General features: G+C 31.1%; 120 protein-coding genes (2 of these 120 cut by a window edge). 57 read left to right on the top strand and 63 right to left on the bottom strand.

The window, feature by feature from the left end; all coding sequences use genetic code 11:
• The 9 genes from LCI24_RS11790 to LCI24_RS11750 form a co-directional block, all read left to right on the top strand.
• A protein-coding gene (locus LCI24_RS11790) for an FAD-dependent oxidoreductase (protein ID WP_274640553.1) crosses the window boundary here: on the top strand, positions 1-1088 show its 3' portion. Its footprint begins 307 nt before the window's first position; only the last 1088 of its 1395 coding nucleotides appear in the window; the start codon falls outside the window, past its left edge; it ends in the stop codon at positions 1086-1088.
• The gene (locus tag LCI24_RS11785; RefSeq protein WP_274640552.1) at positions 1089-1613 is read left to right on the top strand and encodes a DUF1697 domain-containing protein; all 525 of its coding nucleotides are present in this window, start codon (positions 1089-1091) and stop codon (positions 1611-1613) included.
• Between the two features lie 94 nt (positions 1614-1707).
• Positions 1708-2121: a RidA family protein gene (locus LCI24_RS11780; protein ID WP_274640551.1), complete on the top strand. Its 414-nt coding sequence runs from the start codon at positions 1708-1710 to the stop codon at positions 2119-2121.
• 52 nt (positions 2122-2173) lie between these two features.
• On the top strand, positions 2174-3616 hold the full coding sequence (locus LCI24_RS11775) for an aldehyde dehydrogenase (RefSeq protein ID WP_274640550.1): 1443 nt from the start codon (positions 2174-2176) through the stop codon (positions 3614-3616).
• Positions 3609-3827, top strand: coding sequence for a DUF6500 family protein (locus LCI24_RS11770; protein ID WP_274640549.1), 219 nt, complete (start codon positions 3609-3611; stop codon positions 3825-3827). Before LCI24_RS11775 ends, LCI24_RS11770 begins: the two co-directional genes overlap by 8 nt.
• 1 nt (position 3828) lies before the next feature.
• A complete protein-coding gene (locus LCI24_RS11765) occupies positions 3829-4605 on the top strand; it encodes an SDR family oxidoreductase (RefSeq protein WP_274640548.1) in 777 nt (258 codons plus the stop codon).
• Positions 4606-4719: 114 nt separating this feature from the next.
• Complete coding sequence (locus LCI24_RS11760; RefSeq protein ID WP_047789336.1) at positions 4720-5247, top strand: 3-hydroxyanthranilate 3,4-dioxygenase; 528 nt, start codon at positions 4720-4722, stop codon at positions 5245-5247.
• Between the two features lie 20 nt (positions 5248-5267).
• Entirely contained in the window at positions 5268-6353 is a 1086-nt protein-coding gene (locus LCI24_RS11755; RefSeq protein WP_274640547.1) for an amidohydrolase family protein, read from the top strand.
• The gene (locus tag LCI24_RS11750) at positions 6354-7457 is read left to right on the top strand and encodes a hypothetical protein (protein WP_274640546.1); all 1104 of its coding nucleotides are present in this window, start codon (positions 6354-6356) and stop codon (positions 7455-7457) included. It abuts the gene before it with no gap.
• Here LCI24_RS11750 and LCI24_RS11745 read toward each other — a convergent pair.
• Genes LCI24_RS11745 through LCI24_RS11730 form a run of 4 tightly spaced genes read right to left on the bottom strand, consistent with a single transcriptional unit; the run spans position 7452 to position 12592 of the window.
• Positions 7452-8849 (bottom strand): TolC family protein, encoded by a 1398-nt coding sequence (locus tag LCI24_RS11745; RefSeq protein ID WP_274640545.1) that lies wholly within the window; start codon positions 8847-8849, stop codon positions 7452-7454. The two genes, LCI24_RS11750 and LCI24_RS11745, sit on opposite strands and share 6 nt — an antisense overlap.
• Before the next feature lie 34 nt (positions 8850-8883).
• Complete coding sequence (locus tag LCI24_RS11740) at positions 8884-10245, bottom strand: HlyD family secretion protein (protein WP_274640544.1); 1362 nt, start codon at positions 10243-10245, stop codon at positions 8884-8886.
• A 6-nt stretch (positions 10246-10251) separates the two neighbouring features.
• Positions 10252-11922 carry a peptidase domain-containing ABC transporter gene (locus LCI24_RS11735; protein WP_274640543.1) on the bottom strand — a complete coding sequence of 557 codons (1671 nt, stop codon included), beginning with the start codon at positions 11920-11922 and terminating at the stop codon, positions 10252-10254.
• A complete protein-coding gene (locus LCI24_RS11730) occupies positions 11906-12592 on the bottom strand; it encodes a TetR/AcrR family transcriptional regulator (RefSeq protein ID WP_274640542.1) in 687 nt (228 codons plus the stop codon). The genes LCI24_RS11735 and LCI24_RS11730 overlap by 17 nt, the downstream gene beginning before the upstream one ends.
• 198 nt (positions 12593-12790) lie before the next feature.
• Between LCI24_RS11730 and LCI24_RS11725 the strand changes: the two genes are divergently transcribed.
• Positions 12791-14329 (top strand): peptide MFS transporter, encoded by a 1539-nt coding sequence (locus LCI24_RS11725; RefSeq protein WP_274640541.1) that lies wholly within the window; start codon positions 12791-12793, stop codon positions 14327-14329.
• A 56-nt stretch (positions 14330-14385) separates the two neighbouring features.
• Here the strand turns inward: LCI24_RS11725 and LCI24_RS11720 are convergent, their stop codons facing one another.
• From LCI24_RS11720 to rsfS, 6 genes are read right to left on the bottom strand one after another with little or no spacing between them, the layout of a single operon-like run.
• A complete protein-coding gene (locus LCI24_RS11720) occupies positions 14386-15018 on the bottom strand; it encodes a YceI family protein (protein ID WP_274640540.1) in 633 nt (210 codons plus the stop codon).
• A 5-nt stretch (positions 15019-15023) separates the two neighbouring features.
• Positions 15024-15281, bottom strand: coding sequence for an acyl-CoA-binding protein (locus LCI24_RS11715; RefSeq protein WP_274640539.1), 258 nt, complete (start codon positions 15279-15281; stop codon positions 15024-15026).
• 28 nt (positions 15282-15309) lie between these two features.
• Positions 15310-16104 (bottom strand): phosphatidate cytidylyltransferase, encoded by a 795-nt coding sequence (locus LCI24_RS11710; RefSeq protein WP_274640538.1) that lies wholly within the window; start codon positions 16102-16104, stop codon positions 15310-15312.
• Positions 16105-16107: 3 nt separating this feature from the next.
• Complete coding sequence (locus tag LCI24_RS11705) at positions 16108-16698, bottom strand: hypothetical protein (protein WP_274640537.1); 591 nt, start codon at positions 16696-16698, stop codon at positions 16108-16110.
• A 10-nt stretch (positions 16699-16708) separates the two neighbouring features.
• Entirely contained in the window at positions 16709-18634 is a 1926-nt protein-coding gene (gene ftsH, locus LCI24_RS11700) for an ATP-dependent zinc metalloprotease FtsH (RefSeq protein WP_274640536.1), read from the bottom strand.
• Positions 18635-18659: 25 nt separating this feature from the next.
• A complete protein-coding gene (gene rsfS / locus LCI24_RS11695; RefSeq protein ID WP_047789323.1) occupies positions 18660-19028 on the bottom strand; it encodes a ribosome silencing factor in 369 nt (122 codons plus the stop codon).
• An 86-nt stretch (positions 19029-19114) separates the two neighbouring features.
• On the opposite strand from rsfS, the gene LCI24_RS11690 reads away from it, so the two are divergent.
• Entirely contained in the window at positions 19115-19852 is a 738-nt protein-coding gene (locus LCI24_RS11690) for a biotin--[acetyl-CoA-carboxylase] ligase (RefSeq protein ID WP_274640535.1), read from the top strand.
• Here LCI24_RS11690 and LCI24_RS11685 read toward each other — a convergent pair.
• Both LCI24_RS11685 and pyrE read right to left on the bottom strand, forming a co-directional pair.
• Entirely contained in the window at positions 19847-20236 is a 390-nt protein-coding gene (locus tag LCI24_RS11685) for an SRPBCC family protein (RefSeq protein ID WP_274640534.1), read from the bottom strand. The two genes, LCI24_RS11690 and LCI24_RS11685, sit on opposite strands and share 6 nt — an antisense overlap.
• A gap of 10 nt (positions 20237-20246) precedes the next feature.
• Positions 20247-20897, bottom strand: a complete 651-nt coding sequence (gene pyrE, locus LCI24_RS11680; protein ID WP_274640533.1) for an orotate phosphoribosyltransferase — start codon at positions 20895-20897, stop codon at positions 20247-20249.
• Positions 20898-20904: 7 nt separating this feature from the next.
• Between pyrE and LCI24_RS11675 the strand changes: the two genes are divergently transcribed.
• The 9 genes from LCI24_RS11675 to LCI24_RS11635 all read left to right on the top strand — a co-directional run bounded on the left by LCI24_RS11675 (position 20905) and on the right by LCI24_RS11635 (position 33079).
• Positions 20905-21510 carry an NUDIX hydrolase gene (locus tag LCI24_RS11675; protein WP_274640532.1) on the top strand — a complete coding sequence of 202 codons (606 nt, stop codon included), beginning with the start codon at positions 20905-20907 and terminating at the stop codon, positions 21508-21510.
• 136 nt (positions 21511-21646) lie between these two features.
• Positions 21647-23554, top strand: coding sequence for a molecular chaperone DnaK (gene dnaK, locus LCI24_RS11670; RefSeq protein WP_274640531.1), 1908 nt, complete (start codon positions 21647-21649; stop codon positions 23552-23554).
• A 266-nt stretch (positions 23555-23820) separates the two neighbouring features.
• On the top strand, positions 23821-25983 hold the full coding sequence (locus tag LCI24_RS11665) for a choice-of-anchor D domain-containing protein (RefSeq protein WP_274640530.1): 2163 nt from the start codon (positions 23821-23823) through the stop codon (positions 25981-25983).
• Between the two features lie 86 nt (positions 25984-26069).
• Positions 26070-27377 carry a hypothetical protein gene (locus LCI24_RS11660; RefSeq protein WP_274640529.1) on the top strand — a complete coding sequence of 436 codons (1308 nt, stop codon included), beginning with the start codon at positions 26070-26072 and terminating at the stop codon, positions 27375-27377.
• Between the two features lie 86 nt (positions 27378-27463).
• Positions 27464-27970: a hypothetical protein gene (locus LCI24_RS11655; protein ID WP_274640528.1), complete on the top strand. Its 507-nt coding sequence runs from the start codon at positions 27464-27466 to the stop codon at positions 27968-27970.
• Positions 27971-28449: 479 nt separating this feature from the next.
• On the top strand, positions 28450-31368 hold the full coding sequence (locus LCI24_RS17010; RefSeq protein ID WP_274640527.1) for a sensor histidine kinase: 2919 nt from the start codon (positions 28450-28452) through the stop codon (positions 31366-31368).
• 1 nt (position 31369) lies between these two features.
• Complete coding sequence (locus LCI24_RS11645) at positions 31370-32119, top strand: LytR/AlgR family response regulator transcription factor (RefSeq protein WP_274640526.1); 750 nt, start codon at positions 31370-31372, stop codon at positions 32117-32119.
• A 9-nt stretch (positions 32120-32128) separates the two neighbouring features.
• Entirely contained in the window at positions 32129-32551 is a 423-nt protein-coding gene (locus LCI24_RS11640) for a secondary thiamine-phosphate synthase enzyme YjbQ (protein ID WP_274640525.1), read from the top strand.
• A complete protein-coding gene (locus LCI24_RS11635; protein ID WP_274640524.1) occupies positions 32552-33079 on the top strand; it encodes a hypothetical protein in 528 nt (175 codons plus the stop codon). It begins immediately after the preceding gene.
• On the opposite strand, the gene LCI24_RS11630 is transcribed toward LCI24_RS11635, so the two are convergent.
• Positions 33074-33508, bottom strand: coding sequence for a DUF7738 domain-containing protein (locus LCI24_RS11630; RefSeq protein WP_274640523.1), 435 nt, complete (start codon positions 33506-33508; stop codon positions 33074-33076). The genes LCI24_RS11635 and LCI24_RS11630 overlap by 6 nt on opposite strands.
• A 114-nt stretch (positions 33509-33622) precedes the next feature.
• Between LCI24_RS11630 and LCI24_RS11625 the strand changes: the two genes are divergently transcribed.
• The 4 genes from LCI24_RS11625 to LCI24_RS11610 all read left to right on the top strand — a co-directional run bounded on the left by LCI24_RS11625 (position 33623) and on the right by LCI24_RS11610 (position 37042).
• Positions 33623-34936: an NAD(P)/FAD-dependent oxidoreductase gene (locus LCI24_RS11625; RefSeq protein WP_274640522.1), complete on the top strand. Its 1314-nt coding sequence runs from the start codon at positions 33623-33625 to the stop codon at positions 34934-34936.
• Entirely contained in the window at positions 34923-35231 is a 309-nt protein-coding gene (locus LCI24_RS11620; RefSeq protein ID WP_274640521.1) for a hypothetical protein, read from the top strand. The genes LCI24_RS11625 and LCI24_RS11620 overlap by 14 nt, the downstream gene beginning before the upstream one ends.
• 367 nt (positions 35232-35598) lie before the next feature.
• Positions 35599-36147, top strand: a complete 549-nt coding sequence (locus LCI24_RS11615; RefSeq protein WP_274640520.1) for an alpha/beta hydrolase — start codon at positions 35599-35601, stop codon at positions 36145-36147.
• Entirely contained in the window at positions 36119-37042 is a 924-nt protein-coding gene (locus LCI24_RS11610) for an AraC family transcriptional regulator (RefSeq protein ID WP_274640519.1), read from the top strand. Before LCI24_RS11615 ends, LCI24_RS11610 begins: the two co-directional genes overlap by 29 nt.
• Positions 37043-37180: 138 nt before the next feature.
• Here the strand turns inward: LCI24_RS11610 and LCI24_RS11605 are convergent, their stop codons facing one another.
• From LCI24_RS11605 to tpx, 7 genes are all read right to left on the bottom strand, one after another.
• Complete coding sequence (locus tag LCI24_RS11605; protein ID WP_274640518.1) at positions 37181-37489, bottom strand: hypothetical protein; 309 nt, start codon at positions 37487-37489, stop codon at positions 37181-37183.
• Between the two features lie 406 nt (positions 37490-37895).
• A complete protein-coding gene (ribB, locus tag LCI24_RS11600) occupies positions 37896-39038 on the bottom strand; it encodes a 3,4-dihydroxy-2-butanone-4-phosphate synthase (RefSeq protein WP_274640517.1) in 1143 nt (380 codons plus the stop codon).
• Positions 39016-40488: an LptF/LptG family permease gene (locus LCI24_RS11595; RefSeq protein WP_274640516.1), complete on the bottom strand. Its 1473-nt coding sequence runs from the start codon at positions 40486-40488 to the stop codon at positions 39016-39018. The genes ribB and LCI24_RS11595 overlap by 23 nt, the downstream gene beginning before the upstream one ends.
• Before the next feature lie 93 nt (positions 40489-40581).
• Positions 40582-41235 (bottom strand): outer membrane lipoprotein periplasmic chaperone LolA1, encoded by a 654-nt coding sequence (gene lolA1, locus LCI24_RS11590; protein ID WP_124590776.1) that lies wholly within the window; start codon positions 41233-41235, stop codon positions 40582-40584.
• A 39-nt stretch (positions 41236-41274) separates the two neighbouring features.
• On the bottom strand, positions 41275-43743 hold the full coding sequence (locus LCI24_RS11585) for a DNA translocase FtsK (RefSeq protein WP_274640515.1): 2469 nt from the start codon (positions 43741-43743) through the stop codon (positions 41275-41277).
• A gap of 27 nt (positions 43744-43770) precedes the next feature.
• Entirely contained in the window at positions 43771-44151 is a 381-nt protein-coding gene (locus LCI24_RS11580; RefSeq protein WP_124590778.1) for a diacylglycerol kinase family protein, read from the bottom strand.
• A gap of 6 nt (positions 44152-44157) precedes the next feature.
• Complete coding sequence (tpx, locus tag LCI24_RS11575; protein ID WP_274640514.1) at positions 44158-44655, bottom strand: thiol peroxidase; 498 nt, start codon at positions 44653-44655, stop codon at positions 44158-44160.
• A 157-nt stretch (positions 44656-44812) separates the two neighbouring features.
• Between tpx and LCI24_RS11570 the strand changes: the two genes are divergently transcribed.
• The 3 genes from LCI24_RS11570 to LCI24_RS11560 all read left to right on the top strand — a co-directional run bounded on the left by LCI24_RS11570 (position 44813) and on the right by LCI24_RS11560 (position 47102).
• Positions 44813-45376 carry a fasciclin domain-containing protein gene (locus LCI24_RS11570; RefSeq protein WP_274640513.1) on the top strand — a complete coding sequence of 188 codons (564 nt, stop codon included), beginning with the start codon at positions 44813-44815 and terminating at the stop codon, positions 45374-45376.
• Between the two features lie 126 nt (positions 45377-45502).
• Positions 45503-46891 (top strand): MATE family efflux transporter, encoded by a 1389-nt coding sequence (locus tag LCI24_RS11565; RefSeq protein WP_274640512.1) that lies wholly within the window; start codon positions 45503-45505, stop codon positions 46889-46891.
• On the top strand, positions 46878-47102 hold the full coding sequence (locus LCI24_RS11560; protein ID WP_099216474.1) for a hypothetical protein: 225 nt from the start codon (positions 46878-46880) through the stop codon (positions 47100-47102). Before LCI24_RS11565 ends, LCI24_RS11560 begins: the two co-directional genes overlap by 14 nt.
• 3 nt (positions 47103-47105) lie before the next feature.
• Here LCI24_RS11560 and LCI24_RS11555 read toward each other — a convergent pair whose 3' ends face one another.
• The 8 genes from LCI24_RS11555 to LCI24_RS11520 all read right to left on the bottom strand — a co-directional run bounded on the left by LCI24_RS11555 (position 47106) and on the right by LCI24_RS11520 (position 53365).
• Positions 47106-47618, bottom strand: a complete 513-nt coding sequence (locus tag LCI24_RS11555) for a M23 family metallopeptidase (protein ID WP_274640511.1) — start codon at positions 47616-47618, stop codon at positions 47106-47108.
• A 14-nt stretch (positions 47619-47632) separates the two neighbouring features.
• A complete protein-coding gene (locus LCI24_RS11550) occupies positions 47633-48895 on the bottom strand; it encodes a hypothetical protein (protein ID WP_274640510.1) in 1263 nt (420 codons plus the stop codon).
• 37 nt (positions 48896-48932) lie between these two features.
• Entirely contained in the window at positions 48933-49976 is a 1044-nt protein-coding gene (locus LCI24_RS11545) for a DUF4303 domain-containing protein (RefSeq protein ID WP_274640509.1), read from the bottom strand.
• A 42-nt stretch (positions 49977-50018) separates the two neighbouring features.
• Complete coding sequence (locus tag LCI24_RS11540; RefSeq protein WP_274640508.1) at positions 50019-50462, bottom strand: DUF6892 domain-containing protein; 444 nt, start codon at positions 50460-50462, stop codon at positions 50019-50021.
• A 189-nt stretch (positions 50463-50651) separates the two neighbouring features.
• The gene (locus LCI24_RS11535) at positions 50652-51668 is read right to left on the bottom strand and encodes a TQO small subunit DoxA domain-containing protein (RefSeq protein ID WP_274640507.1); all 1017 of its coding nucleotides are present in this window, start codon (positions 51666-51668) and stop codon (positions 50652-50654) included.
• Positions 51669-51783: 115 nt separating this feature from the next.
• A complete protein-coding gene (locus tag LCI24_RS11530; RefSeq protein WP_274640506.1) occupies positions 51784-52167 on the bottom strand; it encodes a hypothetical protein in 384 nt (127 codons plus the stop codon).
• A gap of 55 nt (positions 52168-52222) precedes the next feature.
• On the bottom strand, positions 52223-52777 hold the full coding sequence (locus LCI24_RS11525; protein ID WP_274640505.1) for a GNAT family N-acetyltransferase: 555 nt from the start codon (positions 52775-52777) through the stop codon (positions 52223-52225).
• A 9-nt stretch (positions 52778-52786) separates the two neighbouring features.
• Positions 52787-53365, bottom strand: coding sequence for an Lcl C-terminal domain-containing protein (locus LCI24_RS11520; protein ID WP_274640504.1), 579 nt, complete (start codon positions 53363-53365; stop codon positions 52787-52789).
• A gap of 184 nt (positions 53366-53549) precedes the next feature.
• Between LCI24_RS11520 and LCI24_RS11515 the strand changes: the two genes are divergently transcribed.
• Positions 53550-54593, top strand: a complete 1044-nt coding sequence (locus LCI24_RS11515) for a flavin-containing monooxygenase (RefSeq protein WP_274640503.1) — start codon at positions 53550-53552, stop codon at positions 54591-54593.
• 101 nt (positions 54594-54694) lie between these two features.
• On the opposite strand, the gene LCI24_RS11510 is transcribed toward LCI24_RS11515, so the two are convergent.
• Entirely contained in the window at positions 54695-55180 is a 486-nt protein-coding gene (locus tag LCI24_RS11510) for a DUF2938 domain-containing protein (protein ID WP_274640502.1), read from the bottom strand.
• Positions 55181-55337: 157 nt separating this feature from the next.
• Here LCI24_RS11510 and ctlX point away from each other — a divergent pair, with 157 nt between their 5' ends.
• The gene (ctlX, locus tag LCI24_RS11505) at positions 55338-56273 is read left to right on the top strand and encodes a citrulline utilization hydrolase CtlX (RefSeq protein ID WP_274640501.1); all 936 of its coding nucleotides are present in this window, start codon (positions 55338-55340) and stop codon (positions 56271-56273) included.
• Here ctlX and LCI24_RS11500 read toward each other — a convergent pair.
• From LCI24_RS11500 to LCI24_RS11410, 19 genes are all read right to left on the bottom strand, one after another.
• Positions 56270-56650: a hypothetical protein gene (locus LCI24_RS11500; RefSeq protein WP_274640500.1), complete on the bottom strand. Its 381-nt coding sequence runs from the start codon at positions 56648-56650 to the stop codon at positions 56270-56272. The two genes, ctlX and LCI24_RS11500, sit on opposite strands and share 4 nt — an antisense overlap.
• A gap of 135 nt (positions 56651-56785) precedes the next feature.
• The gene (locus tag LCI24_RS11495) at positions 56786-59683 is read right to left on the bottom strand and encodes an FAD-binding and (Fe-S)-binding domain-containing protein (RefSeq protein ID WP_274640499.1); all 2898 of its coding nucleotides are present in this window, start codon (positions 59681-59683) and stop codon (positions 56786-56788) included.
• Between the two features lie 37 nt (positions 59684-59720).
• Positions 59721-60179: an Lrp/AsnC family transcriptional regulator gene (locus tag LCI24_RS11490; RefSeq protein WP_241210203.1), complete on the bottom strand. Its 459-nt coding sequence runs from the start codon at positions 60177-60179 to the stop codon at positions 59721-59723.
• A 123-nt stretch (positions 60180-60302) separates the two neighbouring features.
• Positions 60303-61733: a 2-oxoadipate dioxygenase/decarboxylase HglS gene (gene hglS, locus LCI24_RS11485; RefSeq protein ID WP_274640498.1), complete on the bottom strand. Its 1431-nt coding sequence runs from the start codon at positions 61731-61733 to the stop codon at positions 60303-60305.
• A gap of 284 nt (positions 61734-62017) precedes the next feature.
• Complete coding sequence (locus LCI24_RS11480) at positions 62018-62410, bottom strand: nuclear transport factor 2 family protein (RefSeq protein WP_274640497.1); 393 nt, start codon at positions 62408-62410, stop codon at positions 62018-62020.
• A gap of 12 nt (positions 62411-62422) precedes the next feature.
• Positions 62423-63250: an alpha/beta hydrolase gene (locus tag LCI24_RS11475; RefSeq protein WP_274640496.1), complete on the bottom strand. Its 828-nt coding sequence runs from the start codon at positions 63248-63250 to the stop codon at positions 62423-62425.
• Between the two features lie 49 nt (positions 63251-63299).
• Positions 63300-64070 carry an MBL fold metallo-hydrolase gene (locus LCI24_RS11470; protein ID WP_274640495.1) on the bottom strand — a complete coding sequence of 257 codons (771 nt, stop codon included), beginning with the start codon at positions 64068-64070 and terminating at the stop codon, positions 63300-63302.
• Positions 64071-64130: 60 nt separating this feature from the next.
• Positions 64131-64706 (bottom strand): Crp/Fnr family transcriptional regulator, encoded by a 576-nt coding sequence (locus tag LCI24_RS11465; RefSeq protein WP_274640494.1) that lies wholly within the window; start codon positions 64704-64706, stop codon positions 64131-64133.
• Positions 64706-65656, bottom strand: a complete 951-nt coding sequence (locus LCI24_RS11460; protein WP_274640493.1) for a hypothetical protein — start codon at positions 65654-65656, stop codon at positions 64706-64708. The genes LCI24_RS11465 and LCI24_RS11460 overlap by 1 nt, the downstream gene beginning before the upstream one ends.
• A 52-nt stretch (positions 65657-65708) precedes the next feature.
• Positions 65709-66110 carry a hypothetical protein gene (locus LCI24_RS11455; RefSeq protein ID WP_274640492.1) on the bottom strand — a complete coding sequence of 134 codons (402 nt, stop codon included), beginning with the start codon at positions 66108-66110 and terminating at the stop codon, positions 65709-65711.
• 50 nt (positions 66111-66160) lie between these two features.
• Positions 66161-67468, bottom strand: coding sequence for a short-chain dehydrogenase (locus LCI24_RS11450; protein ID WP_274640491.1), 1308 nt, complete (start codon positions 67466-67468; stop codon positions 66161-66163).
• 201 nt (positions 67469-67669) lie between these two features.
• On the bottom strand, positions 67670-68131 hold the full coding sequence (locus tag LCI24_RS11445) for a hypothetical protein (protein ID WP_274640490.1): 462 nt from the start codon (positions 68129-68131) through the stop codon (positions 67670-67672).
• Between the two features lie 101 nt (positions 68132-68232).
• A complete protein-coding gene (locus LCI24_RS11440) occupies positions 68233-68604 on the bottom strand; it encodes a hypothetical protein (protein WP_274640489.1) in 372 nt (123 codons plus the stop codon).
• Positions 68605-68648: 44 nt separating this feature from the next.
• On the bottom strand, positions 68649-70109 hold the full coding sequence (locus LCI24_RS11435) for a potassium/proton antiporter (RefSeq protein WP_274640488.1): 1461 nt from the start codon (positions 70107-70109) through the stop codon (positions 68649-68651).
• A 160-nt stretch (positions 70110-70269) separates the two neighbouring features.
• Complete coding sequence (locus LCI24_RS11430; protein WP_274640487.1) at positions 70270-71616, bottom strand: serine hydrolase domain-containing protein; 1347 nt, start codon at positions 71614-71616, stop codon at positions 70270-70272.
• 91 nt (positions 71617-71707) lie between these two features.
• A complete protein-coding gene (locus LCI24_RS11425; RefSeq protein WP_274640486.1) occupies positions 71708-72205 on the bottom strand; it encodes a nuclear transport factor 2 family protein in 498 nt (165 codons plus the stop codon).
• Between the two features lie 19 nt (positions 72206-72224).
• Positions 72225-74198 (bottom strand): PspC domain-containing protein, encoded by a 1974-nt coding sequence (locus LCI24_RS11420; protein WP_274640485.1) that lies wholly within the window; start codon positions 74196-74198, stop codon positions 72225-72227.
• Positions 74191-74535 (bottom strand): PadR family transcriptional regulator, encoded by a 345-nt coding sequence (locus LCI24_RS11415; protein WP_047789417.1) that lies wholly within the window; start codon positions 74533-74535, stop codon positions 74191-74193. Before LCI24_RS11415 ends, LCI24_RS11420 begins: the two co-directional genes overlap by 8 nt.
• Before the next feature lie 17 nt (positions 74536-74552).
• Complete coding sequence (locus tag LCI24_RS11410) at positions 74553-74981, bottom strand: DUF4870 domain-containing protein (RefSeq protein ID WP_274640484.1); 429 nt, start codon at positions 74979-74981, stop codon at positions 74553-74555.
• Positions 74982-75136: 155 nt separating this feature from the next.
• Here LCI24_RS11410 and LCI24_RS11405 point away from each other — a divergent pair, with 155 nt between their 5' ends.
• Positions 75137-75592, top strand: coding sequence for a DUF4442 domain-containing protein (locus tag LCI24_RS11405; RefSeq protein WP_274640483.1), 456 nt, complete (start codon positions 75137-75139; stop codon positions 75590-75592).
• Between the two features lie 45 nt (positions 75593-75637).
• Complete coding sequence (locus LCI24_RS11400) at positions 75638-76438, top strand: TIGR00266 family protein (RefSeq protein ID WP_274640482.1); 801 nt, start codon at positions 75638-75640, stop codon at positions 76436-76438.
• A gap of 75 nt (positions 76439-76513) precedes the next feature.
• Here LCI24_RS11400 and LCI24_RS11395 read toward each other — a convergent pair whose 3' ends face one another.
• Complete coding sequence (locus LCI24_RS11395; RefSeq protein ID WP_274640481.1) at positions 76514-77902, bottom strand: TlpA family protein disulfide reductase; 1389 nt, start codon at positions 77900-77902, stop codon at positions 76514-76516.
• Between the two features lie 168 nt (positions 77903-78070).
• Between LCI24_RS11395 and hutH the strand changes: the two genes are divergently transcribed.
• Positions 78071-79576: a histidine ammonia-lyase gene (gene hutH, locus LCI24_RS11390; RefSeq protein WP_274640480.1), complete on the top strand. Its 1506-nt coding sequence runs from the start codon at positions 78071-78073 to the stop codon at positions 79574-79576.
• Positions 79577-79648: 72 nt separating this feature from the next.
• On the opposite strand, the gene LCI24_RS11385 is transcribed toward hutH, so the two are convergent.
• Both LCI24_RS11385 and LCI24_RS11380 read right to left on the bottom strand, forming a co-directional pair.
• Positions 79649-79993 (bottom strand): 5-carboxymethyl-2-hydroxymuconate Delta-isomerase, encoded by a 345-nt coding sequence (locus tag LCI24_RS11385; RefSeq protein ID WP_274640479.1) that lies wholly within the window; start codon positions 79991-79993, stop codon positions 79649-79651.
• A gap of 153 nt (positions 79994-80146) precedes the next feature.
• Positions 80147-82354, bottom strand: a complete 2208-nt coding sequence (locus tag LCI24_RS11380; RefSeq protein WP_274640478.1) for an endonuclease MutS2 — start codon at positions 82352-82354, stop codon at positions 80147-80149.
• Between the two features lie 37 nt (positions 82355-82391).
• Here LCI24_RS11380 and LCI24_RS11375 point away from each other — a divergent pair, with 37 nt between their 5' ends.
• Entirely contained in the window at positions 82392-83057 is a 666-nt protein-coding gene (locus LCI24_RS11375; protein ID WP_274640477.1) for a uracil-DNA glycosylase, read from the top strand.
• Here the strand turns inward: LCI24_RS11375 and LCI24_RS11370 are convergent.
• The 6 genes from LCI24_RS11370 to LCI24_RS11345 form a co-directional block, all read right to left on the bottom strand.
• Positions 83044-84060: a glycosyltransferase family protein gene (locus tag LCI24_RS11370; protein ID WP_274640476.1), complete on the bottom strand. Its 1017-nt coding sequence runs from the start codon at positions 84058-84060 to the stop codon at positions 83044-83046. The two genes, LCI24_RS11375 and LCI24_RS11370, sit on opposite strands and share 14 nt — an antisense overlap.
• A gap of 96 nt (positions 84061-84156) precedes the next feature.
• Entirely contained in the window at positions 84157-85029 is an 873-nt protein-coding gene (locus LCI24_RS11365) for a UDP-2,3-diacylglucosamine diphosphatase (protein ID WP_274640475.1), read from the bottom strand.
• A gap of 169 nt (positions 85030-85198) precedes the next feature.
• Positions 85199-88549, bottom strand: a complete 3351-nt coding sequence (gene secA / locus LCI24_RS11360; protein ID WP_274640474.1) for a preprotein translocase subunit SecA — start codon at positions 88547-88549, stop codon at positions 85199-85201.
• Positions 88550-88676: 127 nt separating this feature from the next.
• The gene (locus LCI24_RS11355) at positions 88677-88898 is read right to left on the bottom strand and encodes a DUF2795 domain-containing protein (protein WP_047789198.1); all 222 of its coding nucleotides are present in this window, start codon (positions 88896-88898) and stop codon (positions 88677-88679) included.
• Between the two features lie 100 nt (positions 88899-88998).
• A complete protein-coding gene (locus tag LCI24_RS11350) occupies positions 88999-89571 on the bottom strand; it encodes a cob(I)yrinic acid a,c-diamide adenosyltransferase (RefSeq protein ID WP_274640473.1) in 573 nt (190 codons plus the stop codon).
• A 19-nt stretch (positions 89572-89590) separates the two neighbouring features.
• Positions 89591-89998, bottom strand: coding sequence for an acyl-CoA thioesterase (locus LCI24_RS11345; protein ID WP_274640472.1), 408 nt, complete (start codon positions 89996-89998; stop codon positions 89591-89593).
• Between the two features lie 172 nt (positions 89999-90170).
• On the opposite strand from LCI24_RS11345, the gene dnaA reads away from it, so the two are divergent.
• From dnaA to LCI24_RS11330, 3 genes are read left to right on the top strand one after another with little or no spacing between them, the layout of a single operon-like run.
• Positions 90171-91595, top strand: coding sequence for a chromosomal replication initiator protein DnaA (gene dnaA / locus LCI24_RS11340; RefSeq protein ID WP_274640471.1), 1425 nt, complete (start codon positions 90171-90173; stop codon positions 91593-91595).
• A gap of 36 nt (positions 91596-91631) precedes the next feature.
• On the top strand, positions 91632-92093 hold the full coding sequence (locus LCI24_RS11335; protein ID WP_274640470.1) for a low molecular weight protein-tyrosine-phosphatase: 462 nt from the start codon (positions 91632-91634) through the stop codon (positions 92091-92093).
• Positions 92090-92794, top strand: a complete 705-nt coding sequence (locus tag LCI24_RS11330) for an SAM-dependent methyltransferase (RefSeq protein ID WP_274640469.1) — start codon at positions 92090-92092, stop codon at positions 92792-92794. The genes LCI24_RS11335 and LCI24_RS11330 overlap by 4 nt, the downstream gene beginning before the upstream one ends.
• Before the next feature lie 50 nt (positions 92795-92844).
• Here LCI24_RS11330 and LCI24_RS11325 read toward each other — a convergent pair whose 3' ends face one another.
• Both LCI24_RS11325 and LCI24_RS11320 read right to left on the bottom strand, forming a co-directional pair.
• Positions 92845-93480 carry a peptidoglycan-binding protein LysM gene (locus LCI24_RS11325; protein ID WP_274640468.1) on the bottom strand — a complete coding sequence of 212 codons (636 nt, stop codon included), beginning with the start codon at positions 93478-93480 and terminating at the stop codon, positions 92845-92847.
• 148 nt (positions 93481-93628) lie between these two features.
• Positions 93629-93829: a helix-turn-helix domain-containing protein gene (locus LCI24_RS11320; RefSeq protein ID WP_274640467.1), complete on the bottom strand. Its 201-nt coding sequence runs from the start codon at positions 93827-93829 to the stop codon at positions 93629-93631.
• A gap of 217 nt (positions 93830-94046) precedes the next feature.
• On the opposite strand from LCI24_RS11320, the gene LCI24_RS11315 reads away from it, so the two are divergent.
• From LCI24_RS11315 to LCI24_RS11300, 4 genes are all read left to right on the top strand, one after another.
• The gene (locus LCI24_RS11315) at positions 94047-94253 is read left to right on the top strand and encodes a hypothetical protein (RefSeq protein ID WP_099216394.1); all 207 of its coding nucleotides are present in this window, start codon (positions 94047-94049) and stop codon (positions 94251-94253) included.
• 68 nt (positions 94254-94321) lie between these two features.
• On the top strand, positions 94322-95029 hold the full coding sequence (locus tag LCI24_RS11310) for a GLPGLI family protein (protein ID WP_274640466.1): 708 nt from the start codon (positions 94322-94324) through the stop codon (positions 95027-95029).
• Positions 95030-95068: 39 nt separating this feature from the next.
• A complete protein-coding gene (locus LCI24_RS11305) occupies positions 95069-97681 on the top strand; it encodes a TonB-dependent receptor (protein ID WP_274640465.1) in 2613 nt (870 codons plus the stop codon).
• Positions 97682-97687: 6 nt separating this feature from the next.
• A complete protein-coding gene (locus LCI24_RS11300) occupies positions 97688-98209 on the top strand; it encodes a thioredoxin family protein (RefSeq protein WP_274640464.1) in 522 nt (173 codons plus the stop codon).
• A 5-nt stretch (positions 98210-98214) separates the two neighbouring features.
• On the opposite strand, the gene mltG is transcribed toward LCI24_RS11300, so the two are convergent.
• The 3 genes from mltG to dapF are packed head-to-tail and all read right to left on the bottom strand — an operon-like array spanning position 98215 to position 100536.
• Positions 98215-99243 carry an endolytic transglycosylase MltG gene (gene mltG, locus LCI24_RS11295; protein WP_274640463.1) on the bottom strand — a complete coding sequence of 343 codons (1029 nt, stop codon included), beginning with the start codon at positions 99241-99243 and terminating at the stop codon, positions 98215-98217.
• The gene (locus tag LCI24_RS11290) at positions 99236-99760 is read right to left on the bottom strand and encodes a GNAT family N-acetyltransferase (RefSeq protein ID WP_274640462.1); all 525 of its coding nucleotides are present in this window, start codon (positions 99758-99760) and stop codon (positions 99236-99238) included. Before LCI24_RS11290 ends, mltG begins: the two co-directional genes overlap by 8 nt.
• On the bottom strand, positions 99760-100536 hold the full coding sequence (dapF, locus tag LCI24_RS11285) for a diaminopimelate epimerase (protein WP_274640461.1): 777 nt from the start codon (positions 100534-100536) through the stop codon (positions 99760-99762). The genes LCI24_RS11290 and dapF overlap by 1 nt, the downstream gene beginning before the upstream one ends.
• 136 nt (positions 100537-100672) lie before the next feature.
• On the opposite strand from dapF, the gene LCI24_RS11280 reads away from it, so the two are divergent.
• The 8 genes from LCI24_RS11280 to LCI24_RS11245 all read left to right on the top strand — a co-directional run bounded on the left by LCI24_RS11280 (position 100673) and on the right by LCI24_RS11245 (position 108497).
• Entirely contained in the window at positions 100673-102061 is a 1389-nt protein-coding gene (locus tag LCI24_RS11280) for a trypsin-like peptidase domain-containing protein (protein WP_274640460.1), read from the top strand.
• Between the two features lie 153 nt (positions 102062-102214).
• Entirely contained in the window at positions 102215-103657 is a 1443-nt protein-coding gene (locus LCI24_RS11275) for a glyceraldehyde-3-phosphate dehydrogenase (RefSeq protein ID WP_274640459.1), read from the top strand.
• 98 nt (positions 103658-103755) lie between these two features.
• Positions 103756-104118, top strand: a complete 363-nt coding sequence (locus tag LCI24_RS11270) for a hypothetical protein (RefSeq protein WP_274640458.1) — start codon at positions 103756-103758, stop codon at positions 104116-104118.
• A gap of 132 nt (positions 104119-104250) precedes the next feature.
• A complete protein-coding gene (locus LCI24_RS11265; protein WP_274640457.1) occupies positions 104251-104814 on the top strand; it encodes a hypothetical protein in 564 nt (187 codons plus the stop codon).
• A gap of 4 nt (positions 104815-104818) precedes the next feature.
• Positions 104819-106816: an NAD-dependent DNA ligase LigA gene (ligA, locus tag LCI24_RS11260; protein WP_274640456.1), complete on the top strand. Its 1998-nt coding sequence runs from the start codon at positions 104819-104821 to the stop codon at positions 106814-106816.
• 200 nt (positions 106817-107016) lie between these two features.
• Positions 107017-107235, top strand: a complete 219-nt coding sequence (locus LCI24_RS11255; RefSeq protein ID WP_274640455.1) for a hypothetical protein — start codon at positions 107017-107019, stop codon at positions 107233-107235.
• 81 nt (positions 107236-107316) lie between these two features.
• Positions 107317-107976: a lysoplasmalogenase gene (locus tag LCI24_RS11250; protein ID WP_274640454.1), complete on the top strand. Its 660-nt coding sequence runs from the start codon at positions 107317-107319 to the stop codon at positions 107974-107976.
• 62 nt (positions 107977-108038) lie between these two features.
• Complete coding sequence (locus LCI24_RS11245) at positions 108039-108497, top strand: GyrI-like domain-containing protein (RefSeq protein ID WP_274640453.1); 459 nt, start codon at positions 108039-108041, stop codon at positions 108495-108497.
• A 46-nt stretch (positions 108498-108543) separates the two neighbouring features.
• Here the strand turns inward: LCI24_RS11245 and LCI24_RS11240 are convergent, their stop codons facing one another.
• The gene (locus tag LCI24_RS11240) at positions 108544-108933 is read right to left on the bottom strand and encodes a DoxX family protein (protein WP_274640452.1); all 390 of its coding nucleotides are present in this window, start codon (positions 108931-108933) and stop codon (positions 108544-108546) included.
• 75 nt (positions 108934-109008) lie between these two features.
• On the opposite strand from LCI24_RS11240, the gene LCI24_RS11235 reads away from it, so the two are divergent.
• The 9 genes from LCI24_RS11235 to porD all read left to right on the top strand — a co-directional run.
• The gene (locus tag LCI24_RS11235) at positions 109009-110082 is read left to right on the top strand and encodes an esterase-like activity of phytase family protein (protein WP_274640451.1); all 1074 of its coding nucleotides are present in this window, start codon (positions 109009-109011) and stop codon (positions 110080-110082) included.
• Between the two features lie 29 nt (positions 110083-110111).
• Positions 110112-110624, top strand: coding sequence for a DUF6913 domain-containing protein (locus LCI24_RS11230; protein ID WP_274640450.1), 513 nt, complete (start codon positions 110112-110114; stop codon positions 110622-110624).
• The gene (gene dapA, locus LCI24_RS11225) at positions 110624-111499 is read left to right on the top strand and encodes a 4-hydroxy-tetrahydrodipicolinate synthase (protein ID WP_274640449.1); all 876 of its coding nucleotides are present in this window, start codon (positions 110624-110626) and stop codon (positions 111497-111499) included. Before LCI24_RS11230 ends, dapA begins: the two co-directional genes overlap by 1 nt.
• Positions 111500-111584: 85 nt before the next feature.
• Complete coding sequence (locus LCI24_RS11220) at positions 111585-112136, top strand: hypothetical protein (protein ID WP_274640448.1); 552 nt, start codon at positions 111585-111587, stop codon at positions 112134-112136.
• A 19-nt stretch (positions 112137-112155) separates the two neighbouring features.
• Positions 112156-112671: a ferritin gene (locus LCI24_RS11215; protein ID WP_099216412.1), complete on the top strand. Its 516-nt coding sequence runs from the start codon at positions 112156-112158 to the stop codon at positions 112669-112671.
• Between the two features lie 131 nt (positions 112672-112802).
• Positions 112803-113615: an outer membrane protein assembly factor BamD gene (locus LCI24_RS11210; RefSeq protein ID WP_274640447.1), complete on the top strand. Its 813-nt coding sequence runs from the start codon at positions 112803-112805 to the stop codon at positions 113613-113615.
• Between the two features lie 3 nt (positions 113616-113618).
• A complete protein-coding gene (locus LCI24_RS11205; protein ID WP_274640446.1) occupies positions 113619-113939 on the top strand; it encodes a DNA-directed RNA polymerase subunit omega in 321 nt (106 codons plus the stop codon).
• A gap of 1 nt (position 113940) precedes the next feature.
• Positions 113941-115152 carry a bifunctional phosphopantothenoylcysteine decarboxylase/phosphopantothenate--cysteine ligase CoaBC gene (gene coaBC / locus LCI24_RS11200; protein WP_274640445.1) on the top strand — a complete coding sequence of 404 codons (1212 nt, stop codon included), beginning with the start codon at positions 113941-113943 and terminating at the stop codon, positions 115150-115152.
• Positions 115145-115343 carry the 5' end (the start) of a type IX secretion system protein PorD gene (porD, locus tag LCI24_RS11195; RefSeq protein ID WP_274640444.1) on the top strand. The gene runs 692 nt beyond the window's last position, so the window shows 199 of its 891 coding nt (coding positions 1-199); the start codon lies at positions 115145-115147; the stop codon falls past the right edge of the window. Before coaBC ends, porD begins: the two co-directional genes overlap by 8 nt.

Here is a 115343-nt window from a genome sequence, read left to right as displayed (position 1 = left end):
TCAACTCTATTTCAAGAGGTGATTTAAACGGGATTCTATTAACGGAAGCAGAGAAGCACGAAAATGTAAATATTTATTTTAATACAGAGTGTACTTCGGTAGATATTGAAAATACAGTAGCGCACTTTAAGGATTATAATACCAAAGAAGAGTTTTCGGTAGATGGAGATGTGATTTTTGGAACTGATGGAGCGGGATCTGCATTGAGAAAAAGCTACTATTTAGAAAGAAAATTCTTGTTTAGCTATTCACAAAACTTCCTTACGCACGGATATAAAGAATTAGAAATTCCTGCGGATAAATTAGGAAACCATCAAATAAGTAAAGATCATTTACATATTTGGCCTCGAGGAGAGTATATGTTAATCGCTTTACCTAACTTGGATGGAAGTTTTACCGTAACCTTGTTTTTAAGTTATGATGAAGGAGAATACAATTTCAATAACTTAACTACTGAAGAAAATATAACCGAATTCTTTGAAAAAGAATTTTCAGATGCGTTGGCGTTAATACCGAGTATTAAAGACGAGTTTTTAAACAATCCAACAGGAGCTTTAGGAACTGTAAAATGTTCACCATGGCATTATCAAAATAAAACCTTGTTAATGGGTGATGCAGCACATGCAATTGTTCCGTTTTATGGACAAGGAATGAATGCTTCTTTTGAAGATGTAACTGTATTTGATACAATTTTAGATACACACGAAGGAGATTGGGAAGCTACTTTTAAAGCATACGAAAAAGCACGTAAAGAAGATACTGATGCCATCGCCGATTTGGCGATTGATAATTTTTACGAAATGCGCGATCATGTAGCAAATCCGTTATTTAAGCAAAAAAGAAAGTTAGAAATGGATTTAGAAAAGACGTTCCCAACAGAATATTTTTCAAAATACTCTATGGTAACTTTTAATGAAGAGATTCCTTATGCAGAAGCGATGAAAAAAGGACGTGCGCAAGATAAAGCCTTGTTAAATATGGTTGCACATCATGATTTAGATACCATCACTGATTTAAATGAGGTGTTAAGAAAGGTGCAAGAAGAAACCAACGAAATTTTAGAAGAAGATAAAATCGCAGGGTTGTAAGTGAAAAGGTATATAGTCATATTAAGAGGAATCAATGTCTCGGGAAAAAATAAACTACCGATGGCGGAGTTACGCGATATTTTGAATGAGTTAGGATTTCAAAATGTACAAACCTATATTCAAAGTGGTAATGTTATTTTAGATTCAGAAGAGACAAAAGAAACCGTTTGTCATAAAATTAAAGAAGCGATAGCGACAGAGTTTGGATATGATGTACCTGTGTTAGTTAGAACTCCAGAAGAATGGAGAAAAGCATTAGATAATTATCCGTTTTCACAAGAAAATGAAAAGATAGTGGCTTTTGCTTTCTTAGACAGAATACCTAACGAAACTGTGATTGAAGTTAGTGGAATTAATGAAGATGAGTATTTGGTGGCCGATGATGTAGTGTATTTGTATTGTCCGTCTAGTTTTGGAAGAACTAAACTGACAAACAATGTTATTGAGAAGAAATTGAAAGTAACCGCTACGACTCGAAATTTAAAGACAACGATAAAACTATTAGAATTAGCAACGAAATCATAAATCGTCATTACGAGGAGAGAAACGACGAAGTAATCTTATGATAAGGATTGCTTCTACTTTTAAAAGTTTCGCAATGACGTTTAAAAACAATATTATGGATAGTAAAGTAATCAAAGGAAAAGCAATACCAAGAGGGAAGTTTCCGCATGTAAAACAAGTAGGAGATTTTATTTATGTGTCGGGAACAAGTTCTCGAAGACCTGATAATTCTTTTGAAGGTGTTGAGGTAGATGAATTTGGAACCACCAACTTAGATATTAAGAAACAAACCCGAGCGGTAATTGAAAACATCCGAGATATTTTAAACGAAGTAGGAGCAGACTTATCTGATATTGTAGATGTAACCTCGTTTTTGGTAAATATGAATGATTTCGGAGGCTATAATCAGGTATATGCTGAATACTTTGACTATAACGGACCAACCAGAACAACAGTTGCTGTACATCAATTACCACATCCTCATTTATTGATTGAGATTAAAGTGGTGGCGTATAAGAAACAAGGATAAAGAACCGAGAATCAAGACGAAAGAAGTCTTTTTTCTTTAATCTGTGAATGAAATGAACATTAAAAACTACATAAACGGAGAATTGGTAGCGCCAGTAGCAAATAATTATATAGATAATTACAATCCGTCTATTGGAGAAGTGTATGGACAAATTCCTAATTCTACTAAAGAAGATGTAGCATTAGCGTATAAAGCAGCGAAGGCAGCATTTCCAGCTTGGTCGAATACTACGTTAAATGAACGTAGAGACATTCTTTCCAGAATAGCACAGTTAATTCAGCAAAGATTGCCTGAATTGGCAGAAGCTGAGGCAAAAGATAATGGAAAACCATTAAGTTTGGCTACCGCGATAGATATTCCAAGAGCATCGTCAAATTTTCAATACTTTGCAGATGCAATTACACAGTTTTCCTCAGAAGCTCACGAGAGTGTTGGTTTAGGAGCAATGAACTTTACTCTGCGTCAACCTATTGGTGTAGTAGCGTGTATTTCTCCATGGAATTTACCATTGTATTTGTTTACTTGGAAAATTGCTCCGGCAATAGCAGCAGGGAATTGTGTGGTAGCAAAACCTAGTGAAGTTACCCCAATGACAGCGTATTTATTAGGAGAAATTTGTAATGAAGCAGGTTTGCCTAAAGGTGTATTGAATATTGTTCACGGATTAGGAACTACCACAGGTCAAGTGATTATTGAGCATCCGGATATCAAAGCAATTTCATTTACAGGAGGTACCGCTACAGGAGCACACATTGCACGTACAGCTGCACCGATGTTTAAGAAACTATCGTTGGAGTTAGGAGGTAAAAATCCGAATATCATTTTCGCTGATTGTGATTATGATAAAATGCTAGAAACTACTGTACGTTCATCGTTTGCTAATCAAGGTCAGATTTGTTTGTGTGGAAGTAGAATTCTTGTTGAGGAAAGTATTTATGAACAATTCAAAAAAGACTTTGTTCAAAAAGTATCACAGCTAAAAATAGGAAATCCATTTGATGCAGATACGAACATAGGAGCTTTAGTATCAAAACCACATTTAGAAAAGGTAAAATCGTATATAGATATTGCAGAGGAAGAAGGAGGAGAAATTTTATATGGAGGAAACACGGTAACGGTAGAAGATAGTGAGAATGGATACTATTTAGAGCCTACTGTTATAGAGGTTTCTAGTAACCAATGTAGATTAAATCAAGAAGAGATTTTTGGTCCTGTAGTTACTATTATGTCTTTTAAAACAGAAGATGAAGCCTTGCAGTTAGCAAATGATGTGGTATATGGATTGTCATCAACATTATGGACCAATAATTTAACCAGAACTATGCGAATATCTAAAGAGTTGCATACAGGAATTGTTTGGGTAAATACATGGTTATTGCGTGACTTAAGAACTCCTTTTGGAGGTCAAAAAGCGAGTGGAGTAGGACGTGAAGGAGGTTTTGAAGCTTTACGCTTTTTTACAGAACCGAAGAATGTATGTATAAAATATGAATAAGGAAATAAAGGAAAAAATAATTGCTGTTTGTGAAGAGAAGATTGCTAAGAAAGGAGAGAGTGTAGGGCTTTCGTTTTATGCATTTTTCAAAAATAAAAATGACAATCCGAAAGTACTAATGGAAGTGGCTACTTGGTGGATTCAAACACATCAGTTAGACCATTTTGAGAAAGCAGTTAAGATTAAACAAATGATTCAGAATAACGAATAAAATGAATTTAGAGATACAACATAAAAACGCCTTGGTATGTGGTAGTACACAAGGAATAGGAAAAGCAGCAGCAATACAATTAGCTCAAGAAGGAGTAAATGTTACTTTGGTAGCTCGTAGTGAAGAAAAGCTAAAAGCTGTATTGGCAGAATTACCAAACAATAACCAAAATCATGGATACTTGGTAGTAGATTTTACCAATCCAACAGACTTAAAAGAAAAGTTAGAAACAACAGATTTACAGTTCCATATTTTAGTAAATAATACAGGAGGTCCAGCAGGAGGTCCTGCATTAAATGCCAAGTTAGAAGAATTTGAACGAGCTTTTACGATGCATTTAAAATGTAACCATGTGTTGGTGCAAGCGGTAGTTCCTTTTATGAAAGAACAAAATTATGGTAGAATTATCAATGTAATTTCTACATCGGTAAAACAACCATTAGATGGGTTAGGAGTTTCAAATACTATTCGTGGAGCTGTGGCTAATTGGAGTAAAACATTGGCGAATGAGTTAGGACAATTCGGAATTACGGTGAATAATGTATTACCAGGAGCTACAGCTACAGAGCGTTTGACAGAAATTATCAATAATAAAGCTGCTAAAACTGGTAAATCGATAGAAGAGGTTGCAGAAATGATGAAAAATGCATCACCAGCAAAACGTTTTGCTAAACCTGAAGAGGTAGCCAATGCGATTGTGTTTTTAGCAAGTGAAAGAGCAAGTTTTATCAACGGAATTAACGTTCCTGTTGACGGAGGTAGAACAAAATCTTTGTAAATTTATAGAGCTTTTGTCATTATGAAGAAGTATGACAAAATAATTTCAAGAATAAAATAACGTATTGCCACAGCAAATTTGAAATTTGTTTGGCAATGACAAAATCTAAATAAAATGAGCAAGTTAGTACAACCTTTGAATTTCAAAAAGTGGATTGATGAAAACCGTCATTTACTAAAACCACCAGTAGGAAATAAACAAGTATGGGATAACGGAGAGTATATCGTAATGGTTGTTGGAGGTCCTAACAATCGTAAAGATTATCATTACAATGAAACACCAGAGTTTTTCTATCAATTAGAAGGAGATATGGTGCTAAAAATTATTGATGATAAAGGTGAAATGATTGATGTTGAAATTAACGAAGGCGATATTTATTTATTACCAGGAAAAGTACCACACTCGCCACAACGTAAAGCAAATACGGTAGGTTTGGTTATTGAATATCCACGTGATGAAGGTATGATGGATGCTTTAGAGTGGTATTGCGAAAATTGCGGACATCAATTATATCGAGAAGAATTTGCTTTAGATAATATTGAGACAGATATGCCAATAATTTTCGATAAGTATTATTCTGATAAAGAAAAATGTACCTGTGATAAATGTGGTACTGTGATGGAAGCACCAAACAAAGCATAAATTTTGCAATAGAAACCAAAATGAAAAAACGCAAATTAAGAATAAACGGACATTCGCATTTATTGCCTTATCCAGAACAAATTCCGCAGTTTATGAAAGACAAAGGGATTTTTTGGGTAGATAAGGATAGGAAATTCATGCTACAAAAAGATTGGAGTCGACCAGTAACAGATTCAAGTTTCTTTTTAGATGAAAAGTTAGCATGGATGGAGCATTTTAAAATCGATCATGCGGTGGTGTTGAACTTGTCTCAATTATATGGGAATGGTTTACGCTTGGAAGAAATGAAGCAAGCGTTACGTTTTCAAAACGATTTTAATGCACGTGTGCAGCATGAAAATCCGTCGAAATTCACAACAGGTTTTGTAGTACATCCTGGGTTTGTTCGAGGTGCTTTATGGGAAATAGAGCGTTGTGTTGAGGTATTAGGAATGCGCTTGCTATGTTTGCCTACACATTACATGGATACCATAGGTACTTGGCGTTGTATTTTTGATGAGGAAAATGAGCCTATTTTTGAATTAGCTGATAAATACAATTTAGCGGTTGAAATTCATCCGTATGATGGAGAAAAATTCATAAAACTACAAAATACAAGTTGGCGTTTTCACTTAATATGGATGTTGGCGCAATGTGCAGATGCCTATCACTTTTTAACGTTAAACGGATATTACGAGAAATACCCTAATATGCGTGTGTGTTTTGCTCACGGAGGTCAATTAGCTCAAATGAATTTAGGGCGTCGTATTCAAGGATTTGACGGAAGACCTGATTTATTTGAAGGAAAACAACATCCTCGTAAAGCTGTGGGGCATAAAAATATATTCTTTGATACATTGGTTCATGATACTGGTTCGTTAGATTTATTGATTAAAAATCAAGGAGCAAAGCAAGTATTAATAGGATTGGACGATCCGTATCCATTGGGTGAAATGGAGAGTGAAATTCAATCATCATATCCGGGAAAAATTTTAGATTTAGCTATTGATAGAAACATTATTAACGAGCAAGAAAAAGATGAAATGTGGGAAGATAATGTATTACAATGGTTGTTTGGAGATGATAAAAAAGCAAAAAAGGATTTAGTTTCTAAAATCTTACAATAAATGGCTGAAGTAACACAGTTTCATAACTTACTACATACGTGTATTTCATTTATCGGAGCTGTGTTATTACTAGCAATTTACTATAATATAAGAAAGCGGTTTAAAGAAGTTCTAGAAGAAGGTAATTCAATAAAAAGAGTTGATAAAGGTTTGTTGTATTTCAGCTTTGGAATGCTAGTTTGGGTAATTTCAGGTATTTGGGCACTACTAGCGAATTATTTCACTTTTGAAAAAACAACAACTCATCAAGTAGGGGTGAATATTCTATCAACTGTAAATAACTTATTCTGGTTGATGGCATTGTATTATGTACACGATGCTCCTAAGTTTATCTATAGGAATGAAAAGAATGTAAAAGTTATAGCATTAATAATTGTTGTTGTAGCTTCTATAACGTTATTATTCTCTTCTTTATTTGGAAATGAATTTTATTATGGAGTAAAAATAGCGGCGCTTCCAGATGTTTTACTAACGACTTTTTTGTGTTTTTTAATGGGAGTTTCTTTTTATAGAACTTTTATGTATAGAGACTTAAAGTTGGTCGCTTTTATATCGGTTATAGCAATTGTATTGTTATTTATTTCTCAGTTATCTGATGTTTTAATTGGCTTTGATAATGAGTTTACAAACCAATTAATTAGGGTTATAGCCAAAACATCATTAGTATCAGTGTTTTTAGTATTAGCGACAAGTTGGGTAATACAATTAGCGCATACGCCAAAACCTAATGAAATGAAAATTCAGTTTTTAGATTGGTCGCTGATAAAATTAACCATTCCATCTAAAGGAATTGTAAATGCTAAAATAGATTTTGGATCTAAAACAACACAATACAAGAACCTGTTAACATTTGCTTTCAGGAGAAAATATTTAGAAGCAGACAAACAAGCAATTATAGTAAATTCAGGAGGTGACATTAAAAGTCAAACATACGTTACTAGAATTATAGATAATATAAATTCAATTTTGAACCTTGAAGAAGAAAAATTAGAGCGCAAAGATTTAATCACATTTATAGGTGAGAGTAAGTATCGTTTGCGAATCCTTCCTGAGCATATAGTTATTGATAAAGCTTTGTTAGAGGAATATAAACAACAATTATAAGCTATTTAATTTACCTAATAGCTTTATAAGTTTTCCTTTGGTTTTAGCAAACTCGTATTGATTTTTAATTTCTTTCAATTTACTTTCAATTAATTTCACTTCTCTGTAATTAATTAAGAAAATAGAACTTTCTCCCAAAGAAAACTTACGCTCTTCACTTTTTACAATTGTATTGTAGTCGCTTACAAGGTTTTTTAAAATATTATTTTGTTTTTTATATGATGTAATTTCTTGCTCGGTAGCAGTTATTTTGTTTTGTAAAGAAACTTTAGTTGATGCAATTTCAAAGTCAATATCTTGTAGCTTTAGCTTAGCAAGCTTTAAGTCTCCTCTAGATTTACGTAAGAATAGAGGTATGCTAACTTGAAGAGAATTCTTGTAGTTCGCAGTACTAAAAGCATCAAAATTATTCACTTTTGAAGAGAGTAAATTATACTGAAAATCTACCTTAGGTAATAAGTTGTTTACTTTTAGTTGTTTATTTATTTCTAGATTTCTTTTCTTTAACTCGAGTAACTTTAACTTAGGATGATTTTCAAATTCATTATCAAATAATGTAGTTATAGAAGTGTTTAGAATAGCATCAATATTAGAAAAAGTAGTAACGTCAGGAATTATTTCTTCTTTTATTTCCATAGGAATGTTGTTACCAATCCATAAATAATTAGAAAGTTCTAACTTAGATTTAATGTATTTAATATTCGCTTTTTCTAGATCTAACTTTCTGTTTTTTAAATTAATATTAGCCTCTAAAGTATCTATAGCTGGTTTATCACCAGCTTTGAAACTTTTCTTTACGTTTTTTAATCTAATATCTGCGTTAGCGTAATAGTCTCTGTATACGTTATAACTCTGATAATACTGCAACCAGTTTAAGTATGTGTTAATAGCTTCAAATAAAATATCATTAATCAATAGCTGTTGTTCTAATTCACCTTGTTGATTATAGAGTTTAGCTTGTTTTAAAGTAGCCATCCTTTTGTTAATAAATAAGTTTTTAGCTAAAGAAACAGATATTCCAACGTTATACAAACCATTTTCAGGAGTGTTATGTTCCGGGTTTAAATACTGGCCAGAATTATTTTCATAACTACCTTTTAACTCTATTCCATACCAAGTTGGAATTTTAAAGGTTGAATTTAATTTTTTGTAATAATCCTTGCCTTTAAACTCTTTTCTGTCGTAGTCTACTTCTATTTTAGGATCAAAAGTACCTCTAGCTTTTAATAATTTAGCCTCATTGGTACTTGTAATAAGCTCAGCTTGTTTTATAATTGGATGATATTTTTTTACATAGCCTAAATATTCCTCTAAACTAAGTTGAGTGCTTAAATTATTTTGTGCTGTAGCTATAAAGCTTAGTAACAAAAAAAGGATAGTTAACCTTTTCATCTATTTGTCTTTTTATTGTTTTATTGGGTGATTCTTAGGCTTCTTTTTTTGAGCCTTTACCACTCTCTTTATTTTTTGGTTGGTAAAAGTTAGGAGGGAAGCTGTTAATCTGTCTCCATAACTCAAACCATATAGGTACATTTTCCAATAAGGCAATAGTTTTTGCGCCAGAACCTACTCTAATAGCTTTTGGCCAAGGCTCTTGCTCGTTATTTGGAACAATTAAAACACGGTACTTCCCATTGCTACTAATAAAATTTTCGATAGCTACAATTTTGGCACCGTAAGTTCCATACGATACATTAGGCCAACCGCTAAATACCATAGCAGGCCAACCATCAAACTGAACGCGAACTTCTTCACCAATGTGTATCAGCGGTAAATCTATGGGTTGTATATACATTTCAACAGCCAAATCGTAGTCAGCAGGCATAATATTTACTAATTGTTCACCTTCTTTAAAAGTTTCACCAATACCAGATTTTATAGCTTTGTTAATGTACCCGTCTTGTGGAGCTGTAATGAATAATAATGAACTTCGTTTGCTGTAATTAGCTAAGCTAGTTTCTAGTTTTGAAACTTGAACTTCTGCTTCATAAGCACCAGATTGCGCGCTATACAAGCTACTTTCTGTTTTAGACAATTTATCAGCATAAGAAGCTTGTGTACTACTAATAGCTAATTGTGCATTGATAATATTATTTTTAGAAGTAAAGAATTTATTTTCTTGAGAAATTAATTTAGCTGATAACTCTTGAAGTTTCGCTCTTTTTTCTTCAACATCTTTTACAGCTTTTAAGCCTTCTTTTTCTAAGGTAACAGTTCTATCAAACTGAGTTTGAGCTATTTTTTGTTTTATTTTAATAGCTTCAAAATCAATACTATCACTTTTAGTCTTTAAATAAGCTTGCTTTAATTTGTTTTTTGCTTGCTCTAATTTAAGTTTTCGCTCTTTTTTAATAGCAATAATCTGATTTTGTAGAGCGCTAATTTTATTGTTATATGCTTTGGCAGATAGTGTTTTAGAGTTTAACTGTTTACCAGTTCTTTCAGTAAGTTTAGTATCAAAATAGCCACTTTTTATTTCTGAAATTCTTAAAATAGTATCTCCTTTCTTTACAAAATCTCCCTCTTGTACAAACCATTCTTCTATACGTCCAGGTATTTGAGATTGTAGTGTTTGTGGACGTTGATTAGGTTTTAACGTAGTAACATGTCCTTCACTGGATACATTTTGAGTCCAAGGTAAAAATAAGATAACAACCAAGATAACAGAAAAGACTAGTAAAAATCTTTTAAATAATTTGTGGTACTCTTTTGTAAAAATGTCTTTTCCAGATTTGAATTTTGTGATATCTATTTGATCTGAAACGGTGTTTTTTGATATATTTAACATGATTACCTAGGATTTAAAGTTAGTTATACTACCTTTTTCAAGGGTAATTTGTTTGTTGCACTTCTTTTTCCAGTGTTCATTACGGCTTACAATAATTAAACTCCATGGTTGAGAAACATCAGTAATGAAATCAATTATCTTTTCAGCTTCATCTTTTTCAAACAAATCAAGCGGATCTTCCAAAATGAGAAGTTTTGGTTTTTTAATGATTGCTCTAGAAAGAATAATTTTTTTAGCTACTGTATAAGCAATGAGTTTCCCTTCAGGTTTTAAATAAGTGTCTAAACCTTTAGGTTGTTGCTTTAGAAACTCTGTTAGTCCTGTAATTTTAAAAATACTGTATATTTCCTCGTCAGTGATAGATGAATCTCCAAAGGTTATATTTTCTCTAATAGTCCCTTCAAAAGGAGTTTCTTCAGAAAGAGACAACCCCAAGTTAGCTCTATAATTATTGGTAAAAATACCTTTTAATGATAAATCATTTACAAAAATATCTCCATATGTTGGTTCAATTAAACCAGAAATTAATTGTATTAAACTAGATTTTCCAGAGTTACTACTTCCTTGGATTAAAACCCTATCGTTAGGGTTTATTTCAAATGAAACATTGTTAATTACTGGTTTTGGTCGGTTGTTAACAACATAGGAAACGTCTTGAAGTTCAATTTTAAAAGGTTTGTCTCTGTTAACACTACTACCTTCTTGCGGTTCTATTGGTTTATCAATAACTTCTCCTAATTTTTCTATAGATGTAAGTACATCGTAAAAAGATTCAAGTCCTAAAATTAATTTTTCCACAGAATTCATAATTAGGATGATAATGATTTCAGCAGCTACAAATTGACCAATATTCATTTGTTGTGTCAGTACTAAAAAACCACCTATAAGTAATAAGCCAGCGGTAATAATTACTTTAAAACTAATCATTTGAATATACTGCATAACGAGTACTTTAAAGTGACTCTCTCTTGATTTTAAGTAATCATCTACAAGAATATCACTTTTTTCTAGAGCTAATTTTGTTTTCCCTGATAGTTTAAAACTTATAATAGTTCTTGCTATTTCTTGTAGCCAATGTGCTACTTTATATTTGTTTTTTGATTCTTTTAAGCTCGTTTCTAATCCTTTTTCTGCTGTATACTTAAAAACAACATAGATTAATAGTAAAACTAACAATCCGAAAATGATAAAAAACGGATGATAAAACGAAAGAAGTAATAAGGCAAAAACAATTTGCAATAGGGCAGAAGGTGCATCAATTAATATTTTTGAAATACCTTTTTGAATGGTTAGTGTATCAAAAAAACGATTGGCAAGTTCAGGAGGATAATAGTTTCTTAGTTCAATCATCTTAATTTTAGGAAAACGATAACTAAGCTCTATTGATGCTCTGGTAAAAATTCTCTGCTGAATAGTTTCAATAATCCTAAACTGCATTAGTTTTAAAATTCCACTAAAGGCAACACCAGCAGTTACCAGTATAACTAAAACAATCCAAGAAGCAGAAACCTGTGCTGCTTGTAATAAGTTTATAATGGCTTGTACACCTAAGGGTAATGATAAAGCAACAATACCTTCAAAAATGGCATAATATGCTATTTGTAGCGTGTCTTTTTTCTCTAGGTTTATTAATCCTAGAAATCGTTGCCATGGAGTTAGTTTATTTTTCTCTTTCATTAGAAAGTACGTTTAAAGTTAGTTCAATAAAAAAGGAGGTAGTAGTTGTGCTTTCATCACAATTGGTTAGTGACTTAAAATGTGATTTTACAAATTGCTGATGTAAAATTCCTTCAATTATAGTGCTTGCAAGTGTTAATGGATGTTTGTAAGAATTGTTATAATTACTAATTATTTCAGCAAAACGTTTTACTACTTCTTTGTACAATTTAAAAAATCCTTCTTTATTTTCAGTATCTACTTCTTTAGTAGAGTACGATTTTGAGTTTTCGTTAATTACTATTAAGTTAAGTAAGGCCTCATTAATATGTGAAAAGTTATTGTCTTTCTCAGCTTTTCTAGCCAGAACCTCAATCGCTTTAATTAATTTATCTTTTGGGTTACTAATACTGTAAGTTTCTATTACTAATAAATATTGAATCCACCCCCAATACCAAGAAGTTAAGTAAACTAAGAGTTTATGTTTACTTTCAAAGTAACGATATATAGAGCTTTCGTTTGAGCCTATTACTTTACCAAGTTTCTTGAAGTTGAAACTTTCAAAACCAATTTCTTCAATGAGTATAATGCTATTCTCTATTATTCTTTTACCCAAATCAGAGGTCTCAGGGTCTTTTATATATATTCCTGAAGGGATTTCTATTTTTAAATTTGATAGTAAATTTTTCATAAATAAAAATTAATAGTGCAAATATAATAGTAAAACTATCACAAAAGCGTTTAAAGATATTAATAAGATGTTAATTTTTAGCCTTTAAATCGGTTACAAAAACTCACAAAAGCTTATTTTTTACTACAATTAACTACATGTCTTCTGTTTTTTTAAGTTGAAAAATATATTCGTAAAAACTTAAAAATTATTAAACATATGAATTCAAGAACAGATGTTTTAGGACATCCAAGAGGGTTGCTGTATTTATTTTTTGCTGAATTATGGGAGCGTTTTTCTTTTTATGGAATGCGGGCATTGTTGGTATTATACATGACCAAACATTTATTATTTTCTGATGAAATGTCATTCGGAGTGTACGCTGCATATATGTCGTTAGTATATGTAACTCCAATGATTGGAGGAATGCTAGCTGACAAAATTTTAGGATTTAGAAAAGCAATTGTTTTAGGAGGGGTGTTAATGGCACTAGGACATTTCTTTTTAACTTTTGAACACCCAGTATTTTTTTATGGATCATTATCCTTAATTATTGTTGGAAACGGTTTTTTCAAACCAAATATATCTTCATTTGTGGGTAAGTTATATACTGAAGGAGATAGTAGGAGAGATGCTGGATTTACTATTTTTTATATGGGGATAAATATAGGAGGAGCAGTTGCTCCACTATTATGTGCGTGGTTGGCAGAATTATATGGTTGGCACTACGGATTTATTTTGGCAGGAATTGGTATGTTGTTAGGATTGGTTGTTTTTAAAGGAGGTCTTAAAAGAAATGTTTTTGAAAATAAAGGTTTAGTTCCAAATCAAGAATTATTTGAAGAAAAACAATTTGGAATAAAAAAAGGAAATTTAGTAACAATTGGAGCAATTTTGTCCGTACCAGTATTTGCATTAATAGTTTATTACCATGAGTTTGAGCATTATTTGGTTTGGATTGTTTCGTTATTTCTGATATTGTTTTTAATCAAGATTTTACGAAATGTGACTTCGAAAGAGCGTAAAAAACTTTCTGTAGCCATTTTTTTTACTGTTTTATATACTTTGTTTGCAGCAATTTTTGAACAGGCAGGTAGTTCATTGACTTTGTTTGCTGATAGAAATGTAAACCTAATAGGATTAAATGCAGCTCAAACCAATAGCATCAATTCAACTTTTATAATTCTAATGGCAATCCCTTTTTCTATACTTTGGGGTTATTTACATAGAATACATAGAAATCCAAATTCTGTTGTAAAATTTGGATTAGGCTTGTTGTTTTTGGGGGTAGGTTTTATAACTTTTGGATTGTCAGGTTATCAAGTTGACGATTTAGCTAAAACCCCAATGGTATATTTAATTTTAGGATATTTTATACTAACTACTGGAGAGTTGTTTTTGTCTCCCATAGGTTTGTCTAAAATGACAGAGTTATCACCTGTAAAATATATTGCTTTTATTATGGGAGTATGGTTTTCAGCAAACTTTTATGGTCATTTTTTTGCAGGAAAAATAGCTAAATTGACTACAGTTGTCAATGGTAGTTTAGGAGTGTTTTCTAAAGGCTTTTTTGGAAAGGTAACAGAATTGTTTACTGGTTTATCATCGAAAACAGTTATGGAGCAGTCTGAGATTTTTCATCAATTATATTCGTATGTTTCTGTATATGCTAATCTAGGAGTTATTTCAGCAATCATAGGTTTGTTAGTAATTGCTTTTTACAAACCAGTAAGAAAATGGATGTTTGAAGTACATTAAAAATAAAAAAGCCTCAGAAATTATTCTGAGGCTTTAAAATATATTTTAATCTGTTTTTATTTAAAGACAGATGTAATGTTTAAAGCTACTTCATCCCAAGTTTTTGAAACTCCATCAGCTCCTTTGTGTAAATCTTTACAAGCAGTATTTAAAGAATCTAAAGCGTTTTCAGCTTGCCAATCGGTAATTTTCATAGTTGCATTTAAGCTAAACTCTTTTCCGTTTAAAGTGTATTTAAAAGGAAGTTTTTTAGTAACACCATTCATAGTTAAATTAGCGTGACCAATAGAATCATTTTCTAAAACTAATTTACCAGAAAGTAATTCAGTGTTGTTCATAACTCCGAAGAAAAACTTTTTAATTTTAAAGTCTCTACTAGTATCTTTTGTAAAAATACTACTTACAGGAATAGAAAATTCGGCATTGTTGATAGCTTCTTTAGCTGTCTCAGCTTCACCACCAGCAGTAATATTTACTTTTTGGAACTGTCCACTTACAGGTACCTTTTCGGTAGTTTTATAAGCTGTCCAGTTTATTAAGTTGTCAGCGTCTTGTAAAACAAATGCAGCTTTCTTTTCTACTTTAACTTCTTCCTTTGTAGTTTCTGTTTCTTTTTTTGCCTCTGATTTACAAGATGTCATTTGAAAAACTGTAAAACAGATAACTAAAGAATAAACGATTTTTTTCATGAGATTTATTTTATGATTGAATTTACTAATTTAATATATTCTTTTTTAGCTTCTCGTTCACTCATACCTCTAAGTTGCATCCAAGCATTAAATTTAAAGGCATTTCGTAAATCACTATTGTCATTAAATGTAAATCTATCTCCCTTTACCGCTTGTTTATAGTAAGCATATAAGCGTAGCATAACATCAGGAGGTAGTTTTTCCTCTAGATCAGATGCTATTTTATAAGCTTCTTTAAACTTTAAATCTAAATCATTTTCCATGGGGTGGATAGTTATTTATGTAGATAGTTTACATTATGTAATGTATATACAAATATACGAAGGGTGCAAGGAAAAACAAGCTATCTAGCCTATCTAATAAGCCTCCATGACCTGGCATAATTGTACCACTATCTTTTACTTTAGCTTGTCTTTTAAGTTTAGACTCTACTAAATCTCCTAAAGAACCAAAAATAGCAACTATAATAGCAATGATTATCCAATCTAAAATAGAAAAGATTCCAGAGTATTGACCAATAGTAAAACCTGCAATTATTGAAAATAATAAACCGCCTACAAAACCTTCAATCGTTTTTTTAGGAGATACCTTCTCAAATAATTTACGTTTTCCAAAGTTTTTACCTACTAAAAAAGCAAAGCTATCGTTAGTCCAAATAATAAAAATTATATAGATGACTATGTTGGGGTGATAAGAACCATTTAAGAAAGGAAGGTTCATTAAGAAGTAAAATGGTAATACTAAATATATAACTTGTAAAAATAGTTTTTTAGCTAAAGTATTTGTTTTAATAGATTTAGAACTTAAAAGTAAATAAAGTAAAATGACAGATCCAATTATAGTAGTACCAAATAAATAATCAGTATACTTAAATACTGTATTTTGAAAAGTTAAATAAACAACACTTGCTAAAAGTATATATGGAACAATGTTTTTTGTTTGTATAATTTTAGAAAGTTCCCAAATACAAACAGTAGCAAACAGAGCAAGTAATCCTATATATGTTTCTGCTGAAAAAAGAATAGCAGAAATAAATAGAATAGCATAAACAAGTGCAGAAAGACTTCTTACAAAAAGGTTAGACATATTTTAAAGGTCTTCAAAGAGCAGCAAATATAAATCTTTTGTGTTATTATTACCATAACTCAAAAAATTATCATCTTCAATTTCAAACGTATAATTCTTAATAGAACTAATATTGGTTGGTATGTTGCCGCTAAAATGTGTTTTAATACCTGTTAATCCTTCTCCTGTGTTTTTTACTAACTGACTAGTAGTAGCATAAACAATAAAATGTTTTGAGAGAGATGCTAGTTTGTGACTGCCTAATTGATTAGAAGAAAATAAAATTTCTCCTTTATCGGCAATTAAATGTTCACAAGAGGTAAAAAAAGGTACAGATTCTGAGGAGTGGTTTTGTACTGAAATATCAATTTTCTCGGTAATCTTTAATAAATCAAAATCGGTGCAAGTAATTTTACGCCAATTGTTTTCTTGTAAGATGTTTTTTAAATTTTTACTTACCTCGTTTATTGATGTACAGTATAAAAACTTTCCTCCTTTATTAATAAAATGATGAACAAAAGAATCATCTAAAGACAAATGAACTTCTTGTTCGTTGACTTTTTTTTCTTTAGATGATTCTTGATATGTTTTAAATAATTTTTTGAAAAAATTCATTAAAATAAAACTATTCTTCTGTTGTAATTTGAGGTTTCTCTTCCTTTCCAAAAGGTCTGTCTCCAAAGATTTTTATTAAATCATCTTTAAAGATAACTTCTTTTTCCAGTAATAAGTCAGCAAGTTCTGTTAACTTATCTCTGTTTTGGTCAAGTATTTCAATAGCTCTTTTGTATTGAGTTTCTATTATTTCAGAAATTTCTTCATCAATCTTTTTAGCAGTGGCATCACTATAAGGTTTCACAAAGGCATCATTACCTGATGAATCGTAATACGTAACATTACCTACTTTGTCATTTAAACCATAAACAGTAACCATAGCTCGAGCCTGTTTAGTAACCTTTTCTAAATCACTTAACGCTCCAGTTGAAATTTTATTGAAAATTAATTTCTCAGCAGCTCTACCTCCCATAGTAGCACACATTTCATCAAGCATTTGTTCTGTTTGAACAATTTTTCTTTCCTCAGGAAGATACCAAGCGGCTCCTAAGGATTGACCACGAGGAACAATAGTTACTTTAACTAAAGGAGCAGCATGCTCTAACATCCAACTAACAGTTGCGTGACCTGCTTCATGAAAAGCAATTACTTTCTTTTCTTTAGGAGTAATCACTTTATTTTTCTTTTCTAATCCACCTACAATTCTATCAACAGCATCTAAGAAATCTTGATGTTCTATAGCATCTTTACCTTTTCTGGCAGCGATTAAGGCAGCTTCGTTACATAAGTTAGCAATATCTGCACCAGAAAAACCTGGTGTTTGTTGTGCTAAGAATTCTAAATCGGCATTAGCAGCTAATTTTAAAGGCTTAATATGAACTTCAAAAATTTCTCTACGTTCATGCAAATCCGGTAAGTCAACATAGATTTGACGATCAAAACGACCAGCACGCATTAAAGCTTTATCTAATACATCAGCACGGTTGGTTGCAGCTAATACAATAACATTAGTATCAGTACCAAAACCATCCATTTCTGTTAATAATTGGTTTAATGTGTTCTCACGTTCATCATTACCACCAGTCATACTATTTTTACCTCTAGCACGTCCAATAGCGTCAATTTCATCAATAAAAATGATAGAAGGAGATTTTTGTTGCGCTTGTTTAAACAAGTCACGTACACGAGAAGCACCAACTCCAACAAACATTTCAACAAAATCTGAACCAGATAAAGAGAAGAAAGGCACACCAGCTTCACCAGCAACAGCTTTTGCTAATAAAGTTTTACCTGTACCAGGAGGCCCTACTAATAAAGCTCCTTTAGGAATTTTACCACCTAATTTGGTATATTTTTCTGGACTTTTTAAGAAGTCAACAATTTCTTGAACTTCTTCTTTAGCACCTTCTAAACCAGCTACATTTTTAAAGGTAGTTTTAACCTTAGTATTTTCGTCAAAAAGTTTAGCTTTGGATTTACCAATGTTAAAAATTTGACCTCCAGCACCACCACCTCCAGCAGCTCCAGACATTCTTCTCATGAAGAAAAGCCAAATAACAATTAATAAAATAAAAGGAAGGAAGCTAATAATAGTATCCATCATACTAGTTCTTTCTACATTTACTTTGTCAAAATCTAGGTTCTTTTCTTCTTTTTCCTTGTTGATTTCGTTTTCAAAGTTTTGTAAATCACCAAAGTTATATGTGTAAAGAGGCGACCCTTTTCTATAAAAAGGAGAATCTGCTAATTTTTTATGTTCTTCTTTTTTTAAAGCTTCAGGCTTTAAGAAAATTTGTGCAACATTATTGTTTTCTACAACGATTTCATTAATATCGTTTGCTTGAAGAATTTTAGTAAACTCGTTTTTTGTAATATTACGAGAACCTAAGTTTCCAGAGTTAAAAAAGCTTAACCCTAGTAAGATAACTATTATTGGTATGTATAGCCAAAATGAGCTGAAACTAAATTTTGGCGCGTTTTTTTTATTATCACTCATAAAAAGGTGTATAAAATGTTAGCAATTATGCTGGGTTGATTTCTGTAATTTTAGCATCACCCCAAAGACTTTCAATGTCGTAAAATTCACGAACTTGTTTTTGAAAGATGTGTACAACAACGTTTACGTAATCCATAAGAACCCATTCTGAGTTTCCTTGTCCTTCAATATGCCAAGGTTTATCTTTTAGTTCTTTACTTACTATTTTTTGTACAGAGCCCGAAATGGCATTAACTTGTGTGTTCGAGTTAGCAGAACAAACTACAAAATAATCACAAACAGTGTTTTCTATCTCCCTTAAATCTAGTAATTGGATATCCTCTCCTTTTACATCATCAATCCCTTTAATAATCACAGCTAAAAGATCGTCTGTGTTTGTTTGTTTTATTGTCATTAAAAAAAATTAAGTTTTAGCAAAGTTATTATTTTTTTGCGAGTAATTTATGTAATATTGATACTTGTTTTACACGCTAAATCTACATGAAAATAATCAAACTTAATGCCATCGACTCTACCAACACCTTTTTGAAGAATATGGTGTCAAAAGTGGTAGCTGATGATTTTACAGTTGTAGTTGCTAAAACCCAAACTAAGGGTAGAGGACAAATGAATTCTGAATGGGTTGTTGAAGAGGGGAAAAACCTTACGTTTAGTGTGTTTTCTAGGTTTACAGACTTAGATGTTGAAAAACATAAGTATTTAAACTTTAGTGTTTCATTAAGTGTTTTTGAAGTTTTAAAAGAGTTAGATTTACCCAGTTTGGCTATAAAATGGCCTAACGACATTCTGTCAGGAAATAAAAAACTTGGAGGCATATTAATTGAAAATACCTTAAAAGGTAGTAAAATAGTGTCGTCTGTAATAGGAATTGGAATAAATGTAAATCAAGATTCATTTTCTAAAAACTTACCGAATGCTTCTTCAGTAAAAAATATCTTAGGTAAAGAATTTGACTTGGATATATTGTTAAAAAGTTTTTTAAAGAAGCTAGAAGGTTACTTTAGGCTTTTAGAAAAAAATGAATATGAATTATTAGAAGAAGCTTACTTAAAGTTTTTATACAAAAAAAATGTTCCAACAATGTTTAAAAACAGTCAGAACATTTTATTTATGGGTAAAATTATTGGAGTTTCAAAAAGTGGAAGCCTCCAAATAGAATTAGAAAACGAAACAATTCAAGAGTTTGGCTTGAAAGAGGTTTCGTTTGCTACTTTATAACTTTTCTAAATTTTCAGTTAGAGTTCCAATAAACTTCGTTAATGGAGCTTTTACCATCATTGCCATCATAGCATTAAACTCACCATTAAACTTTAAAGTAACTTGGCTTTCATTATCACTAATATCAGCAATGTCAGCAGCTAATGTAAAAGGTAATTTGCTACTTGCGGCACCTAAAGTAACATTAGAATACTCAGTTTTTTCTTTCATTATTAAACGAATTTCTGGCATACCTTTTAAACCAAAAATAAAACTATCACCATCAACTTCAAATTTTTGAGTGTTTTCAGGCATTAGTTGTTCAAAATTTTCTAATTTGGTTAGAAATTCAAATAAATCTTTAGATGATTTTTTTACAGTAACTGTATTTCCTTCTATATTCATTATTGTGCTGTTATTTATCGTTTTTATTCCATTCACTAGGAGCAATTCTCCAATCTTCTAAAGTTCGAAGTTCTTCACTAGTAATATACTTACTATCTAAAGCTTGCTCTAATAAATGTTCATAATTACTTAAAGTAGTAAGTTCTACTTTATCATTTTTAAAATTCTCTGTAGCTATATTAAAACCGTAAGAAAAAATAGCAATCATTCCTTTTACATTGGCATGTGCTTCTTTCAATGCTTTCACGGCATTTAAACTACTTTTACCAGTACTAATTAAATCCTCAATTACTACAACATTTTGTCCACTTTCTATGTGGCCTTCAATTTGGTTTTGTCTACCATGTTTTTTAGGTTCAGGTCTAACATAAACAAAAGGCACACCTAGCTCTTGCGCAACTAATATACCAATTGCTATAGCACCAGTAGCAACTCCTGCAATTACATCAGGTTTACCATGTTTTTCTTCTACTAGTTTAGCAATTTCTTGTTTTAAAAAATTTCTAACAGGAGGGTACGATAATGTAATTCTGTTATCACAATAAATAGGTGATTTCCAGCCAGAAGCCCATGTGAAAGGTTCTTTGGGACTTAATTTTATAGCCTTAATTTGCAAAAGAAGCTCGGCAGTTTTTTTTGCTGTATCTTTGTTAAAATCCATAGCGCAAATGTATAAAGTTTTTGTTAATGATAAACCAATAATCTTTACAACTTCACTTAAAAATGAAGAAGGTTTTCCAGTTTATATCTACAAAAATACAATTATTGAAGAACTTATTTACAAGTTAAAAGTGGGTAAGTTAAAAGGTGTTTATATCTATTCTAATAACTTATCAGAAGATTGGTTAGATTTTAAAGTTAAGTTTAAAGTAATTACAGCAGCTGGAGGATTAGTTCTAAATAAAAGCAAAAAAATACTATTTATTTACAGAGGAAATAAATGGGATTTACCTAAAGGACGTGTTGAAGAAGGAGAAAATTTAGAGGAAGCAGCCATAAGAGAAGTTGAAGAAGAATGTGGTATAGAAAAACTAATAATTAACCAAAAGCTACTTATTACCTATCATTTATTCATGCAACAAAATGAATATCGATTAAAACAAACACATTGGTATTTAATGTTTTCTAGTTATGAAGGAGATTTAACACCTCAATTAGAAGAAGGTATAACTAAAGTTGAGTTTAAAGGTGAAAAAGAAAGAGAAAAAGCGTTTCAGAATACATTTGCTAATATAATAATGGTGTACGAATCTTATTTAAACAATGTCGATTAATGACACTCTGTCATAAAAAAAGACTTGTTTCATACTTTTTCCTGTCAAAATACAAGCAAAAAATCAATGGCATACACTTTGACTAATACTACTCGTAAAATTGAATTTAAAACTTTAAAAAAGATAAATAAAGATTATGAGTAAAATTATAGGTATAGATTTAGGTACTACGAACTCATGTGTGTCTGTGATGGAAGGAAATGAGCCGGTAGTAATTCCAAATGCTGAAGGAAAAAGAACAACTCCTTCTATTGTAGCGTTTGTTGAAGGAGGTGAGCGTAAAGTAGGTGATCCTGCAAAACGTCAAGCAGTAACTAACCCAACTAAAACAGTTTATTCTATTAAACGTTTTATGGGAAATAAATATTCTGAGTCTCAAAAAGAAGCAGATAGAGTTCCTTACGATGTTGTAAAAGGAGACAACGATACACCAAGAGTAAAGATTGATGATCGTATGTATACGCCTCAAGAAATTTCTGCAATGATATTACAGAAAATGAAAAAAACTGCTGAAGACTATTTAGGTCAGGGAGTTTCTGAAGCTGTAATTACAGTGCCTGCATACTTTAACGATGCACAGCGTCAGGCTACAAAAGAAGCAGGTGAGATTGCTGGATTAAAAGTTCGTCGTATCATCAACGAACCTACTGCAGCAGCATTAGCTTATGGATTAGATAAAGCAAGTGAAGATAAGAAGATAGTAGTATTTGACTTTGGTGGAGGTACACATGATGTTTCTATCCTAGAATTAGGAGACGGAGTATTTGAAGTATTAGCTACTGATGGAGATACGCACTTAGGAGGTGATGATGTAGATGAAAAGATCATTAACTGGTTAGCAGATGAGTTTAATGCTGAAGAAAACATGGATTTACGTAAAGATCCTATGGCATTACAACGTTTAAAAGAAGCTGCTGAAAAAGCTAAGATTGAATTATCTAGTACAACTTCTACAGAAATAAACTTACCATATATTACAGCTACAGCTAGTGGACCAAAACACTTGGTAAGAACGTTAAGTAGAGCTAAGTTTGAGCAATTAATTGATGATTTAGTAAAAAGAACTATAAATCCATGTCAAACAGCATTAAAAAATGCTGACTTATCAACATCTGATATTGATGAAGTAATTTTAGTAGGTGGTTCAACTCGTATTCCTGCAATTCAAGAAGCGGTTGAAAAGTTCTTTGGAAAAGCGCCAAGTAAAGGTGTAAACCCAGACGAGGTTGTATCTTTAGGAGCAGCAATTCAAGGAGGAGTGTTAACAGGTGATGTAAAAGACGTATTATTATTAGACGTAACACCTTTATCATTAGGAATTGAAACTATGGGTAATGTATTTACAAAGTTAATCGAAGCAAATACAACCATTCCAACTAAAAAGTCACAAGTGTTCTCTACAGCAGTAGATAATCAACCATCGGTAGATATTCACGTATTACAAGGTGAAAGAGCAATGGCGGCAGATAACAAAACAATTGGTCGTTTCCAATTAACTGATATCCCACCAGCACAAAGAGGAGTTCCTCAAATTGAAGTAACTTTTGATATTGATGCAAACGGAATCATCAAAGTGTCTGCAGTAGATAAAGCAACTGGTAAATCACAAGATATCCGTATTGAAGCTTCTTCAGGGTTATCTGATGAAGAAATTCAAAAGATGAAGCAAGAAGCAGAAGCAAATGCTGATGCTGATAAGAAAGCAAAAGAAACTGCTGAAAAAGTAAATGGAGCAGACTCTATGATCTTCCAAACAGAAAAGCAATTAAAAGAATTTGGAGATAAATTATCAGCTGATAAAAAAGAACCAATCGAAGCTGCTTTAGAAGAGTTAAAGAAAGCACACGAATCTAAAGATCTTGATGCAATTGATGCAGCAATGGAAAAGATTAATGAAGCTTGGAAAGTAGCTTCTGAAGAAATGTATAAAGCACAACAAGATGCACAAGCTAACGGAGCTGGTGCACAAGGTGGCGCAGATGCAGGAACTTCAGCTGAAGGAGGAGATAATGTAGAAGATGTAGACTTCGAAGAAGTAAAATAAATTTGATTGTATTATCCTAAAAAGCATTACAAGTTTTATTAGGACTATAGATGTAAAAAAGCTCGTCATTTGACGGGCTTTTTTGCTTTTAAATAGATATTAGGTGTTTTAGAAAAAAAAAAAAGTGTTTTAGAAAAAGATAAAATCACTTCAGCAGTTTTTTCACTGTAAGAGGTATCCTGTGTGTAATTTTACTTCCAATATAAGGGAGAAGTGCTTTATAACTATAAGGAAGCACAAAAAATAAATCAGAAAAATAAACACACATGAGAAAAAAAATTAACATGTATGCAAGTGCTATTCTTTTTGTACTTGTAAGTATCACAAGTTGTGATAAGGATGAAGAAATTATTCCAGCAGAGTTTTCTATTACTGATATAGAAAAGGATTTTGGAGCAGTAGAAGTAGAACAAACTATTAACTATTCGTTTAAAGTAACAAATGAGGGAGGTTCAGATTTAGAAATAGATGAATTTGTATTAAAAGGAACAAATGCTGCTGATTTTTCAACTAGTGCAGTACCAAAAGTAATTAAAAAGGAAGAATCGTATACTTTTGAAATTACCTTTGCTCCTTTAACAGAAGGAGAAAAAAAGGCTATCTTAGAAATTACGACTAATATTGGGAAAAAAGAAGTAAAAGTAACAGGAATTGCAAAACCAAAACCATTACCAGGTGTTGATTTAAGTGAAACGGCTTTGGTTTTTGGAAACGTAGAGATTAATCAAACAAAAGACGCTACGTTTACTATAACTAATAGTGGAGATGCAGACTTAGAAATTACAGGCTTTGAAATAAAAGGGACCAATGCTGCTAACTTTTCAACTTCAGCAACAACAGAAACTTTAGCTGCAGGAGAAACTAAAACCATTACGGTAGTATTTGAGCCAACCAATGTAGGAGAAAAAACAGCAAGTTTAGAGGTGACAACTAATGCAGGAGTTAAAGCCATTGCCTTAAGCGGTAAAGCTACAGCAACACCTATGTCAGTTATAGAGTTTAGTGAATCACCTATAAGTTTTGGGAATGTTGAAGTAGGTGAAGACTTATCTAAAAATATTACAGTTTCTAATACAGGAAATACAGATTTAGAGATTACTAATGTGAATATTATAGGAGGTAGTTCATCATCATCTTTTACAGTAATAGGAGGAACAAGTTCATTAATAAGAACTATTGCTCCAGGTGATACATATACTTTTGAAGTTAAGTTCACGCCAAGTTCACAAGGATTTGCTTCAGCATCTATTAGATTTTTTAATAACTCTAGTGAAAATGAAGTGTTTTTACCAATGAATGGAACAGGAACAGCGCCAGCACAACCTGCAATTGCTTTTAGTGAAACAGGATTGAACTTTGGTGATGTTACTGTAGGGAACTCTGGAAATGATTTAACTTTTGCTATTCAGAATAATGGTCAAGGAAATTTAGAGGTAAGTAATATTAGAATGAGCGGAGCCAATGCTAATAACTTTACTTTGGTAAATGTATCTGCACCACAAACGATTGCTCCTAATAGCTTTTATGAGGTAACAGCACGTTTTACACCACAATCTGAAGGACAAAAGCAGGCAATGATAGTTGTAGAAAGTAATGATCCTACAAAACCGAGTTATGCTATTATTATTAATGGGAAGGGGTTGCAAGCCGCAACAGGTACTATTGTAAATATACCAGATGCTAATTTTAAAACGGCTTTAGTTGCTAATAACGCTATTAATACTAATGGAGATAGTGAAATTCAAGTGTCAGAAGCTCAGACATACTCAGGTTTAATTCGTGTTGATGGGTTAAGTATTTCAGATGTTACAGGTGTAGAGGCTTTTGTGAATATTACAGAGTTTCATGCTATGAATAATTCGTTAACAAGTATAGATTTAAGTCAGAATACAGCAATAACAAGATTAACCTTGAGAGGAAATAGTTTAACAGCTTTAGATCTTTCAGCTAATACAGCTTTACAAACTGTATTAATTCAGCAGAACAATATAAGTTCAATCGATTTAACAAACCACTCAAGTTTAGGGAACTTTCAGTGTGGAGATAATAATATCTCAACACTAGTATTACCAACAACTGCAAATAGTTTAAAAACTTTATACTTAGAGCATAATCAAATTAGTTCGTTAGATGTATCTATGTATCCAGATTTAAGAACTTTGGTTGTTTACAACAACAATTTAACAAGTATAGATATTTCTAGCAATCCAAAAGTTAATAGTTTACATGCTAGATATAACAACTTATCAAGCTTAAATGTTGCAAATGGTAATAATGTAAATTTTCTTTACATGGTTGCAGATTGGAACTCTAACTTAACTTGTATTCAACATGATGCTGGGTTTGACCCTTTAAATCCACCGAATACCACAGCAAATCAATGGGCTAAGCCATCTGGAGCTTCTTGGAGTACAGTTGCATGTCAATAAAAAACATTTTCTTTTAAATAGTAATTCAAGAAAGTTACCTGTGTAAAAAGCAGGTAGCTTCTAGCAGTATAAAAACAATAATAGAAATGAAAAAATATACAATATTAGTTTGTTTATTCTTCGCTAGTTTTTTGTTTCATCAAACAGCTAATGCTCAGTTTGGTAACATGTTAAAAAAAGCTAAGCAAAAAGTAACAAAAAAAATAGAAGAGAAAGCTTCTTCATCAATAGAAAAATCAACTACAAGTTCAGATACTAATTCAACATCTAATACAAATGAGTATTCAGACGAAGAGTTTAAAAAAGAACTAGCTAAAAAATATCCTAACGATAAACAAAAGCAAGATTTTTATTTTAAAAAGTATAAAGAATATCAACAAAAACAAGCAGCGGAAAAAAAAGCTTTGTTAGCTAAAGAAAATAGTAAAGGAACGGTTGTGAGTGAAATTCCTTCACCTATAGAAAGTAGTGAAAATGATAAATTTAAAGACAATCAAATTTATGTATTAAACAGAACAAAGTTTAAAAAGTTACCTGCTTATGATGGTGGTTTTTCTGATAAGATGGAACTGTCTGGTTACTACCATTTATCACAATACTTTGTTAGAAATCCATCAAGTCATTTTGATAGTAACCCAGGAGATATTTATGAAGGTTTTTCTATAGAATATGATCCAACAACATATCAGTTAAGCGCGTTTTTTACTCCAGATCAAAAAAGATACGGAGTAGTACTAGAAAATTATAGAAAATCTGCCGATAAAGGAAATATTCAGTTTCAATTTGGAATGGGAGGCGGACCTGAATGGACCAATGCAAATGTACTTTTATTAGAGCCAGGTGTATTGTTAATTGGAGCTGAAGTATATCACAAAAACGACAATGAAGGTCACAAGTGGATGAATAATGCACAACCAAAACAGTTTGTGATTGCTGCTAAAGACCCAGAAAAAATTAAGAAATATTATAAAAATGTTGAGTTAACTGAAAAAACAACCTTTGGTCTTTTTGAAGAATTACGTAAAGATTCGGAAAGAGATGCATTAACTAAAGTAAAAATGCCAACTAAAGGTAACTTAAACAGTAGCTTGATAGGAATTGCTACCAAAGGTTTAAATGCTTATTACAGCAAAACAAGTATGAAGAACTTAAGACAATATGTTACTTCGAATAGATGGTCAACAGTAAAGCATAAAGTAACAGGAGTTCCTTTGTACCAATGGGTAGTAGGTGTTGTAGTTCAGGAAAATTCTGATGGAAAGTGTATGTTACAACAGTTTATTTTACGAAGAGATTATACAGGAGGCGGAAAATACGGAGAAGTTTATTTTAATGGAATTAGCCGAACTGGAGGAGCACCTTATGGAGGTTATTGTAAATGTGATATAAAATAAAATTAACAACTTACTTGTGTCATAAAACTCACACCAATTGACAGAGTTTTCTCAAAAAATACAACAAGTTTAACTAAATAAACAAAATGAAAAAAAGAAACAAATTATTAATGGTAGTATTCTTATTTCTAATAGGATTAACCTCTTGTTCTGAAGAAGAACAAGCCCAAGTACAAGAAATTTATAATAATACTATGAGTTTTGGGCAGGATGAATATGGAATTCAACTAGTAAATGTAAGCTATGATTTTCAGGGAGATATTGCATTACTATTACATTCATTAACAAAAAATCAATTAACCCAACTACCATTAGGTTCTGGTGCCAAAATGGAGTTTGAAGGAATTAAACAAACTGATATTTCAATGGATGTAGACTACTTTGTAGAAATACCTGAGTCTCATTATTATTTAGGAGTAGTAAATAGTTCTCAACTCTTAAGGTCAAATAATGTTGACAGTAAAAAAGCTACAGAAGGATATGTTAAAGTTGTTGAACTAACTGAGGACAATATCAAATTAAGATATTTATATAAAAGACTTGATGGTGTTGTATTTAAAGGAGAATATAGTGGGGCATACACAGAAGATTAAAGAAATAATAATTACTATGAGAATTTAAAAGTATAATAAATATAGTTCTATTATTAATTTTATTACTGAAGTCGACTGTAAACTCAGCTAAAAAAAGGAAATTAAAAATAAATGAATTTACTGAATCAACAATTGATTTATTTTCAGATATATAATCAGGTGATGATGAAGTTGTAGAAGGAAGTTATTCTAGAGTTTCTTATACTTAATTATGTTGTTTAGAACAATGAAACTTTATTTTAAAAAAAGGATAATAAAAAAAGACACACTCATACGGTTCATAAATTTCTATTTATACCATTAATTTTTAGAGGTAAATTTTATTGGTTAAAAAAAGTTAGTATTGAAAAGTCATTCAATGGTTATAAATTGATTATAATAGGAGTTAATTAATGAATTTTAAACTAAGAACAGTTGTCAATAAAGGTGGCGTTTTGCGTATTATTGCATAGCCGCCTTTTTAAAGTAATATTAAATTTGTGAAAAAAACTTTTTGCATACTTGTTTTCGTATTTCTTTTCTTTGAAAATGTTTTTTCACAAGAGCCTTTTTATACGCAATTTACTTCGGATGATGGTCTAGCTTCTCTGGCTAATTTTAATATTATTCAAGATAAAGATAACCTTGTTTGGGTTGGTGCAGAACAAGGCTTGTTTTACTATAACGGTAAAAGGTTTATTAAGGTAAAAAATCCGATAGCAACTACTAAAAGTATATTCAATTTACAAATTGATGAAGAGGGACAAATATGGTGTTCTACAATTTCAGGACATATTTATAAAGTTGTAAATAAAGAGTTACAGCTTTTTAAAGACTTTTCTGATGAGTTAAAAGGAACTTTTGCTCATTTAATGGTTTTGAATAACGATATCTTTTTTATATCTCAGAGGAAGAGTTTTCAGATAGACAAAAAAACAGGGGCGGTAAAAAAAGATTTAAATGCTGAAGTTTCTAAAATAGCAAAATCTGAAAACGGTTTTTTTTACTATAACTTAAAAGAAACAAATACCATTACTCATGTTTATGAAGAAGATGGGGGATCAGTTTTTAAAAAAGTAAAATTTAATAAAAAAAAGTTTTCTTTAAATAAAGGAAATTTTCAGATGTTTCAGTGGTTTGATGAGATTGTTGTTAAATTAGAAAGTAATGTCTCAAAAGCATTTTCAATCAATATTCATACGAGAGAAATTAGTTCTATAAAACTTCCAAATAGTTTTCAGAAAGCTCAAGTATACAATACAAAGAAATTTCAAGAAAACTGGTTGTTAACATCAAATGGAATTTATAGAACCTCTGAAAAAGCAAAAGTTAATGATACTGAACAGATTTTTGAAGATTATCATATAACCGATGTTTTACAAGACAATGAAAATAATTATTGGTTAACAACACTTCAAAACGGTGTTTTTGTAGTACCAAGTTTAGGAATAACAAAAAAGAGTTTTTTAGAGATAAAAGAAGACATTATTTCAATAGAAGTTGTAGCGAAAAATCGGTTGTTATTAGGTACTCAAAATGGTAATTTGATTGATTATAATACACAAAATAACGATTATATAATTACGAATTTATCAAATCAACGACCGGTAAATAGAATAAAATATGATGAAATACTCAATAGAGCTTATTTAAGTACCAACGGTACGAGTAGTTATATTTATGATCTAAAGAATAAAGGAGTAACGAATGTAGGAAGTCAGTTTACTACTGCTAAAGGTTTTGCTCAAATCAGCAAAGATTCGTTGGTGTGCTTATCGTATCGACATGCTATTATTTATACGCATCTGTCAAAAAATAAAGAACACATAGTTTTAGAGAGTAAAAGACCTATTAGCACTCATTACGATTCTAAAAACAAACTTATTTACCTAACTTATATTGACGGAACGGTAGTTTATAATAAGAAACTACAAACTATTCCTATAGGTTACCAAGGCAAACCTATTATTTTTTCTGAATACACTCAAACTAGTAATAGTAAAATATGGGCAACTACAAGAGATAAAATCTTAGGGTTAGAAGCAGGAAAAGTAACCGACAGTATTACGTATTCAACAGGATTGTTGCAATCTCAAATAAAAGGAATTTTAGGAAAGGATAATTTCCTATGGATTGTTACTGAAAAAGGGGTACAGCGATATGATACAGATAAAAAATTGATAAAAACAATCAATTTAACTGATAAAAGTGCTATTAAGTTTAAACATCCAGTTGTTCAAAATAATCATTTATGGATACCTGGAAACAATTTTTTATGTAGAATAGATGTGTCTATTCCAGATTTAATGGACGACTCTAAAACGGTTCCATTGGCTTATATAAGTAATGTTAAAATTGGAGGTAACGAACAAGAAATAAAAACAAAGTATGAACTACCTTATAAAACCAATGATATAACATTTAATTTTAATGCAAACGGATTTAAAGCTAGTAGCAAAAATGTTTTTCAATATAAGCTTTTAGGCTTCAACACCGAATGGCAAACATCTGAATTGAATGATGATGTTGTTAGGTATATTGGAATTCCATCTGGAAAATATGAGTTTTTACTTAGAACCAAAAGTTTAGATGGAAGTATAGGGAAAGAAAGTGAAGGTGTCAAAATTATTGTTCAAAAGCCTTTTTGGGAGAATTGGTGGTTCATTGCAGCTGTGTTTTTCGTATCAGTTTTAGCGGTAGTAATATATTACCGAATTAAATTGCAATGGAAAGAAAAAGAAGGAGAGCGAGAATTAGAAAAAGTGATCTTAGATAGTAGAATAAGTAAGTTACGATTAGAGAACTTACGCTCACAAATGAATCCTCATTTCATATTTAATTCTTTAGGAGCAATTCAAGACTATGTAATGAAGAACGAGAAATATTTAGCAAGCGATTACTTGGTTAAATTTTCTCGCTTGATTAGAATGTATTTAAATCATAGTAGGGTTAATGTAATATCGCTTAAAGAAGAACTCAATTCACTTGAAATTTATATAGCGTTAGAGCAATTACGATTTGAGAATAAATTTAAAGTTCATTTCTTCGTAGATAAGAACATCAATAAAGATCAATTTGAAGTACCACCGTTATTTTTACAACCGTTTGTAGAAAATGCCATAAAACACGGACTTGTTCATAAAAAAGAACAAGGAAATTTATGGATAACAGTTAAAAAAAATAGAAGTAATGTGTTAATTGTAACTATAGAAGATGACGGTATAGGAAGAGAAAAATCATCTGAAATCAATAAGAAAAGACAAGGACATAAATCTTTTGCAGTGAACGCCACTCATGAGAGAGTTTCATTATACAAGAAAGAAAAGTTGTTTGATATTTCAGTTGAGTTTACTGATAAAGTTGAAGAAAATAATAAGGCTATAGGAACGGTAGTAACACTAAAAATTAAAAGAATTTAAAATGAAAGCGTTAATAATTGATGACGAAGCAAAAGCACGTAGTGTGATGGAAATGATGCTTATAGAGTTTTTTCCTGAAATAAAAAGTGTTATTACAGCTGATAATCTATTAAATGGAGTAAAAGAAATAAATCAGCATACTCCTGATATTGTTTTTCTAGATATTGAAATGCCTGAATACTCTGGATTGGAGATATTAGACTTTATTTCTGAACCTATTGAGTTTCAATTAATTTTTACAACAGCATATCAACAATATGCGTTAGATGCGTTAAAGTTATCGGCAATAGATTATTTGGTGAAACCTATTGATAGAGAAGAGTTAAGAGTAGCTATGAATAAAGCAAAGGTTAATATCAATCAAAAAAAGGTAACAGTACAATTTTCAGAGTTAAAAAATGCCATTCAATCGTTATCATCACATAAAATAGCTTTAGAAGTACCAGGAGAAATTATTTTTGTGTCTCATGAAGATATTTTATATTTAGAAGCAGACGGAATGTATACAAAAGTACATTTAGCAAATAGAGAAAGAGAATTAATTTGTAAACCACTAGCGTACTTTGAAAATCAACTTCAGGGAAATAATTTATTTTTTAGATGTCATAGATCTTACCTAATAAACCTTCATTATTTAGAAAAATTTGTAAAAAAAGACGGAGATTTTTTACTAATGCAAAACCAAACAACAATTCCTATTTCTAAAACAAAAAAGCAAGAATTCTTAAAAATTATAAAAGAAGTGTTTTAGATTTGCGGTATGCAGTTTTACCAAAAAGAAATTCAATTACCAGTATTTGATAGAGGCTATCATTTAATTACAGATATTCTATTAGAAGCTCTTCCAGAACTTAATAAAATTAAAATAGGGCAGTTTCAGGTATTTATTAAGCACACATCTGCAAGTTTAACCATTAATGAAAATGCTGATCCAACTGTACGAATGGATTTTGAGTCGCATATAAATAAGATGATTCCTGAAAATATGCCGTACTATAAACATGACTACGAAGGAGCAGATGATATGCCTGCGCACATTAAAAGTTCTATGTTAGGATGTCAGGTACAAATTCCAATAACCAATGGCAAGCTCAATTTGGGAACTTGGCAAGGAGTGTACTTAGGAGAGCATAGAAATTATGGGGGAAGAAGAAAAGTAGTATTAACGGCTTTTGGAAATTAAATGAAGTACCATAAATTCAATTTTTACAGAAGTACTTATTGTGAGTTTGAAATGCAAAGAATCAATTTTTTTGATGATATTAAAGCACACTTTCAAAGCAAATCAGGGAGTTATTACTATTATACAGAAGATGGAGTTTTTCGTTATTCTAACCATTGGGGTAGAGTTGCCAATTGCAGATGGAAAATTCAAGGAATAGATAATTATAAAAATCAGCAATATTATGTAGGGTATGCAAATTGGTCAAGCTTTTATCCATTAAACAGTATCGATAAAGTATTCTATTTAGAAGTAGATTATACAAAAGCTAAAGCAAGCATAAAAAGAGTTGAAGAAGGTTTAGAGAATAATTACTTTTTAATGAATTCAGAATTAGTACATCAACGTCTAAAGCAAGTTCAAACCTTATTTAAAGAGTACAAATGGGCGCGTTATTATGAAGAAGATATTGATGTTTTGAGAAAAAAAATAATCAATAAACTGGTAACAACAAACAAAACTCTACAGCAAATAAAGTTAGAATTATGAGTCTTTATAATCTCTATTAACGCCAAGACTAAATCCAAAACGAGTGTCGCTTTCCCTACCTAGTCTGTGAATTGCAACTTTTCCTAATGGAATTTTACCAAACTCATTATTAGTAATTTCTTCATTATTTAAAAAAAGCCTTCCTTTAAACTGTTTTTTGGTGTTGTACTCACTTCTATCTTCTTTATTCTGATAAATATTTATAGATAAAATATTATCTCTTTCAGTATAACCACAAAAAATACCATGTGTATCCCAAATAATATAATCATTACTTTTCTTTAATTCTCTACTTGGTTTGCCTAAAACTTCAACTAAAGCATCGTAATTAGTGGGGAATGTAAGAGGTTTACTATTAATGTGTATAACGTCTGTATCGCACACTATAGTTAAGTTTTTTACTTTTTTTTTCTTAAAAAAATTAAACATGACAGTTCTTGATTTGATTAACGGGGGTTGAACGTAAAACTAAAAAATAAATTTTAACTAACTCCTTTCTCTTTTAGTTAAATTTGCTTTTTAGATATAAAACCCTAATAAATAATGAACATACCTCAAACGAGTTTTCCTCGAATAATAATTATAGGAGGAGGGTTTGCAGGATTGGCAGCCGCAAGAGCTTTAGAAAACCAAGAATTACAGGTAGTTTTAATAGATAAACATAATTACCATACTTTTCAGCCTTTATTATATCAAGTAGCAACAGGTGGGTTAGAACCTGATAGTATAGCATTTCCTTTAAGAAAAAGATTTAACGATGTAGAAAACTTTTTCTTCAGGCTGGCAAAAGTTACTCAAATAAATGCAGAGAAAAACTATATAGAAACTACAATAGGAGATTTAGAGTATGATGAGTTGATTATAGCTACAGGATCAACAACTAATTTCTTTGGTAATACTAACATTCAACGGTATGCAATGGAAATGAAATCGGTTCCACAAGCATTAAATATTCGTAGTTTGGTGTTAGAAAACTTTGAAGAAGCACTATTGGTTACCGATTTAGAGAAACGAAGAGCGTTAATGAATTTTGTTATTGTTGGTGGTGGACCAACAGGAGTAGAGTTAGCTGGAGCTTTGGCTGAAATGAAAAAGGGTATTTTACCTAAAGATTATCCTGATTTGGATATCAGACAGATGAAAATTAACCTTATTCAAAGTTCAGGAGAGTTATTAAAAGGAATGAGTAATAAAGCTTCAGAAAAAGCAGAAGACTTTTTAATAAAACTTGGGGTAGATGTATGGAAAGATCTTCGTGTATTGGATTACGATGGAGAGACTGTAACTACTAATGGTGACGATCATTTTAAAGCACAAACAGTTATTTGGGCTGCGGGAGTAAAAGGAGCTGCTGTAAATGGTTTAAATAAAGAGTGTATAGTTGAAAGAGCCAATCGATTTAAGGTAGATGAATATAATAAAGTAATTGGATATGATAATATACATGCTATTGGAGATGTAGCATGTATGAAAACTAAGGATTATGAAAAAGGGCATCCAATGATGGCACAACCAGCTATTCAACAAGGTAGGTTGCTAGGAAAAAATATTTTAGCAAAACTAAAAAGTAAAAAGCAAAAACCATTTGTGTACAATAACAAGGGATCAATGGCAACTATTGGAAGAAATAAAGCAGTAGTAGATTTATCTAGTTGGAAATTTCAAGGAGTTTTTGCTTGGTTTATCTGGATGTTTGTGCATTTGTTTTCACTTATCGGATTTAGAAATAAAGCAGTGGTATTTATGAATTGGGTATATAACTATGTACGTTTTGATAGAGAAACAAGGCTTATCATCCGTCCTTACAAAAAGAAAAACAAGTATAGTTTTAAAGAACAAGAAAATGGCAATCACTAGAAATGTTAAGTGTCCAAACTGTGGAGTTTTTAATAAGAATAGGGATTACTGTAAAAACTGTAACACATTAATTTCTTTTGAAAAAAAACAAGAACAAAAAGTTACAGCATATAAAGAAGAAGAGCTTAAGAAGGCAAAACATGAAATAGAAAATCCCAATTTAGCAGAACGATTAAAAAGGAATCCATTTTGGTTGTATCGAGTTGCTGGATGGATTTTGTATTCAGCATATTTATTAGTAAGTGCTATTGGCGCTTTAATAGCATGGTTTGTAGCTATGGTAGCAGCAGGGTAGGTAACGTGCAAAAAAAAATACTTACATATTACTTTATAGTTTCAATAGTTATAGGAAGCATTATCTATGTTGCGCAAAAGTTAAGTGTAAAACTTCCCTCTACCATTAATAATTATGTAAACGACTTTTTAATAATACCTATTGTATTAACAGTATGTCTCTTTATTTTACAATGGAGCAGAAATGATAAGAGCTTTCAAATTTCTTTAGGAGTAGTACTTTATATATGTGTAATATATTCAGTGCTATTTGAGTTTGTTTTACCTAAATATTATACAAGGTATACAGCCGATGTATTAGATGTTGTTTTATATTTTGCTGGAGGCTTTGTATTTTTCGTTTTGCAAAAAAAGGATAGTAGTAGCACATGAAACATCAATTAATAATTTTATCAGACCTTTGGGGAGTTACAGATGCTAGTTGGGTTGCTATGTATGTGGATAAATTGTCAGAAGACTTTCAAGTTACCTTTTATAGTAGTTGTGAACTAGCAGAGATACCTGAGAAAAGCTTATCAGAAAAAGAACGACATAACTTTTTTGTAAATGGAGGACTTGAGAGAGCAGTTAAAAACTTAGTAGAGGTAGAACAAGAACGATTCACTGTGTTAGCTTTCAGTATAGGAGGAACTATAGCTTGGAAAGCCTGTTTAAAAGGTTTAGATATTGAAAAACTTTATGCTATTTCATCCACAAGATTACGTTATGAAACAGAAAAACCGAAAGCCGAAGCAATACTTTATTTTGGAGAAGAAGATAACTACAAGCCAAATAATAATTGGTTTGAAAAAATGAAGGTAGATTATAGTATAATTCCGGAGAAAGTACATGAAATGTATAAGGAAGAAGAGTTTGCTAAATGGTTATGTTTACTAATAAAAAGTAGTTATGAACCCACATCAAAAAATACCCAATAAAACAGCTGTACGCATAAGTAATGCTATTGATTTTATTGAAGAAAATTTAGAAAAAAAACTTATTTTAGAAGAAATAGCAGAAAAAGCATATTTCTCTCCATATCATTTTCATAGACTTTTTAAAGCCGTAACTAAAGAAACGGTTAATGATTTTATTACTAGAAAGAGAGTAGAAAAGGCAGCTTCTTTTTTACTAAATAAAAAGAATAAAACGGTTACAGAAGTATCCGAAATAGTAGGTTTTGCAACTTTGTCATCATTTTCAAGGGCTTTTAAAAAGTTTTACGGAATAAGTCCTGCCGATTTTAAAAAAGAAAGTTCACTAAAATATAGCAAGATTTGTAAAACTGAAAGCAAGAATGGAGAAATAGAAACACAGTTTGAACAATACATTTGTAACATAGATAAAAACTTAACATGGATGCAAATGAAAGCTAAAACCGAAGTAAAAAAAATGCCAACTTTAAAAGTTGCCTATCTGACACATCTAGGAAAAATGGAAGCGGTTGGTAATACCTACAATAAATTGATGCAATGGGCTTATCCTAAAGGGTTAATGCAGCAGGAAAATTTAAGAATGTTAACGGTATATCACGACAGTCCAAAAATTACTGATGAAGACAAAATAAGAATGAGTGTTTGTTTAACTTTAAATTCAGAGGTAAAAACTGAAGGAGAAGTGAGTGTAAAAGAAATCCCCGAAGCAAAATGTATAGTATCTCGTTTAGAAATTACTCCGTCAGAATTTCAACAAGCATGGGAAAGTAGTTTTGTGTGGATGAGTGAACATGGTTTCAAAAAAGCAGATCAAGATCCGTATGAGATTTTTTACAATAACCCTAATGAACATCCAGAAGGGAAATGTATTGTAGATTTCTGTATTCCTGTGGAGTAGAAAGTTATCGTAATACTATAGGTGTATATTACATAGAACCCCTTAGGATACTATGCAATATTTAAATTTTATAAGATAATACTATCTAGTGAGCTAACGATTAAGGTTATATGCAGAGTAAGTTATTACAGCTGTTCCTTATGATAATTCTTTTAGAGAAGTGTTTGGCTTTGAAGATAGCATGCTTCTAACAATAAAATAGCTAGCTAACCCACAAGCTAGACCTGTAATTGCAGCAGGAAAAATAGTGTCATCACTTATTCCTACTGTAGAGGCAAATATTACAATTCCCAAAATTTCTGTCCCAAACCAAGAGCCAATCATTATACCTCTCCACTTTTTAGGATTTTCTCCTTTTTCTTCTGCCAATTCAGCTATTTTTTTACCTAAAAAAACTATTGCTAATATTTCTAACATATTTTTGTTTTGATCAAATTTTCTTTTCACTTTTAATTCTCAATGTATACAACTAACATATGAGCATAATAAAAAATTACTATTATATTCTTTAATAAATAGGAAGGAATTTATAGCAACTTTTATAGCGTCAAATATAAAAAAAAATAAACATAAAAGATATTTAATTATTATTGGAGTTATACCCCAAGGATAATGGAAATGATACACCAAGCCTAATTGGGGTGTCTTTTCCTGCATAAGGGGAGTGACACTTCCATAGTAAGGAGAGTAATATTCACTGCCTAAAAGATGTGTTTTCAAACAAACTATTTGTTGTAGAAAAATGTTAGTTAATTAGTAAGATTGAAAAAGAAGACTGTAATTACCGATAGTTATATAAAACAAAAATCCCGAGTTTATTAACTCGGGATTTTTGTTTTATATTATTTTTTGATTAGTAATTTACGTAATCAACAATTTCTAGTCCGTAACCAATCATACCTACACGTTTGGTTTGTTTGGTGTTAGAAACTAAACGTAGTTTGTGAATGTGTAAATCGTGCAAAATTTGTGCACCAATACCAAAATCTTTGTTGTCCATAACTACATTAGGAGCTTTCATTTCTCCTTTAGCTTGATTTTCTTTTAAAATACGAAGTCTATTTAATAAGTTCAATGCTTGCATTTGTTGATTAATAAACAAAATAGCACCTCTACCTTCATCATTAATAACCTTAAACATTTGGTCAAGCTTTTTATCAGCGTTGTTAGTTAAGGTTCCTAATATATCATTGTTTACCAAAGTAGAGTTTACACGAGTTAAAATAGGTTCGTTTTTACTCCATGTACCTTTAGTCAAAGCAATATGCACTTGGTTATTGGTAGTTTGTTGGTAAGCTCGTAAACGGAAATCACCAAAACGAGTTTGAATATTAAAGTCTTCTTTCTTTTCAATTAAAGAATCGTGTTCCATTCTATAAGCTACTAAATCTTCAATAGAAACAATTTTTAAGTCAAACTTTTTAGCAACTTTCATTAGTTGAGGTAAACGTGCCATAGTACCGTCTTCATTCATAATCTCAACGATAACGCCAGCAGGTTCTAAACCAGCTAGACGAGCAAAATCAATGGCAGCTTCAGTATGTCCAGTTCTACGTAATACACCTCCATTTTTAGCTTTTAGAGGGAAAATATGTCCTGGTCTAGCTAAATCAAAAGGTTTAGTGTCTGGGTTTATTAATGCTTGCACAGTTTTAGCTCTATCCGAAGCAGAAATACCAGTAGTAACACCATTTCCACGTAAGTCTACCGATACGGTAAAAGCAGTTTCCATTGGGTCGGTATTGTTACTAACCATCATTCCTAGCTCTAATTCTTTACAGCGAGTTTCAGTAAGAGGGGTACAAATTAATCCACGACCATGTGTTGCCATAAAGTTGATCATTTCAGGAGTAATTTTTTCAGCAGCAGCTAAAAAATCACCTTCATTTTCACGATCTTCATCATCAACTACGATAATAACTTTACCGTTTTTAATGTCTTCTATAGCTTCTTCAATTGTATTTAATTGAATATTAGTTGGAGTTTGTGTTGTCATTATGTTGTGATTTTCCCTTTTTAGAGAATAAGTTTTTTACAGAGTTTCGTATTGGAGCAAAAAAACCATTAATGTCAAATAGTCCTTTGTCTTTAGTAGCTCTAACAGTTAAAGTTATAGCCAAAGGTAGCATTAAAAATACACTTAGCCAAGAGCCGGTAATAGCTGTAAGTGAGCTTTCTTCTGCTAAGTTTCTTCCAAAAGTATTAGAGAAAAAGTATAAAACGTAAACTGCGATTGCTAAAATCATAGGTAATCCCATCCCACCTTTTCTAATAATAGAACCCAAAGGAGCGCCAATAAAGAAGAGTAATAAGCAAGAAAGTGAAAAGGCTACACGATTGTAAAACTCAATATCGTATAGGTTTAAATACTTTCGCTTGTTTTTTAAGGTGTCTTTGTTAGACTTATTGTTGTTTATAGTACGTTCTAATTTAGAAGTGGCTACAGAGAGAATACTTCGTTTCTCTTTTAACTCAAAGTTTTCAAGAATATCTAACGAAAGGTCTTTGTTTATTAGTGAATCAGGATACTGATGTAAATCCTCCACATCAATACTCAAAAATAGATTTTTGGCTCTACTTTTAACAAAAGCATCGTAATTTTGTTTCAACGTTGGCAAAGTATCTTTTAGCTGAGCCAAACTTAACATATTGTAGTTTGTTTTATATTTTTCTTCTTCTAAATCATCATTACTAAAAGAAGAAATATCAATATTAATGGTGTACTTTTCAAAATCGGCGTAAGAAGCAGGCATTTTTTCTCGCTCCTTAAACGAAGCTCCATTTTTTAAGTGATGCTCAAAGTAATAACCGTCTTTCAAGACTAAAGTCATATAACGACTACCTTCTTCTGAAAGTATTTCACCACTTTTTGCAGTAATAATTTTGTTATTTCCTTTTTTAGAAGACAAATCATAAATCATTACCTCTTTTAAAAGGTTATCTTCTTCTCCGTATTTTTCTTTAAACTTTATTTGGAAGTTAGGTAACTCTGTATTAAAACTTCCAGCAACTAAAGCAATGGCAGGTTGTTTTTTCTTAATGTTAACCTTCATATTTAATTGCTTAAGCATTGCATATGGGTAAACATAATTTAGAAATAGAAAATTAATACCACTTAAAAATATAGCTAAGAAAACAATTGGGCGAACCATTCGTTGTAAAGAAACTCCAGCAGATTTTGCTGCAGCGAATTCGTAATTTTCAGATAAACTACCAAGTGTCATAATAGAAGACAGTAAGACACCAATAGGTAAGGCTTGAGGAGCTACAAGAAGTGTTGTATACCACAAGAATTTTAAAATAATACCAATACCAATACCTTTACCAGCAAAATTATCAAAAGCCAACCATAGCGCTTGCATTACCAGTACAAATAGAATGATAAAGAAGGTTGCTAAAAAGGGAACTATAAAGCTTTTTAATATATATCTGTCTAATGTTTTCACAGATGCAAAGGTAGTAGGTTAGTGGAATATAAACACAAAAGTTTTGTTAATGATTTTTAAAGTAAATCAGTAACAAAACTTTTATATAATTTTTTAGTCAATATAGTATCCTTGCTTAGCGTATTTATTTCTGTCGAAAGAAAAAAGTTGAGCAGATATAGGCTGGTTACTTTTAAACTTAGTAATAGTAAAGGTAGTTTCAGCACCGTTAGATCCTATTTGTGTTAATTTGTAAATGTGTTTTGTTTTAGCATCAATACCTAATTGAACTTTAACAATATCAGAGTTACTGTCAATAGGAGTAAGGTCTATATACTGAACTTTACGTCCATTACTGTTTTTTAAAGTTCCCATTTGATAATTATACCCCTCTTTATAAAAAGTTAGTAATTTAGAAGGATAAATAAAACCATCTTCTTCATCTAAGTTACCGTTATTAATGCTAACTTCTTTTTCATCTTGGTTGATAACAACTAACTTCTTTCCATCAAAAATAAAGGTATTTCCAAGATAGTCCAAGTTGTATTTTTCACCAGATAAAGTAATTTCTCCTCTAATAGGAGGGTCATTGGTAATACCGGCTTCTTTATTTATTAAGGAAGAGTTAAAACCGATAACCATATTTCTGTAGGTACCCATTTTATTTGAAACCTCGTCTAGCAATTTTTTTGCTTCAGAAGAATTTGTTTGTCCCATAGCACTAATGCTAATACATAATCCAATAAATAATAATCCTATTTTTTTCATCGTCTTTCTTATTTCCAGTTTCGGAATAGTTTATAATTATTAATTCTTTTCACTCTCTAATAATTGCTCTAAGGCAATTAAATCAGGTACAAGTACTTGTCGTGCTTTACTACCTTCAAAAGGACCTACAATACCTGCGGCTTCTAATTGATCTATCAATCTACCAGCACGGTTGTAGCCTAACTTTAATTTACGTTGCAATAACGATGCCGAACCTTGTTGTGCAGTAACAATAACTTCAGCTGCTTCTTTAAACAGTTTATCTCTGTCTGCGATATCAACATCAAGATTTGTGCCACCTTCTTCTCCAACATACTCTGGAAGTAAATAAGCCTCAGGGTATGCACGTTGAGAGCCAATAAAATCAGTAATTTTTTCTACTTCAGGTGTGTCTACAAAAGCACACTGAATTCGGGTAATATCATTTCCTCCAGAGTATAATAAATCACCTCGACCAATTAACTGGTCTGCTCCCGGAGCATCTAAAATAGTTCTAGAGTCAATTTTTGAAGTTACTCTAAAAGCAATTCTAGAAGGGAAGTTTGCTTTAATAATACCTGTAATTACATTTACAGATGGACGCTGCGTTGCTACAATTAAATGAATACCAATAGCACGAGCTAATTGTGCTAAACGTGCAATAGGAGTTTCTACTTCTTTACCAGCAGTCATAATTAAATCAGCAAACTCATCAATTACTAATACAATGTACGGTAAAAAGCGGTGTCCGTTTTCAGGGTTTAGTTTACGAGCTTTAAACTTAGCGTTATATTCTTTAATGTTACGAACCATAGCATTTTTAAGCAAGTCGTAACGGTTGTCCATTTCAATACATAAAGAGTTCAATGTATTAACTACTTTAGTAGTATCAGTGATAATAGCATCAGAATCATCTGGTAATTTTGCTAAGTAATGTCGTTCTATTTTGTTGAATAATGTTAATTCTACTTTTTTAGGGTCAACCAATACAAATTTTACTTCAGCAGGGTGTTTTTTGTATAGAAGTGATGTTAAAATAGCATTCAACCCTACCGATTTACCTTGTCCAGTAGCACCAGCCATTAATAAGTGAGGCATTTTGGCTAAATCGATAACAAAGGTTTCATTTGAAATAGTTTTACCTAAAGCAATAGGAAGTTGCATTGGTGATTCTTGGAATTTCTTTGAAGAAATTACCGAATGCATAGATACGATAGTTGCTTTTTTATTAGGTACTTCAATACCAATGGTTCCTTTTCCGGGAATAGGAGCGATAATACGGATTCCTAAAGCTGATAGCGATAGAGCAATATCGTCTTCTAAGTTTTTAATTTTAGAAATACGTACTCCTGCTTCAGGAACAATTTCATATAAGGTAATGGTTGGTCCTACAGTAGCTTTTATTTGGGCAATACCAATTTTGTAGTTTTTTAAAGTTTCTACAATTTGGTTTTTCTTAGCTTCAAGCTCAGTAGGGTCAACAGAAATACTTTCATTGTATTCTTTTAGTAAGTTAAAAGAAGGAAATTTAAAGTTACCTAGTTCTAAGGTAGGATCAAATTCACCAAAATCTTTGAGTAATTGATCAGATAAGTTTTCGGTAACACTTTTTTCTTCTGCTATTTTTTCAATAGCAACCTCTACTTCTTTTTTGCTGTCCTCTGATATATTTGTTGTAGGGTCATTATTTTGGGTGATGTCTAAAGAAATCTCTTTGTTTTTTTCATTATCAGTAGTTTCTTCAACACCAGAATAGTTAGAAATAGTTGGTTGTAAATTTTCTAGCGATAATTCAAAGTCTGATTTATCTTTTTTAGCTTCTTCAGTTTTAGAAACTTCAGAATTGGTGTTAACATCAATATCGTTTACAATAGTAGAATCGTCTCTGTTAACTTTTGGATTGTTTTTTACAGCATTAGCTTTTTTCTCTTTATTAACTTTTACTTTTTCGCTAATTGCTTCAGGAGTAATACTAAATCGGATGATTAAATAAGCAACTAAAAAGAAAATGAGTAAAATAGCCAGACCTGTTTTACCTAAGAAAGTTTGAAGATATTCATTTAATTCAAAACCAATTACTCCTGATAAAAGGGCATGCTTTTTTTCAACAAAACCAAGAGCTGTAGCAAGCCAAAGCATGATTAAAATAGCCCAATTCCATGAGGTGATAATTCTTTTTAAATTGGTTTGTAGTAAAATTCTAGCACCAGTTAAAAACAATGTTAAAGGGATAATAAAAGCTCCTAAACCAAAACCTTTGTATACGAGGAAATTACTTAGTTTAGCACCTATTTTTCCTAGTAAGTTTTTAGTAGGGATAGTTTTATCTGCAAATTGACTTAGTGTGCTTTGGTCTTCTTGCCAAGAGAAGAAAAAAGAAATAAAAGCAACAGTTAAAAATATAGAAAACAATAACAGAAAAAAACCTAAAATAGTTTGGTTTTGTCTGTTTGAAAAAAAGGTCTTAATCTTTTTTATGATAGATGTTTTTGGCTGTTTTTTTTGAACAGTTGTCTTCTTTTTTGCCATGTATTTTTGTTAGAAATAAATTGAACGCTACAATATAGCTATTATTTTAGGAAGGTAAATTATCCCAGCAATAATTAGTGATATAAAGGCAGCAAATGCAGGAGCACCAGCAGCAATATCTTTAATAAAGCCTATTTTTTTATGATAATCAGGATGTATAAAATCAGCTACTTTTTCAATAGCTGTGTTTAAAGCTTCTGCTACTAAAACAATACCAATAGCCAAAGTTTGAATCATCCATTCTGTTGCAGATATATTAAAGTAAAATCCGAAGATAGTAGCAATTAAAGCAAATGTAAGTTGAGCTTTTATACTATCTTCTGTAGTTATTAATAACCACATTCCTTTTACTGCAAATTTAATACTACGTATGCGTCCTTTTAAAAAGCCGTCATTCGGGTTCTTCATATATTTTTAAAGAGCTTTTAATGCAGCTTCATAGTTAGGTTCATCTACAGTTTCATTTACTTGTTCTGTATAGGTTACATTACCATTTTCATCAATGATAACAATAGAACGAGAGTGTAAGCCAGCTAAAGGCCCTGTAACAATTTCTAATCCATAGTCTTTACCAAATCTACCAGCAGCAAAATCAGATAGCATTACTACATTTTCAATGCCTTCAGCACCACAAAAACGACCTTGAGCAAAAGGTAAGTCTCTAGAAATACATAAAACTTTAGTGTTTTCTAAGTTGGCGGCCTTTTTATTGAATTCTCTAACAGATGTAGCACAAGTACCTGTATCGACACTTGGAAAAATATTTAAAATTAATTTAGAACCACTAAAGTCACTTAAATTCTTGACAGATAAATCAGTAGCAACTAACGAAAAATCAATTGCTTTAGTTCCATTTTTAGGTAAGTTACCTATTGTTTCTATTGTGTTACCTTTTAGAGTTATTGAAGCCATTTTATATGTGTTTTAGGAAAATCAAAAATAAGAATTATTAAATAACTTATAAGAATATTCTAAGTTTTCCTGAGGAATTTAATTTTTTGCAAAACCAAGAGACAATCTTTTTCGTAGGTATGGTTAAATAGAAATATTAATTTAAAAATCATTATTTATGAAAACCTTAAACTTTTTAAAAGTAACCGTTTTAGCAGTCGCTTTATTTACCAGCTATAGTATTACGGCACAAGAAGACACAAAAATGGTTGGAGGTGCAGAAATGTATCCATCAAAAAACATTGTGCAAAATGCTGTAAATTCTAAAGATCATACAACATTAGTAGCTGCTGTAAAAGCAGCAGATTTGGTAGATGTTTTATCTAGTAAAGGACCTTTTACAGTTTTTGCTCCTGTAAATAAGGCTTTTGATAAGCTTCCTGAAGGAGTAGTTGAATCGTTATTAAAACCAGAAAACAAAATGAAGTTACAGACCATTTTGAAGTACCATGTTGTTGCTGGTAAATGGAGTGCAAACGAATTAGTGAAGTTAATAAAAGATAAAAAAGGTAAGGTTTCTATAGAAACTGTTAGCGGAGGTAAAATCACCGCATGGATGAAAGGAAAAAATGTTTATATATCTGATGCAAGTGGAGGTAAGGCAAAGGTTACTATTACAGATGTAAATCAATCTAATGGAGTAATTCATGTAATTAATAGCGTTTTATTACCAAAATCATAAAAACTAGAGTAAATTGTAATTATTTGATGTTATAAAAACCGCTTTTTTAAGCGGTTTTTATTTTGTCATATCCCTGTATTATTTTAGATAACAGTTGTATTTTTGCAAGCTGAAAAGAGTACTAAATTGAACATTAAGCAATATACATCAGAATTTAAATACAATTTAAAACTTGCAGCTCCTGTAATGTTAGGTATGTTGGGGCATACTTTTGTGAGTTTTATAGATAATATAATGGTAGGGCAATTGGGAACTGCAGAGTTAGCAGCGGTTTCATTGGGTAATAGCTTTATGTTTATAGCTATGTCGTTAGGTATTGGTTTTTCTACCGCAATAACTCCCTTAATTGCCGAAGCAGATTCTTCTAATAATTTTACACAAGCAAAATCAACTTTTAAGCACGGACTTTTCTTGTGTATTATGATGGGGATTATGCTATTTTTAGTAGTTTTCTTTTCTAAACCATTAATGTATTTAATGAAGCAACCTATAGAAGTGGTTGAGTTGGCGATTCCATACTTAGACTTGGTAGCTTTTTCATTAATTCCGATGATTATTTTTCAGGCATTTAAACAGTTTAGTGATGGAATGTCAATGACACGCTATCCTATGTATGCAACATTGATAGCTAATGTGTTGAATGTATTACTGAATTACTTACTTATTTATGGTAAGTTTGGTTTTCCTCAATTAGGTATTGTGGGAGCTGCATACGGAACGTTGCTATCAAGGTTTGTAATGGTAGTATATTTATGGTGGTTGTTAAGTAAAAAGGAACGTTCAAAACGTTTGGTTACTAATATCAAGTTTTTTGTGCTAGATACTTTAATGATTAGAAAAATCATAAATTTAGGTACACCAAGTGCTATGCAAATGTTTTTTGAAGTAGCCATTTTTACGGCAGCAATTTGGTTAAGTGGATTGTTGGGAAAAAATCCGCAGGCAGCGAACCAAATAGCGTTGAATTTATCTTCTATGACATTTATGGTAGCAACAGGATTAAGTGTTGCCTCTATGATTAGGGTAGGAAACCAAAAAGGATTAAAAAATTATAAAGAATTACGAAGAATAGCATTTTCAATATTTTTCTTAGGAACTATACTGGCAGTTATATTTGCTACTTTTTTCTTTGTTTTTCACAAATCATTACCAAATTTATATGTTGATTTAAGCGATGCTGAAAATTATGCAGATAACATGGAGGTAATGGCTATAGCAGCAAATTTGTTAATTGCGGCTGCAATTTTTCAAATTAGTGATAGTATACAAGTTGTAATGTTAGGAGCTTTACGCGGTTTACAAGATGTAAAAGTACCTACATTAATTACTTTTATATCGTATTGGGTAGTAGGTTTTCCTATTAGTTTTTTCTTCGGTTCAGAAGAAATGTATGGAAGCTTTGGTATTTGGTTAGGTTTACTAGCAGGATTAACTACAGCATCAATTTTACTGTTTATACGATTTAACAAATTAACTATTGAACTTATTAAAACAAAACACCATGAACTTACCTAAATTTTTATTAGCAGATAATAGCGAACATCCAGAAGATATTTTTGTTTTACATACTGAGTATCCTCGTTTTTTAATCAATTTAAAAGACGATGAAATTGAGTGGTTTGAAGACTTGTCTAACGAAAACGAACAAGATTTAGCGAATGAGTTAGAAGGTTTAATTGAGGCTGCAGGGTTATTTTATGATGCTGAAATGGAAGGATTAGAATAAGAGTTATTCTTCTAAGTAATCAATAGGATTTAGATAAAACATTTTTTTCCATCCTTGTCTGTCTGAATCAACTTTCCAAACATACGGAATTAGAGATAAAATGGAATAGTGTAGGTGGGGAGCTTTCCCCACAGCATTTCCACTAGTACCAACTGTTCCAATTTCCGAATTATTATTTACAAAACTTAAAGAAGTTGTTTTTACCTCTTCTAAATGAGCATAGTAGTGTAATCTCCATTTAGGACCTAGTATAACTACAATATTTCCGCCTATACTTATTTTTCCAGAAAATAAAACTAATCCATAGGTTGATGAGGTTATTTTAGTATTTTTTTTAGCAAAAATATCAACTCCTTTATGGGTAACTGATTTTCCCCAAGGATAATACCAAAATGATTTTGGATTATAATCAGATTTGGTAGCTCCATTAACAGGAATTTTTAAGTTTTGAGGAATTAAAAAGCCTGTTAATAGAATTATTAAAAGAATAAGTAGTTTCTTTTTTATTTTAAACACGTTGTTTTATAGTTTTACCACCAAAGTTCTGTTTCTTCTTTCCATAGAATTAATCTGAAATCTTCGTAATGATCTCCATTGCCTATTGCGTGTGTATCTCTATGTCCTTTACCTAGTCTTAATTTGTGAACAAACCCAGTGTAAGAACCTACCCATAAAGTTTGTTCATCGTCAGAAATTGCAATACCACTTATGGTAGATCCTAAAAAATGCCTCCAAATACAGTTCCCGTTTTTGTCAAACGCTTTAATATACCCATATGCATCTCCTAAGATATAGTAATCTTTAGTAGTTGTACCAACATAAACTCTCATTTCATCATCAATAACTTTAAAGTTATCAGCTTCATCTACATAAGATTCAACTTCTATTCCATTTAAGTTGTCAGTATCTACTCCAATAGTAATTCCATTATAAAAATGGCAAGAATTTGTAATAAGTTGTTTGTCGTCTTTAGAAAAAAGACAAAAATGAGGGTATGAAGATTGTGGACCTATTTCTCCGATTTGATTTCCTTCGCTGTCCATTACTCGATGGTCAAAAGATTGATCGCCGACTACAATATATTTATTGTTATTTGATAAAGTAGCGTTTTCCATAGCTATATATGAGTCCCATTCTTCATCTTCTAAATCAGGTTCAGGATGTATCATGTTTATTGAGTTTTTAGAAACAAGATATATCCCTTCAGAAGTTGTGACAAGTACTTTTTTACCATCATTAAAAGGCGTCATATTTGAAATACCTAACTTATTTATGTCTCCTAATTCAAATGTTTCGATAATATCTCCATCCCATTCTTTACGAGTAATTAATATACCAGGTGTTTTAACAGCAAAAATGTTATTTTGATGAGACCTTCCAATGGCTTCAATAGTATCGTCTAATTTGATTAGTGTTTTGTTGTCTAGAATATATGCTTGTCTCTTCTGATAGGAAGTACCAACAATGAAAACAATTTTTTCATCCTCAATAAAACATAGTTGTTCAATGCTTTGTCCTTTCTCTTTAAAATATTTTATTAACGGAGTATGAGCGGGCGGATATTGCTTTCTGAACTCTTCAATACGTCCAGTTTTATTGGCTTCTTTTAATTTTTGTACTACAGTATCAGCTAAATGGTCGCGATTGTCTTCTGGCTCTTTACCTTTCCAGTTCTCCCAACCATGTTCTTCACCAAAAGCAACCATTTTGTTAACCTCAGTAGCGTATGTTTCGCCAATGTTATACCACTCTTGTTGTATTTTTTTGTCGTTTGTTTTAATGTTTTCTATCATATTCTCTATATGTAATAATTTCGGATTACTTTGTTTGTTAACTTTGAATGTTGATGTTCAAAAACTCTTCATAAGATTCTAAGGCGTTATTATCAAGCATGTTTGGTTCTGGGTAATTATCAAAAAGATTAAAAAGACAATTAGCTATATGAAAGGGAGTGGTTTGCCAGCTTTTCTTAGAAGAGGCAATAGCACAAGATTTTGCTAAAAGTTTAACAAGTGTATTATGTACTGTTTTATCATTATCTTTTGAGTTTTTGACTATCTTGAGTAAATGAAACCTAAAGGTATCAAAAGGTGTTTCTTCTTTTTCTAAAACTGTATCTATATAGTTTAGAATAGGAAGAGTTGCATTTTTACCAAAACTTGTAAGAAAATCTAATAGTAAATATTCATCGAATCCTTTATCAGTAATTACTGATTTTTTAGAATTAGCTATCTTATCATATTCATTTAACCAATAAAGTATTTGGTTTGTGATAGAAAGGTTAGCTATACTGTTTTTTATTACTTCTTTTATTACCTCTTTGTTTTCCTCTTCATAAATTGAAATTTCATACCTGTTTAAGAATTGATTATGGACTTTTTTAGGGTTCAGATATTTAGAAGATCTTTCTTCAACACTTTCTGTTTTTTTAGAATCAATAATAGTGATAAATAGCGTAATGTTGTCTCTTTCATCACCTTTTCCAAAGAAGAATTTTTCGTCTAATATTTTTAGGGCATTTTGCATGGCTTGTATCACAGTATCACAATATCGGTAAAAACCTAGTTGCTCTTCCATAGCATTCATTATAGGATATACTTCTTTTAGGTGACTGCTATCTATGTGTGCCCATTCAGAAGGAGTCCAACGTAAATATTCGTCACGAGAGGTGTTGGAACTCGAATTGTAATGGTCTAGTCGTTTTTGGTGGCTTTGTATAGAGTTAGCACAAGCACATATCATTGTAGGGTGGTCGGTTGTGTATAAAGCAAAAGAAAAAAAAGTTTCGTCAGGAAATTGACTTTTAAAATCGAGGTAAGTTTTCTCTGTGGCTTTAGCAAGCGCAATAGATAATTCTTTTTCAGTAATCAGCATGTCGATAAATATTTAATTTGTTTTTTGGTGCAGAGTTGTATGTTAAAGCCAATCAGCTTCAATTCCTTTTTCTTGAAAATCTTCTAAAAGTGATTCATTCTCGCTATAAAGAAGAGAGACACTTTTTAAGTTAGGAAGTAGTTTAGCATCAACAGCAGAGTTTACACTAAATACATCATCTTCACCATCCCAAAAAGGAATGATTTGACCGTAAATTTCATCACCTCCATCCATGTGTAACTCTTCAATGTTTTCAACCATTTCAGAAGTAATTTCTAAGTTTTTAAAGTATTGTAATACCTCTGGAATTATTTCGTAGCCTTCTTCTTCAATAACATTATAAGCTTCTGAAGAAGTTAAGTTCCGGTGTTTTTCAATAAAATCATATACCTCTAATTTAGGTTGTAATACTTCTTGAATGTACATTAACTCGTTAATTACAGTTAATTTAAAGTTTAACTCTTTGAAATTTAATTGATTACTCATAGTTTGTTTTTTTTATTTAAAGGGAAGTTAAGCGTAGAAAACACTCAATAGCTTTTTTTTGTGAAATTATTTATAAAAACAAACGCAATCGATACAAAATTTGTTAAAAAAAGTATAAGGTTGGTTGGAGAGAAGTTGGAGTTGTAAAAGAAACGCAATAGTGATTGTTTTCACTATTGCGTTTTAGGTTTATTTAGTTATTTGATGTGTCCAAAACGCACCACTAATATCTGTTATTTTTACGGTATATGTTCCGTTAGAAAGGTTTGAGAAGTTAGGGGTTTTAAAAGTCATTTTTGCTTTAGCTCCCAAAGGAACAATTAAACTATGTTTACCAGGTTTTATTTTAGCAACGTAATAATTTAATATATTTTGATTAGCTAAAGAAGCTAATTCTTTTTGCGAATACTGAACAATACTATTGTTATTCTGATCTAATAACTCTATTGCAATAACCCATGAACCATATACATCAACACCTTCTGTTCTAAAAACATCAAAAGAAAGTGTATCGTTATTAATTTTTCCTTCTGTTATTTCTAATTTAGGTTTAACCGATTTATTATGAAGCGTTCCCCAAACTCCACCATGAAATACTTGATTGGTAAATAAAGTTATTCCTAAAATTGCTAAGGAACCTATTAAAACAAATCTTGGAAAAAAATGGTTTTTAATCGGCAAAATACCTGATCCTAACCATGCAAACCATTTCTTTTTAGTGAAGTATAAGTTGTTTTTTATAAAGTAGTTATCTAGTGAGTATTTACCGCTTCCTGTTAAAAAGAGTACATATCCTGTAGCTATTCCAAGCACACCAATTTGCCATTCGTCAAGGCATGTTGTTCCTATCCAACCAGAACCCAAAAGAATTCCCATAGCAAGACCGAATACACCAATACTCATTATTCTGGTAAATAAACCAAAAATGATGAATAATCCTACAATTCCTTCAATAATGGTAAATATTACCATATTTAACCATAGGATGTCTGGGTTTTCTACTAAATATTGAATTAGAGGTTTAATACCTAATGCATTAGGGAGGAAATGGTTAAACTTCTCTCCAATGTATCCTGCTACTTCAGGGTCGAGTTTATCGGCTAAAACTGTTCTTCTCCAAAAAGCAGAGAAGTAGGTCCAACCAATAACTAACCGTATTGCCAGAGCCAAAAGCCCTGAATCGTTTTTTATATTGTTGTTAATCATTATATTTTTGTATTAAGACTTATACTATTTGTAGTTTTATAGTACAAGCGATAGCTACATAAGTAAGTGTTATGTAGATTATTATTTTTTATCTGTAACTATTAAGAAGAGAGAGCTAAAGGTGGACTTTAAAATTTTTAAATAAAATATAAAGAGGAATTAAAGATGTTACATGTCCTTTTTTTTGATAATTGCTTATTGTTTTTCTAGGGAGGCTCTCAATAAGGCGAAGAGAGAAGTTAAAAGCTTTATTCAGAAAAGCTGGTGAAATTTTACTATAAGATACTATTTGTATTAATGAAGCATCAGTAATTTCACTATCATAGCAGTTTATTTGATTGTGTGTTGTTTGACTTTTGTTAGATACCTCTGTTTGAGGAATATTAAGTCCTGCTTGTATAAAGTTTCTAACTTTACAAGGAGAAAACAGTAATAAAATAACTAACCCTATTGCAGAGAATAAGGTAGATATATTAAAAGCTTTGTAAAGTTTTCTCATACTGTAAACTTATAAAATAAACCGAGTGTAGTTTGTTATAGTTTTCTTAATAAAGTTATTGTATTTGCAAATGTTCCATTTCTTTACCTGCTAATACTTTTTCACCAACAACTTTAAAACCAAGTTTTAAATATAATTTTCTAGCATTAGGGTTTTCTTTATCTACTAAAAGGCCTAATGTTCCGTTCTTTTTATGGACATATTCATTGATTAAGAATTGCAATACTTTAGAGCCAATGCCTTTGCCTTGGTAGTTAGGGTTTACACCAATACAATCAATATAATATTCTCCAGACTGGGTTTCGTCTTCATATGTTAGTTCTTGGTTAAACATCTTTTTTAGCAATGAAGCTACTGGTTTTCTAAGTTCTTTTAAATCTGCGCCATTATAGATGTTAGTTGCGGCAATAGTTTTATTGTTACTATCTATAACCCAACAGTTTTCGTAAGAGTACTGATTGTTTTTTTGAATAATTAACGATTCTAAAAAATGAAGTGCTTTCTCTGTAGAACTTTCTCCTATAAATTTATAAACAATGTCTTCCATTGCTAATAACATATAAGAAGCAATTTCTTTGGTGTCTTTGGTAGTAGCTTTTCTAACAATCATTGTAAATATTTAATTGATTTTATTTCTAACTAATCTAACACTCATACCAAACGATTTTCCTTTATGTTCTTTAGTGTAAGTTATAATTTTTTCTCTGTTTCCAGATACAGCAAACCCTTCTTTAAAACTTATGTAGCTGGCAGTGTTTTTATTAGGTGTTGTTGAGCTCCAGAAAGCATAAGCTCCTTTTCCCCAAAAAAAAGTAGAGTCAATCTCTGTAAATAATTGTTTATAATTAACTCTATCCTTTTTGTTCTTATTAATAGATCGATATTCTTTTATAGTTGGAACTCTCCAATCGTTAAACCCTGCATAGTTATGAGAATTCATTTTTTCTTGCCATTCAAATACTTCGTTCCATTTATTTAAAAACCTTTTTTCAATGGCACTAAAATCTTTCTTCATCCAAATTAAGTTTGTGGTAGAGTCTAACACAATTAAAGTAGCGTTAATAGTTTTTTGGTTGTTGTTAGGTATAACTATTTCTATTTTTACTTCAGGCTTCTTTTTAGGGGTGTTATTTTCTTTCTGAGTCTTTTTACACGATGAAAAGCTAAGTAGTAAAACAACTATGGTAAGTATTCTCATTTTCTTAAAACTTCAATTTTATGCAAATTTATGCTCTCTAGAATTAATTTTTTACTTTTTATTTGAAATAATGTTTTATGTAATTTTCCATATTGACTTTTTTTAAAAAAATACAGCCCCAAGAAAAGTTTGACGCGCTTGTTTAAAGTATCTATATTTGAGCTCTTAATGAAAATGATTTTAGATGTTAGATTTTGTGATTATAGGTGGTGCACAAGCAGGCTTATCCATGGCTTACCACTTAAAAAAGATGGAAAAAAGTTTTATAGTAGTAGATGGAGAAGAAGAAATAGGAGCCTCTTGGCTAAATAGATGGGACTCTTTAAAACTATTTACACCAACAGAATATAATCACTTACCTGGTTTAAAATTTAACGCTCCTAAAGGGCATTATCCATCTAAATATGAGGTTAGCGATTACTTTAAATCGTATGTGAAGAAGTTTGACATTCCTGTACAACTAAACACATTAGTTACTTCTGTAAAAAAATCGACTAAAGGATTTCATGTAATCTATAATGAAGGAGAAATTCTAGCTAAGAATATAATTGTAGCAACCGGACCGTTTCATATACCGTACACACCACCTTGTCATACTAAACTATCTGATGAAGTATTGCAAATGCACAGTAATTACTATAAAAATAGTAAACAGTTACAAGAAGGAGATGTTTTAGTTGTTGGAGGAGGGGATTCTGGATACCAAATTCTGGATGAAATATCTAAGGATAAAAAATCAAAAACGGTTTATTTTTCGGGAGATACGAAGGTGAAAACCTTACCTCAGCAATTTTTAGGTAAAACTCTATGGTGGTGGTTTACGCTTATAGGCTTTTTAAAGTTTAACAAGTACAGTTGGATAGGGAAAAAAATAAGCACATCGTTGCAACCTGTAATTGGTACTGATGTAAAAGAAATTTTATCCCGTGAAAATGTAGTTACTGTAGGAAGAACCAAAGATGCGTTAGATAATGAAGTTGTTTTTGAAAATAAAAAAGTAACATCAATAAAAAATATTATTTGGGCAACAGGATATCGTCCTAACTTTAAATGGATAGAAGGTTTGGAGTTAGACTCAGATAATTATCCAAAAAATTATAGAGGAGTAAGTAATATAGAAGGTCTGTATTTTATAGGTTTACCTTGGATGTATACACGTGGTTCTGCTACTCTAGGAGGTGTATCAAAAGATGCAAGCTATTTGGCAGATATAATTAGTGAAAAATAAATTTTAAGCATAATAACAAAACTACCAATAGCAGCAGTTATTAGTAGTTTTGTTAGATAGGTTTATAAAATTAAGGATACTTCTCTTAAAAATAAGTCTAATTACTTAATTAGAATATTTAAAATCTTTGCACTTAAAAATAATCCAAAACCAAATACGGTATGTGTAATTAAGCTCATTACTCTAGCTTTGATTGGATCAGGAACATTAGAAGCGGCAACACCTAGTCCGAAAGCAGGCTGCATAAAAAAGAAAGGAGCTATAACAGTTACTATCCCTATGATTAAAGCTGGTAAAAGAGTAGGGTTTTCAAGCCATTTTTTATCAAAAATAAGTACTAAAAGTAAAGCGAACATAATTCCAATCGTATAGTGTGCAATCCAGCCAATTATATGTTCGTGTTTTATAGAGGGAGCGGTAAATATTGTATGGTGAGAAAACTTACCATCAAAAAAATATCCAATCCAGCGGCCTAGAAACTTGTAGTTAAGAGTTTTTATACCAAAGTAATTCAAGATTATGGAGTAACTATCCATAGTTGCTGTTGCTCCAATACCTATTAAAATTGTTTGAAATAAATTATTCATGTTGTTTTTTCAGACAAAAGTAAAATGGGTGAAGTATGTGGTGATAGGACAAAACGGAGAAATAATAGGATAAATTAATACAACTTAACTAAATTTAGTAGCTTCTCTTTACTGTTTTGGTTGTTAAAACAAACCAAAATCTTATTACATTCGCAGTATGCAACAAACAACAAATACAATAGTAATGGTTCGTCCTGCAAGTTTTAGGATGAATGAACAAACAGCAGTAAATAATTATTACCAACAAGAATTGTCAGGAATGTTACCTGCATCAATTAATGCTAAGGCACAAGAAGAATTTGATTCTTTTGTAGAAAAGTTGGAAGCTATTGGTGTTACTGTAGTAGTTGTTGAAGATACTAAAGAACCAAATACACCCGATGCATTGTTTCCAAATAATTGGATTTCTTTTCATGAAAATGGAGATGTTGCTATCTATCCAATGTTTGCAGATAATAGACGTTTAGAGCGTAGAGAAGATGTACTAGAGATTATGGAAGAAAAAGGGTTTGTAATAGAAAATGTTGTAGACTACTCTGAAGCAGAAGAGGAGGAGGTTTTCTTAGAAGGAACTGGAAGTATGATCTTAGATAGGCACAACAGAAAAGCGTATTGTGCTTTATCTCCTCGTGCAGATGAAGAGCTGTTTATTGAATTTTGCGAAGATTTTGAATATACTCCTGTAATTTTTACAGCAAACCAAACAGTTGGGGGAAAGAGAGAAGCTATTTATCATACAAACGTAATGATGTGTGTTGCGGAAAGTTTTGCGGTGGTATGTTTAGATTCGATAGATGATAAAAAAGAAAAGAAAAACTTATTAAAGCACTTAAAGTCGGATGGAAAAGAAGTTATTGCCATCTCAGAACAACAAGTAACACAATTTGCAGGAAATATGTTACAAGTTAAAGGAATAAACGATGAACGTTACTTAGTAATGAGTTCTTCTGCTTTTAATTCGTTGAATTCTAATCAAGTTAAAGCTATAGAAAAGCACAGCAAAATACTACAGAGCTCTCTAGAAACTATAGAAATCTGTGGTGGTGGAAGTGCTCGTTGCATGATGGCTGAGGTTTTTTTACCAAGAGCCTAAGCAACCATTGTATTTGAAACTTTATAGTTTTTATAGTACTGCATTAAGATAAAAGAACAGATTACTGAAGAAGCAATCCCTTCAATAGCTAATGCAAATACAACAAGTGGTAAACTTAAGTTCTGACCCCAGAAAGAAGACTGTTCAAGTATTGTCATAAAACCAGCATCTATAAAATCTACATATATAATAAGGCCTAAAATGGTTAAGGCTACAGCAATTATAGAGGTTCCAATTCCTAATAAAAAATTGCTAAAATATAACGATTCGTGGTTTTTAACGATATTGGTTTTTATAGCTCTGTTAATACCATATAGAACGAAAGCAAAGTTTAAAAAACGCAGTTCGGAAACATCTTCCAATCCAAAAATTTTCATAATTAGAAAGAAGCCAACAATGCCCGCAAAAATTAGCAGCGCATTGCTAAATATGATTTTATTGCTCGCCATAATAGTACATTTTAAGAGTTAATCGTCTTAAAAGTACAAAATAATGATATGAAAATCAATTATTTATAGTAAAGCTTCTCTTAAAACTGTTACTGGGTGTTTTGCTACACGCTTTGTTCCGTCATAAATTTGATGACGGCAACTCGTACCAGCGGCTACTATTTCAGTATCAACCGAACAATTTCTAACTTTAGGAAACAACGTATCTTCCCCCACTTGCATACTTACTTTATAATGCTCTTTTTCATATCCAAAAGATCCAGCCATACCGCAACAACCGGTATTCATAATTGTTACTTTATAGTTCTTAGGAATATTTAATATAGAAAAAGAAGCATGTGTACTAGACAATGCTTTTTGATGACAATGCCCATGTATTTTAAGTTCCTTTGTTTCGTTACTAAACTTAGTTGTATCTATAAAACTATTAGCATGTTCGTTCGCTAAAAACTCTTCAATAGTAAAACAATTTTCAGAAAGCTTTTTGGCAGATACTTTATCATCTGCTAAACGTAAGTATTCATCTCTAAACGTTAAAATAGCAGAAGGTTCAATTCCAACGAGTGGTGTTTCTTCAGAAATTAATTCTTTAAAAATCGTAACATTCTTATTAGCAATTTCTTTAGCTTCCTTTAAAAAACCTTTAGATATATAACTACGTCCGCTTTCTTCATGATCTACAGTTTTTACTTCGTATCCTAGCTTTTCTAACACAATTACAGTGTCTTTACCAATTTCAGTATCGTAGAAGTTGGTAAATTCATCATTAAAGAGATACACGGTTTTTTTTGAGTTTGTAGGTTGGTATTTTTTCAACCAAGTACTTAATGGTTGTTTAGCTAATTTAGGAACAGAACGTTCTGTAGCAACTCCCATAACTTTTTTAGCTAGGTTAGTATTGGTAAAGAAATTTGTTAGCACAGGGAACTTACTTCCTAGTTTATTGTATTTGGCATTATTTGCAAACAATTTACTACGGAAAGAATACCCGTTTGTTTCTTGATATTGGTACAAGAATTCTGCTTTCATAGAGGCAATATCTACGTTACTAGGGCATTCGCTAGCACAAGCTTTACAGCTTAAACATAGGTCGAGAATACTTTTTAATTCTTTAGAATCGAACTTGTTTTTAGCAGCATTATTGGTTAACACTTCACGTAATGTATTGGCTCTTGCTCGTGTAGTTTCCTTTTCATTACGAGTAGCTCGGTAACTTGGGCAGAGTGTTCCCCCAGCTTCAGGAGATTTACGACAATCACCAGAGCCGTTACATTTTTCAGCTAGCTTTAAAATACCTTCACTATCTGAAAAATCTTGAATGGTTTCTATCTCAGGTTCATTTCTGTCAATTTCATAACGTAAACTTTGATCCATTGGAAAAGCATCCGTAATTTTTCCTTTGTTGAATACGTTATTTGGATCGAATGCCTTTTTTATTCTTCGTAATAGTTGATAGTTTTTATCACCTATCATCAATGGAATAAACTCTGCACGCACAATACCATCACCATGTTCACCACTAAAGGATCCTTGATATTTCTTAACTAACTCAGCAGTTTCAGTAGTTATTTTCCTAAAAAGTACTACATCTTCCTTTTTCTTTAAATTCAAAATAGGACGTAAATGTAACTCACCAGCTCCTGCATGTGCATAATACACAGCTCTTTGCTGGTACTTATCCATAATTTTAGTGAATTCCTCAATATAGGTAGGTAAATCTTCTAAAGCTACGGCAGTATCTTCAATACAAGCTACTGCTTTATCGTCTCCAACAATGTTTCCTAATAATCCTAAACCAGCTTTTCGTAGTTGATGCACTTTAGCAATGTCTTCACCATACACTTTAGGGTAGTGGTATCCAAAGTTGTTTGCTTTTAAATCTTCAATAAGTTTATCGGCTAGTATTTCTGCTTCTTCAATGGTATCGGCAGAAACTTCTAACATTAATACAGCTTCAGGATCACCTTGTAAAAAGAAACGATTCTTTGCTTGTTCGCGATTGTTTTTAGTACAGTCTAAAATTACTTTATCCATTAATTCACAAGCATAGAGTTTGTGTTTCATGGTAGTAACGGTAGCTTTTAAACTTTCATTTACACTAGTAAAATGTGGACACACCATAATACTTTGGGTAGGAGGTAAGTCGTCTAGTTGAATGGTGATAGCGGTTGAAAATACCAAAGTACCTTCACTTCCTGATAAAAATTTAGCAGGGTTAATAGTTGGTTCAGTTCCGCCAAATAAATCGGAAGTTAAAAACTCATCAACAGCATACCCTGTATTTCTTCGGTGAATGCTTTCTTTTGGGAATTCTTTTTTTATTTCTTGCTGAATGGCTTCTTGAGAAAGTTCAGTATAAATAGCACGATAGATGTTTCCTTCTAATGAATTCTCTATTTTCTTTTGGTTGAATTCAGCTGAGGTAATTTCAGAAAAAGTAACTTCACTACCATCACTTAACAAACCTTGAATAGCAATGACTTTATCACGGGTAACTCCGTAACGAATAGAAGTACTTCCTGAAGAGTTGTTGCCTACCATACCGCCAATCATACAACGGTTAGAGGTTGAGGTATTCGGCCCAAAAAACAATCCGAATGGTTTTAGGAAGCGGTTTAAATCATCACGAATAATTCCTGGCTCTACCGTAATGGTTTTGTTAATTTCATCAAAAGCCAATATGTTGGTAAAGTGTTTAGAAACGTCTACAACAATTCCATCTCCTACACACTGTCCTGCTAACGAAGTTCCTGCAGTACGAGGGATTAAGGTGATATTATTTTTTGTAGCAAAATCAATTAACAGTTGAATATCCTGTATATTCTTAGGGTAGGCAACTGCTAATGGAATTTTACGATATACCGAAGCGTCTGTTGCGTAAATGTTCTTATGTAGGTCGTCAAAAAATAATTCACCAGTTAATGATTTTTTGAACGTTTCTAGTTGTGTTGTTTGTGTCATTATCTTAAAAACCTAAAAAGGTGGATAGTGTTGTTAATTATTCTATTGGAATGTGACGCTTAAAACAGGTATCGAAACATATAAAAGTATCGGTTCCAGCCACTCCTTTGATTAAATGTACGTTATCGTATAGTATTTTTTGTAAATGTTCATTGTCTCTAGCAAAGATTAAAATAAAAATAGCGTAGTAACCAGAAACAAAGTTACATTCGGTTATTTCAGGTATTTTTTCTAACTCGTGCATTACTTCTTTAGCAAAGCGAGCTTCACGTAATCTGATACCTGTGTATGATTTGGTTTTATAACCTAAGTTCTTTTCTTCTAAAACAAACTCAGCATTTTTAATAACACCCTCTGCGGTTAGCTTTTTAATGCGTTGATGAATTAAGGAGTTGGAAACTTTTAATTCTTCCGCAATTTGTGAATAGGCTTTACGAGCGTCTAAACGTAATTTTGAAAGTATTTGTTTGTCTATATAATCAAATTGATTTTCCAAAAGAATAATTTTGTTAGAATAAACTTAATATAAGCTACAAGATAAACAATCGTTTTTAACGAAAAAAAGTGTAGCCGATAATGCAAATATACGGCTACACTTTTTCAATATTCTATTTTATGATTAAGCATTTATTACAGCTAAGCAGTTTTGTATGCTTTCATCTTGCATGTCTTCATACCATTTTGTTAACTTATAAACAGGTTCACCTAAATCTTTTTCAAATAATGATTGATTAGAAGTGCCTTCATATTCACGCTTAGCATCATCTGTACCTAAGTTTGAAGCAAAAATTCCTGCTGCACTTACAGGTAAGAAGTCTTCGTAAACCATAGGTTCTATGCTTAAATAACCATCCTCTAATAATTGGTTTACATCTTCTTTTGTATACACTTTATCTTTAGGTAAGGTTTTTACTTTATCGGTGGTAAAATAATGGAAGTAAGCCAATTTTTTTGATTGTAACTCTTCGTAGTTATCAGGGAAAACTTTAAAATTTTTTGCTAATAATTTATTGTATTCTGAGGCATTTTCGGCAGTTGGTGATCCACCAATGGCTTTACGTGTTTTACCTAACAGTTCATGATACAAATCAAGTCCTTTTTGAGTTAACGCTACACCACGTTGTTCAATCTCACCAAAACGAGCTTTGTGTTCACCTATTTCTTCTTTTTCAACATTGTTTTTAAAAGTTACTTTTTCGGTCAATGCCTTAAAACTTGTTTGACGTAGTAAAATAGGGCATTTTCTTGCAGGAGGTCCTTCTATATTGTCTTTTGGTGGAATATTACGATCCTCCATACTTACTTGTACCTTGTCTATATCTAAAGTTCTAGGGGTTAGATGGTTGATGTGAGGTCCTTTGAAAGCAACAACATCAGCAATTAATCTGTGTTGATTTAGTAAAGCTTCGTACATTTCATAATCTACAGTAGCAGTATCGTGCCAACGAAAAGTTTCTAATGCTTCTTGAACAAAGGTTTCGGCATCTTCTTTATTTAGACCTCCTTCTTTTTCGGATTTATCAATGAGTTGTAAAACTTTTTCTGTAAAAATTTGACGTTTTTCTAAAATAGTTTCAACATTGTTACGAAGCTGAGCATCATCAATTAAATCTAAACGTAATAAAGAGGTGAAAACTCTGAATGGAGCTTGGTTAAGAGCTGTGCTTTCAATAGCTCTAAACGCCGTAGAGTGAACAGGAACACCAGCTGGGGCTAAATCATAGTAACCAACAGAATACATTCCCATAACCTTAAACAGACGTCTCATTGTAAATAGCTCATAGGGTTTACCTAAACGAATTGCTCCGTGGCGTTCCATATTTAGTCGAGTTAATTCTCCGGTATGTGCTAATTGTTCTTCAATTTCTTTAGACTCTGAAAGAACGTTTTCATTTATGTCATGAACCAAATCAAGTAGATCACCATAAAGCGGTACCTCTTTCTTGTACATGTCAGACATAATTTTAGAGAAGCGGTTACGAATGTACTCTGGAGAGACAAATTCTTCAGTCGTATTAGTAAAACTTTCTAGTTTATTTTTTGATGACATAGTTTATTGAGATTTGCTACAAATTAAATGAATTTAATTTTTTTTAGTGTCAATAAAAATGAATTTTGTTTTATTGGTGTTTATTTTGAGTTGATTTGCTTTTGTTAATACTTTTTTTTTAACCAAAAAGACAACTTTTTACTAAAAAGTGTTTTTTAAAAGTCAATTTGACTTTATTCCAGTTGTATAAGTCTTAGTGAAATATTCTTGAGTTTTTAATTCTATTAGAGAATAAGCATTGAGTGTATGTTGTTAAACAGTAAATTAAATGTTTCTTACCATTGTTAACTTTCAATGATATACGATGTTATTAATTTTATTTTAGCACCTTTTGCCCCTTTGAAAAAATAAAAGTTAGAAAAAGCATACTCTTTTTTGTTTTCTGTTTTAGTGATTCCATTTACAGCCCCTTCTTTTCCGTGAGATAAGATTTGTTTAAGTGTTAATTCAGTTACATTTTTCTCTTTTATTTTTTTTAATTTTTCAATAAACTCTTTCTTTCCTTCAATTTTTCTATCGCCAACTATATTCCAAACTATTTCATCGGTAACACTTTCGGTAAGAAAATCCAGATCTCCTTTTGCTAGGGCGATATTGAATTCTTTTAAGAATGTCATTTTAGGTGAATTTCCGCAGTTAGGGCTTGAAATAATTTTAAGCATAATGTTATTTTTCATGAGTAGTCTATGTTATTTCTCTACTTTAAATATTTTTTCAAAAGCATTGTAAACGGCTTCATGTAAGGCATCACCATGAGTTTTATCTTCTAAAAAATCGAAATAAAGCTTCGTGTTTTTAGTTTTTTTACTCAGTAGTTTACCATGTAGTTCTTTGGCAGTTCTTTCCATAATTGGTCCTTCTTTACCAACTGCAATGTAAATGTTCTTCTTAGTGTTGTACTTTAGCGGTGTAAAGGTTAAAAGTTTTTCAGCATCCCACCAAAGACTGGGGCTTACAATTATATAGTTATTAAAAAGGTTAGGGGTTTTAAATAAAACTTCTGTAGCTAAAAGTCCTCCAAGTGATTGTCCAATTAGTGTTTTATTATTTGTAGTTCTGTAGTTAGTATCTATAAAAGGAAGGAGTTCTTTTTTAAGAAATTGAATAAACTTTTCAGATTTCCCTGAAGTAGGAAATTCTTTTTGGTCAATTTCTATAGAAGAAGGATATGTAAAGTCTCTTTTTCTATCTACATTTCCAATACCAACTACTATAGCTTCAGGAAGCATATTTATCCATGGAAAAGAACCAAATTGTACAATTCCAGCAATGTGAATAAAGTCTTCATCTTTAGAACCATCTAATAAATAAATCACTGGATACTTTTTTGATTTATCAATATCGTAGCTTGTAGGAAAATAAATATTTAGTGTTCTATCTTCTTTTAAAATAGTCGATTTTATTTGAACAGTTTTTCCGATGGAAAAGTCACTCTCATTAATCTTTTTAGGAATATTTTGAGCAAAGGTTGAAAAAGCGATTAATAGAGCAACAAGTAATAAAGTTTTCTGTTTCATATTGCTAATAATAATGGTTATTGTACAATTATGTAAATATAACAGACTTTTACTCAATAGATACTATATCACCATCTTCAGGTAGGTAAACGTTATGATATAAGTTATTTTGCTTCAATATAGTTTTGAGTTTTTCTCTAGTTAATGGGCAATGATTAATAGCTTCCATATGATTAGCAACTACTAAACCCGATGAATTTCTTATAAATTTTAGAATATCGTCTACGCTCATAATAAGTTGCTTGAAAAGGTCAAATTGAGCAGCTCCACAGGCTAATACATTAATATCTGGTTTATAATTAGTCAATACTTTATGCACAGCGTCAGTATAAATAGTATCGGAGCTGAGGTAAATAGTTTTTTGACCAGGAAGTTTTATATAGAAACCTAATACATTTCCCATTAGTTTAGCTACAAAGCCATAACCGTGTTTGGCAGGTATTCCTTCTATTTCTCCTCCTAAAAAGGGTTGTTTTTCCCAGTATTTTAAACTTTGAACAACATTTAGCCCTCTCTTTTTAAAAGCCTTCTCATCCTTTACACTACAGGTAACAGGAATGTTATTTTTGATTAAAAATTCTACACCAGCATTATCTATATGATCTGGGTGTTGATGAGTTATTAAGCAATGAGTTACTTTTTTTAGTAGTGCGTGTGTTTTTTGGGGAAGTGGAACAGTTGGGTTTTTTCTAGCTTTATGTCTAAAGAGAGTAAATGGAGGCATAATTCCTTGGTTACCGAGCATTGGATCAACAAGAATAACCTCTTTTTCAGTTTCAATAATTATAGTAGCATTTCTTATTTGGTGTATATGTAACATGGTATAACTTTTTAGTTATACAAATGTCTTTTTTACACTATTTATTTTCATTGATTCAAATCAAGAAATACGTTTTTTAATTCTGCTTAACGTTTCTGGTGTTACGTTTAAATAAGAAGCTAAATGATATTGAGGTATGTTTTGTATCCATTCAGGTTTGTAAGTAAATAGTTCATTATACAATTCTTCAGGTGATTTTGTAATACGATTAAACTCTAGTCTTTCTTTTTGTTTTAAAAGTTTTTGAAAAGAGGCATCAACAAAGGTTTTACCACATTGATATTTTTCTAGTAAATCAAAAAAAGGTTGTCTTTCAATATTTAAAACTTCTACGGAAGTTAGACATTCTTGATTTTTCTTTGTTTTAGTATTATGACTAAAAGTTAGTAAATCGGAAATAAACTGAGGTTTTACATAAAAGTTGATATTAACTTCTTTGTCTTCATTTGCGTAATATTCTCTTACAATTCCATTATTTAAAAAACGCAACTTTTTTTCTTTAGAGTTTTCTTGAAGTAAAATAGTTCCTTTAGTGTGTTTTTCAATTTTAAATAAAGTAAACAGTTCATCAAGTCCATGTTGATTTAAAGGAAATTCTGTTTCAAAGAATTTAGAGATCTCAGAGAATGGTTTCATTAATCGTGTTTTTCGGTTCCAAATGCCAATGGTTTAGAATCTTTATCTAACAAAAATAAAGAAAGGTTTACAAATGAAAATATTATACTAATAACTGAGAAAAAAGTTAATGACATGTTTATATAGTTTAAGTTGTCAACTTTAAAAGCTATTGTGATTATAGAAGAAAGTCCAATAACATAAGCTATTAAACAAAGAAGGTAATTGAGAAAAGAGAAAGTAGTGTTTTTTAATCTCATATAAACTAATTTTAAATACCATATAAAAAGTATACATATTACAATTAAGGGAGGTAAAAAACTACCATAACTTAAAGTAGCTATACTTTTGTTAATGTTGAGTAATAGAGTAATTATGATAAGACCCAAAAATGTTGCTACGCACCATATACCTAGCTGTTTAATAAATTGATTAATAGTTAAACTTCCTTTCTTATAAACATCTTTTATACAAGGTTTAGTTCCATTAAGAACTGAAAGGAAGAGTATTGAACCTACTCCCAAAACAACATAAAAAAGCATACTTGATATATGAAAAATCTTTATTTGATTATCAATTTCGAAACCTAATAAATTAGAAAATACTCCTGTACTTGTAGTTACTTTTAGAAAGATAACATCAAAAAAAAGAAATATGAATACTCCTACCATAACACCTATCCATAATTTAGATTGTAAATCTTTTATTCTTTTAATAGCTAAAGTTACAGCGCTGTAAAATAAAATAAAACCTACAGGCAAATTAGGTATAGTAAATGGTTTTATAAGTTGATGTGTAGCTAGTAAGTGTGCACTTTTTGAGCTTAAAATTGACATGATACTAGCATTTATAGTAAAATCACTAATGAAACTAAAAGCAAAAAAGAATAAAACTATTATCCCAAATAAAAATTCTTCCTTATTAATAGTTTCTCTAGGGTCAAATAGTAATTTTATTATTTTGTAATTCATAACTGTTTTATTGGGGTTTGACTAAACAGGCTGTGGTTTGTTAAAGTAAAAACTAAATGTTGTTTGTGTTGGCTAGATTATTTTCATTCTTCTCATTTAATTCTAAATAATTATCTTTTCCGAATGATATATAATACAAAGGGTATAGAATGATAATTCCTGCAAGGATTAGAAAAATAAGACTTTTAGAAAACATAAATAAAGCAACAAATACCATCATAACAGCTCTTATAATTCCTTCATATTTAAAACTATTAAGAGTTAAAGTTACGGTTTGATCATCAGTAACATTTATGTTGATTTTTTGACTACTACACCAAGAGGCTTTGGCGTAAACTTCATATTCACCATTTTCTAACTCATATTCTCTATCTTCCCTTTTTATTAAACCTAGTTCTTTTTCGTTAGCATAGATTTTAGCACCAACTGTGCTCTCAATTTTAATTTTTCCCATTTTAATTTTTAAGTTGTTTAATGTATTGTGTGTTTCTTTTTATAGAATAATTATTTAACTAATTCTTTTGTTTTGTTCCAGAGGCTCTTTCCTTTATTCTTTAGGTCTTCAGTACTGGCATACTCTTTTAGGTTGTCAATAAAGCTTTTTAGATTATCAATAGTTTTAAATATTTCATTTGTATGTGGTACATTTTGTTCTTTCATTACTTTTTCCCAATCCACTTTTGATAAAATTGAGTACATGTATTTTGTAGCGATTTTACTCAAAAAGAATTTATCATAAAAACCATTTAAGACCTTACCTGACTCTCTGTTCTTAACATATTCAATAGATTCATCTATTCTTTTTTTATCTTCTGAAGAGAGCAGGGTACTTGTTTTAAGTTTGGATAAAGAAGCAATTGCTTTTTCGTTTTCTTCGTTTTTTAAATATAAATAGGTTTCTATTGACCAAGTAATTTCATTATTTAATCCAATTTTATTGGCATCTTTTAAAAATGCTTCAAAATCTTCAAGAGCACGTTTTTCATCAATTTCTCTTTCCATCATTAATCGATCAAAACCTCTGAATAAATGATTTAAAGAGTGAAGCCCTAAATGAGTACTTTTATTATCAAGGTTTCCCCATTGAAAGAAAGCTCTAGTGTAGGGTAAATCCACCTCTTTATTGTTGTTTAACCAGTTAATATTTCTTGAAATTTCATCTTCAGATAAATAATAAAGACCTTTTTCGAAAAACAAAAATCCTCTAAAGTATTGTAGCAATGTTTTAATTTCAGAATCTGGAAGTAATTCAGGATTTGTTTTTGTGCATTCGTAAAGTGATACTTCCTTACCCAAGTCTTTACTTAATATTACAACTGCACTTAAAATAGCATGCTCTATATTTTGAACATATTCTTTTTCCTCTCCTTTATAGTACTCTCTTTTTTTACTGATAGAATCTCCGTAAATTAGATTAAAAGAGTCTACTAATGTTGGAAAAATATCTTCATCAGTTTTCATAATAAAGTCTTCCATTCTTTTATAGTCACGGTATATTAGAATGTAATCTATGAGTGATAAACTTTCTGGGTTTTCAACATCATATTTTACAACTTTATTAAAAATCCTATCAAGATCTTTTTTAAAAGACTGAAATTCTGTAGAAATAGTATCTTTTTCAGCTGAAGAACGAATTAAAATTTTACCAAATTTATACGTTGCTATTTTATAAGAGTCTAAATTTTCTTTTAATTCAATTTTGTCTTTTTCAAGTAGTTCTTCGTCTGTTTTATTTTTAGTTGAGCAACTAATAGTCAGTAAAAATAGTACAGGAAGTAGGTGTTTAAAGTTTATTATGTAAACTGTTTTCATAGTAGTTTTGGATAATAGAAGGAACGAATAAACTTTAGGGAGATTGTTCTATTCCTTTTTTGTATTTGTATAGCAGTTAATTTATAACTATAAAATTTGTCGAAAATATTCATAAAAAAGATATATGACAAGTATAAAAAGAGTTTAATTAAAACCTAAGCCTTAAAGAACTTAAGGCTTAGATAGTTTGTTAGTAATTTACTATTCTTTTAAATTACTGTTAATTAAGAGAGACCATTTATTAGCAACTAATAGTTCATTGCTAATTAGAAGATCTGTTTCTTCATTATAAATAGTAATAAAAATGTTTTCATTTTTACTAATAAACTTAAGCTCTATTAATACAATTGTTTTATCATTTATACTTCGTGTTTTTTTTATAACCTTACATTCTTCAATAGTTTGTAAATCAATAACTTTACTGTATGTGTTTTCTTGCGCTTGTTTATAAAAGAAAAGAAACTTTTTAGATTTATCTATTCCTAAAATAAAATCATTACAAAATTCATACTCTTGTATAAAGCAATTGTATTCTTGAGAAAGATTATTTAGTATTTGAAGTTTTTCATTTTTCTTTGTTAATTGTCTTTTACGTACTAATATAAAAGCAGCCATACATATAACTAATAGTACAGCACCAACGATTGTGGTTCCTAAATCCATTTATTTTTAAATTAATTACATTAAATTTTACTCTTTAATTTATAAAGAGTATGTTTTCTTAGTAAGATTGATTAGTTTGTAGTTAAAACTTAATGAAGTTCTCACCAATGATAATGGAAAGGAAATATCAAATCAGACTTTCTATAATTTGATAATATATTTCTTGATAATGAAATATATTGAAGATATTTTCTATTGAAAAATAACTCAATAGACTTAAAGTTAAGACCAACTTCATAAAATGTATTTTTTACATTAGTTGAAGGAGGGTTGTTAAAATAGTTAGTGAAATTTTCTGACTCTGAGGTATGTTCTACGCCCTTAGAAGAAAGTTTTTGTTTGTATTCTTTATGCGAAGGGGTTGGGTCGTTAAACTTACTAGAAAAAGATTGCTCTTTTTGCGTATAACCAATGGTAGAAAAATATACCACTGTAATAAAAAGGACGCTCAAAAATCGCAACATTTTTTTCATATTACAAAATTACTTTAATAATTAAAATTAAAACTAATTATTAGTTAATTTTTAAGGCTTTCGTTAATTTCTTTAAAAACAGCAGGGTTATCGGCAAGAACAATTAAAGTGTCCGCAGTATTTATTATGGTTGAACCGTTTGGGGTAATGTAGTTACCATTTCTTTTTATCATGGCTATGATGGCGTTTTTAGGAAAGTTTAAATCCACAATTTTTTTATCTACCGCCTTACACGATTGTGTAATTGTGATTTCTTTCATTAAAGCTTTCGGATTTTCTTCTAACAGCATATCGGTAGCACTCAATTTTTTTGTTTCTTCAGGTAAAGCAACATTTAACCATTTTGCAACAAGACTTAGGGTTGTGCCTTGTATTAAAATAGAAGTAACCGATATAAAAAATACAATGTTAAAAATAATATTAGCTTTATTTATACCAGCTAAAAGAGGGTAGGTGGCAAAAACTATAGGTACGGCGCCACGTAAACCAACCCATGAAATATAAAAACGCCTTCTTAATTTCATTTTAAAAAAAAGTAAGCTAATAAAAACTCCTACTGGGCGAGCAATAAAAATTAAGAAAAGTGAAATAACAAGCCCAATACCTATGTAAGGAACAATTTGAGAAGGAAAAACAAGTAGTCCTAAAGTTAAAAACAGTACAATTTCCATTAACCAAGCTAATCCATCAAACATTTTTAAGATCGTTTTTTTATGAATTAAGTTTTGATTTCCTAGGTAAACAGCACAAATATATATAGCTAAAAAACCATTACCACCTATAAAATCTGTAAAAGAAAAAGTAATAAACATGAGTGCAATAACCAAAACTGGGTACAAACCTTCAAAGTCAAGTTTAATAGAGTTTATTATCTTTTTACTAAGCATTCCAAATAAAAAACCAGCAATAGCACCAAACACCATTTGTTGTAAAAATAAGGGTATTATAGATGTTACACTTTGATCTTGATGAGTAACCAATGTTAAAAAAGCAATAGTTAGTACATACGCCATAGGGTCGTTACTACCACTTTCTAACTCTAAAGTAGGACGTAAGTTTTCTCTTAAAGCTAAGTTTTTAGAGCGTAAAATAGAAAATACCGCAGCAGCATCAGTAGAAGAAACAATAGCTCCTAATAATAAACTTTCGTAAATTGTAAAATTGGTAATATTCCAAACAAATAACCCCAAGGAAACAGCGGTAAGCAATACTCCTAAGGTAGAGAGCACTAATCCTTCTTTGAGTATAGGTTTAACAGCTTTCCAGTTTGTGTCTAATCCCCCTGAAAATAGAATAAAATTTAAAGAAACAATTCCTATAAATTGTGCGGCTTTCGGATCGTCAAAAATAATACCACCAATACCATCAGATCCTGCAAGCATTCCAATACTTAAAAAAAGGAGTAAAGTAGGAACGCCAAATTTATACGATGTTTTTCCAACTATAATACTTATTAAAAGTAAAAGAGATCCTATTAATAAAATATTTTCAATGGTTAAATTCATGCAAGAAAATTTTAAACAAAGATATGGGTTTTAGCATTTTAATTATTGACTTTTTCATACAAAGAAAAAGCCAAAGCTGTACAGCTTTGGCTTAACTAATAAAACCAAGTATTAGTGTCATCGGAGTTAGCTAAACCAATGAACTAATGTTTTTAATATTTTACGGAGTTGTTTTTTTTACTAATATATCTTTGTAATCCCCTTGCTTAAAAGTTAACTGTTTGCCATCTGGAGAAAAAGTAAATGATATTGATTCAGCATAAACTTGATTCATAATAAATCGGTTATTTCCTTTATAAACTAAAGGCTCTTTAAACTCGTCTTTTATTAAGTGGATTAAAGTTTTTTTGTCTTTTATAAAGGTAGATTCATGTGTTTTATCTTTTAATGAAATATACTTACCTACAAATTTTTCAATTTCAGTTTCTGATATATCAACAATTACATCATTAAAATATAGATTGAGAATTTCTGAATATATATTATTTACATCAACTTTAGAAGCATTTGAAAGCAAGGTGAATGAAAGTTTTTCTTCAGGGAAGTAAATTGAAGTAGACCTAAAACCATCAACATGCCCTCGATGTCCATATCCTTGTCTATCATGAATTTTGTATCGGAAGAGTCCCATTCCGTAATGATCTTTTATAGTTTTCATTAATGATAAGCTTTTTGTTGAAATTAACTTACCTGTAAATAAAGCTTCTATAAAATTATTAATATCTTTTGAAGTTGAAACTATTGAACCACTACCTTTGAGAATAGACATATTAGTTTCAGGAAACTTACTCCATTCTTTATCGTAGATATACGAGTAAGCTTCATTATTATTAATATTTATTTTAGTACCTACATAAGTATCATAAAGATTAAGGGGTTTGCAGATTTTATTATGAATAAGGTCTTTGTATGTGGATTTATATGTTTTTTCTAGAATTAGTGATAGTAAAAAATAATTAGAATTGCTATAGTCACCTTTATCATTTGGTTCGAAATCACTTTTGTAATTCGAAATCATAGATAACATTTCAGAAATAGATTTATATTGAGTATGGTACTCCAAAAAATTATCTTTTGTAAAGTTATGAATACCACTTCTATGTTGAAGTAAATGAGCAATAGTAATTTTGTTTGCGTTTTTAAGCTTCGGAAAAAATATTTCTATAGTTTTATCAAGCGTTAGCTTGTTTTCTTCAAGGGCTTTAAAAATTAAGGTTGCTGTAAATATCTTAGAAGCTGATCCTATACGGTACTTTGTTACTGAATCTACTTTTTTAGAGGTTTTAATATCACTAAAACCTACAGTATTTTTATATACAGTCTTTCCCTTGTGAGATAATTCTATACTCCCCATAAAATTATTAGCTTCTAAATGAGTATTCAAAAGACTATCAATTTTGACTTGATATTTTTCTGAATTTTCTTTGACAGGCAGAGTAGATTTCTTGGTCTTTGTACAAGAAAAGAGTAGTATGATAAATGCTGTTATTAATATCAGTTTGTTCATTTTCTTCTTAGCTTTAACTAAAGGTTTATAATGATAAAAATTTAAAAGTATATTTTGTCCCTGTTGTTTAGTCTCGAGAAATTAATGTAGGCTAATTACTTTTGTCATTAACCATTTTGTATTTTCTTTTTTCGCAAATTGCGATAAACTTACTAGGGGTAGATTTAGCATTAGGTTCTCTATTATTAAAAAATTTATGATAACCTATTTCTACAGCTCCATAATTATTTATAGGATAAACTTCGATGCTTCCTTTTATTAAAGTGCGAGTAACCTTACCACAAATATTTCTTTCAGTAGCCGCTATAATTTCACTTTTTGAAGTAGATAAACCTCCCTTGTCATGAAAGAACTCAATATCATCACTTAAAATATCTGCTTGTGTTTTCATGTCACAAGTATTGTAAGCGTTAAAGAATATACTATCCATTTTTACAATTTGATTGTGTAGATTAATATCAACAGGTTTGTAGTTAGGAATTTCTTGTACTTGTCCATTCATTACCCATGATAGTAAGAGTGTGTATAGCAGGGTAACTATTTTCATAAAAAAGTTACCCTTAAAGAAGAAGTCAAATAAATCGTTCATAGTTTTTCAGTTTATGCGTTTACCAAGTTTTAAAGCTTAAAGCTCCTTCTTCATTATACAATCTACGGAAACCTTTAGATATATCATCTAATGTACCGTTTGAAATTCTAATGTTACCTACATAACCATCATTACAATCAATTTCTAAAACTAGATTATCAATTGTTTTATCATTATTAAATTTAGAGCTAACAATATCAATATCTATGTTTTTACGATCTTTAAACCAGTCAATTAATTTGTTAAGTTCATCTTCAGTAGTGTTTTTTGAAATGATAAATTCAGCTTTTACATTATTGATTGTACTATCAAATAAGAAACTTACTTCATCATCATTATCAGAATCCCAATCATCAGAATCTTCATTATTAATGTCTTCTTCATCACAATCTAAACAATCAAAACCTTTAGATGTCATTTTGAAATGATGATTGGCCATATCACGATCGTATACGTTTTGAACATTTTTTACATCATCTAAAAAGTTACGAGACGAACCTTCAAAATATATAGTTGTTCCTTCTGGGATGTATAAAACAGCGTCAATTTCTTCATCTTTCCACATGTTTTTGTATTCACTAATAAAAAAGGCGTCAAAAACAATTGTGTTGTTTGCTGTTTTAAAGTTATACAGAATAGCTTCTGCATTACTATTGGCATTATGACGTTTTCTTCCTTCCGAAGTTTTCTTGATTTCTATATAAGCATTACCAGTTTCACTCTTACGAACATCAATATTTATATCATTAGAGTACTTCATTTCTTTATCATTTACATGAACAGATATTGAATTATCTCTATTGCGTAAATTGTGTTGATAGTAAATATTATCATCGTTTACTACTCGTATTTTTAAAGGTTCTTCTTGGTTGTATGTAATACTATGTTTTGAAACATGTGCACCATCGTAAGCATGTGTAGTAAAATATTCAATACCAGAGAAACCGATTGCTAATAAAGAGATTAACCAAAGTCCAAACAATGTTAAAACTGTAGCAATACCAAGTCTTTTAACATTAGGAGATAAAATTCGTAATCCTAAAATAAATAGGACAACAAAAGGAATTCCTATCAAGAAAAATACAAATGTCATTAACAACCATTTAGGCATAGCTGAATCGTAAAAGAAAGGAGGATAATGAATCATGTCTCCATCAAAATTTAGGATTTCTAAGCTACCTACTGAAAATAAAGTTAGTAGTAATGAAATGATTGTAATACCAGCGATAAATATTAATAAAACGCCCATGAACTTACCAAACACTTTGAATATTGCTAGTAAAATTTTACCCATAGTGTCTATGAAATCCTGAAAACCAGATTTAGTTTGGTTGCGTAGTTTTTGATAATCAGCATTTGAGATTTTATCCGATAAATCATGGGCGCCTTCCTTTACCTTTGATGAAAGGTTTTCAAACTCATTACGAATTTTTTTTTCAATGTTATCAATATTTACAGCTTCACCCTCCATTTGCAACTTTTCAGAAGTGGTTTTAGCTTCTGGTAGAATAACCCATAAAATGATGTATCCTATAATTCCAAAACCAAATCCAGCTAGTGTTAAAATTAGAAAGGCTAAACGAATCCAAACAACATCTATATTAAAATAATGCCCAAGCCCAGAACAAACTCCTCCTAAAAACTTATCGTCACCATCTCTAAACATTTTTTTGTTAGAGGTGTTTCTTTTATAGTTGTAAGAAGTATTTTCGTTATAAGCTTCTTCAGCTTCTGCATAATCTTCTGGTTGCCCCATGATAGCAATAATTTCTTCAATATCACTTTCATTTACTACTTGGCGAGCATCGGTAATTCTTTCAGATAACAATTCGCTAATACGAGCTTCAATATCTGCTATGATTTCATTTTTACCTTGCGGGTCATCACTTAACGAACGAGCGATGGCGTCTAAGTATCGTTTTAATTTCTGATAGGCAGTTTCATCTATATGGAAGAAAAATCCGCCCAGGTTTATATTTATTGTCTTATTCATCTTTAGTTGATTTTGTACTTGTTACTTGGTTTACTGCGTTTACTAAATTATGCCATGTTTTGTCTAATTCTTTTAAAAACATTCCGCCATTTTCTGTGAGTACGTAATATTTTCTTGGAGGTCCAGAGGTTGATTCTTCCCATCTGTAACTTAATAATCCTGCATTTTTTAAGCGGGTAAGTAACGGATAAATGGTTCCTTCAACCACAATCATTTCTGCACTTTTTAGGTTAGAGAGTATTTCAGAAGTATAGGCATCTCCTTTTTGTAAAATTGATAAGATGCAATATTCTAAAACTCCCTTACGCATTTGTGCTTTAGTGTTTTCTATCTTCATGTAATGCGGTTTATGGGTTATTTTATAAATTTTATTGTAAGTGGATAATGATACATTTCACCTTTGTTTGCTTTCATAGCAGCTATAATTATCAGCGCTATTTTAATAAGAGCAACAATGCTTACTATTGAAGCAAATCCAAAAAAACCAAACAATCCTCCATGTCCATGGTACCCACCAAAGTCAATATCTATACCATCAAATCCGTTAAAAATTCTTCCGAAGAAAAAAGGAATAAAAGAAAGACCTAGTATAAAAATATATAGACTATAGCTTATGTTAAAATTAACAGCTTCTTTACCATGCTCATCTAAAAAAGTACTTCTCTCTTTTAAGGTTTGCCATAATATAAGAGGAGTAATAATACTGCCTAAAGGAAATAAATACCCTGCAAAAGCAGAAATATGTATTAAAAAAGCATTGGTGTTTTGATTGTTATGTTGCATAGTGAAATGATTTATATAATACTTTACATTGCAAATATATATCTTTTAAAAGGTATTATGCAATACATAGTACTAAAAATTAACAAAATTTAACATTTGAATCTAATGATATAATTAAAGAAAAAGCTGTACATTGCCTGTAAATACTGAAAAAAATGAAGTTTACACCTCGAAAAGTTAATATCTTTTTATTATTTAAATTACCATCAGCTTTTTTTACAGGAGTGCGATTAAAGTCTCTTACTAATAATACAGCAGTGGTAAAAGTAACCCATAGATGGGTAAATCAGAATCCATTTAAGTCTATGTTTTGGGCAGTACAAGGAATGGCATCAGAGTTATCGACTGGTATTTTGGTGATGAAAGAAATTGATGCCTCTAACAAAAAAATTTCGATGTTGGTAACTAACATGAATGGAACTTTTACAAAAAAAGCAGTAGGGAAAGTTCGTTTTGAATGTAATGATGGAGAGTTGATAAGAGAAACAATACAAAAAGCAATTGATACAAAAGAGGGGCAAACGGTAATTGTTAGGTCGGAAGGTTTTAATGAAGAAGGTATTTCTGTTTCGAAGTTTGAATATGAATGGAGTTTAAAGGTAAAATCGTAACAAAAAGAAAGTTTTGATGTCTAATAAATAGAAAAACAAAAAATTATGAATGCACACGAAATAGATTATCGCATTTTTGGAGAAGAAATGCAGTATGTAGAAATAGAATTAGATCCGCAAGAAGGAGTAGTTGCCGAAAGTGGTAGCTTTATGATGATGGATGCTGATGTAAGGATGAATACAATATTTGGAGATGGATCTAATCAAGAAAAAGGCTTATTGGGAAAGATTTTTTCTGCAGGAAAACGAATTTTAACAGGGGAAAGTTTGTTTATGACGGTATTTACAAATGATGGTCAAGGAAAAAAGCAAGTTTCTTTTGCTTCACCATATCCAGGAAAAATAATTCCGATTGACTTAACTGAGTTTGGAGGTAAGTTTATTTGTCAGAAAGATGCTTTTTTATGTGCAGCTAAAGGTGTGTCTATTGGTATAGAGTTTTCAAAACGTTTAGGAAGAGGTTTGTTTGGAGGAGAGGGATTCATTATGCAAAAAATGGAAGGTGATGGTATTGGTTTTGTTCATGCAGGAGGTACTATGGCGAAAAAGGTTTTACAGCCTGGTGAAGTTTTAAAAGTTGATACAGGTTGTATTGTAGGTTTTACCCAAGATGTTGATTATGATATTGAGTTTGTAGGTGGTATAAAAAATACCATTTTTGGAGGTGAAGGATTGTTCTTTGCAAAATTAAGAGGTCCTGGTACTGTATATATTCAATCATTACCATTTAGTCGATTAGCAGGTAGAGTGTTAGCAATGGCTCCACAAACAGGAAAAGGCGATAGAGGAGAAGGAAGTGTTTTAGGAGGTTTAGGAGATATCTTAGATGGAGATAATAGATTTTAAAATTATTGATTTAATTATATAAACAAAAAAAAGCCGCTAAATTTAGCGGCTTTTTTTTGTTTATGATAATAAGGTTTAGATACCTAACTCTTCAAACATATTAATTAAACGTTCTCCTTGTGATGGTGCAGGAGCATTTGGACTTACAATATTACCATCAGGATCAATGATGATAAATCTTGGTAAACCTTTAATTAAGAAATTTTGAGCCCAGTCTAAATTTAAGTGACTATCTCCAGCCATTAACTGTATACCTGTCATTTCTCTATCTTGAATGGTTTCTTTCCATTTTTCGTCATTCCCTTTAGCGTCAACATTAATACTTACAAACTCAATGTTTTTACCATGGTATTCTTGCTCTAATCTCTTTAATAAAGGGATTTCTCTTTTACAATAAGCACACCAAGTAGCCCAAACATCAATATATAAGTATTTTCCTTGTCCTAATAAGTCATCTAAAGAAGTAGTACCACCATCGTAGTTTACATAGTCTTTAAATTTAGGAGCAGGTTGTCCTTTAGCTGTGGTTTTTAATAACTCGTAATCTTTAGTAATTTCTTCTTTATGTGCTTTATTCGTAGAATACGCCATAAATTTTCTATAAAACTCTTTTAAGTCACTAGCATATGTTATAGTACTTTCTGCACTGTTGTATAATAAATCGTTTTTAGCGATTGTATCAGTTACCTCAGTTTGTATAGTTTCTAAATAAGTTAAATAATAATCTTCTCCTTCTTTATTATTTTTCTTAGCTAGATTTTTTAACTCAGTTTCTAACATTGCTCTATAGAAGTAACAGTTAACATAATCTGAACCACTACTGTAGTTAAAGTTTTCTAGCGGATCAGGGAAGTCTTTTGAAACTTTAAAGTCTTTGTCGCCAGTTAAAGTAGCATGAAAGTCTTGATAGTTGTACAAGTTTCTCAAACATTCGTAGTCAATATTTTTAACTTCTTGTTTTAAGAAGTCAGCAGGTAATTGCTTAGAAATTGAAAGCTCTGTTACAGCATCTTTGTACTCATTAGTTTTATTCAAGAATTCTTCTTCTTCTAAAGCAAAATATTTATTAGCGCTAACAAGTATTTCAGGCCAAGTTTTTTGTTTTTCATAAAGGTAACTATTGATATTCTTATTAGTACCTTCAAAATTGATGAAGTCAGCATTCTTGTAATCAAATACAATACCTGCATCATCAGTTTTTGTTAAATACAAATTAATAGGTTTTTTATCACATACTAGAGTGTAGTAACCATCTCTATTAATTCTAAGGGTATCAACAAAAGAACCAGTTTTTCTGTCAAATTTAATTTTCTTTTCAAAACGAAAGCCATTTAAAGTAATGTTGCTTTTTTTGAAGTTTTCAATTTTACCAGTTAAAACTAAGTAGTCTTTAACAGGTTTTTCTTCTTTTTTACATGAAATTATCGTAACTCCTAAGAGGGCTAAAAGTACTAGTTTTTTCATTGTTTAATGTTTAGTGAGAATATGGTGTTTAAGGCGCCGAAGTTACTTTTTTTAACTTTTTAATCAAAAAAATTAACATTTTATTTAAACGATACTCTATTTTTTACAATAAATCACCTTGAAGTTTTATCTTTTTTTTGGTTCTTTGTACACCTTAAAAATATTAAAATGGATACTACACATATAATAAATTCACAACCAGTTGGTTTAGAAGATATTCATAGTATTGTATTACTAGATAAAAAGCTTTCTTTATCAGAAGAGTCAAAAGAGAAGATCTTAAAATGTCGTGCATATCTTGATGAGAAAATGAAAACTCATAGCGACCCTATTTATGGAATTAATACTGGATTTGGTTCGTTATGTAATGTTAAGATTAGTGGAGATAATTTACAACAGCTTCAAGAAAACTTGGTAATGAGTCATGCTTGTGGAACAGGAGACGAAGTACCTCAAGAAGTTGTAAAATTAATGTTGTTATTAAAAATACAATCATTAAGCTATGGTCATTCAGGAGTTCAATTGGCAACTGTAGAGCGTTTGATAGAGTTTTATAACAACGATATTTTACCAGTTGTATATACGCAAGGTTCATTGGGAGCTTCTGGAGATTTAGCACCATTAGCTCACCTTTCATTACCGTTAATTGGCCTAGGAGAGGTAAACGTTGCTGGAGAACGAATTTCAGGAGAAAACTTATTGGAAAAATTTGGTTGGGAGAAAATAAACTTACAATCAAAAGAAGGTTTAGCGCTGTTAAATGGAACTCAATTTATGAGTGCGTATGGTGTGCATAACTTATTAAAGGCTTATAAACTTTCTTACTTAGCAGATGTTATTGGATCTGTTTCTTTGGAAGCTTTTGATGGAAGAATAGAACCATTTAATGAGTTGATACATTTGGTACGTCCACATAACGGTCAATTAGCTACCGCTAAACGTATTAAGGAAGTATTAGAAGGAAGTGAGTTAATTGAACAACCAAAAGAACATGTGCAAGATCCTTACTCATTCAGATGTATGCCTCAGGTTCATGGAGCAACAAAAGATACATTAGAGTTTGTGAAGAAAACATTTATTACAGAAATAAACTCGGTAACAGATAATCCGAATATTTTTGTAGATGAAGATATTATTGTTTCTGGAGGAAATTTCCACGGGCAACCGCTAGCTTTAGCATTAGATTATTTAGCTATTGCAATTGCTGAATTGGGAAATATTTCAGAAAGAAGAACTTATCAGTTAGTATCTGGTTTAAGAGGGTTACCAGACTTTTTAGTGTCTAACCCAGGATTAAATAGTGGATTTATGATTCCACAATATACTGCGGCTAGTATTGTAAGTGCAAATAAACAATTCTGTACACCATCTAGTGTAGATTCTATTGTATCGAGTAATGGACAAGAGGACCATGTAAGTATGGGGGCTAATGCTGCTGTTAAAGCTAAAAAAGTAATAGATAATGTATGTTCAGTATTAGCTATTGAGTTAATGAATGCTTCTCAGGGACTTTCTTTTAGAGAGTATAGTACTTCTGAGTTTTTAGCTTCTTTTGTAAGTATGTTTAGACAAGATGTGCCTGTAGTGAATGACGACAGGGTGTTGCATAATGATATAAAGAATGCAGAAAACTTTATCAATAACTTAACTATTGAGGTTGATGAACTATTTTAAGTAATCATCACATAAATTAATATAAAAAGCTCAAATTGTAAATTTACGATTTGAGCTTTTTATTTGTACTGCTTACACCATAGATTTATTACAATAAGTAGCTTTTTCAAAATCTCTAATATTAATAGAAATAATTGGAACTTCAGGAAACATTAATTTTAATTCAGTAACAATCTTTTCTGAAAGATTCTTTTTTTGAGCAGTGTTTCTTCCTTCCATAATATTAGCAAAAATATGGATAAAATCATCATTGGTATTTCCCACAGTATAATACTCAAAAGGGTTAATTCTTACCTTAATATCTCTTTTATCAAAAAGATTTGTTGATTCTGCTGTATCATAAACTTTTTGAATAATCTCTTTTGGTGATTTTAATTTGATAATGTTTTCAGAGCAATCAATTACAAAATGTGGCATAATTATTTTTGTTTAGTTGTATTGTATAAGGTTATGACGAATCAAATAACTTTTAGCTACATACTATGTGGCAATTAATAGTAAATTCAAAAGAAGTTGAATCTGTTATAATTTAGGTTGTAAGTGGCTAGATAATTTTTTTATGCTAATGGTTTATTTTTTAGCACGTTCTACCAATTCTAACTGTTCTATTTTAGCTTCCGTAGTAAACAAACCGTAATTAATAAACGCTTTCTTCTTTTCTATTTTATCAATGGTTCCTACTGCGTTTCCGTCAATTAAACGAACCCTGTCGTTTACTTTAAAAACATAGGCGGCTCTTTCTTTTGCAATTTTTTCCGCTTCTTTTTTCTTTTCTTCTCTAACCTTTACAACTTTTTGAAGTACTTCCTTTTCTACTTTTTTAATTGCCTCCTGTTGTTTTTGTGTAGCAACTTTGTCTTCTTTCTTTTCTGTTTTGGTTTTCTTTTTAGGTGGATTTTTCTTTATATACTTGGTCTTTTCTGCCATTGCCCATTTAAAAAAACTAGCAGAAAGCTCTTTTTTATTATTTGTTTGGAAGTATTTATTAAGCATTTCATTAATATTTCTTCCTAATGATAACATACGTTGGTTGTTATCGTATAATTCTTGAAAACCTTCTAGCTTTTCACGTATCTTAAGCTCTTTTTCTTGTAAGTTTTCAATATGCTCTTGTCCTTTAGATTTTTGTTTATTTAAACTTTCAGAAGTTTTTTGCAAACGATTTCGTTCCTTTTGAAGTTTAGAAATTGTTTTATCTAAACGAACTTTTTCAGTTTCTACACGCTTTTTAGCACGGTTAATTAAACTATATGGAATTCCGTTTTTCTGTGCTACCTCAAACGTAAAAGAACTACCAGCTTGTCCTATGTACAATTTGTATAAAGGTTCTAAAGTACGTTCGTCAAACTGCATATTAGCATTGGTAACATTATCTAACTCATCAGCTAATACTTTTAAGTTGGCATAGTGCGTGGTTATAATTCCAAAGGCTTTCTTCTCATAAAACTCTTCTAAGAAAATCTCAGCTAAAGCACCTCCTAATTCAGGATCGGAACCCGTACCAAATTCATCAATTAAAAACAAGGTGTTATCATTACACTTTCTTAAAAAGTAACGCATGTTTTTTAATCGATAGCTATAGGTACTCAATTGATTTTCGATAGATTGGTTATCACCAATATCAGTTAAGATAGTATTGAAAAGTGTGGTTTCACTACGTTCATGAACAGGAATCAATAATCCACTTTGTAACATGACTTGTAACAAGCCAATTGTTTTAAGTGTAATACTTTTACCACCAGCATTTGGTCCTGAAATAACAATAATTTGTTGTTGTTCACTTAATTGAATGGTCTGCGGGATAGTTTCAATATCCTTAACCTTATTTTTTTGCCATAAAATAGGATGAAAAGCATTTTTTAGAAAAACCTTTTTTTCCTTCGTAATTTTAGGAAGTAGTCCGTTGATGCTCTTAGCATATTTTGCTTTAGCACCCACCACATCTAAATGTGTTAAAAATGAAACATACTCATTTAAGAGCGGAGTATAAGGGCGTATTTCAGTAGCTAGACTCCTTAGTATGCGTACAACTTCTTGCTTTTCTTCATACAAAAGGTTTTGTAACTCTCTACTGTAAGCCAACGTGGCTTGTGGAGCAATGTATACAATGTTTCCTGACTTAGAAGAACCTAATAAACTTCCTTTAACTTTACGTCTGTGCATAGCTAAAACAGCTAGCACACGTTGATTGTCAATAACGGTTTCTTTAATATCATCTAAATATCCACTCGACATGTTTTTACTCAAAGCCCGAGAAAAGCTTTCAGAAATTTTACTTCTTACAGAACCAATTTCTTTTCGTATTTGTTTTAAAGCTGTAGAAGCATTATCCGCAACCTCACCATAGGGGGTAATAACTTTTTTAATATTATCTACAATAACCGTTGTGAACTCAACTTCATCACTTAGAGAAAATAGCGTAGGATAGTAGGTTTGAAACTTTTTTAAAAACTTCTTTTGTTCATTTACTGTTTCTGAAACTGATGAAACTTTTAAGAAACCATCTGTTTCTAAAAAACTATTTTCAATAGCAAGTCGTTTAATTTCCTCAGAAATATCTTCAAAATAATGATTTGGAATTCTGTTTTCGTTTTCAAAAGAAGACAGATATTCATTCACCATATTCAACTCAAAAAATAACTTTTTTTTGTTTGAAATAGGCTGAATTAGCATTGTTTTTTCTTTTCCTAAATTTGAAATACAATGCGTTGCAACTTGTTCTAAAACTGTTGTAAACTCTAAATCTTGAAGTGTTTTTTCTGTAATGTTTTTAGTCAAAATAGTATATTTGAAACCACGACAAAAATAACAAACAATGCAAGTAAAAATTAATGATAGCTGGAAAAATATTTTACAACCTGAATTTGAGAAACCATATTTTGAAAATCTTACTGAATTTGTTAAAAATGAATATTCAAACCATATGTGTTACCCAAAAGGATCAGATATTTTCGCAGCGTTTGATTTTTGTTCGTTAGATGATTTAAAAGTGGTGATTTTAGGGCAAGATCCATACCATGGAGTAGGGCAGGCAAATGGATTGTGTTTTTCGGTACATGATGGTATTACACATCCACCATCATTAATTAATATTTTTAAAGAAATTGAAAAGGATGTAAATATTCCATACCCAAAAAGTGGCGATTTATCCCGTTGGGCAAAACAAGGAGTGTTGTTATTAAACGCAACTTTAACCGTAAGAGCAGGGGAGGCAGGAAGCCACCAAAAGCAAGGTTGGGAACAGTTTACTGATGCTGTAATTCAGAAAATTTCTGAAGAAAAAAAGGATGTTGTGTTTTTACTTTGGGGAGGTTTTGCTAAGAAAAAAACAAAGCTTATTGATAAAAATAAACATCATATTTTAACCTCGGGTCATCCATCACCATTAAGCGCTAATAGAGGATATTGGTTTGAGAACAAACATTTTTCTAAAACCAACGATTTTTTACAAAGTAAAGGTACATCAACTATTCAATGGTAATTTCTGGTAAAATAGTTTTGTTGTAGTAGGGTAAAATAATAGCATCCAACATATCTTCAGTAACATCAGGATAATGAACTTCAACAACTTTGTTAGTGTTAATCCATTTTTCAATTTTAGGAAGCTGTTTTTTACTCAATTTTTTTACAACGGTAACTCCCATTTCTTTTAAAGTAAGAGCATTGCATTGTTGTTCGTATTGATTTTTCATAGGAATAACCAATAGTTTTTTACGTAAATACAACGCTTCAGTAGGTGTTGCAAAGCCTGCTCCGCAAATTATTCCTTTTGAAGAAGCCATACTTCGGATAAATGCATCGTCGTTAATTGGTAGGATTGTAATATTATGAAAAAATTGATGTTCTTTTGTTTTCTTAGAAAAGACTTGCCACTTTATGTCTTTTATTTTTGAAAGTATTTTGACTATTTTTTCATCACTATAAGAAGGTAAATAGACGGTATAATGTCCTTTGTTAGTAATATTTCTATAGCGTATTTCTTTACGAATTATAGGTAAGAAAGTAGAAGACGAGTGTGTTTTAAAATGAAACCCAAATTTATTTTTTGCAGGTGCGTAATACTTAATGATTAAACGTTCTAATCTAAATTTTTTAAAAGCTGAGTTTTTCTCGTTCAATAAAGCGTTTTGGTTGCTTAAAGAAATGATAGGTACATTTCTGAATAAACATGCCCAAGCAGATATTGGTTCGAAATCGTTAATGACCAAATCGTATTCTTTTACAGGTAACGTTTTAATTTCTTTGTAAACTTTCTTTAGGTTTAAGTCTTTTAAGGTGCTAATTAGGTCGATTCCACCCTTTTTACCAAAAACGAAGCCTAACCCATGTAATTTATATTTTATATCGAAAGGAAGCCCTATTTCGTATTGTGATCCACTAACCAATACATCTACATCCCCACGTCTCTGTAAATGTGGAATAATTTCTAAGGCTCTACTTGCATGTCCATTTCCTGTTCCTTGGAAGGCGTATAATATTTTCATCTTTTTTAATTTTTTATTACTGGTTGTTTTCAGAAAATTACCTATTAAGTAGGTACTGACTATTTCCTAACATAATGCCCATTATTGGCTTCATAGTTATTGGGTTTTAATATTAAACTCTTTGAGGAGCTCTGTAAAAAGTTCGCTATTATTGTGTTCAGAACTAATTAGCTCTAAGTCTTTTACAGGGTAGTCTAAATGAATATTTTTAGCTATCTCATCTTTTTCGTATTCATATAAAGACCATGTTTTGTTTTTGTATTCTAAAGCTGTTAAATTTTCAATCCAATCGCCAGAGTTTAAGTAAGTAGTGCTTCCTTTTTCAGTTTCGATAGTTCTTATTTCTGGTTGATGAATATGTCCGCAGACTACATAATTATACCCTTCATTAATAGCAATATCAGCAGCAGTAGTTTCAAAATTATTAATAAATTTAATGGCACTTTTTACGCTGTTTTTAATTTTTTTGGAGAAGGAGAGCCTGCCGTATCCTAGTTTATGACTTACCCAGTTTACAACCGTATTAATAAGGATTAAAAAATCATAACCCATTCCGCCTAATTTCGCAAGCCATTTAGAATGTTGCATAGTCACATCAAAAACATCTCCGTGAAAGAACCATCCCTTTTTACCATCGATATCAAGTACTACCTTATTCACAATTTCAAAGCTTCCTAAGCGAAAACCTTTAAACCTTCGTAGCATTTCATCGTGATTTCCTGTGATGTAATACACTTTTGTTCCAGAGGTAATAAAATTCATCAGTTGCTTGATGACTTTCATGTGAGGTTTAGGAAAGTAACGTTTGTTAAACTGCCAAATATCAATAATATCACCGTTTAAAATCAATATTTTCGGATTGATGGTTTTTAGGTAATTATGAAGTTCTGTAGCTCTGCAACCAAAAGTTCCTAAGTGAACATCTGATATTACAGCAATATCTAATTTACGTTTTTTGTGTTTTTTCATTCTAAGTATACTTCGATATGTATCAAAGTTACTTTTCGAATGTTTTTAAAAAGTGAGGTAATTATAAATTATTGGTAATGAAATCTTTACTAAAAAGTGTAGTAAAGGTTATGTAAAAGTAAAAAGCTCGGTTTTACCGAGCTTTTTATATATAGTTTTTTAAAAAAGATTATTTGTTGTACAATACCCATTCTCCTTTTTCTAATAAAGGAATAGCTTGCTTGTACTTAACCTCTTTTTCTTCACCTGACATTACATTTTTGATAGTAACTTTTTCGTTACGACCAATTTTTGGTTGTTCACGAACAATAGTTTCTACAGCTTGCTGTTCTTGTGTTTGTTGATTACGAGCATTGCTAATAGCTTGCTGTGTTGAGTTTTGAACCTCGTCTTTACGTAAATCTAATTGCTCACGTTGTTGTTCACGAGCTTCTGATACTTGTGAAGCTTCTTGACTTGGTAATTTTCCTTTGAACAAGAATGATAACACTTCTTTGTTAACTTTATCAATTGTTTCTTGGAATAATTCGAAAGCCTCAAATTTATAAACTAATAAAGGGTCTTTTTGCTCGTACGTAGCATTTTGAACAGTTTGTTTCAACTCATCCATTTTACGTAAGTGATCCTTCCAGTTTTCATCAATAATCGCTAAAGTGATGTTTTTTTCAAAATCATTAACTAATGATTTACCTTCACTTTCGTAAGCTTCTTTTAAGTTGGTAACTACTTGTAGTGTTTTAGAACCATCTGTAAAAGGAACAACAATACGCTCATAACGATCACCTTCGTTTTCAAAAACATTTTTAATTACTGGGAATGCATTTTCAGCATTTCTTTCCGCATCGTTTTTGTAGTGTTCCGTTACTATTTTGTATAGCTTGTCAATTAAATCTTGCTCTGATGTTTTATTGAATTCTTCTTCAGAAAAAGGAGAAGTCATTGCAGAGAAACGTATTAATTCGAATTCAAAGTTTTGGAAGTCTTTAGTATCCTTGTTTTGTTTTACAATTGAATCACAAGTATCGTAAATCATGTTAGCAATATCAATCTGTAAACGTTTTCCATCTAAAGCATGACGACGACGCTTGTATACAAACTCACGTTGTGCGTTCATAATATCATCATACTCTAATAAACGTTTACGAATACCAAAGTTATTTTCTTCTACTTTTTTCTGAGCTCTTTCAATAGATTTAGAAATCATAGAGTGCTGAATAACTTCGCCCTCTTTTAATCCCATTCTATCCATCATCTTCGCAATTCTTTCTGAACCAAATAAACGCATTAAGTTGTCGTCTAAAGCTACATAGAATTGAGAAGAACCTACATCTCCTTGACGTCCTGCACGACCACGTAACTGACGGTCTACACGACGAGAATCATGACGCTCTGTACCAATAATAGCTAAACCACCTGCGGCTTTAACTTCATCAGATAATTTAATATCGGTACCACGACCTGCCATGTTTGTTGCAATGGTTACCACTCCTGGTTTACCAGCTTCAGCAACTACATCAGCTTCTTTCTTGTGTAATTTTGCATTTAAGATATTGTGAGGAATCTTACGGATTTGTAACATTCTTCCTAATAATTCAGAGATCTCAACAGAAGTAGTACCTACTAGTACTGGCCTTCCTTCTCCAACTAATTTTACGATATCTTCAATTACAGCGTTATACTTTTCACGCGTAGTTTTATAAACTAAATCTTGTTTATCGTCTCGTTGAATTGGTTTGTTTGTTGGAATTTCAACAACATCTAATTTGTAGATTTCCCAGAATTCACCTGCTTCCGTAATCGCTGTACCTGTCATACCAGATAACTTACGGTACATTCTAAAGTAGTTCTGTAAAGTAACGGTAGCAAACGTTTGCGTAGCGTCTTCAATTTTTACATTCTCTTTAGCTTCAATTGCTTGGTGTAATCCGTCAGAGTAACGACGACCGTCCATAATACGACCTGTTTGCTCATCTACAATCATTACTTTGTTATCCATTACCACATATTCTACATCTTTTTCAAAAACAGTGTATGCTTTTAAAAGTTGGTTCATGGTATGAATTCGCTCACTCTTTACACTAAACTCACGGTATAATTCCTCTTTTTGATCAGCTTTCTCTTCAGGAGTAACGTCGCTATTATCTATTTGACCAACTTTTACACTAATATCTGGTAAAACGAAGAATGTTTCATTTTTTGTGATATCAGAAAGGTGTGCAATACCTTTATCTGTTAAGTCAATTTGGTTGTTCTTTTCTTCAATAGTAAACCATAACTCTGCATCAACTTCAGGCATTAGCTTGTTGTTGTCTTGCATGTAGAAGTTTTCAGTTTTTTGTAGGATTTGTTTAACTCCCTCTTGAGATAAAAACTTAATTAAGGCTTTATTTTTAGGAAGACCTCTGTAAACTCTTAGTAATAAGAAACCACCTTCTTTAGTGTCGCCTTCTTTAATTAAACGTTTTGCTTCTGCTAAAACACCTACTAAATATTTATTTTGAAGTGAAACTAAATCGGCAACTAGAGGTTTTAATTCATTAAATTCGTGACTGTCTCCTTGTGGTACTGGTCCAGAAATAATTAACGGCGTACGAGCATCATCAATTAAAACAGAATCCACCTCATCAATAATAGCATAGTTTGGTGCACGCTGTACTAAATCTTTTTTAGAGTTAGCCATGTTATCACGTAAGTAGTCGAATCCAAATTCGTTATTGGTTCCGTAGGTGATATCTGCATTATAAGCTTCTCTACGTGCTTCTGAGTTTGGTTGATGGAAATCAATACAGTCAGTAGATAATCCGTGGAACTCAAAAATAGGAGCCATCCACGCGCGGTCACGTTTTGCTAAGTAGTCGTTTACTGTAACAACGTGAACTCCGTTACCTGTTAAAGCGTTTAAGTATACAGGTAGAGTAGAAACTAACGTTTTACCTTCCCCTGTCATCATTTCAGCAATTTTACCTTGGTGTAAAACTGACCCACCAATTAACTGAACATCATAATGAATCATGTCCCAAATAACCTCTTTACCTGCAGCATCCCATGAATTAGCCCAAAAAGCTTTGTCGTCTTCTAGTGTAATATGTTCTCTAGTAGCAGATAACTCTCTATCGAAAGGAGTAGCAGTTACTTCTAATTCTGTGTTTTTAGTAAAACGCTTTGCAGTTTCTTTTACAACTGCAAAAGCCTCAGGCATAATGTTTAATAAAACAGCTTCTGAAGCTTCGTAAGCTTCGTCTTTTAATTTATCAATTTCTGTATAAATGTCTTCTTGACGATCAATATCTGCACTTTTAGCTTCTTCCTCAAGTTCAGTTATCTTATCGTTAAAAGATTTGGTAGCGTCTTTAATTTTCGATTTAAATTCGATTGTTTTTGCCCGTAATTCATCATTTGATAAACTGTTTAATGAATTTTCAAAAGATCGTACCTTTTCGACGATCGGTTGTAGTGATTTTAGGTCCTTTTGTTGTTTGTCTCCAACAAATAGTTTTATAATCGAATTTAAAACGCTCATTTGTAAAATATTGTTTTATAGCTAATTAAGTTGTTTTTAATTAGCGTTTTTTGTGTTTTTTATTGAGTGCTTAAAAGTAAGCAAAAAAAAAGCCTCTGTAAAAGAGACTTTTTATTATTTATTTTTTCTAGTATTCATCTTCATTCCAAAGATAATCTTCTTCAGTAGGGTAATCTGGCCAGATTTCAATAATAGAATCGTATGCCTCACCTTCATCTTCGATATCTTGTAAGTTTTCTACCACTTCTAACGGTGCTCCAGTACGAATAGCGTAATCAATTAATTCGTCTTTAGTTGCAGGCCAGGGTGCATCTGCTAAATAAGATGCTAATTCAAGTGTCCAATACATTTCTTTATCTGTTTAATAAGATTTTCCGCAAAAATAATTTTTTTTTGTAAAAAGTCAAGTTTTTTTTAAAAAATGTGAAATCAATAATTAAAGAACTTAGTTAAAGCTTTTCAGGAATCCATTTAATTTCCTCAGCTTGTAAGTCTTGAGTCAACTTCCGTGCCAACACAAAAAGGTAGTCAGAAAGTCGGTTTAAATACTTTAAAACAGTATCGCTAATTGTTTCTTCTTCGTTTAAAGCCACGGCTAATCGTTCCGATCTACGGCATACGCAGCGTGCTATGTGACAAAATGACACGGTTTGGTGACCGCCTGGTAATACAAAGTGTGTCATTTGAGGTAGGTCCTTATTCATAAGGTCAATTTCGTCTTCTAAAAACTGAATTGAGTCTTCATTAATTTTAGGAATGTTTAAGCGTTCTTTACCACTTTTTAAAGTTTCCTTTTCTGGTGGTGTAGCTAACATTGCTCCTAATGTGAATAAATTGCTTTGAATTTTTGTTAATTTCTTTTTTAGAGCGTCATCAATGTTTTGATCTCTAATTAAGCCAATATATGAGTTAAGTTCATCAACAGTTCCATAGCTTTCTATTCTTAAATGGTGTTTTGGTACTCGAGTGCCACCAAATAGGGCGGTGGTACCTTTATCACCTGTTTTTGTGTATATTTTCATATGTTTTTTACTAGTTTGATTATTTTTTTAAGACAGCTAATTTATCTAAAATATAATCAGGACAACGCATAGGTTTTTTTGTTTTATTGTTAATAAATGCTAACACAGTATTTCCAGTTGAAATTAGTTCGTTATTTTGATTGGTAATTTCATAGTCGAATTCAATTTTTACTGAAGGTGTTTTTTTTAAAATGGTTGTAATGGTTAACTCATCGTCATATAATGCCGACTTTTTAAAGTTACAAGATAAAGAAATAACAGGCAACATGATTCCTGTTTTTTCCATATATTTGTATGTAACGCCCAGAGAACGTAGCCATTCGGTACGACCAATCTCAAAAAATTGTGCGTAGTTTCCATGATAAACTACTCCCATTTGATCAGTTTCAGCATACCGAACACGTATAGATGTGTGATGTTTTTGCAAAAGATTTTTTTATTTTAATTGCATTAACGATACGCAAAAAAAAAATAAAAGTCAATAGTGATTTGATTTTTTTATACTAAAATTTATTCACACTTTTGTTCGCCCAGACTTTCATGTTTGGTGTCCCCTAAACCTGAATAAAAATTAACAACTAAAATTGTTTTTTACCAATATGACTAAAACAGCCGATTCAGTTTGGATGGAATGCTTGTCTTTTATCAAGGATAACATTAAGCCACAGGCATATAAGACTTGGTTCGAGCCGATAAAGCCTATTAAATTGGCAGGGGAAGCTTTGACAGTTCAAGTACCAAGTAAGTTTTTTTACGAGTGGTTAGAAGAGCATTACATAAAACTGTTAAGAGTAGCTTTGGTTCGTCAGTTAGGAAATGATGCTAAATTAATTTACGATGTACGTATGGAGAATACGTATAGTAGCAATAGCCCTCAGACTGTAAAAATACCTAGCTCAAACCGTAACCCTTTAAAACCGCAAAAGGTAACAGTTCCGTTAGAGTCAAAACGAGAACTTAAAAACCCATTTGTTATTCCGGGGTTACAAAAGGTGAAAATAGAATCTCAACTAAATCCAAATTATAATTTTGTGAATTTTGTTGAAGGAGATTCTAACAGATTGGCACGTTCTGCTGGTATGGCTGTAGCAAATAAACCAGGTGGAACTTCATTTAATCCATTATTAATATATGGAGGGGTTGGATTAGGAAAAACACACCTAGCACATGCTATAGGTGTTGAAATAAAAGATAAATACCCTGATAAAACTGTATTGTATATTTCTTCTGAAAAATTTACACAACAGTTTATTGATTCTGTAAAATCAAATACTAGAAATGATTTTATTCATTTCTACCAAATGATTGATGTCTTGATTATTGATGATGTGCAGTTTTTATCAGGAAAAGCAGGTACACAAGATGTGTTCTTCCATATTTTTAATCACCTACATCAAAATGGAAAACAGGTTATTTTAACTTCGGATAAAGCACCTGTTGATATGCAAGATATTGAACAACGTTTACTTTCTCGTTTTAAATGGGGATTGTCAGCTGAACTACAAGCACCAGATTACGAAACAAGAGTTTCTATTTTACAAAACAAATTGTACAGAGATGGTGTTGAAATGCCAGAAGAAATTGTTGAGTATATAGCAAAGAATATCAAGTCTAATGTTCGTGAGTTAGAAGGAGTGATAATTTCAATGATAGCTCAAGCTTCTTTTAATAGAAAAGAGTTTACAATTGAATTAGCAAAACAGATTGTAGATAAATTTGTTAAGAATACGAAAAAAGAATTGTCTATTGATTACATTCAAAAAGTAGTATCAAAATACTTTGATATGGATGTGGCAACTTTACAATCTAAAACACGTAAACGCCATATTGTACAAGCGCGTCAGTTAGCTATGTATTTTGCAAAACGTATGACAAAGTCATCATTAGCAAGTATTGGAAGTCAAATAGGAAAAAGAGATCATGCTACTGTGTTACATGCGTGTAAAACTGTTGATAATTTGACTGAAACTGATAAGCAGTTTAAAAAGTACGTAGAAGACTTAACAAAAAAGTTAACTTTATAAACAACGAACCTCACCTAGTGAGGTTTTTTTATGAGTATGAAAAAAATATTAATGGTTTGTTTAGGGAATATTTGTCGATCTCCTCTTGCTGAAGGAATTTTACAATCTAAATTATCCTCAGAAAATTTTATAGTAGATTCGGCTGGTACTTCGGGGTATCATGTAGGTGAATTACCTGATAGTCGCTCTATTGAAGTAGCTAGAAAATACGGAATTGATATTATTAATCAACGTTCAAGAAAGTTTGTAAAAGCTGATTTTGATAATTTTGACATGATTTTTGCTATGGATCAAAGTAATTATGGTGATATTGTAGCCATGTCTGAAAATGAAGAGCAGCATGAAAAAGTAAAAATGATTTTGAACGAATTACATCCTAATGAAAATAGGAGTGTTCCAGATCCGTACTATGGAGGAGATCAAGGTTTTGAAAATGTATACAAAATGTTAGATGAAGCGTGTGAAATTATAGCTTCAAAATTAGAACAGAAAAAATGAAAGGTAAATTATACTTGATTCCTACAACGTTAGGGGATACTGAACCATTAGAGGTAATGCCGTTATCAGTAAAAAAGGTGGTAGAACAATTAGATTACTTTATTGTTGAAAACGAAAAATCAGCTAGAAGGTTTATTAAAAGAATTACACCAACAAAATCGCAACCTTCATTAGAGTTGATGTTATTAGATAAGTATTCAGATGATTTAGAAACCAAGAATTACTTAGATGCCTGTGAAAAAGGGATATCTGTTGGTTTACTTTCTGAGGCAGGAGTGCCAGCTGTGGCAGATCCAGGTGCAAGTATTGTGAAGTTAGCACATCAAAAAGGAATTCAGGTAGTTCCATTGGTAGGACCTTCTTCTATTTTGTTGGCAATTATGGCTTCTGGTATGAATGGGCAGAGTTTTGCGTTTAATGGATATTTACCTATTGATAAGTCAGACAGAAAAAAAGCAATTAAAGATTTAGAGAAGCTTTCAAAAGAAAAAAATCAGTCACAGCTTTTTATTGAAACTCCTTACAGGAATGAAAAAATGTTAGATGATTTACGCGCTACTTTGTCTCCTGATACAAGAGTTTGCGTGGCGTGTGATATAACACTTCCAACAGAGTATATTAAAACACTAACGGTAAAAGAATGGAAACATGTAAAAACTGATTTACATAAACGACCAGCAATCTTTATCATCCATAAATAAAAAAAAGCATCGATTTAATCGATGCTTTTTTTTATTTGTTTTCTTATTAATTAAACCGTTGGTTTTTTATTGGCTTTGATGTTGGAGACATCATAACCAGCAAACTTTTTAAGGTATGATTGTATAGAGGTTCCATAGGCATCATTAAAACGGATAGACCCGTTTGAACGTAAGAACTTTTTTACATTACCTGCACCGCTTAAATGTGCTGCTGCTAAAATACCAGATTCGGTTATTTTAACTCCATTAATGGTTTTGCCAACACTTCTCTTAATGTCTTTTCTTAAAATCCATTTGTTTAATTTACAATATGCAACAAATGTACGTTCTTGTAATTCAGGGTTTTTAAGAAAATGAGTGGTGTTGTAAATTCTAAATCTCTTTAGGGTTTCTTTACCAAATTGGTATTTCCCTAAATATCCAAGTGTGTTAACTACTCTATACTTACCTTGTGATTCTTTAAAAGCTAAAGCTTCTTTAAATCCTACAAAATCATTTAATAAAAAAGGAATGTTAACCTTTTTTACCTTATGAATTGGTATTGGCGTTGTTGTAGTAGTTTTTTCTTTTTTAGCTGTAGTCTCTGTAAAACTGGTTAATAATACAAATCCTAAAAATACTAATACTAAATGTCTGATAATTAAATACTTTCTGTTTAGCGCTGCAAAGATACGGCATTTTTTCACAACAGACTATAAATCAATAATTTACAGTTTTTTAACTATTGATGATAAAGTTATTTTCCTGTGTTTTTTTTAGGTAAAAAACAAAAATAAACATCTTTTATTAATCTTTTGGTAATGTTTTGTTGAAATTGATAAGAATAAAATTTTGTTAAAAGAATTCTTTTGGAGATATATTTAAAACTTTACATATAGTTAGAAATCGATACATGTCAAGTCTAGTTTTTCCTGTTTCTAATTTAAAATAAGCATTTTGACTCAATCCTATTTTTTTGCCAAACTCATATTGAGATAAGCCATCTTTTTCTCTTTCTTTCTTAATTTTCTCTAAAATAATACTTACTCTTTCCATAGTTTACTTTTTCTAATTTTCAGTGCTAATATAAAAAATAAGTTATAACTTTTAGGGTTAAGGGAAAACCCTTAGTTGCAAAAGGGGTTATGTTTTTTTGTGTAAGTGTTTGGGAATTATATTTTTGGGAGAACATTGCAATGTGGTCGGTAGTGCTATGGCTGACTATAACAAACCATAGTTTTTTTATTAAATAATTTTAAAAACAATTTTTATTATGAAAAAAGTAATTTTATCAGCACTTTTTTTAGGTGCTTTTACAACTGCTAATGCTGTGAGTGTAGATTATCAGTATTTTAGTGACAAGTGTCATGAACAAGCTTGTGAAGCAGTAGGAGATGCAGAGGCAGTTTTTGGAGATGAATTATCAGCTGCAGAGTATGAAGTACTTTATGATATAGAGTTTCAAAACTGTAAAGGATAATTGGTAAATATTAAATGATTAATGGAGCTTGTTTTGAGTTCCGTTAGTCATTTTAAAAAAAAAATAGAATGAAAAATAAAATATTTCTTATATTCTTATGGTTTTTATTTTTAATAAAAGCTTATTCTCAAACTGGAGAGGTGGCGTATCGTGTAGAGTCAATAAAGCAAAATAATTTAGATAACCCTCTAGTAATGGGAGTAAATAATGAATTGCAACAAAAAACATTTACACTAAAGTATAATAAGTATGAATCTATTTTCAAAAAAAATAAAAACATACCAATTAATAAAAGGTATAGTGGTTTAGCAGACGTTTTAATAGGAGCTTTTAGTGACTGGTATCAAAAATCTTTTACTAAAGAAGCTCTAATAAATAAAGAAATTGGAGGTGAAATATATATAGTAAGTTATCCATCAATGACAGGTTGGGAGTTAACTGAGGACACTAAAGTAATAGAAGGTTATACTTGTTACAAGGCAATAAGAAAACAACTAAATAAAAGAACCAGTGTAGGAAAAGATAAAAGATATATAGTTTATACAGCATGGTATACACCAGAAATTCCAATACCTTATGGACCCGCTGGAAACGGAGGATTACCAGGGCTGATACTTCAACTAGATAAGAATAATGTTGCTACATATACTGCAAAAAAAATTAAACTCAACCACAAAAAGAACATTAAAATACCTAAGCTGAAAGAAGCAACAAAAATAACACCAGAAAGAATGGTCGTATTAATGAGGAAAGCAAGGAAGGTAACTGTTGATTAAATTTATATGAGATGTAGTTTGTTATTAGTACTGGCTTGTTTGTTTACAAAAAATATATTCGCACAAGTTATAGTTTCTGGGGTTGTAAAAGGAGAAAATGAAATATTGGAGAATACTAACATTATAGCAAAACCTTTAACAGAGGGGGCTCGCTTTACCTATACAATAACAGATGATAAAGGAAACTATAAGTTAAGTTTAACGAAAAATGCAACGTATAAAATAACGGTAAGTTTTATTGGCTATATCACTTTAAAAGAAGATGTTTTGGTTGCAAACATGCCTATAACTAAAGATTTTATTTTAAAAGAGGATCCAAACGAGCTACAAGAAGTTATTATTAATTACAGAGAACCGATAAAAATTAGAAAAGATACTACTACCTATAGAGCAGATGCATTTGTTAATGGTAAAGAACGTAAGCTACGTCAAGTGCTTAAAAAATTACCTGGAGTAGAGGTGGATAGAAAAGGAAATGTAACTGTTAAAGGTAAAAAGGTAACCACGGTATTGGTTGAAAATAAAAAGTTTTTTACAGGTGATAGTAAACTAGCTGTTAATAATATACCTGCTGATGTAATTGATGAGATTCAGGTTATAGAAGATTATCATGAAAGTGATTTATTAAAAGGTTTAGAAACGTCAGAAGATGTCGCCTTAAATATTAATTTAAAAGAAGATAAAAAGAAGTTTGCCTTTGGAGATATCGAAGTAGGCGGAGGAGTAAAAGAGAGATATGTAGTACACCCAACCTTGTTTAGGTATTCAGAAAAAATAAATTATAGTTTTATTGGAGATTTTAATAATGTAGGAGATAAGTCTTTTACTGTAAAAGATTATATCACTTATGAAGGAGGTTTTGATATAAACTCCTTTTCATCTTTGTACAATTCACCTATTGTTAGATTGTTAAAGGAAAAAAAGTATAATGAAAATAAACATTTATTTGGAGGGCTGAATTTACAGTTCAGTACAAGTGAAAAGAATGATTGGAGTGCATTCGTAATAGCTCTTAAAGATAATACGAATTCGTTTGAGGGTTCATACCAAAATTATTTAGTCGATACTATTGAGGAAACGAGACGTGTTTCTGATGATAAAAAACAGAATATGTTGTTAGGTAAAATAGAATTAAAATCAAAACCAAATGAAGATGTTCGTATTAAGTTTGAAAATAAAGTAGAAATATCTTCAGCTAATAATAAGTCAGAAACTGAAAGTAATTTTAATTCTGAAGATTTACTATATAACTTGAGTGATAAGGTAGATAATGTATCATTAAAATCTAATTTAAAGATAGAAAAGAAGTTTTCAAGAGACCATACTTCTCAAGCTAAGATAAATCTTGTTTTTTCAAAAAATAATGAAAGTCAAAATTGGTTCAGTACTCAAAATATTTTTTCAAACAGTTTACCTATAGATCAGGCTGAAGAACATATTTTTGTCAGACAAAAAATAAATTCAGAGAATTATCAAGCTAAAACTTTATTAAAACATTTTTGGATAGTGAATCCAAGAAACCATTTGTATTTTGGAGTTAAAAATGAGTTATACTTCAATACCTATAATTCAAACCTTGGTCAATTGATAGGAAACGAAGAGTTAGATAAGTTTGATAATTTTGATAGCGAAAACTCTAATAAAGAAGTATTTTCTTCTTTTTTTGCAGAGTACAAAAAATTAATCGGAGATGCTTTTCTAACATTTAAACTAGAGTATTTAAACTACAATAGGTTTAATAAGCAATTCGAATTAGAAAAAAATAGAACATTTCAAAAGCTTTTACCCAGTGTTAATTTGGAATGGGATTTTGATGCAAATAAAAAGCTTGTTTTTTATTATAGGAAAACAAATGATGTTCCTAGTTATAATCAACTAAATAGAAATAAAAAATTAATAAGTTTTAATAGTATTTATCAAGGAAATATTAACTTAACAGAAAGCAGTTATCACTATTTTCGTTTATCTTATAGAAGGTTCAAAACTTATGGATGGAGTTTTTACCCAACAGTAAGTTACAGGTTAAGAACCAATAAAATTCAGAATACTTTTATTTCAGATAATATATATTTTTATAACAGTTTTATAAATATTGCAACTCCTGAAAAAGGTCTTTCTCTTGATTTTAAAACTACTTATAATTATAAATATTGGAGAGCTTCTTTAGGGGTTAACTATGGAAATAGAAGTTATATAACGTTATTTAATCAGCAAGAGGAAAAAGCAAATGACGACAGTTATTCGGCAAGATTAAAGTTTAAGTCAGTGTATATTAATGGACCTAATTTTGATGTTTCTTTGAGTCAAAACTATAATGTAAATAAGAATAGCTTTATTAGCAATAATACTTCCTATAGAACTAAGTTTGACTTTCAGGTGGATTATGAGATAGGAGACTGGATTTTTATAGGAGAAAACATGTACTCTTATTATCAAAATGAAACTTCAAAAACAAAAAACTCTTTTAATCAAATGAATGCCTCTGTTTTTTATCAAAAAGAAGATAGTCCTTGGGGTTTTGAAATAAAAGCGAATAACTTGTTAGATAATAAAGAACGTGTAACCTCGAGTCTTTCAGATATATTATTCAGTGAGCGTACAGAGTTGGTTTTTCCACGAACCATAGTGTTTAAAATTGTTTACAAAATTTAGTGTAAAATGAGAAGAAAAATATATATAATATTATTCTCCCTGTTTTTCTCTTGCTCTTCCAATAAAAGAGCTGTGAAAATACAAGAAGTTGGGAGGGAATTCACAGGAGTAATTACTCAAGATAATTTGTTGGAAACAAACAATAGTACCTGGTTTAAATCTCGTTATGAAGCATATGAAATAGAAGATACTTTAATTTCTACATTTCAAAAAAATCTCAAGAATGTAAAAATAAAAGCATTTATTGGGTTATGGTGTGGAGATAGTAAACGTGAAATTCCTTTACTTTTGAAAATGTTAAAACAAGCGAGTTTTTCAGAGGAAAATATAGAAATAATAGCAGTAGATCACAAGAAAAAAGCAAAAGGTATAGAAAAAGGTTATGGTGTTTTCAGGGTACCTACTTTTATTTTCTATAAAAGAAATAAAGAGTTAGGTAGATTTGTAGAGTTTCCTGTTGAATCTTTAGAAAAAGATGTTCTAAAAATAATATCGGGTAAACCTTACAAACACTTTTATGAAGAATAAAGAGTTTATCTCTTTATTCCTTGTTGATTTATCCATTGTTGATATTTCACTGCATTTCTATTATGTTGTGCTAAAGAATTCGCAAATTCATGAAAACCAATCTTATCAACACTTGCGCACATATAGTAATAATTGTGTTTTTGATGGTTTAAAACAGCATCAATAGATGAAATATCTGGCATTGCAATCAGAGTAGGAGGAAGTCCTGTGTTTTTATAAGTATTGTAAGGGGAGTCCATTACTAAATCTTTGTTTAAAACCCTTTTTACAACAAAATCTTGCCCTTTAACTTCTTTAATTGCATATATAACTGTTGGGTCGGCTTGTAAAGGCCAATTATCTTTTAATCTATTTAAATATAAACCAGCAACAATAGGACGCTCTACTTTTTTAGCTGTTTCTTTCTGAACGATAGAAGCTAGAGTAATTACTTCTTCTTTTGAAAGGTTTAGTTTTTTAGCTTTATCTAATCTAGCAGAAGTCCAAAAACGATTGTATTCGCGTAACATTTTATCACGGAAGTTTTCAGCAGAAGTATTCCAATAAAACTCGTAGCTATTAGGGATGTACATTCCTAATGCAGATTTTTTAGAAAACTTATTGGTAGCTAAAAAAGAAGGATCTTGCATAGCTTGTAATAAAGCAATAGAGTCTGCTTCAATTTGTTCAGCAATTCTTCCTGCTAATTTTTCTAAAGTATCTTGATTATTGAATGATAAGGTAATTGGAGTTTGATTTCCGCTGCGTAAAAGGTTTACAACATCATTCATGTTCATCCCTTTTTTTAATAGATATTTTCCACCTTTAGGTTTGGTGAATTTTTTCTTTTCTGCAACCCAAACAAAATTTTCAGGATGTTTAACAAAATCAGAAAGTTGTTTTTTTACATCTACAAAAGAAGCATTAGAACCTATATATATAGCCCCATCTTTAGTAACTGCTTTACCAAATATTTTTTGATAGTAGTTAAATCCAATAATTCCACCAATTAAAAAAATGGTGGCAATACCTCCTAAAATAATTTTCTTATTCATTTATTAATTGAAATAATAGTTCGTCTTTGTATGTTCCGTTGTAAAAAATCCAATCTTTCTTTACTCCAATTAGCTTAAAATTTTGCTTTTCAAAAAGGTGTAAGCTATTGGTATTATCATTTGTAATGTTTGCATATAATTGGTGTAAATGCAAATGTGTAAAGCAATAGTTAATTAGCAATTGTAAAGCTTCAGAAGCAAATCCTTTCTGTTGAAAGTCAGGATGAATTAAAATTCCGATACCAGCTCTTTTATGTTGCGGGTTAAAATCGAACAAATCTATCATCCCAATAGATTTACCAGTAGCTTTTTCATCAATAACTAATCGTAACTGTTTAGCTTCAAAAATATCTAAGTGAGCGTTTTCTAAATATTGTTTTAATAAAAACTTAGAAAATGGAGTTTGTGTATGACTTACTTCCCAAAAAGACTCATTGTTTTCTATTTGAAATAAAAACCCTAAATCTTCAGGTTCTAAAGCTCTTAACTTGATATGTGTTCCAGTTAACGTATGCACTAAATATTTATTTTGCCTTTAAATACAAAAGTAGCTGGTCCTTTTAAAAAGACCTCAGAATAGATTCCGTTTTGTTCTTTAAAAGAAACTTCTAATTCTCCACCCTCAACAGGTAAAATAATAGAAGAGCTATTTGTTTTTTTGGTTGCATGCATGGCTATGGCAACGGCAGTAACACCAGTACCACAAGCTAAAGTTTCATCTTCAACTCCTCGTTCGTAGGTACGTACTTTAAAAGTGTTGTTAGCTATTTGTTCTACAAAGTTAACATTACTTCCTTCAGAGCCATAAATATCATTTCTAATTTCTTTTCCGTTTGAAAAGACATCATAATTTGCAAGATCGTTTACCAACTGAACATGGTGTGGAGACCCTGTATTGGTAAAAACGTATTTGTCAAAAATATTCACCTTGTCAACATCAATCATTTGTAAAGAAACAAGGTCGTTAGAAATAGAGGCATGATGCAATCCATCAATAGCAATAAAAGTAGTTTCAGTTTCGAAAAGTCCAAGTTTATGAGCAAAAGCTACAATACAACGACCTCCGTTACCACACATAGTACTTTCATTACCATCAGAGTTATAATATACCATCTTAAAATCGGTAGTATTATCTTCTTCAAGTAGGATAAGACCGTCAGCTCCGATACCGAAATGTCTATCACATAATTTTGCAATTATGTCAGTTTTATTTTTTGGAAAGGTTTTTGAACGATTATCAATCATGATAAAATCATTACCAGTTCCTTGGTATTTGTAAAATTCTAAATCCATAATAATGGACAAAGATACATATTTTATGAAGTAAAGGGGATTGTTAAATAGCGGTTAAAATCAGTTAAATAGAAGTTAAACACATTTACTTGAAATGTTAAAATTGTATATTTGGAGTATAAAATTTTGTAAGCATATGAAGAAAATTATTGGAACTTTAGGAATTGCGATTTTAGGAGGCGCAATAGCACTTGCAGGATATAAAACATTGATAGAAGAACCGCAGGTGATTGTAGAAAAAGCGGTAGAACCAACAATGCAAACCGTAAAGGCAAGCTATACACCAACAGTAATAAACTCAACATCAACACCAACCGACTTTACAGAAGCAGCAGATAAAACAGTACATGCGGTGGTGCATGTTAAAAACACCTCAATAAGAACACAACAAAACCCGTTAGCAGAATTATTTTATGGTAGAGGAAGTGGAACGAGAAAGTACCAACAAGTGGGTACAGGAAGCGGCGTAATTATTTCTCCTGACGGGTATATTGTAACCAATAATCATGTAATTGAAGGAGCAAGCGATATTGAAATTACGTTAAATAATCAGAAAAAGTTAAAAGCAACTTTAATAGGAGCAGATAAAAGTAACGATATAGCTTTATTGAAAGTAGAAGCTGATTTTGAATTGCCTAATTTACCTTTTGGAAACTCTGATAATATTAAGGTAGGAGAATGGGTCTTAGCAGTAGGAAATCCTTATAATTTAACATCTACTGTTACTGCAGGTATTGTAAGTGCAAAAGGACGTGATTTGGATGGAAACACCAATATAGACTCGTTTATTCAGACAGATGCTGCTGTAAATCCTGGTAATAGTGGAGGAGCATTGGTAAACACACGAGGTGAGTTAATAGGAATTAACACAGCTATTTCATCAAGAACTGGTTCTTTTATAGGGTATTCGTTTGCTGTGCCGTCAAACATAGCTAAAAAAGTAGTAGATGATTTGTTAGAGTTTGGAGCGGTACAACAAGCTGTTTTAGGAATTAGTATAGATCCAGAAACAAAAGATATTGAAGGAGTAAGAATAGGGGAAGTTTTAGAAGAAGGAGGTGCTAAAAAAGCAGGATTAAAAGAAGGAGATGTTATTACGAAAGTAAACAATGTGAAGATTTCTAAGTTCTCAGACTTAAAAGGACAGTTAACAGCAAAAAGACCTGGAGAATACGTGAATGTAATAATTGACAGGGATGGAGAAGAGCTTACCAAAGTAGTTAAACTAACTAAACTTATAAAGCTGCCTGTAAGTAGAGTTTTAAAAACTGAGTTTGAAGATCTTACAAAAGAAGATAGAAAAAAATTTAATTTGGACGGAGGAGCAAAGATAAAGAGTACTCAAAATATGGCGTTCAAACAGTTTGAAGTTGGAAAAGGGTATATTTTAACTAAAATTAACGGAAAGAAAGTTATGTCAGCAAAAGAAGCCGTTAATATGTTAGATAGTGTGTACGGAAGTGGAAATAGACTTTTGTTAGAAATGATTAGCCCTTCTGGTCAAATAGAAAGATTTAGATACTAGTTACAGGTTAAAAAACTCTAGAATATATATACTTAAAGAAAAAGCCTTGTTAAAATCGTTTTAACAAGGCTTTTTCTTTTATAAAACCAACAAAAAATAAAGAAGAAATACCTATTTTTGCACAAATTTTTTAATTTTAGTTAACACACAACTATGTCAACAATAACAAATTACGAAAAAGAAGTAGTAAATCAAGCGCAAGTTCGAAGAGCTACGGTTGAGTTTATTAATATCGTTAACGATTTATGGTACGATAAATCTATCGAGTTAGTATTATTTAGAAATCCATTAGTAGATAAAAGAGCTAGTGAGGTTTTAAACTTAATCGATTACGCTAAAGAGTTTGTAGCGAAGCCAATAACAATAGAAGATGCTTTAGAAATAGCTAAAGCAATTCAATCGATTGATTTACCACCATCAAAATTAGATATTGGTAAATTAGCTTACGAATTTCACTTACAAGACGATGCATCAGCAGATAAGGTAGCTTTTGTAAAAGAGCAACTAAAAGATGCAACTGAAGCAGAAAACATTCAACCAAAAGATGTAGTATTATACGGTTTTGGACGTATTGGTCGTTTACTAGCTCGTGAGTTGAGTAGTAAGATGGGGAAAGGTTCTCAATTAAGATTAAGAGCAGTAGTTACTCGTGGTAAAATAGATCAAACAGTATTAGAAAAAAGAGCTTCTTTATTAAGTGTAGACTCTGTTCATGGAGATTTCTTAGGAACAGTTCAAGTAGATGCTGATAATAATGCATTAATCATTAATGGTACAACTGTTTACATGATTTCTGCAGCGCAACCTGAAGATATTGACTATACGAAATATGGAATTAACGATGCGTTAATTATTGATAACACAGGAGCTTTTAGAGATGAAGAAGCATTAAGTCGTCACTTAAAAGCAAAAGGAGCAAGTAAAGTATTATTAACAGCTCCAGGAGCAGGTGTGCCAAACATTGTGCACGGAGTAAATCATGAAGAAAATAATCCTGATAATATAGATATTTTCTCAGCAGCTTCATGTACAACTAATGCTATTACACCAGTATTAAGTGTGTTAGAAGATAACTTCGGAATTAAAAAAGGACACTTAGAAACAATTCATGCATATACAAATGATCAAAACTTGGTTGATAATATGCATAAGAAATACCGTAGAGGTAGAGCAGCAGCTTTAAATATGGTAATTACTGAAACAGGGGCAGGTAAAGCAGTAGCAAAGGCATTACCAGCATTAGCAGGTAAGTTAACTTCAAGTGCCATTCGTGTACCAGTACCTAACGGATCATTAGCTATCTTAAACTTACAATTAAAAACTCCGGCAACAGTTGAATCTGTTAACGCTATTATGAAGCAATATGCGTTAGAAGGTGATTTAGTAGAGCAAATTCAATACTCATTAAGTAATGAATTAGTATCTTCTGATATTGTAGGAACAACAGCTCCTTCTATTTTTGATAGTAAAGCAACGATAGCTGATGGAGATACTATTGTAATTTACGTATGGTATGATAACGAGTATGGTTATTCACATCAAGTAATGCGTTTAGCAAAGCATATTGCTAAAGTACGTCGTTATACTTATTATTAAAATAAAGTTAAAAACAGATAAAAAAAGCCGAAGCATTGATTTGCTTCGGCTTTTTTGCTATATTTGACTAAGAGTAACCCCTTAAACATGTCCCCTCAATGAAAAAAGTAATAATATTACTGTTCCTACTACTTGGCACTACTTCGCTAAGTTATTCTCAAGAATTAAAAACACTAGTTTCTGGAAAATGGTTTGTAGATTCAATGAAAATTGGAAATGAAAAATTTGAGTTTTCAGAAGGGAAAAATTGGTTAGAACTAAGTCCTGATGGAAGATATCAAGTTATGATGAGTAATAAAGAAGAAAGTGGAACTTGGAAGTTAATTACAGGGGCTAAGGAGTTAGAATTTGATAATGAAAGTTTTGAAGAAAATTTAAAAATTGAAAAAATTAGCGAAACAATGTTATTAGTTTCAGCAAGAAATAAAGAAACCATCTATACTATGTGGTTAAAAAAATAAACTATCATACATAGTTTGTTTTTTAACGACCGAGGTAAGGGATTGCCTCGGTTTTTTTATTTAAGTAGATCCTATTTTACTTATACTACTCATAAATCTTTTCCTTAAATTAGCATCAAAAAATAAGGTTATATGAGGGCAGTACTTACACCAATACTATTGTTGTTTGCGGTAATTACAACAAGCGCACAATCCAAATTACCATACTACGAAATACCAAAAGAAGCTAATAAGTTTACTTCAGGAACTGTAATTAGTAGGATGATAGATGGATTAGGGTTTCGTTATTATTGGGCAACAGAAGGTTTAACAGAAAAAGACTTAGAGTATAAACCAAGCGCAGAGGCAAAAACAACTAAAGAAACAATAGATCATGTATTAAGCTTATCGCAAGTAATTAAAAATGCAGCATTAAAAGTTTCTCATAAAGAGGCAAAATCAGGAATGACATTTGTTGAAAAAAGAAAAGCAACTTTAGAAAACTTAAAACAAGCTAGTGATATTTTAAGAAGTAGTGATGATGTGTCACAATTCAAAATAATCTTTGGAGAAAAAGAATTTCCTTTATGGAACGCTATTAATGGACCTATTGCTGATGCTATTTGGCATGCAGGTCAGTTAGCTTCATTTAGAAGAGCCTCAGGAAACCCAATCAATTCAAAAATCAATCATTTTACAGGTACCGTTAGAAAATAATTTAATGACAGTTAAGGAGAAGATACAACAGTTAAGAGAAGAGTTACATACACATAATCACAGTTACTATGTGTTGGATGCGCCAACTATATCAGATTATGAGTTTGATATTAAATTAAAAGAACTTCAGCAATTAGAAGACGAAAATCCAGAATATTTCGATCCGAATTCACCAACGCAAAGAGTAGGAGGAGAAGTTACTAAAAACTTTGAAACGGTTACTCATAAGCATAGGATGTATTCATTAGATAATTCATACTCTAAAGAAGATTTGTTAGATTGGGAAAAACGCGTTCAGAAAATTTTAGGAACCGATCAAGTCGAATATACATGTGAGTTAAAATATGATGGAGCTTCTATAAATCTTACTTATGAGAATGGTGAGTTTGTACAAGCAGTTACACGTGGAGATGGATTTCAAGGAGATAATGTAACAACTAATATACGTACCATAAAATCTATTCCATTGTTACCAAATAACGACTTTGTTTCTGATTTTGAAATGCGAGGAGAAATCATTTTACCGTTAGAAGGATTTCACAAAATGAACGAAGAGCGTGTTGCAAATGATGAAGAACCTTATAGAAATCCGCGTAATACAGCTAGTGGAAGCTTGAAGTTACAAGATAGTGCAGAAGTAGCAAAACGCCCGTTAGATTGTTTGTTGTATCAGTTAGTAACCAGAGAGCGAAAGTATGCTTCACATTTTGAAAGTTTAGAAGCTGCAAGAAAAGTTGGGTTTAAAATTCCAGACACAATTGTTTTAGCCAAATCGATAGAGGATGTATTAAACTTTGTAAATGAATGGGATGTTAAGCGTCACACATTACCTTATGAAACAGATGGAGTAGTGGTAAAAGTAAACTCATTTCAGCAACAAGATGAGTTAGGGTATACTTCAAAAGCACCTCGTTGGGCAATTGCTTATAAATTTAAGGCAGAGCAAGTTTCAACTGTGTTAAATGAAATTACTTACCAAGTAGGTCGTACAGGAGCCATTACTCCTGTAGCAAACTTAGAACCTGTGCAATTGGCAGGAACAATTGTAAAAAGAGCTTCACTACACAATGCTGATCAAATAGCAAAATTAGATGTACGAATAGGGGATACGGTTTTTGTAGAAAAAGGCGGAGAAATTATTCCGAAAATTATTGCTGTTGATTTAACAAAACGACCAGTAGATTCTGTTCCTACAGAGTATGCTACACATTGTCCTGAATGTAATACTGAACTAGTCAGAACGGAAGGCGATGCAAAGCATTATTGTCCGAATGAATTTGGATGTGCACCACAAATTACTGGAAGAATCAAGCATTTTATCAGTAGAAAAGCGATGGATATTGATGGCCTAGGAGGAGAAACTGTAGATTTATTGCGCAAAGAAGGACTGATAAAGAACTATGCAGACTTGTATGATTTAACGGTAGAACAAGTAATTCCGTTGGAACGAATGGCAGAAAAGTCAGCGCAAAATATGATTGAAGGAATTAAAAAATCAAAAGAAATTCCGTTTGAAAAAGTATTATTTGCGTTAGGAATTCGATTTGTAGGAGAAACTGTAGCTAAAAAACTAGCGAAACACTTTAAGTCAATCGATAATTTAATGAATGCCGATTTTGAAACATTGGTTGCTGTGGATGAGATTGGCGATAGAATTGCACAAAGCATTATTGATTTTTCGAATGATTTAGGAAATATAGAATTGATTAACCGATTAAAATCCTACGGAGTTCAGTTAGAAGTTTCTGCAGAGAGCTTAGAAGGACAGACAGATAAGCTAGCAGGAAAGGTTTTTGTGGTTTCAGGAGTGTTTCATCAAATGACTAGAAGTGAACTTAAAAAAGCGATTGAAGATAACGGAGGGAAAGTATCGAGTTCTATTTCTAAAAAGACAACATACATCATTGCTGGTGATAATATGGGACCAAGTAAACTTACAAAAGCTGAAAGTTTAGGAATTCCAATTATTTCAGAACAAGATTTTATTGATATAATTTTATGATTTTTTTTGTTGAATTTATTGTATTTGTGTAGTTTTGTTTTAAAATTGCTATAGAACAATTGTTATTCTTTATATTTTGTGAAATTATATATTAATAAGTTTATTTCATATGTCGTAGTCGTATGAAATTTAAGAATCAAGAGCGGATACTCTGACTGCTTGTTGAGAATATTTTTTGTTCAGAGTTAATAAAAATAATTATGTTAAAAGAAGTTTTAAAATTAGAAGGTGTTCAAGAACTGACTAAAAAACAGCAAAAATCCTTAAACGGAGGGCAAAAATGTGAGCAAAAATATGAGCCTATGAGTGTTTTTGAGCAGGAGTCTGGTCAACAGTTATGTATGAGAAGATGTAGACCTTCTTTTCTTGGAATTGGATTAGGTGAATGGTCTGAGTGGGAACATAACGTTCTTTGCTAGTAATTAGAAAATCCAAAAAACAAGACTGCTTTAATTTTAAAATTAAAGCAGTTTTTAGTTATGTTTGTAAAAACATGTTTAATGACGGCCAAACAAACTAAAATAACCATAGCATCCATCGTTTTTTTATTGGTTGCTATTGCTGACGTATATGCAGTAATTACACAAAATAAAACAATAGAGATGATTTTTAAACCTTTACTAATGACATCACTAGCAGTAGTGTATTTGGTATCGGTTAAAAAGCCAAATTTTTGGCTGCTGTCAGCTTTGTTTTTCTCGTTTTGGGGCGATGTTTTCCTATTAGATAAAGCAAACTTTTTTGTGTTTGGTTTAGCATCGTTCTTAGTGGCACATGTGGTATATATTAAAATAACGACAAGCTTTTTGTATAAAGATTCAGTAGTTAAAATACTAACATCAGCAATTCCTTTTGTATTGTTATTTGTGGGGCTCTTAGGTTTAATTTATCCTAACTTAGGAGATATGTTGCTGCCTGTATTGGTGTATGGAATAGCTATTTCAACATTTGGAACAACGGCATTACTAAATTATCGTCAGCAAAAAACAACAGCAAATACTTGGTTGTTATTAGGGACTATTTTGTTTATAGCTTCTGATAGCCTTATAGCATTGAATAATTTTTATACACCTAAAAGGTTGTTTGATATTGCTATAATCATCCTATATATCGTTTCTCAATACTTAATTGTTAAAGCAATCATAGCTAAAGAAAATTAAAAGCTCCTGACATAGCGTTGACACAACGGGCTTTATTTTTGTGTAAAACTTAAAAATAAAAGATGAATACAGAACAAAAAGAGCCGTTTTACGTTGTTGGTATCTCGGTAAGAACTACCAACGAGAATCAACAAGCAGCAAAAGATATTCCCGCTTTATGGCAACGATTCATGTCTGAAAATATAGCCGAGAAAATCCCGAATAAATCTTCAAATGAAGTATATGCTGTGTATACCGATTATGAGTCAGACCATACGAAACCATATACAACAATCATTGGCTGCAAAGTAAACGAGGTAGATAATGTCCCTGAAGGGTTTGTGAGTAAAAAAATAGAAGCACCAAACTATAAAGCATATGTAGCAAAAGGAAGTTTAACTGATAATATTGTTTACAACAAATGGTTAGAGATTTGGAATGAAGATATAAATAGAGCATATACTTCCGATTATGAGGTGTATGGAACAAAAACATTAGATCCAACAAATGCAGAAGTAGAAATATTTATAGGATTAAATTAATAATAAAAAGGGCAGTTTTATAACTGTCCTTTTTTGATTTATAAAGTTATAATTTGTCCCCAACTACAGGAATGTTTTGTCTGTTGAAAATTAATAAAATCACTCCAGAGGTAAAAGTTACGATAGCACTTATAAACAAAGTACCGCCGTCTTTGTTATGTTCAATGCCTAAAATAGTTAAATGGCTCATAATTGCTCCACTCATTAAACCAATAGTTAACAAGGCTCCCAACCAAGTTTTTTTGGGAGTAAATAAAAGTATAGAAGCAATTAATTCAAAAACACCAGTTCCTATTCGCATATAAGCTTCATTATTTCCGGCTATTTTAGTAAATAGATCAATACTTTCTTGTGCTCCAGTAAATTTAAAAAACAATGTCTGAAGCATTATAATAGCCGCTATCAGTTTTAAAATTAAAAGAATATATTTTTTCATGATTAATTGAATCTATTAAGTTAGACGTTGCAAATTCTGATGCTTACATAAACTAAAAACAATACTTTTGTAAGTATGAAAAAAATAATACTTACTCTATCGGTTTTTGGTTTATTAGCTTGTAAACAACAAAAAACAGCGCTTAAGTTTTTAGACGAACATGTGGTAAAGGATTCTTTAGTAATTGATAATACTGTTGTTGGTGGAATCTCTGGAATCGATTTTTACAATAACAATTACTACATGGTAGTGGATGATGCTACAAATCCAAGAATACTAATAGGTGATATTATTGTTAAAAGTGACTCAATTCAATCAGTAAACTTTGAAAAAGTTATTACAGTAGATACCACAAGTCAGTTTACTAAAAACCATGTACTAGATTTAGAGTCTATTTTTGTAGATAAGGGAACTATAAATTTAGTAAGTGAAGGATCTATTCAGTATAAAAAAGACCCAAGTATATTTGAAATTAATGTAGATGGAAGTTTTAAAAGTCAGGTAGAAATACCGAGTTACTTCAAAGCAACATCAAAAGCAAAACCAAAACATAATGGTGTTTTTGAAAGTTCTTCAAAAAGTTTTGACGGAAAAGGCTTTTGGGTAGCAATGGAAGCTCCTTTGGAAGCAGATGGAGAAGAACCAACATTTCATGAAACACAATCTCCTATCAGAATTACCTATTTTGATAACGAATCAAAAAAGGCGACGAAGCAATTTGCTTATCAGTTAGAAAAAATTGATAAACCAGCTAAAGGAAATGTAAACCTAAACGGAACAACAGCTATTTTAGAATATCAAAAAAATCACTTTTTCATAATCGAAAGAGCCTATCAAAGTGGTTATGGAAGCCATGGAAATGTAGTTAGAATTTTTAAAGCATCCATTAACAACAATTCAACAAATACCTTGGAAATACAATCTTTAAAAAACGAACAATATACGCCGTTAAAAAAAGAACTGTTATTAGACTTTAGTTCTGTTGAAAATCAATTAACAGATGGAATTATAGACAATATTGAAGCAATTACTTTTGGTCCAATATTGCAAAACGGAAACAAATCGTTAATCTTAGCAGCTGATGATAACTTTCAGTTGTATGGAAAGCAGTTAAATCAGTTTTTATTATTAGAAATTGAAGAGAAATAATATAAATTAGCTATTCGTAATTTTTACAGATGATAAGTACCCTAAAGAAAAAATCTATTCAGAAAGTATACGACAAACTTGTTGTAAAAAAAGAGAATACCCCACATAAAGAAACCAAAGTTAAAAGTGTAGCAATTTTGCTAGATAATGAAGCTTTAGTAAATGTAGTAATAGCCAATTTAACAAACATTTTTCCTTTTCAAAAAACAGATATAAAAGTACTAGTTTACAAAGAGTACTCAAAGAAAGAAGAACCATCTCCTGAGTTTTTTACCGAAAAAGATTTTGGTTTCAAAGCGAGTTTAAAATCCGACAATTTAAAAGATTTCGTTAAAAACAAATATGACCTACTCATAAACTATACAAAAACGTCAAACTTATTAACGAATATGGTAACTTTGTTCTCACAAGCAGATTTTAAAGCTGGTTTTGCAGAAATTGATGACAGATTGTACGATATAGTAGTGTCTGATACTAGTTTTAACGAAGCAGTTTTAAATCAAGAATTAAAAAAATACCTAACGATTTTAAATAAAATATAATGCAAAAGTTTGTAGGAACTGGAGTAGCTTTGGTAACTCCTTTCAATGAAGATTTAAGTGTAGATTTCGAAGCACTTAAAAAGTTAGTAAATTACAATATTGAAAACGGTACAAACTATTTAGTAATAAATGGAACTACTGGAGAAAGTGCAACAATTACTAAAGAAGAAAAAATAGAAATAATAAAAGTAATTGCTGAAGAAAATAAAGGACGTTTACCTTTAGTTTTAGGAGTTGGAGGAAACAACACACAAACTGTTGTAGAAGAATTACAATCTTTAGACTTATCGGAAATAGACGGAATTTTATCAGTAGCCCCGTATTATAGTAAACCAACACAAGAAGGATTCTATCAACACTACAAAGCAATTTCTTTAGCAAGCCCCAAGCCAATTATTATGTATAATGTTCCTGGCAGAACAGCAAAAAATATGGAGCCAGCAACAACTTTACGATTAGCAAGAAATTTTGAAAACATTGTTGCAGTTAAAGAAGCAGGAAACAATCAACAACAATACTATGAGTTGTTAAAAGACAGGCCAGAAGATTTTTTAGTGATTTCTGGTGATGATGATTTGGCTGTTGGAGTAGCTTTAGCAGGTGGAGCAGGAGTTATTTCTGTAATTGGGCAAGCATTACCTAAAGAGTTTTCAAAAATGATTCAGTTAGGGTTAGAAGGGAAAGCAAAAGAGGCTTACGATATACACTATAAACTAATGGATATAGTAAATCTAATTTTTGAAGAAAATAATCCAGCGGGAATAAAAGCGGTATTACAAAAGTTAGGAATCTGTTTAGATGAAGTACGTTTACCATTAGTAACAGCTTCGGAAGAATTACAAACAAAAATATCAGACTTTATAGATAATCTATAAGCTGTCTAAACAAAAATAGAGAATGCAAAAGGCTACAATTTCGTTATTGTAGTCTTTTTTTAGCATCTTTGTAAAAAAATAAACTATGAAATATTTTAAACTATATGTTATATTATTTATGACAGTAAGTGTTTTGTTAATATCATGTAGTCAAGATTTAGATAATATAGAAAAAGAGGAATCTTTTGTGATAGTAAACAATGAAAAAGCACTTATAAAGAACGCTTACTGGTATAAAAATGATCAAGGTGAAGTAACAATGTTGTTTTTAAATGGCTTGGCAAGATTAAAAGAAAATAATCTATATATAGATAATAAAGTGGTAGAAGATAGGGTAGTTTTTCTAGAGTTTAGTGTTTCGATAACGCATATTTCTGAGGGAAATTATAATTTTCCTGAAAAATTAAAACATTTGTATAGTGATATTTGTATTTCTAATGGTAGTGAAACAACTTATGAGTGCAATGATTATATAAATTTAAGAGGAGTTGATGTGGATGAAGATAGAGCTCAAGGAGAAGTTCAAATAACGAAAAAATCAGAAAATAATTTTATTATTAATATTAATGCAGATGATGGAAATGGAAGGAAAATGATAGGATTATATAGTGGTGAAATAAATGAATTAGTTTTTTAATAAGAAAAGTAAAAAGATTATGTTATCAAAAGTAATAGAGCAGGCATTAAACGACCAAATAAGAGTAGAAGCTGAGTCATCACAAGTATATTTAGCTATGGCATGTTGGGCAGAAATTCAAGGTTTTGAAGGTGTTGCACAATTTATGTATGCACATTCAGATGAAGAGCGCATGCACATGTTAAAATTAATAAAGTTTGTAAATGAACGTGGCGGACACGCACATATTTCTGATTTGAAAGAACCACCAGCAAAGTTTGGGTCTTTTAAAGATATGTTCCAAACATTGTTTGATCATGAGGTAATGGTATCTAAGTCAATAAACGATTTAGTACATATTACATTACAAGAAAAAGACTATGCAACGCATAACTTTTTACAATGGTATGTATCTGAACAGATAGAAGAAGAAGCATTGGCACGCAATATTTTAGATAAAATTAACCTAATTGGAGATGATAAAGGAGGATTATATCTATTTGATAATGATGTTAAGCAAATAGTAGCTCAATCTGCCGCTGGGGCTCAGCAATAAGATTAACAAATATTTAGGAGTTCTTTGGAAAAATTATAACAGATTTTGTAGTTTCTTGTTAATCTCATTTATGAGATAAAAAATCGTTTTAATAATCCATAATTAATCACTAATTTTGCCAGATGCAAAAAATGAAAAATTTAGCGTATATTGCTGTAATGCTTTTAGTACTTTCTTCATGTGGAGAATATCAAAAAGTATTGAATAAAGGAACTGTAGAAGAACAGTACAAAATGGCTGTAAAAATGTACGAAGCTCAAAAGTACAGTAAAGCTTTACGTTTGTTTGAAAAGGTAGTACCTTCTTATAGAGGTAAACCTCAAATGGAGCGAATTAAGTATATGGTAGCTCAGTCTAGTTTTAATGAGAAAAATTATATATCGGCAGGTTATTATTTTAATAGCTTTATTACGTCTTTTCCAAAAAGTTCAAAAAGAGAAGAAGCAGCTTTTTTATCAGCTTTAAGCTATTACAAAGCAGCACCTAGTTATAGTTTAGATCCAACGGATACAAACAAAGCGTTAGAGGCTTTTCAAAAATTTATAGATAATTACCCAGATTCAGATAAGATAGAAGAGGCTAACAAGTATCATGCAGAATTAAGAGCTAAGCTTGAAAAGAAATCTTTTGAAATAGCAAAAACATATTATAGAACTGCTGATTATGACTCTAGAAATTATAAAGCGGCCATTGTAGCTTTTGATAATTTATTAGAAGATTATTTAGGAACGAAGTATAAAGAAGAAGCTTTATACTACCGTTTAAAAGCAGCGCATGATTTTGCAATGAAAAGTACGCAACGTAGAAAAGCAGAAAGAATTAAAGAAGCAGTCAAAGCGTACGATAAATTAAAAAGAAACTTTCCTGAATCAAAATTCATGGAAGAATCAAACGAAATGCTAGCAGCATTAAACAAAGAACAAGAACAATTAGCTAAAAGTTAAAAAATGGATTATAAAGAAACGAAAGCGCCGTTAAGTACTATAACTTATAATAAAGAAGCTATCGAGGCTCCAACGCATAATATTTATGAAGCTATTTCTATTATAGCAAAGAGAGCTACACAAATTAATTCTGATTTAAAAAAGGAATTAGTTGATAAGTTAGATGAGTTTGCTACTTATAACGATAGTTTAGAAGAAGTTTTTGAAAACAAAGAGCAAATCGAAGTTTCTAAATTTTATGAGCGTTTACCTAAACCACATGCTATTGCAGTAGAAGAGTGGTTAAACGACAAGGTGTATTATAGAACTCCAGAGACAAAATAATATGTCTGTACTAAGCGGTAAAAAAGTTTTACTTGGTGTTACCGCCGGTATAGCGGCATACAAAACAGCGAACTTAGTTCGCTTATTTATAAAATCAGGCGCAGAAGTCAAAGTAATTATGACTCCTGCGTCTAAAGATTTTATAACACCTCTTACACTTTCCACCTTATCAAAAAATCCAGTTCATTCTACTTTTTATGATAAAGAAGATGAAAATGAATTGTGGAATAACCATGTAGATTTAGGTTTATGGGCAGATTTAATGTTAATTGCCCCAGCTACAGCAAATACCTTGTCTAAAATGACAAATGGGACATGCGATAATTTATTATTAGCAACCTATTTGTCAGCTAAATGTCCAGTGTATTTTGCACCTGCGATGGACTTAGACATGTATCAACATCCATCAACAAAAACTAGTTTAGAAAGCTTACAAAGTTTTGGTAATATATTAATTCCTGCTACTTCGGGTGAGTTAGCAAGCGGATTGGTTGGGGAAGGTCGTATGGCTGAACCAGAAGATATTGTTGACTTTATAGAAAAAGATATAGTATCTAAATTACCACTCCGTGGGAAAAAGATGTTAATAACAGCAGGGCCAACCTATGAAGCTATAGATCCTGTACGTTTTATTGGAAATCACTCTTCAGGTAAAATGGGATTTGAAATTGCTAAAACAGCGGCTAATTTAGGAGCTGAGGTGTTTTTAGTAGCTGGTCCATCAAATCAGGAAGTAAACCATTCTTTTATTCATAGAATAGATGTGAAGTCTGCACAAGATATGTATGAAGCATGTCATAAGTATTTTGCCGAAGTTGATATAGCTGTGTTATCGGCGGCAGTTTCAGACTATCGACCAAAAAATGTAGCTACTCAAAAAATAAAAAAGAAAGAAGCAGCGTTAAGTATTGAGTTAGAACCAACTAAAGATATCTTAAAATCTCTAGGAGAAATTAAGAAGAATCAGTTGTTAGTTGGGTTTGCATTAGAAACGAACGATGAGGTACAAAACGCAAAAAGTAAGCTTACACGCAAAAAATTAGATTTTATTGTATTAAATTCGTTACGTGATAAAGGTGCTGGTTTTGCAACCGACACCAATAAAATTACAATTATTGATGCTGATTTTAACGAAAAATCGTTCGATTTAAAATCGAAAAAAGCAGTGTCAAAAGATATCGTTAACGAAATAATACAAAAATTAGATGCGTAAGTTTTTCTTTATAGTTTTTCTTTTTTCAGTTACTTTTTCTTCTTATTCACAAGAGTTGAATGCTACTGTAATAATCAATTCAGATAAAGTACAGAGTAGTAATAAACAAGTTTATCAAACTTTACAAAAAGCATTAACTGAGTTTATTAATGATAAACAATGGACGAATAGAAACTTTAAGCAACAAGAAC

Origin of the sequence: Tenacibaculum larymnensis, assembly GCF_028829235.1 — a bacterium.
GTDB lineage: Bacteria > Bacteroidota > Bacteroidia > Flavobacteriales > Flavobacteriaceae > Polaribacter > Polaribacter larymnensis.
Note: the sequence above shows the minus strand (reverse complement) of the source record. Positions and strands in the feature narration are given on the sequence as shown.

Excerpts from the sequence above, each read along its gene's own strand:
- LCI24_RS11780 (WP_274640551.1), top strand. The coding sequence starts at position 1,708 with ATGGATAGTAAAGTAATCAAAGGAAAAGCAATACCAAGAGGGAAGTTT.
- LCI24_RS11775 (WP_274640550.1), top strand. The coding sequence starts at position 2,174 with ATGAACATTAAAAACTACATAAACGGAGAATTGGTAGCGCCAGTAGCA.
- LCI24_RS11770 (WP_274640549.1), top strand. The coding sequence starts at position 3,609 with ATGAATAAGGAAATAAAGGAAAAAATAATTGCTGTTTGTGAAGAGAAG.
- LCI24_RS11765 (WP_274640548.1), top strand. The coding sequence starts at position 3,829 with ATGAATTTAGAGATACAACATAAAAACGCCTTGGTATGTGGTAGTACA.
- LCI24_RS11760 (WP_047789336.1), top strand. The coding sequence starts at position 4,720 with ATGAGCAAGTTAGTACAACCTTTGAATTTCAAAAAGTGGATTGATGAA.
- LCI24_RS11755 (WP_274640547.1), top strand. The coding sequence starts at position 5,268 with ATGAAAAAACGCAAATTAAGAATAAACGGACATTCGCATTTATTGCCT.
- LCI24_RS11750 (WP_274640546.1), top strand. The coding sequence starts at position 6,354 with ATGGCTGAAGTAACACAGTTTCATAACTTACTACATACGTGTATTTCA.
- LCI24_RS11745 (WP_274640545.1), bottom strand. The coding sequence starts at position 8,849 with ATGAAAAGGTTAACTATCCTTTTTTTGTTACTAAGCTTTATAGCTACA.
- LCI24_RS11740 (WP_274640544.1), bottom strand. The coding sequence starts at position 10,245 with ATGTTAAATATATCAAAAAACACCGTTTCAGATCAAATAGATATCACA.
- LCI24_RS11735 (WP_274640543.1), bottom strand. The coding sequence starts at position 11,922 with ATGAAAGAGAAAAATAAACTAACTCCATGGCAACGATTTCTAGGATTA.
- LCI24_RS11730 (WP_274640542.1), bottom strand. The coding sequence starts at position 12,592 with ATGAAAAATTTACTATCAAATTTAAAAATAGAAATCCCTTCAGGAATA.
- LCI24_RS11725 (WP_274640541.1), top strand. The coding sequence starts at position 12,791 with ATGAATTCAAGAACAGATGTTTTAGGACATCCAAGAGGGTTGCTGTAT.
- LCI24_RS11720 (WP_274640540.1), bottom strand. The coding sequence starts at position 15,018 with ATGAAAAAAATCGTTTATTCTTTAGTTATCTGTTTTACAGTTTTTCAA.
- LCI24_RS11715 (WP_274640539.1), bottom strand. The coding sequence starts at position 15,281 with ATGGAAAATGATTTAGATTTAAAGTTTAAAGAAGCTTATAAAATAGCA.
- LCI24_RS11710 (WP_274640538.1), bottom strand. The coding sequence starts at position 16,104 with ATGTCTAACCTTTTTGTAAGAAGTCTTTCTGCACTTGTTTATGCTATT.
- LCI24_RS11705 (WP_274640537.1), bottom strand. The coding sequence starts at position 16,698 with ATGAATTTTTTCAAAAAATTATTTAAAACATATCAAGAATCATCTAAA.
- ftsH (WP_274640536.1), bottom strand. The coding sequence starts at position 18,634 with ATGAGTGATAATAAAAAAAACGCGCCAAAATTTAGTTTCAGCTCATTT.
- rsfS (WP_047789323.1), bottom strand. The coding sequence starts at position 19,028 with ATGACAATAAAACAAACAAACACAGACGATCTTTTAGCTGTGATTATT.
- LCI24_RS11690 (WP_274640535.1), top strand. The coding sequence starts at position 19,115 with ATGAAAATAATCAAACTTAATGCCATCGACTCTACCAACACCTTTTTG.
- LCI24_RS11685 (WP_274640534.1), bottom strand. The coding sequence starts at position 20,236 with ATGAATATAGAAGGAAATACAGTTACTGTAAAAAAATCATCTAAAGAT.
- pyrE (WP_274640533.1), bottom strand. The coding sequence starts at position 20,897 with ATGGATTTTAACAAAGATACAGCAAAAAAAACTGCCGAGCTTCTTTTG.
- LCI24_RS11675 (WP_274640532.1), top strand. The coding sequence starts at position 20,905 with ATGTATAAAGTTTTTGTTAATGATAAACCAATAATCTTTACAACTTCA.
- dnaK (WP_274640531.1), top strand. The coding sequence starts at position 21,647 with ATGAGTAAAATTATAGGTATAGATTTAGGTACTACGAACTCATGTGTG.
- LCI24_RS11665 (WP_274640530.1), top strand. The coding sequence starts at position 23,821 with ATGAGAAAAAAAATTAACATGTATGCAAGTGCTATTCTTTTTGTACTT.
- LCI24_RS11660 (WP_274640529.1), top strand. The coding sequence starts at position 26,070 with ATGAAAAAATATACAATATTAGTTTGTTTATTCTTCGCTAGTTTTTTG.
- LCI24_RS11655 (WP_274640528.1), top strand. The coding sequence starts at position 27,464 with ATGAAAAAAAGAAACAAATTATTAATGGTAGTATTCTTATTTCTAATA.
- LCI24_RS11645 (WP_274640526.1), top strand. The coding sequence starts at position 31,370 with ATGAAAGCGTTAATAATTGATGACGAAGCAAAAGCACGTAGTGTGATG.
- LCI24_RS11640 (WP_274640525.1), top strand. The coding sequence starts at position 32,129 with ATGCAGTTTTACCAAAAAGAAATTCAATTACCAGTATTTGATAGAGGC.
- LCI24_RS11635 (WP_274640524.1), top strand. The coding sequence starts at position 32,552 with ATGAAGTACCATAAATTCAATTTTTACAGAAGTACTTATTGTGAGTTT.
- LCI24_RS11630 (WP_274640523.1), bottom strand. The coding sequence starts at position 33,508 with ATGTTTAATTTTTTTAAGAAAAAAAAAGTAAAAAACTTAACTATAGTG.
- LCI24_RS11625 (WP_274640522.1), top strand. The coding sequence starts at position 33,623 with ATGAACATACCTCAAACGAGTTTTCCTCGAATAATAATTATAGGAGGA.
- LCI24_RS11620 (WP_274640521.1), top strand. The coding sequence starts at position 34,923 with ATGGCAATCACTAGAAATGTTAAGTGTCCAAACTGTGGAGTTTTTAAT.
- LCI24_RS11615 (WP_274640520.1), top strand. The coding sequence starts at position 35,599 with ATGAAACATCAATTAATAATTTTATCAGACCTTTGGGGAGTTACAGAT.
- LCI24_RS11610 (WP_274640519.1), top strand. The coding sequence starts at position 36,119 with ATGAACCCACATCAAAAAATACCCAATAAAACAGCTGTACGCATAAGT.
- ribB (WP_274640517.1), bottom strand. The coding sequence starts at position 39,038 with ATGACAACACAAACTCCAACTAATATTCAATTAAATACAATTGAAGAA.
- lolA1 (WP_124590776.1), bottom strand. The coding sequence starts at position 41,235 with ATGAAAAAAATAGGATTATTATTTATTGGATTATGTATTAGCATTAGT.
- LCI24_RS11585 (WP_274640515.1), bottom strand. The coding sequence starts at position 43,743 with ATGGCAAAAAAGAAGACAACTGTTCAAAAAAAACAGCCAAAAACATCT.
- LCI24_RS11580 (WP_124590778.1), bottom strand. The coding sequence starts at position 44,151 with ATGAAGAACCCGAATGACGGCTTTTTAAAAGGACGCATACGTAGTATT.
- tpx (WP_274640514.1), bottom strand. The coding sequence starts at position 44,655 with ATGGCTTCAATAACTCTAAAAGGTAACACAATAGAAACAATAGGTAAC.
- LCI24_RS11570 (WP_274640513.1), top strand. The coding sequence starts at position 44,813 with ATGAAAACCTTAAACTTTTTAAAAGTAACCGTTTTAGCAGTCGCTTTA.
- LCI24_RS11560 (WP_099216474.1), top strand. The coding sequence starts at position 46,878 with ATGAACTTACCTAAATTTTTATTAGCAGATAATAGCGAACATCCAGAA.
- LCI24_RS11550 (WP_274640510.1), bottom strand. The coding sequence starts at position 48,895 with ATGATAGAAAACATTAAAACAAACGACAAAAAAATACAACAAGAGTGG.
- LCI24_RS11545 (WP_274640509.1), bottom strand. The coding sequence starts at position 49,976 with ATGCTGATTACTGAAAAAGAATTATCTATTGCGCTTGCTAAAGCCACA.
- LCI24_RS11540 (WP_274640508.1), bottom strand. The coding sequence starts at position 50,462 with ATGAGTAATCAATTAAATTTCAAAGAGTTAAACTTTAAATTAACTGTA.
- LCI24_RS11535 (WP_274640507.1), bottom strand. The coding sequence starts at position 51,668 with ATGATTAACAACAATATAAAAAACGATTCAGGGCTTTTGGCTCTGGCA.
- LCI24_RS11530 (WP_274640506.1), bottom strand. The coding sequence starts at position 52,167 with ATGAGAAAACTTTACAAAGCTTTTAATATATCTACCTTATTCTCTGCA.
- LCI24_RS11525 (WP_274640505.1), bottom strand. The coding sequence starts at position 52,777 with ATGATTGTTAGAAAAGCTACTACCAAAGACACCAAAGAAATTGCTTCT.
- LCI24_RS11520 (WP_274640504.1), bottom strand. The coding sequence starts at position 53,365 with ATGAGAATACTTACCATAGTTGTTTTACTACTTAGCTTTTCATCGTGT.
- LCI24_RS11515 (WP_274640503.1), top strand. The coding sequence starts at position 53,550 with ATGTTAGATTTTGTGATTATAGGTGGTGCACAAGCAGGCTTATCCATG.
- LCI24_RS11510 (WP_274640502.1), bottom strand. The coding sequence starts at position 55,180 with ATGAATAATTTATTTCAAACAATTTTAATAGGTATTGGAGCAACAGCA.
- ctlX (WP_274640501.1), top strand. The coding sequence starts at position 55,338 with ATGCAACAAACAACAAATACAATAGTAATGGTTCGTCCTGCAAGTTTT.
- LCI24_RS11500 (WP_274640500.1), bottom strand. The coding sequence starts at position 56,650 with ATGAAAATTTTTGGATTGGAAGATGTTTCCGAACTGCGTTTTTTAAAC.
- LCI24_RS11495 (WP_274640499.1), bottom strand. The coding sequence starts at position 59,683 with ATGACACAAACAACACAACTAGAAACGTTCAAAAAATCATTAACTGGT.
- hglS (WP_274640498.1), bottom strand. The coding sequence starts at position 61,733 with ATGTCATCAAAAAATAAACTAGAAAGTTTTACTAATACGACTGAAGAA.
- LCI24_RS11480 (WP_274640497.1), bottom strand. The coding sequence starts at position 62,410 with ATGAAAAATAACATTATGCTTAAAATTATTTCAAGCCCTAACTGCGGA.
- LCI24_RS11475 (WP_274640496.1), bottom strand. The coding sequence starts at position 63,250 with ATGAAACAGAAAACTTTATTACTTGTTGCTCTATTAATCGCTTTTTCA.
- LCI24_RS11470 (WP_274640495.1), bottom strand. The coding sequence starts at position 64,070 with ATGTTACATATACACCAAATAAGAAATGCTACTATAATTATTGAAACT.
- LCI24_RS11465 (WP_274640494.1), bottom strand. The coding sequence starts at position 64,706 with ATGAAACCATTCTCTGAGATCTCTAAATTCTTTGAAACAGAATTTCCT.
- LCI24_RS11460 (WP_274640493.1), bottom strand. The coding sequence starts at position 65,656 with ATGAATTACAAAATAATAAAATTACTATTTGACCCTAGAGAAACTATT.
- LCI24_RS11455 (WP_274640492.1), bottom strand. The coding sequence starts at position 66,110 with ATGGGAAAAATTAAAATTGAGAGCACAGTTGGTGCTAAAATCTATGCT.
- LCI24_RS11450 (WP_274640491.1), bottom strand. The coding sequence starts at position 67,468 with ATGAAAACAGTTTACATAATAAACTTTAAACACCTACTTCCTGTACTA.
- LCI24_RS11445 (WP_274640490.1), bottom strand. The coding sequence starts at position 68,131 with ATGGATTTAGGAACCACAATCGTTGGTGCTGTACTATTAGTTATATGT.
- LCI24_RS11440 (WP_274640489.1), bottom strand. The coding sequence starts at position 68,604 with ATGAAAAAAATGTTGCGATTTTTGAGCGTCCTTTTTATTACAGTGGTA.
- LCI24_RS11435 (WP_274640488.1), bottom strand. The coding sequence starts at position 70,109 with ATGAATTTAACCATTGAAAATATTTTATTAATAGGATCTCTTTTACTT.
- LCI24_RS11430 (WP_274640487.1), bottom strand. The coding sequence starts at position 71,616 with ATGAACAAACTGATATTAATAACAGCATTTATCATACTACTCTTTTCT.
- LCI24_RS11425 (WP_274640486.1), bottom strand. The coding sequence starts at position 72,205 with ATGAACGATTTATTTGACTTCTTCTTTAAGGGTAACTTTTTTATGAAA.
- LCI24_RS11420 (WP_274640485.1), bottom strand. The coding sequence starts at position 74,198 with ATGAATAAGACAATAAATATAAACCTGGGCGGATTTTTCTTCCATATA.
- LCI24_RS11415 (WP_047789417.1), bottom strand. The coding sequence starts at position 74,535 with ATGAAGATAGAAAACACTAAAGCACAAATGCGTAAGGGAGTTTTAGAA.
- LCI24_RS11410 (WP_274640484.1), bottom strand. The coding sequence starts at position 74,981 with ATGCAACATAACAATCAAAACACCAATGCTTTTTTAATACATATTTCT.
- LCI24_RS11405 (WP_274640483.1), top strand. The coding sequence starts at position 75,137 with ATGAAGTTTACACCTCGAAAAGTTAATATCTTTTTATTATTTAAATTA.
- LCI24_RS11400 (WP_274640482.1), top strand. The coding sequence starts at position 75,638 with ATGAATGCACACGAAATAGATTATCGCATTTTTGGAGAAGAAATGCAG.
- LCI24_RS11395 (WP_274640481.1), bottom strand. The coding sequence starts at position 77,902 with ATGAAAAAACTAGTACTTTTAGCCCTCTTAGGAGTTACGATAATTTCA.
- hutH (WP_274640480.1), top strand. The coding sequence starts at position 78,071 with ATGGATACTACACATATAATAAATTCACAACCAGTTGGTTTAGAAGAT.
- LCI24_RS11385 (WP_274640479.1), bottom strand. The coding sequence starts at position 79,993 with ATGCCACATTTTGTAATTGATTGCTCTGAAAACATTATCAAATTAAAA.
- LCI24_RS11375 (WP_274640477.1), top strand. The coding sequence starts at position 82,392 with ATGCAAGTAAAAATTAATGATAGCTGGAAAAATATTTTACAACCTGAA.
- LCI24_RS11370 (WP_274640476.1), bottom strand. The coding sequence starts at position 84,060 with ATGAAAATATTATACGCCTTCCAAGGAACAGGAAATGGACATGCAAGT.
- LCI24_RS11365 (WP_274640475.1), bottom strand. The coding sequence starts at position 85,029 with ATGAAAAAACACAAAAAACGTAAATTAGATATTGCTGTAATATCAGAT.
- secA (WP_274640474.1), bottom strand. The coding sequence starts at position 88,549 with ATGAGCGTTTTAAATTCGATTATAAAACTATTTGTTGGAGACAAACAA.
- LCI24_RS11355 (WP_047789198.1), bottom strand. The coding sequence starts at position 88,898 with ATGTATTGGACACTTGAATTAGCATCTTATTTAGCAGATGCACCCTGG.
- LCI24_RS11350 (WP_274640473.1), bottom strand. The coding sequence starts at position 89,571 with ATGAAAATATACACAAAAACAGGTGATAAAGGTACCACCGCCCTATTT.
- dnaA (WP_274640471.1), top strand. The coding sequence starts at position 90,171 with ATGACTAAAACAGCCGATTCAGTTTGGATGGAATGCTTGTCTTTTATC.
- LCI24_RS11335 (WP_274640470.1), top strand. The coding sequence starts at position 91,632 with ATGAAAAAAATATTAATGGTTTGTTTAGGGAATATTTGTCGATCTCCT.
- LCI24_RS11330 (WP_274640469.1), top strand. The coding sequence starts at position 92,090 with ATGAAAGGTAAATTATACTTGATTCCTACAACGTTAGGGGATACTGAA.
- LCI24_RS11320 (WP_274640467.1), bottom strand. The coding sequence starts at position 93,829 with ATGGAAAGAGTAAGTATTATTTTAGAGAAAATTAAGAAAGAAAGAGAA.
- LCI24_RS11315 (WP_099216394.1), top strand. The coding sequence starts at position 94,047 with ATGAAAAAAGTAATTTTATCAGCACTTTTTTTAGGTGCTTTTACAACT.
- LCI24_RS11310 (WP_274640466.1), top strand. The coding sequence starts at position 94,322 with ATGAAAAATAAAATATTTCTTATATTCTTATGGTTTTTATTTTTAATA.
- LCI24_RS11300 (WP_274640464.1), top strand. The coding sequence starts at position 97,688 with ATGAGAAGAAAAATATATATAATATTATTCTCCCTGTTTTTCTCTTGC.
- mltG (WP_274640463.1), bottom strand. The coding sequence starts at position 99,243 with ATGAATAAGAAAATTATTTTAGGAGGTATTGCCACCATTTTTTTAATT.
- dapF (WP_274640461.1), bottom strand. The coding sequence starts at position 100,536 with ATGGATTTAGAATTTTACAAATACCAAGGAACTGGTAATGATTTTATC.
- LCI24_RS11280 (WP_274640460.1), top strand. The coding sequence starts at position 100,673 with ATGAAGAAAATTATTGGAACTTTAGGAATTGCGATTTTAGGAGGCGCA.
- LCI24_RS11275 (WP_274640459.1), top strand. The coding sequence starts at position 102,215 with ATGTCAACAATAACAAATTACGAAAAAGAAGTAGTAAATCAAGCGCAA.
- LCI24_RS11270 (WP_274640458.1), top strand. The coding sequence starts at position 103,756 with ATGAAAAAAGTAATAATATTACTGTTCCTACTACTTGGCACTACTTCG.
- LCI24_RS11265 (WP_274640457.1), top strand. The coding sequence starts at position 104,251 with ATGAGGGCAGTACTTACACCAATACTATTGTTGTTTGCGGTAATTACA.
- ligA (WP_274640456.1), top strand. The coding sequence starts at position 104,819 with ATGACAGTTAAGGAGAAGATACAACAGTTAAGAGAAGAGTTACATACA.
- LCI24_RS11255 (WP_274640455.1), top strand. The coding sequence starts at position 107,017 with ATGTTAAAAGAAGTTTTAAAATTAGAAGGTGTTCAAGAACTGACTAAA.
- LCI24_RS11250 (WP_274640454.1), top strand. The coding sequence starts at position 107,317 with ATGACGGCCAAACAAACTAAAATAACCATAGCATCCATCGTTTTTTTA.
- LCI24_RS11245 (WP_274640453.1), top strand. The coding sequence starts at position 108,039 with ATGAATACAGAACAAAAAGAGCCGTTTTACGTTGTTGGTATCTCGGTA.
- LCI24_RS11240 (WP_274640452.1), bottom strand. The coding sequence starts at position 108,933 with ATGAAAAAATATATTCTTTTAATTTTAAAACTGATAGCGGCTATTATA.
- LCI24_RS11235 (WP_274640451.1), top strand. The coding sequence starts at position 109,009 with ATGAAAAAAATAATACTTACTCTATCGGTTTTTGGTTTATTAGCTTGT.
- LCI24_RS11230 (WP_274640450.1), top strand. The coding sequence starts at position 110,112 with ATGATAAGTACCCTAAAGAAAAAATCTATTCAGAAAGTATACGACAAA.
- dapA (WP_274640449.1), top strand. The coding sequence starts at position 110,624 with ATGCAAAAGTTTGTAGGAACTGGAGTAGCTTTGGTAACTCCTTTCAAT.
- LCI24_RS11220 (WP_274640448.1), top strand. The coding sequence starts at position 111,585 with ATGAAATATTTTAAACTATATGTTATATTATTTATGACAGTAAGTGTT.
- LCI24_RS11215 (WP_099216412.1), top strand. The coding sequence starts at position 112,156 with ATGTTATCAAAAGTAATAGAGCAGGCATTAAACGACCAAATAAGAGTA.
- LCI24_RS11210 (WP_274640447.1), top strand. The coding sequence starts at position 112,803 with ATGAAAAATTTAGCGTATATTGCTGTAATGCTTTTAGTACTTTCTTCA.
- LCI24_RS11205 (WP_274640446.1), top strand. The coding sequence starts at position 113,619 with ATGGATTATAAAGAAACGAAAGCGCCGTTAAGTACTATAACTTATAAT.
- coaBC (WP_274640445.1), top strand. The coding sequence starts at position 113,941 with ATGTCTGTACTAAGCGGTAAAAAAGTTTTACTTGGTGTTACCGCCGGT.